Source organism: Maricaulis sp. CAU 1757 (assembly GCF_054482675.1).
Genome location: NZ_JBTLRI010000001.1, coordinates 958,350 through 1,068,908, shown reverse-complemented (window position 1 = coordinate 1,068,908; position 110,559 = coordinate 958,350). Strand labels below are relative to the sequence as shown.

Sequence of the window (110,559 nt, the reverse complement as noted above, 5' to 3'; positions counted from 1 at the left end):
CATCGGCACAGGTTGCGGACCGCATGCGGACGACGATCTTGTCGCCGGGCCGGCTCTCCCCCAGGGCCCAGAAGTCCAAGGCCAGGGCGGCCAGGTCATCGGCGGCGACGCGCTCGAGATCTTCGGCAAGCGCATCGTCATAGATCTGGTCGAGAAAGGAGCCGCCCGTCTCCCCACATTCCTTGCCGTAGCGTTGCTGCCAGCGCGCTCGCGCGGCCTCAATGAACTCTGCCCGCGAATAGGCGTGCGCGACTCCGACGACCGCCCCCATGTGGCGCTCCTTCGTATGGTGTGATCAGCTAAGGGCGAGCCTAGTCGGGTTTGCGGCACGTTCAAGTCGTCTACGCCGTTGCAAATGCAAAGGAGACATTCTTTTCGGCTGCATCGGCGGACGGTCTGTCAGGACGAAGCGGCGCCGCCGGGTTGGGGGACAGGGGGTACCCGGCGACGCCTGATAGGCCTCAAATGCAGGCTGGGGGGGATGCTGTCTTGAGGCCCGCTCGTCGGCGCAGGTATCCGTTGGGAATACCCGGGTGCGCCGTCACAACAGAGATAGGAAGCATCCGTCACAAACCAAGCCCCCTGCGACCGGGTGACGCAAGGAGCAGTGAGACCGGGGCCTGGAACCTAGGAAACCGGCGCGTCGAGTTCTTCCTCGGCTTCGAAGAAGCGACCGGGAAGCTCGCGCCACCCCACGCTCGGAGCAATGCGCCCGGCCAGATCGAAAGCCACCTGGCGGGTTTCGGCAACCGAGCGCGGCTCGACCGCGAGGCTGCCGACGGCGTCCGGCACCAGGGTGATCTCGATGTCACGGGTCATGGCATCGAACAGGGTCGCCAGGATCGAGAACGGAGCGGAGAAACCGGCCAGCAGGATCGGCGCCCCATCGGCACGGGCGATGACCTGGTGGAAATAACTGTCGACGAAGGCGGACGGGCCCTGGCGCAGGAAAACCGCCTCCTTGGCCGACGGGCGCAAGGGCGCGATGGGTGCCGAGGCGGGCCGGCCCCGACCACCGGCCTGCTGGCTGTGACAGACTTTCCAGCCCCGTCGCCGCGCTTGCTGGAGAAGGGCGGCGATGCGCCGGACCACGGCGGCGTTGTCGCTATCGATGACGCCGCCGGCAGACTCGACCTGGTCCATCTGGCAATCCAGCAGGACCAGCGTGGGGTTGGCGATCACGCTCATGCTACGACCTCCGGCTTCTTGTGCGCCTTGCGGCGTTGCATGCGCTCCTGCGAATGATCCACGGGACCGGGACGGTCCCACTCGCCGTCCGGCCGGATTACCACCATCGGGTCCGTATCGATCGTGATGGCATTGGCCGGCGGTATGATGTCGCGCTCGATCTCGACATACTCATAGTCGGAGAATCCGAATGTTTCCCGACCTTTGCGCACCCTGAAGCCATGCGAGCGCCAGTACTCCACGCGCTCGACCTGGGCATGCCCGATAACCTTGCGATAGCCGCGGCGCGCGCTGTAGCGCAGCGCTTCCTGCATCAGCACCCGCATCACCCCGTCACAGCGATAGCGCTCCAGCACGGCGGCCCGCTCGACCTTGGCGAAGCCGGCGAAGAAGCGGACGCGCAGCACGCCGACCGGCTCGGCTCCCTTCCAGGCTATCAGGTGCGAGGCGGCGGCGAAGTCATTGCCATCATATTCCTCGGCATAGGGTGTTTCCTGTTCGCCCAGATAGATCACGCCACGCAGGGTCATCGCCATCACCACCTGGTCCAGGGTGTGGGCGATGGTCACTTTCAGACTATCGGTCATTACGATTTCCACTAGGCTTTCTCCCATTCGCCGAGAACGGTGTGCCGCAGAAGCAGCGCGCCGATCTTGCGCGGGAAGCCTGTACTTCCGTAAAGCGGTGTTTCGCCGTCCGGATACGCACAGATTTCGAAGTTCAGGCGCCGCATCAGCGCCTTGCCTTCGGTTGAACGGGCCCGGGCATAGACCCGGACGTCGGAATAGAAGCCCCGCCAGCCCACCAGCAAGGCGCGCAGGGCGGCCGCCTGGGCATGCGGAGAGCGACCAGCCAGGCCCCAGGACAACAGCGCGGCGGCCTTCTCATCGACACCGCACACCCAGTCACGCTGGGCATTGGCGAAGCCGAAATGACCGCCATGCAGGGCTTCGACACCCTTGTTGCTCAGAGGAATGGAGGCAACGAAACCATCAAGCCGCCCATTCCAACGACGCACGTGGAGCGAACGACGGGTCCAGTCCTGGACCCGGGCGATATCCTCCGGGCTGGCGATGTCACCGTCTATAAGTTCGTCGGCAAGGGCGTGAAATTCGCCGATCATGTCCGGCGTTACGGGCTCGAAATCCAAGGAGCCAAAGGCCTGATCGAGACGCTCCAACGGAAATTGAAAGGGCGCTGACTGTGTCTTAAGCTGCGCCTGGGGCGTGACCATTGGGTTTACTCCTTACAAAGGTTACCCATTCGTTAACACCGCACTTTGGCTGCGGCTTCGGTAAAGTTGGAATAGTGGATATTCTCGGAACAGGTATCGATGTGCGTCGCAATCTCTTCGATTGGGACGATTTGCAGATCTTCCATGCAGTCGCGACCACCGGGTCAATGAGCGCGGCCGCCCAGGCCCTGGGCTGTCAGCAATCAACCGTGTCCAAGCGCATGCGTCAGCTGGAAAGCCGGCTCGGCAGCCAGCTCATCGAGCGCCGCGCCGGCGGCGTGGTCCTCACCCCGGCCGGAGAAACCGCCCTCGACTACGCCATCACCATGCAGCGTTCGGCTCATCAGCTGGAATCGCGGGTCGCCGGACAGGACAAGGCGCTTGCGGGCGACGTGGCCGTGCGGGCTCCGGACGGCCTGGCAACCTACTGGCTGGGTCGGCACCTGCCCGAATTCATGCGCGTCAATCCCGACATCGAGCTCAGCCTCGTAAGCGACCGCTCCCCGACCGGCGGCGAAACCTTGCCGGCCCTGACGCTGACCTTCGTCCCCGAGAAATCAATGGATGCAACGGCGCTCGCGCTCGGAACCGTGCATTTCATGCCGGTCGCCTCACGCAATTTCATCACCACCTACGGCGCACCGGAGAGCCTGCCCGAACTGATGGCGCTCCGGTTTCTGCATCTCGAGCAGTATGACGCCGCCCTGACGCTGTGGGACGACAAGGCAAAGGCAGTCAATTCTCTCATTAAATATTCATACCGCACCGACATGAGCGCCGCTCTGTTCGAAGCCATTCGCCATGGTGGCGGCGTGGCCATGGCCCCGACTTATCTTGCAGCATTATATCCGGACGACTTTGTGGTTCTGGATTTCGGCTTTCACCAAGGGTTGCGTTTCTGGCTGAAATTCATGCCAGGGGCGCAAGAGATCAACCGCGTAAAATGCGTGGCTGACTGGATATGCAATGTGTTTAATCCTAAAACCAACCCATGGTTCCGAGACGAGTTCTGTCATCCGGAAGATTACAGCACTGTGGAAGTAATCCGACCGAAGAAATGAGGATGCAATGAGCGCAAGGGGTCCAACGAGCGTTGACCAACACGTGGGTGCCAGGCTTCGCCTGCGCCGCAGCCTGCTGGAAATGAGCCAGTCGGAGCTGGGCGAGAAGCTGGGCGTCACCTTTCAGCAGGTTCAGAAATACGAACGGGGGACCAACCGGATCGGCGCCAGCCGCCTGTTCCACGTCTCCAAAGTCATGCAGGTTCCGGTGTCCTACTTCTTCGAGGGCCTGGCGGAGGACGGAAATTCAGAGCTTGAGGGCGATGACTCCGACACCCTGTACGACTTCATCGCCAGCCCGGACGGCCTGGCGCTGGCCTCGGCCTTCTCGGCCATCAAGGACCAGACCGTGCGCCGCCGTGTCATCGACCTGCTGCGCTCGCTGGCCGACTAGGGCCGATCGCAAGGACAGCTCTCATCAAACCGCCGGCCCTGCCGGCGGTTTTTCATTATGTCCAACGCATCGTCTGACTGCAGTGCGATCAGTGGTCGACGTCGGCCGGGTCCATGAACGTCGCCAGGATGAGAGCCGCGATCAGCGCCGGCTCCCGGTTCGGATCGCCTTCCGGCGGCAACATGAATTCCGGAGCCATCATCCGATAGTCCATTCCCGCGATCTCGTGGACCCCGTCACGGATGATGTAGCCTGGGACTTTTCGGGTGAGAAAGTTTCCGCGGGAAAAGCTCTGAACCGCAAAGTTCAGTGTCCGGCCTTCGTAATAAAGGGCACCCGCACGATCAATGCCGAACATGCCGCGAAGCCCCCGACTGCGCGCCAGCGCAAGCTCGAAGGTGGCATCGATGGGCTCGCCTGCGCGCTCGAACGAGCAGGTATAGCCGAGGTCCTCATTGCGGAAGGTGATGAAGCTGACGGAGATGTTCAACCGCCCTCCGTCACATGAAATCGTGAGCGGACCGGATTCGAAACCTGGACCCTCAATGGTAAGATCGGCCCGCGCGCTGGCCGCTTCGCGGATCCCGAACACGCTGCTGGATCCGGCCCGCATCCGAGCCTCTCCCTGCCAGGGACCAGCCTCCCAGAGACCACGGCGGAGGCGCATTTCGTATGACACGGTGCGCTCCGCCAGGGGCAGGGAAGCGACCATTTCGGTCGGAGCTTCGCTTGGCACCGCGGCGGAATCCACAGCGACCTCGACATGCTCGTCCGTTTGCGTTGATGAGTGAAGAGGAGTGTCCGGTTCGGCTTCTTGTGAAGCATTTTCCTGGACTTGTGCGCCCAGCAGAAAGGCTGCGGTCACTGCGACAGTTAAATACATAAGTCCCCCGAGAACTGTATCCATCCCGGACCCAACCCTACAATGCAGGAACCATATTACAAGCAAGGCGTGCCCGGAGACCCCGGGTCAAACCGGCTGGGTCACAAGCCATTCATCAACGTCGAAACAAATGAGGAAGAAGAGAATGGAGCGGGCGATGAGATTCGAACTCACGACATTCACCTTGGCAAGGTGACGCTCTACCCCTGAGCTACGCCCGCTCAATCGTTGCGGGGGCATGCCCCGCCGGGGAGCGGGGTATATCGCGCAAAGCTCGGCAGATTGCAAGCACCCGATTCCGCTCTCTTGCACATGCCCGCCAAAGCCGCTTGAAAAGACACCATGACACAGGCCCAGACAGACCTCTTCGCCCGCCTTGACGCCCTCGGAATTCTCCACGAGACCCGCCACCATCCGAGGGTTTTTACAGTCGAGGAAAGTCGCGACATCAAGCTCGACATCCCGGGCGGTCACACCAAGAACCTGTTTCTCAGGGACAAGAAGGGGAGCCTCTTCCTGGTTTCCGCGCTGGCCGAGACCGTGATCCGGCTCAACCGGCTGCACACTCAGCTCGGCTGCGGTCGCCTGTCCTTCGCACCTGCCGACCTCCTGCAGCAGCATCTCGGCGTCACCCCCGGTTCGGTCACCGCCCTCGCCCTGGCCCATGACAGCGACGCTCAGGTCCGTTTCGTCCTCGACGCCGCGCTGCTCGAACATGACCAGGTGAACTTCCACCCGCTCTCCAATGACGCGACCACGACGCTGTCGAGCCGCGACCTCGTGCGCTTCGCCGAAGCCAGTGGCCACCCGCCGACCATCATCGATTTTGCCAGCCTGCAGGCCGATGCCGCCCCGGCGCAGTGAGGCCTTGCATCACCCCGCTGGCAGGTCCAACTAAGTACCAGGCAGACGCGAGGACGACCGACATGACCCTGTTCACCGATACGCCGGGCGATGACAGCCAGGACGACATCGTCAAGGACGCCACCGACCAGTCCTTCATGCAGGACGTCGTCGAGCCGTCCAAGGACGTCCCCGTCATCGTTGATTTCTGGGCCCCCTGGTGTGGCCCGTGCCGCCAGCTCGGCCCGGTCATCGAACACGCCGTCCGCCAGGCCGGCGGCGAGGTCCGTCTGGTCAAGATCAATATCGACGAGAATCCGGGCATCGCCCAGCAATTGCGCGTGCAGTCGATCCCGGCCGTCTATGCCTTCAAGAACGGCCAGCCGGTCGACGGCTTCACCGGCGCCCTGCCGGAAAGCCAGATCAAGGACTTCATCAACCGCATCTCCGGCAAGGGACCCAGCGAGGCCGAGCTGAAACAGATGGTCGACCAGGCGCAGCAGGCGCTGGACGGCGGCGATCTCGGCGGTGCCTCCCAGATGTTCGCCGGCGTGCTGCAGGTCGACCCCGGCCATCCCGGTGCCCTGGCCGGACTGGCCCGCGTCTGGCTCAAGGGCGGCGATCCGGACAAGGCGCGCGAAATCCTCGCCCAGGTGCCGGAAGACCGCGCCGACGACCCGGCCGTGGCCGGTGCCCGCTCGGCCCTGGAACTGGCCACCGGGGACAAGGCCGATGACAGCGAGACCGCAGCCCTCAAGGCCCGCGTTGAAGCCGAACCGAGCGACCTTCAGGCGCGCTACGACCTCGCCGAGGCGCTGGTCGCGTCCGGCGATCACCAGGGCGCCGTCGACCAGCTCATCGCCATCACCGCGCTTGACCGTGAATGGAATGACCAGGCCGCCCGCACCCTCCTGCTCAAGGTCTTCGAGGCCGCCGGCCCGATGAGCGAGATCACCCGCGACGGTCGCCGCCGCCTGTCCACCCTGCTGTTCTCGTAAGAAGGAGGCCGCGATGACCGACGCCAAGACCGAGCCCGTGCGCGACATCGACCCCAAACTGCTGGAGATCCTTGTCTGTCCGGTGACCCGCGGTTCGCTGCACTATGACCGCGAGGCCGGTGAACTGGTTTCGAAGGAAGCCGGTCTTGCCTATCCGGTGCGCGACGGCATCCCGATCATGTTGCCGGACGAAGCCCGCCGCCTCGGGGACAAGGGATGAGTGCCCGCCCCTGGCCGACCGAACTGCGCTTCAAATCAGCCGACAAGGTACTGCAGGTCAAATTCGAGGACGGCCGGGCCTTTGCCATCCCGTTCGAAACCCTGCGCACGGAAAGCCCCAGCGCCGAAGTCCAGGGCCACAACCCGGGTGAAAAGCGCACGATCACCGGCAAACAGGATGTCCAGGTCACCGCCGCCGAACCGGTCGGCCGCTACGCCGTGCGCCTCGTCTTCGACGACGGCCATGACAGCGGACTGTTCACCTGGGACTATCTCTACGCGCTGGGCGAAAGCGCGGGGTAGGGCGCGCCTGCTCCCCTGCCCAACTCCACCATTGTCATCCCGGCCGAATGGCCCGCGCAGGCGGGCCGCAGCGCCGGGACCCATCACCCCGGTACGGGCGGGTAATTCCACTCTCATCGAAGTCAGGCGCGTAGGGGTCCCGGACCTCCGCCCCGCCTTCGCGGGGCATACATCCGGGATGACAACCGTCAGCCAAATGACTGAGAAGAGGAGCGCCCCCAGCGCTCCCAAAGGCCCCTTCATGTCTTGCCGAGAGTCCGCCTCAGAGGGTTCATTGAGTCAAGGGTTTCAACCGCGTAGCGGCGCTTCGCGCCCTTGACTCAATGAACCCTCTGAGGCCCGCTGGCTAACAAGACAAGAATGGTCCAAACCGCGCTGTCGCGCGATCGCCCAACGGAGCCACACCATGCGCAAATTGACCCTCGCCGCCTTCATCGCCGCAAGCCTCACAACGCCCGTCCTCGCAGCCCCCGACGACTTCGCTCCCGGCCCGCTGATCGAGTCCTACGGCCCGGTCGTCCAACCCGCAGGTGCCACGCCAATCCCCGCCGACACCCGGTTCCGCGTCGCCTTCGACGCCGTAGACCGGGCCGAAGAGGGCGAGCTCAACCGCAAATTCACCTCCGCCGCCCGCTTCCTCAACATGCACGCGGCAGCCGGCGTTCCGGCGGACAACATGGAGCTGGCCTTGGTCATCCATGGGGGTGCGGTGCACGACGTGACCTCGGACGCCGCCGGGCCCAATGCCGACCTGGTCGCCACCCTGCTGGCACACAATGTCCGCATCATCGTGTGCGGCCAGAGCGCCAGCTACCAGGACGTCACCGCCGACGATCTCCTGCCCGGTGTCGAGATGGCGCTGTCGGCCATGACCGCGCACGCCCTGCTGCAGGCCGACGGCTACACGGTCAATCCGTTCTAGCGAAACCCTCAGGCGTCCAGCCGCTCGCCCTTCAGGAGGCGGGGCGGGTCGCCGGTCTCGCCGCCGGCCTGGCGCATGAAGAAGCGACGCGCCGGGCCGATCTTGTTGACCAGCGACATGCCCAGCCCGCGGATCTGCCGGATCGGTTCGATATCGTTGGAAAACAGACGGTTGAACACATCGGTTCCGGCAGCCAGCGTGGCGCTGTCGAATTTGCGCCAGTTCTCGTAGCGCCGCAGCGTCGTCAGATGGCCGATGTCCAGCCCGACGCGGCGCCCCTCGGCACACACCTCGGCCAGCGCTGCGGCATCGCGGATGCCCAGATTGTAGCCTTGCCCGGCGAGCGGGTGGATGCCGCGCGCCGCATCGCCGACAAAGGCGATGCGCTCTTCGCAGAAGCGCTCGGCGAAGCGCAGCCCCAGCGGATAGGTCCAGCGTGGGCCCACCGGCTTCACGGCTCCGAGGAAATCCCCGAACCGGTCTTCCAGCGCCTGCTGGAACACCGCCTCCGGCGCCTCCTTGAGCGCGTCGGCCAGTTCGTCCGGCTCGGTCCACACGAGGGATGAGCGATTGTCAGGAAGTGGCAGGATGGCGAACGGCCCGGCCGGCAGGAAGTATTCGTAAGCCACGCCATTGTGCGGCGCCTCATGCTGGACCGTGGCGACGATGCCCTTCTGCCGGTAGTTCCAGCCTGCCGTGCGCACGCCTGCCTGGCTGCGGATGGAGGAGAAGCGGCCGTCACAGGCGACCAGCAGCTTGCCGCCCAGCACCCGGCCATCCTCGAGCAACAAATCAATGCCGCCGGTACGATACTCGTACCGCTCGGCCCGCACCGGCGCGTACACCTTGACCGCCGGCCGCGCCTCGACCGCCTTGGCCAAGGCCTGGCGCGTATGCCGGTTCTCGGCCATCCAGCCGAGTGGTTCGCCGTCCGGACCGGCCGCGATCTCCTCGCGATCGAAGTGCAGCACGTGGGGCCCGGGACCGCCGCGCTTGGGCCCGCCATGCGGCCGCCCGTCACATACGACGATGTCCTCGATGCGCTGGGTGTGCGGCTTCAGGGCCTCGGCCACACCCAGCGCCTCGAACATGCGCCAGGAGGTATAGGCCAGCGCCGAGGCGCGGCCGTCGAATTCCGGCGCCAGCCGGGTTTCCAGCGGCGCCGCGTCGACGATGGCCACGCTCAGCCCGGCCTGCTCCAGCGCCAGGGCCAGCGTCAGCCCGGCCATGCCGCCACCGGAAATCACCACATCGCCGTCAAATGCATGTTTCTGCGTCATGCGCCCGACAATAAGGCCTTCGTGCCGCATTGGAAGCGGCCAAGGCGTCGCAGAGGCGGTGGGCGCAGTGGGGCGTCGCTCAGAGGTCGGGAGGTGAAAGCAGTCGGCGCCGGTGCGCCGCGTTTGGCCATTCATCTCTTGCCGAGAGTCCGTCTCATGGGGTGAAAGCTGTCAAAAGCCCGCTGGCTGACAAGAGATCAATGCCCTTCTCCGCGCAGTGGCGCGTTGAACTACACTTCAAGGGATCCGGAAAAACTCTCCCGTCGTCGCCCGGCCCCAGCCCTCGAAGCCCCCACGCCCGTCACCGCTTCGCAGCAGCGTTAACACTTGTTTACCCCTCGGGAACCAACGCGGCGTTAAACCTTGGGCATGAGTCGTCGAAGCGCCAGTAAATCCAGACCTGTGAAACAGGTCAAAGCCGCCAAGCGCGCGAAAACCGTGGCCCCCAGCGCGCCGCCGCCCTTGTGGCGCCTGCGCCTCGTGGATGTGGTGACCGGGGCCGTGCTGCTGGTCACCGGCGTTTTCCTGCTGGTCTCGCTGATGACGCATTCGGCGCTTGACCCGAGCTGGAACGTGGCCGGCCAGGAACCGCACGCCAACTGGCTCGGCGCGCCGGGGGCGATTACCTCCGACGCCCTGCTGCAGGCGCTCGGCTGGGCCGCTGGCGGTCCGGCCATCGCGGCGCTGATCTGGGGCGGCATCCTGGTCTGGCGCATGCCGCGGCCGCGCCCGGGCGCACTGACCGCCTGGCGCTGGATCTTCGCCGCCATTGCCACAGCCGCTTTCGCCGCCAGCCTCGCCGTCCTGCCCCTGCCGCTGAGCTGGCCGTTCGCCTCTGGTCTCGGTGGCGCGCTGGGCGACATGCTGCTTGGCCTGCTGGCCGCCCTGCCCACCCGTTTCGAACTGCCTGCGGCCCAGGGCCTGGCCGCCGGCCTGGCCCTTCTGATAGCGGTTGGCGGTGTGTTCTTCACCTTCGGCCTGCGCTCACAGGACATCAGCGCCGCTGCCGACGCCGCCGGCCTGGTCTGGGCCACGCTTCGGGTCTGGGCCGATGCCATCCGCCATCTCGACTGGCGTGCCCTGTCACCCTTCGGCGGCGGCCGTGATGATGACGAGATCGAGCGCCACGCCGGTCCCGACGAGCCGGTGCTGCGCCGCGCCATGCGCGCCGCCGACACACCCGACAGCCCTTCCCGCGCGACCGTCGCCGATGTCGATGACGAGCCGCCCGCCAGCCACGTCAAGGTCGCTGCCAGCCGCAAGGCGCGTCAGTCCGACCGCGATGCCCGTGAAGCCCAGGGCGCGCTGCCCTTCGTCCAGTCCGACAAATTCAAACTGCCGCGCCTCGACCTGCTGGCCCGGCCGGCGGTGCGCAACGACGCTGTCGACGAGCTGGCGCTGCGCCAGAATGCCGAACTTCTGCAGGGCGTGCTGGCCGATTTCGGGGTCAAGGGCGAGATCGTCCAGGTTCGACCGGGCCCGGTGGTCACCCTGTACGAATTCGAACCCGCGCCAGGGGTGAAATCCTCGCGCGTGATCAACCTCGCCGACGACATCGCCCGCTCCATGTCGACCATGGCGGCCCGCGTCGCCGTGGTGCCCGGCCGCAATGCGATTGGTATCGAGCTGCCCAACCCCAAGCGCGAGACCGTTTTCCTGCGCGCCCTGTTCAATTCCAAGCCGTTCGAGGACTCAGGCGCCGAATTGCCGTTCGCGCTGGGCGAAACAATCGGGGGCGAGCCCTTCGTCGCCGATCTGGCGCGCATGCCGCACCTGCTGATCGCCGGTACCACCGGCTCGGGCAAGTCGGTCGGCATCAATGCCATGATCCTGTCCCTGCTCTACCGGCTGCCGCCGGAAGACTGCCGGATGATCATGATCGACCCGAAAATGCTCGAACTCTCGGTCTATGATGGTATTCCGCACCTCCTGACACCTGTTGTCACCGACCCCAAGAAAGCCGTTGTGGCTCTCAAGTGGGCGGTCCGCGAGATGGAGAGCCGGTATCTGCGCATGTCCAAGATCGGCGTGCGCAATGTCGCCGGCTTCAACGAGAAAGTGGCTGACAGCCTGAAGACCGGCGAGCCACTGTCGCGCACCGTGCAGACCGGTTATGACAAGGAAACCGGCGAGCCGATCTTCGAGACCGAGGAAATCGCCGCCGAGAAGATGCCCTACATCGTCGTGGTGATCGACGAGATGGCGGATCTCATGATGGTCGCGGGCAAGGAGATCGAGGCTGCGGTGCAGCGCCTGGCCCAGATGGCCCGGGCCGCCGGCATCCACCTTGTGACCGCGACCCAGCGCCCGTCCGTAGACGTCATAACCGGCACCATCAAGGCCAATTTCCCGACCCGGATTTCCTATTCGGTGACCTCGAAGATCGACAGCCGCACCATTCTCGGCGAGCAGGGCGCCGAACAGCTGCTGGGCATGGGCGATTTGCTCTACATGGCCTCCGGCGGCCGCGTCCGGCGCCTGCACGGCCCCTTCGTGTCGGACCAGGAAGTCGAGGACGTCGCCGCATTCCTGAAGAAGCAGGGCGCTCCGGAGTATCTGGAAGCGGTCACCGCCGGCGGAGACGACGAGGACGGCACGTCCGGCCTTGAGCTCGGCGAGGAAGGCTCGGGCGACGCCCTGTTCGACCAGGCCGTGGCCGTGGTGGCGCGCGACCGCAAGGCCTCGACCTCCTATATCCAGCGCCGCCTGCAGATCGGCTATAACCGCGCCGCCACGCTGATAGAGCGGCTTGAGGAAGAAGGCATGATCGGACCTGCCGATCATGCCGGTCGACGTGAGATCTTCCTGCCCGAACACGAGGACTGAGCCGCGCTCGCAGGCTTGTGATCCGCATGGCCCTGAATTCACCTGAAACCGCCGCCCCGCTCGGCTAGCCTGCTGGCGTAGCAGCACGGGGGAGATCGGCATGTTTCTGTCATTGTTATCCAGCGTCTGTCTAGCGAGCCTGGCCGACGGCGCCGCGCCGGCCTGGACGGTGACCGGGCTCGACGCACCGGAAAGCATCATCTCGGACGGCACGGGCGGCTATGTCGTCTCCAACGTCAACGGCGCCGGCGACGCCCGGGACGGCAATGGCTATCTGGCCCGGATAGACGCTGCCGGCCGACTGGTGACACGGGAGTGGGTCAGTGGCCTGGATTCGCCCAAGGGCATGGCCCGCTTGGACGGCCGACTTTTCGTCAACGATCTCGACCATGTCGTCGAGGTCGATCTGGCCAGCGGCGAGGTCACGGGGCATCACCCGATAGAGGGAGCGGAATTTCTCAATGACGCCGCCGCCCATGACGGCGCGCTCTACCTGTCTGACAGCCGACTGGGCCGCATCTATCGCTGGCGCGACGGCGCAAGCGAAATCTGGCTGGAGGACGCCGCCCTGGCCGGCCTCAACGGCCTGCTGCCGGAGGCCGACCGCCTCCTCGTCACCACCATGGACGACGGTGCCGTGCTGGCCATCGACTGGGCCGAGCAGACGATAACCCGGCTGGCCGACGGCCTCGGCCGCCTCGACGGTATCGCTGCGGCCGGCGAGGGCCGCTATATCGTCTCCGCCTGGCCCGGCCGCGTCTGGCACCTGAATGCTGACCACAGTGTGCAGCTGGTGACCGATCGCCGCGAGGACGAGGTCTACATGAATGACCTCATCATCGACGGCGACCAACTGCTGATCCCGCACTGGCTGCCCGGCACCGTCACCGCGTGGCCGCTCGATTGCGGGTCCCCCTGAGGCGGCCCGAACGGCTGACAGCAAAATGAACATCCGGGTCTTGCTGAAGCCGCATTCATTCCCCAGCTTGGCGCCATGATTACGCTTCTTGCCAGCCTGGCCCTGCTCCAGGCCTCCGCCCCGACCGACAGCGCTGCGCCGGCAGAGCCCGCCGCCGCCATCGCCACGGACTCCGCTGCAGCGACGCTGGACCGCGACGCCGCCCTGGCCGGGATCAATGCCTGGCTCAACGACCTGACGACCCTGCGCGCGCGTTTCACCCAATACGCGCCGGACGGCTCCGTCGCCGGCGGCGTGCTGTCGCTGTCCCGCCCCGGCCGGCTCCGCTTCGAGTATGACGAGCCGAGCCCGGTCCGCGTGATCGCCGACGGCACCACCGTGGCGTTCGAAGACACGGCGCTGGAAACCATGGATCGGGCGCCCTTGCGCTCGACACCGCTGTGGTGGCTGTTGAAACCGGAGATCGACCTCGCCCGGGACGCCGAAATCGTCGACATCTCGCAGGATGCCGGGCTGCTTTATCTCACCCTCCGCGACGCTGAAGCTGAAATGCAGGGCGAGATGACCGTCGTTTTCGCTCAGCCGAGCCTCGAGCTTCGTGGCTGGTATGTGCTGGATGCACTTGGTGAAACCACGCGCGTGACGCTGAGCGATGCGAGCACCGGCATGACGCTTGATCCGCGCCTGTTTGTGATCCCCGATGAAAGTGATCGCGAAGACCGGCGACGCAATCGTCGCTAAAGAGTTGATGCTTTTACATCACACGCAAGACCTGTCTCATTTTTTATTTGTTTCCCGTGCCCGCGTGTGGCGTTATGCATGAGTTGACTGAGACGCACTGGATCGGCGTCGTCCCCCCGCTTGCGGATCCGTGCTCGGTCGCGCCGGATTGATCCCCTCCCGGCGCAGCGCTGACATTAAAGCGCACCCTGTTGCGCCCGGCTTCTCCCCCCCCTCGAAGCCGGGCGTAACTTTATCCAGATTATCCATTCTATCCGTCCCGACCCGGCCTTCGGTGCGCGCGACCCTGTGCAGGCGCCTCCGGCAGGGTTACATAACGGGCATGCGCTTTGACGATGACCCCGACCACACCGACATCCCCCGCCTGCTTGAGGAAATCCCGCTCCTCTACAAGGCCCGGGCCTTTGCCGAGAGCCTGAACGCCAATACCTGGTTCTCCCGCCTCGGCGAGCCGCTGGACGACCGCGAGAAGGCGCTGGCCCGGCTCTATCTGGACGGCCTGGGATTTCCGCACGCCGAGCCGGCCATGCTGACCGACTGGCGCGAAGCCGCGGGTGCCGCGGAATCCCTGGATCGCGACCCGGTAGGCTGGGAAGCCGAGGAAATGCTGCGCACCGGCCTGGTCTCGCGCGTCCTGGAGCGCCTCAACGAGGAGGCCGTCCAGGCCGCCCTGACGCTGATCGCCCAGAAGACCGGGGACAGCGCCAAGGACGCCGTCGAGGAAGCGGCCTCGCTGGACGATATCGAGGACATCGAACTGGTGCATGCCGCCGCCGGAGCGCTGGCCCAGGCCGCCAACGGCGCCGCCCTGGTCATCCTCGCGGAAGCCGAGGACGACGACCCGCCGCACCCCTTCCTGATGCGCTGGCGCCTGTTCGCCCGCGGCCGCTGGCCGGTCGGCCTGTCCGGCGCCACCTACAACATCCTCTGACCTGACCACCCGCATTTCGAGTACTCGCGTAAGGACGTGCCCATGACCGCTTTCACCCTGGCCAGCTGGAACATCAACTCCGTGCGCCTGCGCGCACCGATGGTCGCCGACTGGGTCGCCGAAGCCGATCCGGACGTTCTGTGCCTGCAGGAAATCAAGTGCCTGAACGAGCAATTCCCGGAAGAGGCCTTCCGCGAGATGGGCTTCAGACACTTCCACGTGCGCGGCCAGAAGGGCATGCACGGCGTCGCCATCGCCTCGAAACTTCCGCTGGAAGATCTGGGCGACGAGGAGCTCTGCCCCAAGGCCGAGGCGCGCCACCAGCGGGTCGGCGTCGAGGGTATCGAGCTGCACAATTTCTACATTCCCGCCGGCGGCGACGAGCCGGACCCGGAGACCAATCCGCGCTTCGCCCACAAGCTCGCCTTCCTCGACCGCATCGAGACCTATTTCCGCGAGCGCGACACCGCCAACACGCCGATGATCCTGGTCGGCGATTTCAACATCGCGCCCTATGAGCACGACGTCTGGTCGCACAAGCAGCTGCTCAAGGTGATCAGCCACACCCCGGTCGAGACCGAGGCCCTGGAACGCATCCGGCAGGCCGGCGAATTCGCCGACATCGCCCGCGAGCTGATCCCGATGGACGAGAAGGTCTACACTTGGTGGTCCTACCGCGCGAAGGACTGGAAAAAAGCCAATCGCGGCCGCCGCCTCGACCACATCTGGGCCTCCCCCGCCGCCCGCGAGCTCTGCCTCGCCGGCGGCCGCGACGCCTTCCGCATCGACGACCACATGCGCAGCGTTGAAAAGCCGTCGGACCATGCGCCGGTCGTGCTGCGGGTGGGTGGCTAGGAGCGCTTCCGCCGATTCCCCGCTAGGGTTTTCCTCGGCGAAGGCCGGGGCCTCCAATCCTGTCCGCGCATTAAACGGCCGGTATCGGATACAGGAAAAGCGATCCGAGGCCCCGCCATAAAGGCGGGGAAATCGGCGTGGCGACAAGCGCAAAAAAGCGGACGCAACGCGCCGGCACCTCCCCATTCATCTCTTACCGAGAGTCCGCCTCAGAGGCCCGCTGGCTGACAAGAGATCAATGGTCCAGACCGCGCCCCGCGCGTTCAACTGACGGGAAGCAATTCTCGGCCGCCCGTGGCGCACCCTGTTCCTGCTACCCCTGCAAGCGATACCCGCCACTCTCCGTCACCAGCAACCGCGCCTGGGCCGGTTCCGGTTCGATCTTCTGGCGCAGGCGATAGATGTGGGTTTCCAGCGTGTGCGTGGTGACCGCCGGATTATAGCCCCAGACCTCGTGCAGCAGCTCGTCGCGCGGCACCGGCTTGCCGCCGGCGCGGTAGAGGTATTTGAGGATGTTGGTTTCCTTCTCGGTCAGCCGGATCTTCTTCTGGTCGGCGGTGAGAAGCAGTTTCATGGCCGGGCGGAACTCGTACGGCCCGACCTGGAACACCGCGTCCTCGCTCTGCTCGTGGCTCCTCAGATGGGCGCGCACACGGGCCAGCAGGATGGAGAACTTGAACGGCTTGGTGACATAGTCATTGGCGCCGCTCTCCAGCCCGAGGATCTGGTCGGCGTCGGTATCCTGCGCCGTCAGCATGACGATCGGCGCCGAAATGCCGTTCTTGCGCATCAGCCGGCAGGCCTCGCGGCCATCCATGTCGGGCAGTTCGACATCCAGCAGGATCAGGTCCGCACGCTCGGTCTTGGCCGTGGTCATGCCGGCCCCGGCGGTCTCCGCCGACAAAGTCTTGAACTCCTCGTGAAGCGCGAACTGCTCCATCAGGGCGTCCCGCAGGTCTTCATCATCGTCGACGATGAGAATGGTCTTCTGTGCGCTCATATGACTGATCATGCCTATTTCGCGGTGCAAGGCAATTCTTGCCGGGCGGCAAACACCGCCGGGCAGAAAGTGCCGCGTTTCCGATATTGCCACGCCCCGGCTGGGCCGCGATTTGGTCCTGAATTTGCTTGGTTAATCGCAGGTCCGCCAGCCGGACCCCCATCCGTGGTGGGGAAGGCGACGGGACATCGCCCGTCATCCGACGGTGCGCCTGTCCCTCGCCGACCCGCCGCGCGGCCATACTGTTGCGCCGCCCCGGCTGACCACCGCGTCACGCTCTGATACCTGTACGTCATGGACTGGATGGTTTCCCCCGAGGGCCGCTTTGAGCTGGCCGATCGCACTGTACGCGCCGCCTTGGGAAAAGGCGGCGTCACGAAGGCGTCAGACAAGCGTGAGGGCGATGGCGCCACGCCGCTCGGTCGCTGGCCGGTGCGCCGCGTGCTGTACCGCGCAGACCGCGTGGTCCGGCCCGACACCGTCCTGCCCGTGCGCGCGCTCAGACCGGATGACGGCTGGTGTGACGCGCCGGACGACCCGGCCTACAACCGCCCGGTCCGCCGCCCCTACGCGGCCTCCCACGAGACCCTGTGGCGCGAGGACGGGCTGTACGACATCATCGTCGTGCTGGGTCACAATGATGACCCGCCCGTGCCCGGGGCCGGCTCGGCCATCTTCCTGCACTGCAAGCGCGGCGATTACGAGCCGACAGAGGGCTGTGTTGCCCTAGCCCCGTCCGATCTGCGCGATTTCCTGAAAGCCGCGCGCCCGGGTGATCACCTCGTCATCGACTAGGCTCAGCCGGTTTCGCGCTCGCCGAACAGGGCGCTGCCGACGCGCACCGAGGTGGCGCCCAGCGCCGTCGCCGTCTCGAAATCATTGCTCATGCCCATCGATAGCTCCGCCAGGCCATGCGTCTCAGCCAGCTTGGCCAGCAGGGCAAAGTGCAATCCGGCCGGGGCATCGAGCGGCGGAATGCACATCAGCCCGGCAATCTCCAGCCCGTGCTCGTCGCGCGCCCGGGCCAGGAAGTCGCCCAGCTCGGCCGGGGCCAGGCCGGCCTTCTGCTCTTCCTCGCCGGTATTGACCTGAACCAGCAGTTTGGGCCGCTTGCCCTGGGCCTCCATCTCGCGCGCCAGCACCTTGGCCAGCTTGTCACGATCGAGGGTCTCGATGACGTCGAACAGGGCTACCGCCTCTGCCGCCTTGTTGCTCTGCAAGGGCCCTATGAGGTGCAGCTCCAGATCGTCATAGCTGTCGCGGCGGCCGGCCCAGTGCGCCTGCGCTTCCTGGACCCGGTTCTCGCCGAACACGCGCTGCCCGGCCGCCAGGGCGGCCTCGATGCGGGCGTCACTCTGGCGCTTTGACACGGCCACCAATCTGGTGTCACTCGGGTCGCGGCCGACCGCCCGGGCGGCTGTGGCAATGCGCTCGAGCAGGCTCGACCGGCGGCCCGCGATATCGGTATCTGGAGAGGATAGGGTCATGCAGCCGCCGTACGACGACATTGCCCGGTTGGCAAGCCTCGCGCGGGCCGTGCGGGGTGGCCGCAGCGCCGCCCTGCCACCGCTGCTGGCGCTGACCGACCCGGCTCGAACCCCCGACCCGCTGGCTCTGGCCTCGCATCTGCCGCCTGGCAGTGGCCTTGTCTACCGCCACTTCGGCGCGGCCGAGCGGTTCGAGACGGGTCACCGCATGGCCAAAATCGCGAGGAGCCGCGGGCTCGTATTTCTGGTCTCTGCCGATCGCGAACTGGAAACGGCGCTTGCGCCGGACGGTGTGCACTGGCCGGAATCCCGCCTGGCCGAAGCCGCTTCGCGCCGCCGGCGCGGTGATGCGCGGCTGTTCAGCGGCGCCCTGCACGGCGGCTCGGGGCTCGCCCGCGCCCGCGCCGCCGACCTCGACGCAGTCCTGCTCTCACCCGTCTTCCCCAGCGCCAGCCCCAGCGCCACCACCCCGCTCGGCCCCCTGACAGCAGCCGCCATAGCTCGCCGCGCCGGCCTGCCGGTCTACGCGCTGGGCGGCGTCAACACGCGCACGGCGAGACGCTTGCTCAGTCTGGGATTCTCGGGATTGGCAGCGGTTGGAGCGCTCGCCGCGGAGCTTGGCGACGCCTAGAAGCGCAGCGCCGACTCGAACTTGATCTCCGGCTGCCGCTCGACCGGCTCGGACGGTGTCAGATAGACACTGTCAGGCGTGGCCAGCCGCAACTGGCCGCCGAGGCGGATACGGTCACCGAAGTTGACGAAGGCGCCCGCGCTCAGGTCTTCGCGCTGGAACGGCGTCTCGGCCGCTTCCTCGATACCCAGGCTAAGCCCCCAGCGGCCGCCATTGAGGGGCACGTCAAAGGTTTCCAGGTCGACCAGGCTGGGCGGCGTCGACTCGTTCATCGACAGGGTGAAGGCCTCGTACCAGGGCGTTTCGGCATCTTCGATGGCCGGAACATCCTGCTGCTGGGCAAAAGCGGGCGACGCACACAGGAACAGCGCTGCCGCGAGGGCCGCGCCCGCGCTCTTGCCGAGCGCCGTAGTGCCAGTCTTGATGCCGAACGGTTGAACCCGCCTGATCATCGTCTTTCTCCCACTTCGAAAGGCAATTTATCGCATCAGGGGGGAGTCACCCAAGGGGATTCTGCGCTTTGTGAGGAAGAATTCATCCAGCTGTGGCGGATTTGTCAAAACTGCCAGCCGAGCTCGACGAAAACCACGTCCGCGCGGTGGCGCTGCTGGCGTCGCCCGATCGGTGTGATCACCGGCTCGTCGCGCTCCGCCGTCTGGAGACCGGCCCCGACCAGCCAGTTGTCGCCAACCAGCCGCGACGCCCCGATCTGCCAGCTCTTGCCGTCGACGTGCAGCCAGTCATCGCTGAAGGCGGCGTGCTCGAACACATAGATCCACGGCCCGACCTCATAACCCAGCTGGCCGGACCAGGCCTGGTAGAGCGCATTGTCGCCGGCCCCGGCATCGGCGCGCAGGACGCTGGCGCCTGCCAGCCAATTGCCGCGTCGCCAACTTGCTCCGACATCGATTGCCTGCGCGCTGCCGAGCCCCGCCGGGGTCTCCAGCCCGGCCGCCAGGCCGAGACTGACCTGCCATTCATGCTCGCCGCGTCGCAGTGCGTAGAGCGCGCCCAGCTCGACCACCTGGTCGGCGACCGGATAGGTCAGGTTTGGCACCCGGTCTGCGACGCCGCACATATCGGTGTCGCAATCGTCCCCGTTCGGCGCCCAGGAGGCGGCGACACGCAGCGTGCCCACTGTCGCCTCCTGGCCCAGGGCGATCGAATGAAACACCAGCTTGGGTGAGAAGCCGGACAGGCGGTTTTCGGTATGGCCCACGGACAGGGGGTTGCTGTGCAGTCGCGTGGTGTCGGCCCGGCTCAGGCGGAAGGCGGACGGTCCCGACACGGCATCGATGCGCGCTGCGCCCGGCCCGTAGCCGGCCCGCCACTCGCCCCAGCCGGATGACACGGAAATGTAGGCGGCATCGAGCGCCAGCCGGTCACGTCGTCCGGTCATCCGCCCGTGCGTGTACAGACCGCTCGCCGGTGACTGTACGGCCGGAGAGACAGCTGCGCCCTGCAGGCTGGCGCAGTCGGCTGTTCCGGAGGGGCAATTTCCCACCGGCCCAAGGGTCAGACCGGGCCGGGAATCGCGCTCGCCCCGGACACCCAGGACCAGACGGAGTCGACGACCCGACTGGGCCAGGTATTCGCCCTGCCATTGCGCATCGATCTCGGCCAGCGCCCCGTCTGCGTCACCGGCCCGCGCCACAAGCCCCGCATCGATCCGAAACTCGGTCGAAAAACTCGTGAAATCAGATGATTGGTAATCGGTACCCGCGATCTGGGCGAACGCCGGCGGGGCCGCAAGAACGACGCTAAGGACGGCGAAGGACTTCGCCAGGTCACTACGTCTCATGTCTCACGGTCCCGCCGATCGGCCCCGTCCCCCCGGACGTCGCGCTCTAAAGGAAGCAGGCTCGCCAGCAGGGTCAAGCGCGCTGTTGGAAGCTGGGGCATGTTCTCCCGCCACTGTTGCAGGCCCGTCACACTCGTCATGGGGTGCCTTTCGGCGCTGGTCTGGTGCAAATCGCATGTTATACAGGCCGTTCAGTAGCGGTCACGTGTTCTGCGTCGGCCGATAATTGTTCGTTCCGCCGTCTGTATCGAAGGAGTCACGGCACATGGTTGACCGTCGGGTTCTCGGAGTGGCCCTTGCCGCTGCAATTCTCGTTCTGCCCGCCTGCGCTTCGCGCTCCGATGCCGGTGAATCCGGCGCATCCCAGTCGTCGGGCCTGCGCCTGCCGAGCCTGCCCAATCCGCTGGCCGGCCGCGGCACGCCGATCGACACGGACGGAATTGGCGTCAATGGCTTCCTGTGGCGCGCCAGCCTGGACACCATCAACTTCATGCCGCTGGCAGAAGTCGATCCGTTCGGCGGGGTGATTATCACGGACTGGTACGCCAATCCGCAAATGCCGACCGAGCGCTTCAAGCTTACCGTATACATCCTAGACACCCGTCTTCGTGCCGATGCCCTGGCCGTGAACGTGTTCCGCCAGACGCGCGATGAGCGCGGCGACTGGAATGACGCGGCGACCAGCGAGGATACGGCCTACGAAATCGAGAACGCCATCCTGACGCGCGCGCGCCAGTTGCGGATCTCCCAGCTCGAAAACTAGCGGCGGCGTCCGCCGGTCGCACGTCCAGCGAGACAATCCCATGAGCCGATACAATCCCCGCGAGGCCGAACCCAAATGGCAGGCGGCCTGGGCGGAGCGTGATGCCTTCCGCGCCGGCGGCCCGGACAATCCAACCGGCAAGGACAAGTATTACGTCCTCGAGATGTTCCCCTATCCGTCGGGACGCATCCACGTCGGTCACTCTCGTAACTACGCCATGGGCGATGTCGTGGCCCGCTACAAGCGGGCTAGAGGCTTCGACGTGCTGCACCCGATGGGCTGGGACGCCTTCGGACTGCCGGCCGAGAACGCAGCACGAGAACGTGGTGTCCACCCCGGCGAGTGGACCCACGCCAATATCGATGCGATGCGGTCGCAGCTGCAGCGTCTCGGGCTTGCCCTGGACTGGTCGCGCGAGATCGCGACCTGCGATCCCGACTATTACGGCCACCAGCAGGCCATTTTCATCGAATTGTTCAAGCGCGGCCTGGTCTATCGCAAGACCGCCAAGGTCAACTGGGATCCGGTGGACCAGACCGTGCTGGCCAACGAACAGGTCATTGATGGACGCGGCTGGCGCTCCGGTGCCCTGGTGGTGCAGCGCGAGCTCGACCAGTGGTTCTTCAAGATCACCGAGTATGCCGACGAGCTGACGGACGCACTGGCCGACCTCGACCGTTGGCCCGACAAGGTGCGGGCCATGCAGGCCAACTGGATTGGCCGGTCGCGCGGTGCCACGGTCCGTTTCCCGGTGCTCGACGGCGAAATCGCGGCCCGCTTCGGCGACACCATCGACGTGTTCACCACCCGTCCCGACACCATGTTCGGTGCCAGCTTCCTGGCTCTGGCCCCCGATCATCCGATCGTCAAGGCACTGGCCGAGGATGACCCGACGATAGAGAAGTTCATGCACGATTGCGCGCGCATGGGCACTACGGAAGAGGAAATCGAGAAGGCTCCCAAGAAGGGTATCGACCTCGGCCTCAAGGTTAGACATCCGTTTGATCCGTATTGGGAAATTCCTGTCTGGTCGGCCAACTTCGTGCTTTCGACCTATGGCACGGGGGCAATTTTCGGATCGCCGGCCGGAGACCAGCGCGACCTCGATTTTGCTCGCAAGTACGGCCTGCCGGTCAATCCCGTCGTCCTGCCCGACGGCGCCGACGCCGCCACCCACGTGATCGAGGACGAGGCCTTCACCGGCCACGGCACCATCTACAATTCCAAATTCCTTGACGGACTGAAAACCGCGGAAGCCATCGAACGCGCCATCGCGGAACTGGAGAAGCTCGGTCTCGGCGAAGGCGCCACCACCTACCGCCTGCGCGACTGGCTGGTCTCGCGCCAGCGCTATTGGGGCTGCCCGATCCCGATCATCCACTGCGACAGCTGCGGCGCGGTCCCGGTGCCGCAGGACCAGCTGCCGGTCAAGCTGCCGGAGGACGTGACCTTCGACGCGCCGAGCAATCCGCTCGAACGGCACCCGACCTGGAAGCACACCACCTGTCCGAAGTGCGGCGGCACCGCCCGCCGCGAAACCGATACGCTGGACACCTTCGTGTGCTCGTCCTGGTATTTCCTGCGCTTTGCCTCGCCGTTTGCCAAGGACCAGCCCTTCCGGCCCGAGGACGTGCAGTACTGGCTGCCTGTCGACCAGTATGTCGGCGGAGTCGAGCACGCCATCCTGCACCTGCTCTATGCCCGCTTCTTCACCCGCGCTCTCAATGACAGCGGCCTGATGGACCTGCCCGGCGGCGAGCCTTTCGCCGGCTTGTTCACCCAGGGCATGGTCACCCACGAGACCTACAAGTCGGCCGAGGGCAAATGGCTGCTGCCGGACGAGGTCGTCGAGAAGGATGGCCGCAAGGTCGAGATCGCCACCGGCAGGCCGGTCCAGGTCGGCTCGATCGAGAAGATGTCCAAGTCGAAGAAGAATGTCGTCGACCTGGAAGCCTTCATCGAGAGCTATGGGGCCGATGCAGCACGCTGGTTCGTATTGTCCGACAGTCCGCCGGAACGCGATGTCGAGTATACCGACAGCGGTGTGGAAGGCGTGTGGCGCTTCATCCAGCGCCTTTGGGCCACCGTCAACTCGCTCCCCGAAGGCGCTCCCGGGCCCCTCTGTGTGCCTTCTGACGCCGACGGGGAAGCGCTGCAGGTCCGCCGCGCCGCCCACAAGGCGCTGCATGCGGTGACCGAGGCCATCGAGCAGTTCCGCTTCAACTCCGCCGTCGCCCAGGTCCATGACCTGGTCAACACCCTGCGGCGCTTCGACCCGGCTGACGACGCCGGCACCGCCGCCAAGGCCGAGGCCCTGGGCATTCTGGTGCGCGTCATCGCGCCCTTCATTCCACACCTGGCCGAGGAATGCTGGGAACAGCTTGGCGGTACAGGCCTGGTCATTGACGCGCCGTGGCCGGACGCCGACCCCGCGCTCCTGGTCGAAGACGAGGTGACGCTTCCGGTCCAGGTCAATGGCAAGCGCCGCGGCGAGATAACCGTGTCCAAGACGGCCGATCAGGATAGTGTTCAGGCACTGGCCTTGGCCGAAGACGGGGTGGCGCGAACGCTGGAAGGCCTTACAGTGCGCAAGGTGATCGTGGTTCCCGGTCGTATCGTCAATATTGTCGCGGGCTGAATACATGCGTCTTTCACGGATCGGACTGGCTGCCGGAGCAGTGTCCCTCGCCCTGCTCACGGGAGCATGCGGCTTTACCCCGATGTATGCGAGTGGGGCGATCGGGCGCCAGCTCAGCGACATTCGTGTGGAGACCGGTGAAGAACGGATCGATTTCTATCTGCAGCAGGAATTGCTGGACGTCATGGGCGCGCGCCAGGCTGCGGGTCCCCTGAAACTGATCACCGAAACCAGCCTGCGCCGGCGCGGTCTGGGTGTAGGGGCCGAGGCCTCATTCGCCCGGATCAGTGTCGAGGTTACCGTGCAGTACGTACTCGTCGACGAGCGGACCGGCGAGACCATTGACACCGACTACGTGGTGGCGGACGCGACCTATGAGAGCAACGCCCAGATCTATTCAGAAATGGTGGCCGGTCGGGATGCCGAAGAGCGGGCTGCCCGCCTGGCGGCCCAGAGACTGAGCCTGAAACTCGTCCGCGCGCTCGACGAACGCGGTACCTGATGAAGGCGTCGGCGCGTGATGTCGACGCCTGCCTGAAGCGTCCTGATCCGGCCATTCGCGCCTATCTTGTTTACGGGCCGGACCGTGGCCTGGCTCGCGAACGGGCCAATCTGCTCGCCGCGCAGCTGGTCGACTCGGTCGATGATCCGTTCGCCGTCACCCAGCTCACCGAGGAAGATCTGAAATCCGATCCGGCAGGCCTGGCCGACGCGCTCGCCGCCCTGTCCCTGACCGGCGGCCGGCGCCTGGTTCGGGTCCGGCTCAATGGCGAGACCGGGTCAGGGCCGGTGATCAGCGCTCTGGACGATCTGGAAAAGGGCGCTCTGACGGCCGAAGCGGTGCTGCTGGTCGAGTCCGGAGATCTAACGCCGCGAGGCAAGCTTCGAAAAACCTTTGAACCGGCAAAAAAAGCAATAGCTATAGCATGTTACGCTGACACCGCGACTTCACTCGAAAGCCTCGCAAATCAGCAACTTGAGGCTGAGGGCCTGACCCTTGATCGTGCAGCTAGAGATACCTGGCTGCCACGGCTCGAAGGCGACCGCGCGCTGGCCAGGGGCGAGATTGACAAGCTCATCCTGTTCAAGGGTCTGCGCGGCCAGCGCGCCGAAGACGACACCGTCGTGACCCTCGCCGACGTCGAAGCCATCGCGGCCGACCTTGGCGACGCCCAGATGGACGCGGTCATCGGTCCGGCCCTCCTCGGCGCCATTGCCGAGGCGGACAGTACGTATGCGCGCGCGATCAGCGCCGGCGGCAGTGCGGTCGGCATCCTCAGGGCGCTGCAGCGCCGTCTTGACCAGATCGGCATCGTGCAGGGCAGCGGAGACGATAATGCCGCCATGCGGGCGGGAGCGCCGCGTTACGGACCCCAGGCCGCCGCCTTCAAACGCCAGGCCGCGCTGTGGCGCGGACGCAGGCTGGAATTCGCCCGCCAGCTCGCCTTCGATGCCGAAAGACAGGTCAAACGGTCCGGTGTTCCGGTCGAGGCCGTGGTCAGTGAATTGCTGTTGCGCCTGGCGCGCGGCGCTGCCCAGGCCGCACGATAGACCTGTGCCCTAGCCGGCTGAACCGCCAAGGCGACGGCAGACGTCATCGAGTTGCTCGAGTGTCTTGTACTTGACCCTGAGCTCGCCGCCCTTGGCGCCGTGCTTGATATCGACGGTCAGACCCAGTCGTGCCGTGATATCCGCTTCCAGCGCGCGCGTGTCCGCATCCTTGTCGCCGTTTGTCAGGGGTTTGTCAGACTTTGTCTCGATGGGGCCATTGTCAGCCTCGGCTCGCGCCAGCTTTTCGGCGTCACGGACAGAAAGACCTTTATCGACAATAAGATCGGCGATTCCTGCGGGGTCGGAGGCGCTCGCAATGGCGCGGGCATGGCCGGCGCTGATGTCACCATTGGCAAGATAGGTCAGGACAGAAGCTGGCAGGTTGAGCAAGCGCACCATGTTGGCGACATGGCTGCGGCTCTTGGACACGGCCCGGGCGACGTCATCCTGGGTATGACCGAAACGTTCGATCAACTGCTTGTAGGCGGTCGCCTCTTCCACCGGATTGAGATCGGCCCGCTGGACGTTCTCGACAATACCGATTTCCAGCGTCTCGCGATCGGTCAGCTCGCGGACGAGGGCCGGCACTTCGTGCAGACGGGCCTGCTGGGCGGCGCGCCAGCGGCGTTCACCGGCGACGATCTCGAACTCGATAGCGCCAGCCTCGACCGGGCGCACCAGGATCGGCTGCACGATACCCTTTTCGGAGATCGACTCCGCCAAGGCCTCAAGCTCGGCCTCGGTCATGGTCTTGCGCGGCTGGTCGGGATTGGGGCGGATCACCTCGATGGGGATCATGCGCACGCCATTGCGGCTCGGTCGGGCTTCGCCGGTGGTTTCCGCGGGAGCCTCATAGGCCTCGGTTTCCGATTCCCCCAGCAGAGCCGACAGGCCGCGGCCCAGGCGCTTGTTCTTCTCACTCGTGGTCATGCGGCTTCACCCTGTTCTTCACGGCGGCGTTTGCGTTCCTGCTGAACGATTTCCTTGGCCAGGCCGATATAGGCCTGCGAGCCAGTGCAGCTGAGGTCATAGAGCAGGACCGGCTTGCCCACTGACGGCGCCTCGGAAACCCGAACATTACGGGGGATCATGGTCTTGTAGACCTTGTCACCGAAATGTTCGCGCACATCGGCCGCGACTTCCTGCGAGAGGTTGTTGCGGCTGTCATACATGGTCAGCACGACCCCCTGGATCTCGAGCTTGGTGTTGAGGTGACCGCGCACACGCTCGACCGTGCGCACCAGCTGCGTCAGGCCTTCCAGCGCAAAGAATTCGCACTGCAGCGGCACGAGGATGCTGTCAGCAGCCGTCAGGGCGTTGACGGTCAGCACATTGAGGGAGGGCGGGCAGTCGATCAGGATGTAGTCGAGCGCTTCGCTCTCGGCCAGTGCTGTCCGGCTCTGGTCAAAGGCGCGCTTGAGGCGGTAGGAGCGACGCTGGTCGTCGGCCAGTTCCAGCTCGGCTCCGGAAAGGAGCTGGTCGGACGGGACGATGGAAAGACCCGGCACCACGGTCGCGGCCAGCGCGGATTTCATCGAATCTCCGCCTACCAGCACGTCATAGGAGGTCAGTCCGCGCTTGTTGGGCGGCACGCCCAGCCCCGTTGAGGCATTGCCCTGCGGGTCCAGGTCGACGATGGCAACCTTCTGCTTGATGGCGGCCAGGGCGGTGCCCAGATTGATGGCCGTCGTGGTCTTGCCGACCCCGCCCTTCTGATTGGCGATGGCTATGACGCGGGGGGCCTTACGGCGCTGCAGGTCATCGGGCACGCTTCACCTCTTTGATACGCAGGATCACCCCATCGCTGGTCTGACTGGGTATGACTTCATGCTCGAACTTCCAGCTTTTACGCGCTTCGGTCAATTCGTCCTGGTAGGACCGGCCTTTGAAAAACAGGCCTTGAGCCCTGTCTTTCAACAGCGGATGAGCAAATCCCAATAACTTATTCAGCGGTGCAAAAGCACGACCGGTGACCAGCTCGAAGCCTTCTGCCGGGTCGAGTGATTCGACCCGCACCGCCCGCGCTTCGGCGTTCAGGCCCAGATCCTCGATAACGCGCTTGAGAAAGGCGACTTTCTTGCCGACGGAATCGATCATCACCACGCGACAATCCTGGCCCCGGTCCCGCAGCCCGAGCGCCAGGGCAATGCCGGGAAAGCCGGCGCCGGCACCAAGATCCGCGATCCGACGCGTGGTCGCCGGAACATGCTCGAGCAATTGGTAGCTGTCGAGCGCGTGGCGCTCCCAGAAATTCTCCAGCGTCGACCGGCCAACCAGGTTGGTGTGGGTATTGGTGTCGACCAGCGCCTGCCGCCAGCGTTCGAAACCGTCCAGTGTTTCACGTGAAACACCGGTCCGGGCCTGAAACTCCGCCTGATCCACTAGCTCGCCTCTTTCGCCTGACGTTTGACATGGGCCAGGACCGCCGTCAGCGCGCCCGGCGTCACGCCTTCTATACGGGCCGCCTGACCAAGCGTCTCCGGCCTCGCTGCCTGGAGTTTCTCGCGCGCCTCATTGGAAAGGCCACCGACACGGCCATAGTCAAAGTCCCGCGGCAGGGCGATCGCTTCGTCACGGCGGAAGGCCAGGATATCGGCCTGCTGGCGTTCGAGATAACCGGCATAGAGCGCATCGATTTCGATCTGTTCGGCAATCGCCGGCGCCACCTCGCCCAGCTCGGGCCAGATCACGGTCACATCACTCCAGGCGATGTCCGGATAGGCCAGCAGTTCACTGACATTGCGTCGCTTGCCGTCGGCATTGACCGAAAGCCCGTGCAGGCGCGCCTCATTGGGGGTCAAGCTCAGTGTCGCGACCCGGTCCCGCGTCGCGCCCAGCTCGTCCATCTTCTCGACGAAGGCTGTTTCACGTGAAACAGAGACGGCGCCAAGCTCGACGGCTTTCGGGGTCAACCGCTGATCCGCATTGTCCGCCCGCAGCGTCAGCCGGTACTCGGCTCGCGAGGTGAACATACGATAGGGCTCGGACACACCGCGCGTAATCAGGTCATCGATCATGACACCGATATAAGCGTCCGAGCGTGACAGGATGAAGGGCTCCCGCCCCAACGCCGTCAACGCCGCGTTAAAGCCGGCCATCACGCCCTGCGCCGCAGCCTCCTCATACCCGGTCGTGCCATTGATCTGGCCGGCGAGCCAAAGGCCCGGCGCCCGCCGGACCTGCAGCGTCGCGTCCAACTCGCGCGGGTCCACGTAATCATATTCGATGGCATAACCGAACCGCTTGACCTCTACCTGCTCCAGGCCCGGCATGGTCTTCAGGAAAGACAGCTGGACATCGTCAGGAAGCGAGGTCGAGATTCCGTTCGGATAGACCGTGTCATCATCAAGCCCTTCCGGCTCGAGGAAGACCTGGTGACTGGTGCGGTCGGCAAAGCGCACGACCTTGTCCTCGATCGATGGACAATAACGCGGCCCGCGTCCCCCAATTGCCCCACTATAAACTGCGGAATGCTGCAGATTGTCGGCAATGATCCGGTGCGTCGCCTCGGTCGTACGCGAGATCGCGCAAGATATCTGTGGCACCTCGATCCTGGAGGTCAGGAAAGAGAAAGGCACCGGAATCTCGTCGGCCTGCTGCTGTTCAAGCGCGTCCCAGTCAATCGACGATTTGCGCAGCCGCGCCGGTGTCCCCGTCTTGAGACGACCCATTCGCAAGTCGAGCCCGTACAGGCGATCCGCCAAGCCGATCGCAGGCGCCTCTCCGGCGCGGCCGGCCGGGATCCGCTCGGCCCCGCGATGGATGAGACCTCGCAGGAACGTTCCGGTCGTCAGGACCACGGCCGATGCATGATATTCGCGACCTTCGGAATCGATAACACCGCACACCTGACCGTCGACCAGGATCAGGTCCTCGACCGCTGCCCCGACGATCTCGAGACCGTCGACCCCCGCGAGCTCGGCCTGCATGGCAGCCCTGTAGAGCGCCCGGTCCGACTGGGTGCGAGGACCTCGGACGGCCGGCCCCTTCGACCGGTTCAGGAGACGGAACTGAATGCCCGAGGCGTCGGCCACGCGACCCATCACTCCATCCAGAGCGTCGACCTCGCGCACCAGGTGCCCCTTGCCCAGGCCACCGATCGCGGGGTTGCACGACATCTCTCCGATGGTGTCGACCTTGTGGGTCAGCAGCAAGGTCCGCGCGCCCACACGGGCGGCGGCAGACGCCGCCTCGCAGCCGGCATGGCCGCCGCCGATTATGATGACATCCCAGCTTTTCATGGTCTCGTTCCGCCTGGCTCGGTAGATGCGGCTCAAAGGGTGCAGCTTCCGGGCGGCGTCTCTTGCGGACGCACCGGACCGCAGCGCGGCCCCGAAAGGTCGGCTTACATAGTGCCCATCTCCGTCCCTGTCGAGACCCGGCAGGCGAGCACGTCCTCATATTCGATGTTTCACGTGGAACAGTCCGTCGGCGCGAGCTACTTGCCGATACAGAACTGGCTGAACACGCGGTCGAGAATGTCCTCGACATCAACGCGGCCCGTCAGGCTTTCCAGCTGCCGCACCGCCAGTCGGGCATCTTCGCCGGCCAGTTCCGGGGCAACGACAAGCATCTCAAGGCACCGCTCCAGCGCCGCCTTGGCCCCCTCCACCGCGCGCCGGTGGCGGGCCCGGCTCAGCGCCGGCGTCTCACGCGCCTGCAGGCGCTCACTCACGATCGCCTCTATGCGCGCTTCCAACACATCCACGCCTTGCCCGGATTTGGCGCTCAGCGGGTAGCCCGATGACGACTTCTTCTGGGGCGCCAGGTCGAGCTTGTTGATAACCAACAAATCACCATCGCGCAGACGCCCCTGCAAATCCTTCATCTCGGCGTCGGACCGGGCGTCAGCGACGCCGATCCGCAGATCCGCATTGTCGGCCCGGTCAAGCGCCCGCCGGACGCCTTCCGCCTCGATCGCGTCGACCGCCTCACGCAGCCCTGCCGTGTCGGAAATCACCACCGGAAAGCCGGCCATGGTCAGGCGCACTTCGACGATGTCCCGCGTCGTCCCGGGAATGTCGGTGACAATCGCCGCCTCCCGCCGCGCCAGTCTATTGAGCAGGCTCGACTTGCCGGCATTTGGCGCCCCGATCAGGGCAATGGAGAAGCCGGTGCGCACCCGCTCACCCCGGCGCCCGTCGTCGAGGTGAGCTTCCATCTCATCGATCAGTCCGCTGATCGGATCAAAGGCGACATGCGCCAGGGCGTCGGGAACATCACCTTCATCCGGGAAGTCGATCTCGCCCTCGATCGCCGCCAGGGCCCCGATCAGCGTCTCGCGCCAGCCGTCGTAGAGATCCCGTAAGGCCCCGGACATCTGGCTCAACGCCTGCAGGCGCTGGCCTTCGGTTTCCGCATCGATCAGATCGGCCAGTCCCTCGGCCTCGGTCAGGTCAAGCTTGTCGTGCTCGAACGCACGGCGGGTGAACTCGCCGGGCTCTGCCGGCACAGCACCGGCTTCATCCAGCGCCGCCAGCGCCGCGTCGATCACCGCCGGCCCGCCATGCACATGCAGTTCCGCACTGTCCTCGCCGGTAAAGCTCGCCGGCCCCCGGAACCACAATACCAGTGCCTGGTCAAACAGCGTGCCATCCGGCGCCCGGAGCTTGCGCAGAGCCGCCCGTCGCGGTTCGGGACGCGGCAAGCCGGCCAGGGCGTCGAGGATACCCCCCGCCGCCGGCCCGGACAGGCGTATCACCGCCACCCCGGACCGGCCGGGCGGCGTCGATAATGCATAAACCGTTGTATTCACGTTATTTTTGGCTTTTCTCGCCGCTCGGCGCCGAAGCCTGGCGCATCAGGTCCATGAACTGGTTGGTCATTTGTCCGCCCAGCGTCGTCCATTGCTTCATCAGCGCTTCCGGCTCAAGACTGTCCATGTTCGCTGCCACGCGCCGAACCATTTCATCGACGAGGCGTTCATTGACGGTGGAGACGTCCGGCAGGCCGAGAAAGGCGCGCGCCTCCTCCGGGGAGCATTCGATATCGATCTGCATCTTCATGGCGGCCTCGCTGGCGTCTGATCTCGTCCCACTCAACAGGAGCATGACATGACTGGTCAAGACATCCGCATCACCGGTGAAGACGGCACATATACCGGATACATGGCGCTGCCACCCGGCGGCACCGGCCCGGGCCTTGTCGTGTTGCAGGAAATCTTCGGCGTCAACAAGGTCATGCGGGACATCTGCGACCGCTTTGCGGCGGAAGGCTTCGTCACGCTCTGCCCGGACCTGTTCTGGCGGCTCGAGCCCGGTATTCAACTGACCGACAAGACGGAGCCGGAAATGCAGCGCGCCTTTGACCTGATGGGCCGCTTCGATCCCGACCTCGGCGTGGTCGACATCGCCCACGCGATCACCCACCTGCGAAAGCACCCGGCCACCACCGGCAAGGTCGGCGTGATCGGCTATTGCCTCGGTGGGCAGCTCGCCTATCTCGCCGCCTGCCACACCGACACCGACGCCTCGGTCGGCTATTACGGCGTCGGTATCGCGGACCGGCTCGACCAGGCCACGCATATCAAGCGCCCGCTCCTGCTGCACGTCGCCGGCCAGGACCAGTTCGTGGATGGCGAGGCCCAGCAGGCCATGCATGAAGGCCTGGAACCCAATCCAATGGTCACGCTGCACGATTATCCGGAGGACGAGCACGCTTTCGCCCGGCCCGGCGGCGAGCACTACAATCCGGTCGCCGCAGACAATGCCGACCGGCGCACGCTGGACTTCCTGCACCTGCACCTGGGGTGATGCCAGGCTTCAGTCGGCCCGGCTGGCAATCTCCCAGCTGGGCCGCTCGGTCATCCGCTTGAAATAAGCCTTCACATTGTCCGGTGCCTCGCCGAACTGGCGGATCAGCTTGAGCAGGTAGAACATGTAAGTGAGTGAGATGTCGGCCGCCGTGAACCGGGCTCCTGCCACGAATTCGCGCTCGCCGATCGCATGCTCACCCAGCATGGCGAGTATCTTGTCGCTCTCATGCTTGGCCCATTTCGCCAGATTGGCATCCCGCTTGTCTTCGGGCAGCAGCGCCGTGTGGGCCAGCAGCATCGATACCGGCATGATCATCCCGGCCTCGCCGAAATGCAGCCATTGCAGATAACGCCCGTAATCGTCCTCGTCCGGGCGGACCTCCAGCTCCGACGGCCCGTAGCGCCCCAACAGGTATTGCATGATGGCCACCGACTCGATGACCACCTGGCCATTGTCGCGCAACGCCGGGATCTTCCGCAGCGGGTGGACCTTGTCATAGTCCGCATCGCCCGCCGGGCGCTGATCGAACTTGACCGGCACGATATCGTGATCGAGCCCCATTTCCTGCATCAGCCAGATAATGCGCACCGAGCGGGTGCGCGGCGCGTGGTACAGGACCGGCTTTTCAGTCATGGCGAAATCTCCCTCTGCCCCAAAGTCCTAGCAGAGACGCCGCGCACCACGCCAGACAGAAGGCGCTGAATAGGGGCTATGCAGACTTGCCACTTGCCAGTCCTCGACATGGACAAGCCCGGGCCGCGCCGCCACTCTGACCGTACTCTTACTTGCCCGGAGTGCCTGTCCGCCATGACCCGCATGCTTCGCCCCGCCCTCGCCGTCCTGCTGACCAGCACCGTACTGGCAGCCTGTACCGACAGGACCGGCCCGCCGGAAGCCACAGCGACTGCCCCGCTCGCCCTGACCCTCGACTGCCTGCGCGAGACCGGCGCTTCCATGCTGGCCGCACACCGCGGCGGCCCGGCTCCAGGCCATGCCGAGAACAGCCTCTCCGGCCTCGCCCGACTGCCGCAGATGGGCGTGCTCTACGCCGAGATCGACGTCCGCCAGAGCGCCGACGGGGTCCTCTACCTCCTCCACGATGACACGCTCGAGCGCACCACCACCGGCACCGACTCTGTCGATGGCTTGAACTGGTCCCAGCTGGAAAACCTGCGCCTGCGCGACGCCGACGGCACCCTCACCCCCGACACCATCCCGACCCTCACTGACGCCCTGGCCCTCGCACGCGAGACCGGCCTGGTCCTGCAGCTCGACCTCAAGGACATTCCGCCGGACACCATCGCCGCCGCTGTCGCCGAACACCGCGCCCAGGATCAAGCCCAGATCATCGCCTACACAGCCGACACCGCCGCCCGCCTGCACGCCCTCAATCCCGACCTCGTCCTGTCCGTCCCCGACGAGCCCGAAGCCCTGGCCGAGGCGGGCGTCACCCTCGCCCACACCTACGCCTGGCTGGGCACAGGCTCCGTTGACGCCGATCGCGACGCAGAACTGGCTGCACAGAACATCGAGACCTCGGTCGGCCTGTTCCGCCGCGAAAACGGCGACCCGGCGATCTATCGCGAGGCTGCTGAGGCGGGAATCGAGATCCTCGCCGTCGATGGTGTGGAGCTTGCAGCGGAAACCTTGGGCACAGACCGCCTGACCGCCCAGATCGCGACCTGCCGCCCTTGAGGCGTGAACGCTCAGCGTTTCACCGCCCCATTCATCTCTTGCCGAGAGTCCGCCTCAGAGAGGGTTTCAGGTCAAGGGCGCGCAGCGCCGCTTCGCAGGTATACCCCTTGACCTGAAACCCTCTCTGAGGCCCGCTGGCTGACAAGAGATCAATGGCCCTTTTTGCGCTGTAATGCGCGAATCCAAACCAAATCTGTCATCCCGGCCGCCGGTCAATCGAACCGGGCGCTTTGGATCAGGGACAGGTACCTGAGGTACCTGTCCCGGGGTTAAACCCGCTATCGCCGGCAGGAGCCCCTGACTCCGACACCGGGAGAATGGTCCCAACTTCCAACTACGCGTCATCCCACGGTCCCGGCGAAAGCCGGGAACCGGGGGACCTCACCCCACCGGCCTGCCGCAATAATCTCGCTTATCCCGTCTAACCTGATAGCTGAGGTCCCCCGGATGCCGCTGCGCGGCCCCGGGGGATGACGATGGAGAGGGCGGCACCCCTCAGGCTCCGGTCAAAATTTTATGGAAAATCCATAAACCAAGCCCCAGCCACGCAACGAAAAACCCGCCCTCCACCGGAGAGCGGGTCAATCTGTTAGCGCTGTCGCCAGCCCTACGTGTTCATCGAGTCGAAGAACTCGTCATTGGTCTTGGTCTGGCGCAGCTTGTCGAGCAGGAACTCGATGGCATCCTGGGCGCCCATCGGGTTGAGGATGCGGCGCAGCACATACATCTTCTGCAATTGCGCCCGGTCGACCAGAAGCTCTTCCTTCCGGGTGCCGGACTTGAGGATGTCGATGGCCGGGAAGACCCGCTTGTCGGCGACCTTGCGGTCGAGGATGACCTCGGAGTTACCCGTACCCTTGAATTCCTCGAAGATGACCTCGTCCATGCGGCTTCCGGTATCGATCAGCGCCGTCGCGATAATGGTCAGCGATCCGCCATGCTCGATGTTGCGCGCGGCACCGAAGAAGCGCTTGGGACGCTGCAGGGCGTTGGCATCGACACCACCGGTCAGCACCTTGCCCGAAGACGGCACCACCGTGTTGTAGGCGCGGCCCAGACGGGTGATCGAGTCGAGCAGGATGACCACGTCACGGCCATGCTCGACCAGGCGCTTGGCCTTCTCGATGACCATTTCGGCGACTTGGACGTGGCGCGTCGCCGGCTCGTCGAAGGTCGAGGAAATGACCTCGCCCTTCACCGTACGCTGCATGTCGGTGACTTCTTCCGGGCGCTCGTCGATCAGCAGCACCATCAGGTAACAATCGGGGTGATTGCTCTCGATGGCGTGGGCGATGTTCTGCAGCAGGACCGTTTTACCTGTCCGCGGCGGGGCCACGATCAGGCCGCGCTGGCCCTTGCCGATCGGCGCCACGATGTCGATCACCCGGCCGGAACGGTCCTTGACCGTCGGATCGGGCAGTTCGAGATTGAAGCGGTCGTCCGGGTAGAGCGGCGTCAGATTGTCGAAATGAACCTTGTGACGCGCCGATTCCGGATCCTGGAAATTGATCGTCGAGACCTTGAGCAGTGCGAAATAGCGTTCACCATCGCGCGGGCTGCGGATCTCGCCCTCGACCGTGTCGCCGGTCTTGAGGCCGAACTTTCGGATCTGCGTCGGCGACACGTAGATGTCGTCCGGACCGGCCAGATAGTTGGATTCCGGCGAGCGCAGGAAGCCGAAGCCGTCCTGCAGCACTTCCATCACCCCGCCACCATGGATCTCGACATCGCGTTCGGCCAAGGCCTTGAGGATGGCGAACATCATGCCCTGCTTGCGCAGGGAGGACGCGTTCTCGATTTCCAGCGCCTCGGCGAAGCGCAGCAGGTCGGTGGGCTTCTTTTCCTTGAGGTCCTGCAGCGTCATGCGCTCGACGCCGTCGAGCAGGGCGGATGTGGGCGTATCTTCAGTCATGGGATTTCAATCACGTAGGACTTGGGAGAGCACCGCCCCGGGTCGGGACAGGCAGGGCCAGGTTCAGAATGGTCGCCACGCTTGAAGAACAGGCAACCGGTGGGAAAAGGGGCAGACGGGCGCACCTGGAAACAGGGCGACAGACGTCAAAAGAGAGGATCCATTAATTCGGAGTCGACGCAGCCTTGCCATGAGCGGGGCGTCCGGTCAACCGGGTGCACCCGGGAGGGGTCCTATTTCAGCGCCACGACCGCCACCAGGACAATGAAAATGGCCAGGACGAAAGGCACTTCATTGAGAATGCGATAGCGCTTCGCCGACCAGTCATTGGTCCCGGCTTCAAAGCGCTTGAAGCGTCCGGCATAGACCCCGTGAACCGCTGACATCGCCAGTACCAGCACGAACTTGGCCGTCCAGGCCCAGCTGGCAAAGATCTCCCAGCCCCCGGCCCGCTCGGCATTGGCCCACACCAGGAGCAGACCCAGCACCCAGGTCACCACCATGGACGGATTGACGATGCCCTTGAGCAGGCGCCGTTCCTGGATTTTCAGTGTGGTATCCAGTTCACCGCCGGGAATGGCGTCGCAATGATAGACGTAGAGCCGAGGCAGATAGAGCATCCCGGCCATCCAGGCGATGACGGCCAGGATGTGCAGGGCCCTCAACCAGTCATAGGCTTCAACCATGAACATCGCGTCCCTCCCCCGGGCTCGGTCCGGCTAGGCTTTTGCCGGACAGGCCGAACACTGCCCCGGACAGAGGCGATGTCCCGTGTGAGGTGCCAACCCGGATTCCCGCGCCAGCGCCCCGGCAACGATATCGGCCAGCGATCCGATAAAGTCCACATGCGTGCCGAGCGCCGGAACCCGCATGTAGCGTTCGATGCCATGCTCCTCGGCCAGTTCGGCATACTCCTCGTCGAGCTCGACCAGGGTCTCGATATGTTCGGACACAAAGGCGATCGGAGTGAGCAGCACATTGCGCCCGTCCGCTCCGGCCTGCTCAATCGCCTCGTCCGTTGACGGACCGATCCATTTCAGGGGTCCGACCCGGCTCTGATAGCACACGGACCAGTCTTCCAGTTCCGGCACCAGCGCGGCCACTGCAGCGGCGGTCTGTTCGACCTGCCACTGGTAGGGATCACCATCCCGGACGATTTTCTCCGGCAGGCCGTGGGCCGAGAACAGGAGCCGGGTGTTGTGCGGCTTGCCTTCGGCCTGCCAGGCCTCACGGATCATTTCAGCATGCGCTTTGAGGAAAGTATCCTCGGTCGGGTAGCAGCACACCGTCCGGCTCTCCGGCCCGCCCGCCTCGCGCCACGCTTTCAGAGAACTCGCGGTCGTGGTGGTGGAAAACTGCGGGTAGAGGGGCAGCAACACGCATTCGTCCGGCTCCCAGGCAGCCACTTCATGGGCCACGTCCTCGGTGAAGGGGTGCCAATAGCGCATGGCCGGCCAGACCCGGATGTCGTCAAACCCGTCCAGTTCGATCTGCAAGATGGCGCGCAGCGCCGCCGCCTGCTTTTCGGTCTCCGGCAAGAGGGGCGATCCGCCGCCCATCTTGGCGTAGTTTTCGGTCGCTTCCTTGTTGCGCTGGGTGGAAATCAGCCAGGCCAGGCCCTCGCGCACGAAACCCGGTGCCTGAATGATGGCCGGATCGCGGAACAGATTGCGCAGGAAGGGCTTCACCGCTTCCGGCTTGTCCGGTCCGCCGAGATTGAACAGCACAACGGCCAGTTTTTTCGGATGGGTCATGCTCATCGCTCCGACCGGATCCGATCCAGCAATTGGTGCACATGCGCTACTGGCACGTCCGGCGTGATGCCATGACCCAGATTGAAGATGTGCGGGTGCCCGGCCCAGGCCTCGAGCAGCCGGTCGACTTCGCTGTCCAGCGCTTTGCCGCCGGCCCGCAAGGCGGCCGGATCGAGATGGCCCTGGACCGGCATGCCCGCGGGCAGATGCTCCCGGGCCCAGGCCGGGTCAACACTGGTATCGACGGCGATGGCGGTAATTCCGGTTTCACGGGCATAGCGCGGATACATGGTTCCGGCGCCGCGCGGAAAGCCGATGATCGGCAGATCCACACCGGCAGCCCGCACCGCGTCAACGATGCGCTTGGTCGGCCGGATGATGACCCGCTCGAACAGCGGTTCGGGCAAGCCTTCCGCCCAGCTGTCGAACAGTTTGAGCACTTCGGCGCCGGCTTCGGCCTGCATCACCAGGTAGCGCGCCGTGGCGTCGGCGATCTTGTCCATCATGGCGTCGAAGGCTTCCGGTTCCTGCCAGGCCGCGACGCGAGCGGAGAAACGGTCCTTCGAGCCGCCGCCTTCGATCATGTAGGTCGCCACCGTCCATGGCGAGCCGGCAAAGCCGATCAGCGTCGTCTGGTCCGGCAGCTCCGGTTTCACCCGGCGAAGCGTCTCCCCGATCGGTGCCAGCACGTCCTCGACCTTCGACAGGTCGAGTTCCTCATGCTTGCGCACGTCAAACGGGTCCAGCTTGGGACCTTCACCGGGTACGAACCAGACCTTGCGGCCCAGGGCGATCGGGATCAGCAGGATGTCCGCGAACATGATCGCGCCGTCGAAGCCGAAGCGCCGGATCGGCTGCAGAGTCACTTCTGCCGCGAGGTCCGGGGTGAAGCAGAACTCGATGAAGTTGGCCGCCTGCGATCGCACGGCGCGATATTCGTCGAGATACCGACCAGCCTGGCGCATCAGCCAGACCGGGGGCGGGGAGAGGGCCTCACCACCGAGCACGGCGAGAAGCGGTTTGGTTTCGGTGTCGCTCATGCCTGTTTGATTAGGGCGCTATCCCCGGACATTCAATGCGTGCCTTTCATCCCTAATCATAAGAAATATTGATTGGGGTAATTGTTGGGGCGTGGAGCGCGTTGGTAAGTCGGTTTTGCCGGCCGGCCGGACAACTCCTCCCACATGACAGGTTTTCCAGACCAGGCGATTCTGGTCAGCGAGAAAAAGCGGATGAAACTTATCGAAATCAATCCACTGGCGGCGGGTTGAAATGTGGAAAAATCCGGGAAAAGCCGGACTCGCTCCTGACAGGACCAAGCACTGTCGACAGCTTTGCCCACAGGCTGGACCGATGTGGAAACATCTGTTGGTCTGTCCGGGTAACACCCGGTACTACTCACATGTCTTTTCCGGCAACGGATCGCATGGGGAAAAGTTCCTCAGTTATTAACAAGTCGTTAACTATCCTCTGGACTCGATGCCCATGACAGCTACGCATTCACCGATCGAAACCTGCTTCCATATCCACATGGTCTCCGATTCCACGGGGGAAACCCTGATGGAAGTGATGCGGGCCTCGGTGGCGCAGTTCGAGGAAACCACGCCGCTCGAGCATCTTTACGCACTGGTCCGTTCCCAGCGTCAGCTCGATCGGGTGCTCGAGGAAATCGCCACCTACCCCGGCGTGGTCATGTACACCATCGTCAATGCCGACCTGCGCCGCCGCCTGGAAACCCGCTGTGTGGAACTGGGTGTGCCGGCAATCGCCATTCTCGATCCGATGCTGGCGACGCTGTCGTCCTATCTCGGCCGACGCGTGGCCAGTCGGGCCGGCGCCCAGCGGTCGCTGGATGCCGAGTATTATCGCCGTATCGATGCGCTCAACTATGCCATGGCGCATGATGACGGGCAGGGCGATGACTTCGAGGGCGCCGATATCGTCCTGCTCGGAGTAAGCCGGACGTCCAAGACCCCGACCTGTGTCTATCTTGCCCACCGTGGCTTCCGCGCCGCCAATATACCGTTGGTCAAGGGCGTGCCGCTGCCCGAACAGATCTATCAATTGCGCAAGCCTCTGGTGGTCGGCCTGACCGCCTCGCCAGAGCGCATCGTGCAGATCCGCCGTAACCGGCTCTTGAGTCTCAACGAGGATCGCGACACCAACTACATTGATGATTATTCGGTGCGCGAGGAAATCCTCCACGCCAAGCGCCTGTTTTCCAAGCATGCCTGGCCGTCCATCGATGTGACGCGGCGCTCCATCGAGGAGACCGCGGCCAAAATCATCAATTTGCTCAACGAAAAACGGAATCCCGGTTGATGTCGTCTCTCATTCTCGCCTCCGGCAGCCAGATCCGGCGCCACATCCTCGAACAGGCCGGCATTCCCTTCACGGTCATCAAGTCCGATGTCGACGAGGATGCGCTCAAGTCCCGGCACGCCGAGCTGTCGCCGGCCGACATGGCGCTGCTCCTGGGCAAGGCCAAGGCGGAAGCCGTGTCGCGCCTGTCGGCCGGCAATCTCGTGCTGGGCGCCGACCAGACCATGGAGCTGGACGGCCAATTGCTCGACAAGCTGCCGAGCCGCGACCTAGCCGCCGACCGGCTGAAAGCCATGCGCGGCAAGCCCCACCAGCTGCATGCGGGTCTGGCGATGGCCTGTGACGGAGAGATCGTCTGGACGCACCAGCAATCCTCCACCCTCCATGTCCGCGACTTTTCCGATGCTTTCCTGTCGCATTATCTCGACCGTGCCGGCCAGGAGCTGACAGCCAGCGTCGGTGCCTACGCCTATGAAGGCCTCGGGGCCCAGCTGTTTGACCGTGTCGACGGTGATTTCTACGCCATTCTCGGTCTGCCCCTCCTGCCCCTGCTCGACGAGCTGCGGCGCCGCCAACTGGTGCTTTCATGACCCCGTCCAGCCAGACCCGACTCGCCGGCGTGATCGGTGACCCGGTCAGCCATTCCCTGTCACCCATGATGATGAATGCCTGGCTGAGGTCGGCCGGCATCGATGCTGTCTATCTGGGACTTCCGATCAAGGCCGATCCGCTGGTTCCGGCCCTCGACGGCCTCGCCTGCATGCCCAGCGTGGCCGGCTTCAACGTCACTCTCCCGCACAAGGAAGCGGTGTTTGCCTGGGCCCGCGAACGCGGCGCCGTGTCCGACACCGCAAAGGCCATCGGAGCCGCCAATGTGCTGACATTCCGCGACGGTCGCCCGATTGCCGACAATACCGATGCCGCCGGTTTTCTGGCCGCGATGGAACCGGCTGCCCTGACCTGGCCGACCGTTACCGCCTTGGTGCTCGGCGCCGGCGGCGCGGCGCGTGCCATCGTGCACGCCCTGCAGTCGGTCGGGGTTGCGCATATTGTGCTGACCAATCGTGATCGCAAACGCGCCGAACGTCTGCAGGCCGATCTCGCTCCGCGGGCCGACATCGCCGACTGGTCAGACCGTCATCAGGCCGTGCGCGGCGCCCATCTGGTCATCAACGCCACCTCACTCGGGCTCGGGGACCGCCCCGGTCTCCAGCTCGACTGGTCCGCCGCACGTCCCGACGCGGTCGCTTTCGACAGCATCTATACCCCGCTTGATACGCAGTTTCTCGATGATGCCCGCCAGGCCGGCCTGGTTGCCATAGACGGTCTCGACATGCTGATCGGCCAGGCCCGCCCGGCCTACGAGGCCATGTTCGGCCAGGCCCCGCCGGACGAGCCGGCCGTGCGCAATATCCTGGTCTCGGCGCTGGGTCGGGCCTGATGGCCGGCCGGCCCAAACTCGTCGGCCTGACCGGCTCGATCGGCATGGGCAAGTCGGCGACCGCGAACCTGTTTCGCGAACAGGGCATTCCGGTGTTCGACGCCGACGCCACCGTGCACGGCCTGTACGAAAAGGGCGGCGATGCCGTGGCCCCGATAGAGGCGACATTCCCGGGTGTCGTGGTTGACGGTGCCGTCGATCGGGCCCGCCTGGCCGCCCAGCTGGCCGAGGACGAGGCCGGGTTCGAACACCTGGAAGCCATCGTCCACCCTTTAGTGGCGCGCGAACGCCAGGCCTTTCTGGAAGCCGCCGAGAAGGCCGGTGCCGCCTTCGTGGTGCTCGATATTCCGCTCTTGTTTGAAACCGGTGGCGATGCCTGGGTCGATATCATCATCGTGGCGCATGCGCCGGAGGCGGTGCGCCGGGCTCGTGTACTGCAGCGCCCGGGCATGACGGAGGCCCGCCTGGACGCCATAATCGCGCGTCAGACAGCTGATTCGGACAAGCTCGAACGCGCCGATTATGTTGTTGAAACTTCAGGCGGGATAGACGATGCCCGTCAACAGGTTGTCAGGATCATCGAGGCGCTGGGCGGCGTCAATCCTGACAAAAGCTGACATTCGGGGCTAGAGATGCGCGAAATCGTTTTCGATACCGAGACCACGGGGCTGGATCCCAACAGTGGTGACCGCATCACCGAGATTGGCGGCGTCGAGGTCATTGACTGTATTCCCACGGGTAAGACCTTCCATGCCTACGTCAATCCGCAGCGCCCCGTGCCCGATGAAGTGGTCAAGATCACCGGCCTGACGACCGAATTCCTGGCGGACAAGCCATTGTTCGAGGACATCGGCCAGAAATGGGCCGACTTTGTCGGTGACTCCGTCATGGTCGCCCATAATGCCAGCTTCGACCGCGGCTTCCTCAACATGGAGTTCGCCCGCATGGGCCTGCCCATCTACCCCGAGGACCGGTTCAAGGACACGGCGCGCCTGGCCCGGGCCAAGTTTCCCGGCTCCTACGTGTCGCTCGACGCCCTGTGCAAGCGCTTCGACATCTCGCTGGAAACCCGCGACAAGCACGGCGCCCTGGTCGACAGCCTGTTGCTGGCCGAGGTCTACCTGGAACTGACTGGCGGCCGCACCCGTGCCCTCGACCTGTCCGGCCGCGAGGGCCGCGAAGGCGAGGCGGTCGATTTCCCGCCCCAGAAACAGCGCCCGCAGCCCCTGGTCCGCCAGCCCGACGCGGCCGAGGCGGAGGCCCACGCCGCCTTCATCGCCGAGCTGGGTGATGACGCCCTGTGGGCCCGTCTCTCGCTCAACTGACGGGCAACAAAAAACCCGGCTGCCGCAACAGCCAGGTTTCTCGCATTTATCCGATGGCGACGACTAGTTGGCAGCCGAGGGAGCGCCATTGCCATTGCCTTCGCTGCCCGGCACCGCGGCGGCGCGCTTGGCCAGCTGGGCCCGGTACAGGCCGGCGAAGTCGACCGGGTCGAGCATGAGCGGCGGGAAGTTCCCGTCCCGCGTGGTGTCGGCCAGGATGCGGCGGGCGAACGGGAAGATCAGGCGCGGGCACTCGATCAGCAGGAAGGGCTCGCGCTCCGCGTCGGAAATGTTGGACAGCTGGAACAGGCCGGCAAAGGCCAGCTCGGTGATGAACACCACGCTCTTCTGGTCGCCTTCGCCGCGGCTCGCCTGGGCGTTGATCGAGATCACCACCTCGTACATGTCCTCACCCGCAGTGCGGGCCTGGACGTCGATGCCGAGATCGATGGCCGGCGAAGGCTGGCCCGGGCGCAGGCTGTCCGGCGCGCCCGGATTTTCGAACGACAGATCCTTGACGTACTGGGCAAGGACGCGCAGTCCCGGCTGCTGGGCAGCCTCGGCGTCGGGCGTGTTTTCTGGCGTGGACGGTGCGTCGGTCATGGAATTCCCCGGATGGGTGTGAGCTGGATACCCGGCCGCTGGCGGCCGAAAGACAAGGCGCGCCCGTTAGCACGCAGGGGCGGGCGCGGCAAGCTGGCACGTCCACAGCGCAAAGGCTGACGCGCGGCCGAATTGCGCCTATATCTACCCCACGGATCCTGTTTTCTCTGGCGCTCACGACCCCATGATCGAATTGCTCTCAACCCTGATCTTCGGCGGCATCGCGGTTTTCTTCGCGATCCGGCTCTACACCGTGCTCGGACGCCGCGAGGGCCATATGGAAGCCCCGGCCTCCCAGGATGTCGAGAACAAGCGCGTCGCCCGCGACAATGCCGCGACGACCCTGCGACCGGCCTTTGAAGGTCCCGCTGCCGCCGGCCTTGAATCCATCGCCGCTGCCGATCGCGGCTTTGACCCGGACGTCTTCCTCGGCGGTGCCCGGTCGGCCTACACAATGATCGTCACCGCTTTTGCCAAGGGCGACCGCGACACGCTGCAGCCCCTGCTCTCCGACACCGTCTACACGCGCTATGTCAACGCCATCAATGCGCGCGAGACCAAGGGACACACGGTGACCACCGAGATCGAGCGCATTCGTTCCGCCGAGATCACCGAGGCCAGCCTCGACAATGACCTGGCCCGCATCAAGGTGCGCTTCGACGCCGAGATTGCCACCGAGACGCGCGACGCCGAGAAACAGCATGTCAGCGGCGATCTCGGCCAGCTTTCCACCGTGCGCGAGGACTGGGTGTTCGAGCGTCGTCTGTCCTCCAATGATCCCAATTGGGTATTGGCCCGTGTTGCCGCAGCCTGACGCTGCAGCGCCCCTTGGCCATCGAGGCCCGCCCACACGCCTGATCGCGCTGTGCGCAGGCCTGTGCGTGGCCCTGGTGGCCTGCCAGGACCGCAGCGTCATCGACCCGGAGCCCGAGCCCGAACCGGAGCCGCTCGAAACCCCCGCCCCGCCAAGCGCGCTCGACTTCGCACCCACCAGTTTTGACGCCCTGACCGGCTGGTCGCGTGCCGACCTGGCCCCGGCCCTGGCCGCCTTCCGGCGCAGCTGCGAACGCCTGTCCGACCGGGATGCCGATACTCCCCTCAATCCACGGGCGCCCTGGTCCGGCACCATCGCCGAGTGGCAGACCTCCTGTACCGCCGCCCTGTCGAGCCCGCCTGCCGAGGCCCGCGCCGTGTTCGAGGCGCACTTCTCGCCGGTCATCGCCCTGTCCGTCGTGCCGGAAACCGGTGAGCGCCGGGACAGCGGCCTGTTGACCGGCTATTACGAGCCCTATGTCGAGGTCCGGCGCCAGCGCGAAGGCGAATTCACCCAGCCCCTGCGCTATCGACCGGACGATCTGGTCACCGTCGATCTGGGCCTTTTCGACCCCGAGCTGGCCGGCCACCGCATCGTCGGCGAGGTCCGCGACGGCCGTCTCGTGCACTACAAGACGCGAGATGAGATCGAGACCGCCGACGCCGGCGAGATCTTCGCCTGGGGCCGGCCCATCGATGTCTTCTTCCTGCAGATCCAGGGCTCCGGCCGGCTCGTCTACCCCGATGGCAGCCAGGAACGCGCCGCCTTCGCCGCCCATAACGGCCAGCCCTACCGCTCGATCGGCCGCGAACTGATCGAGCGCGGCGAACTGGCCGCCCACGCCGCCTCCAAGGGCGGCATCGAGGCCTGGCTGGTCGAGAATGGTCCCGAGGCCACGGCCGAGCTGTTCGCCGTCAATCCGCGCTACGTCTTCTTCGCCCGCGAAACCCTCGACGATCCACAGCTGGGTCCACGCGGGTCCTCCGGCGTCGCCCTGACCCCGATGGCCTCGATCGCCGTCGACCCGGCCCATCACGCCCACGCCCTGCCGGTCTGGCTCGTGGCCGATCTGCCCGACGCGCCGGCATGGCGTGGTCTGGTCATCGCCCAGGACGCCGGTGGCGCCATTACCGGGCCGCTGCGCGGCGATTTCTTCTGGGGCTGGGGCGAGGACGCGGAACGCCGCGCCGGCACCACCCGCGCCGATGCACGCTGGACCCTGCTGCTGCCCCACACGGTCGTGGCGCGCCTGTTCGCCGAGCCGGTCGCGGCCGACAGCGACTTGTAATGGCCCGCAAGCGCCACATCAGTCCCGAGGAGAAAGCCCTCTGGCGCAAGGTCGCGCGCTCGGTCAAACCGATCTCCGAGGACCGGCTGAGGACGCTGGAGGACGATTTCGAGGCGCCGCCCTTGCCCCCAGCCCAGACCAAGTCGGAACTCAAGGGCACGCCGGCCATGCCGAAACCGGCTCCGGCGGCGCCTCCCGCTCCACCCCGCCCGGCCGATCGCAGCGGCGAGAAGCGCGTCCGCCGCGGCCGCCTCGAGATCGAGGCCCGCATCGACCTGCACGGGCTGACGCGCGCCCAGGCGCACGCCTCCCTGACCCATTTCCTGGCCATGGCCTGGGGTGCCGGCTACCGCACCGTGCTGGTGATCACCGGCAAGGGGCTGAAACCTCGCGAACGCCAGCCCGAGCCGTGGGAACACGCCGACGAACCCGGCGTCCTGCGCCGCGAATTGCCGCTCTGGCTCGGCGCCCCCGAATTCGCCCGCTACGTCTCCGGCTACGCCCCGGCGCACCAGCGCCATGGCGGCGGCGGCGCGTACTACGTAACGCTGCGGGCGCGGGCGGTGGAGTAGTCTGGCCTGCCTGAAAACCCCAAGCTCCGTTTCCCCCGCCTTCATGGCGGGGCCTCGGATCGGAAGTTGCAGGCGAGGCGGCGGGCGCAGTAAAACCTGGCGGAATTCCAGGCCCCGCCATGAAGGCGAGGAAACATTGAACGTGGAAAAGGCGGCGCCCCTAGCGCCCCACCAACCCATTCATCTCTTGCCGAGAGTCCGCCTCAGAGGGTGAAAGCTGTCAAGGGTTTCAACCGCCTAGCGGCCCTTCGGGCCCTTGACAGCTTTCACCCTCTGAGGCCCGCTGGCTGACAAGAGATCAATGGCTCTTTCCGCGCTGGGCGCGATTTCACAACCCTCCCCTGCGAAGCGGGGGAGGTGACGACCCCGGCCTTGTGCCGGGGGATGGGGGAGGGAGTGAGTCACGGCCCCACACGCCCCCCTCTCAGGCGGGCTGGCGCCGCCAGCTCCCCCGCACACGGGGGAGCGCATCACAAAATAAACTTCGACAGATCCGCGTTCTTGGCCAGCTCGCCGACATGCTCGGCGACATAGGCCTCGTCGATCACCACGGTCTCCCCGGACCGGTCGGAGGCCGTGAACGACACCTCCTCGACCAGCCTCTCCATGACGGTCTGCAGCCGCCGGGCGCCGATATTCTCCACCGTGGCATTGACCTCGGCGGCCAGCTTGGCCAGCGCGTCAATGGCGCCGTCGGTGAATTCCAGGGTCACGCCCTCGGTCTTCATCAGCTCGGTGTACTGGCGCACCAGATTGGCTTCCGGCTCGGTCAGGATGCGCTTCATGTCGGCTTCCGTCAGGGCGTTCAGCTCGACCCGGATGGGCAGGCGGCCCTGCAATTCCGGTAGCAGGTCGGACGGCTTGGCGACGTGGAAGGCGCCCGACGCGATGAACAGGATGTGGTCGGTCTTGATGGCCCCGTGCTTGGTGGTCACCGTGGTGCCCTCGATCAGCGGCAGCAGGTCGCGCTGCACGCCCTCGCGCGAGACGTCGGCACCACGCGCGTCGGCCCGGGCGGAAATCTTGTCGATCTCGTCGAGGAAGACGATGCCGTCATTCTCCGCCAGCCTGATCGCCTCGGCGGTGATTGCCGCATCGTCCAGCAGCTTGTCGGCCTCTTCCTCGATCAGCGGCTCATAGGCGTCCTTGACCTTCATGCGCACCGTCTTGGTCTTGTTGCCGAAGCCCTTGCCGAGGATCTCGCCGAGATTGATCACGCCGGCGCCGCCGCCCGGCATGCCGGGAATGTCCAGCATCGACATGGCGCCGCCGGTGTCCTGCAGCTGCACCTCGACATCCTTGTCGTCCAGCTCGCCGGCCCGCAGGCGCTTGCGGAAACTGTCGCGCGTCGCCGGCGAGGCGCCGGAACCGACCAGCGCCTCGAGCACCCGGTCCTCGGCAGCGGCGTGGGCCCGCGCCTTCACCTCCTCGCGCTTCTTCTCGCGCACGATGTTGATGGCGACTTCCACCAGGTCGCGCGCGATCTGGTCGACATCGCGGCCGACATAGCCGACCTCGGTGAACTTGGTCGCCTCGATCTTGATGAAAGGCGCCCCGGCCAGCCGCGCGAGGCGACGCGAAATCTCTGTCTTGCCGACCCCGGTCGGGCCGATCATCAGGATGTTCTTCGGAGTCACTTCCTCGGCCAGCGCCTCGTCGAGCTGACGCCGCCGCCAGCGATTGCGCAAGGCGATCGCCACCGCCTTCTTGGCGTCGGACTGGCCGACAATGTAGCGGTCGAGCTCGGACACAATCTCGCGCGGGGAAAAATCGGTCATCAGGTCTGGGTCTCCGGGCTTGTCAGGGGCGACGTTGGGGGTTGATGTAGGCAGGCGCACCCGACGGCGCCAGCCATTTCCTGCATTCCGCCCCCCACGGGAGACGTCCCCCATGCCCAAGCTGTCCACCGATACCGCCGACGAAGCCCCGCGCGCCGCCAACCAGAACCAGCCCCGCACCGCCCAGGCCAAGGGCCCCGGCGAGGCCACGGCCCGTCCGCGCCCGCGTTTCCACCTCGCCTTTCCGGTTGATGATCTCGCCGCGGCGCGTCACTTCTACGGCACCATCCTGGGCTGTCCGGAAGGCCGCTCCAGTGACCACTGGATCGATTTCAACCTGATGGACCACCAGATCGTCGCCCACCTCGCCCCCGACGAATGTAGTGTGGTGCCCACCGGCGCCGTCGACGGCAAGGCCGTCCCGGTGCGCCATTTCGGCCTGCTCCTGCCCTGGGGTGAGTGGGAAGCCCTCGCCGACCGCCTGCGCGCCGCCGCCCAGACCTTCCTCATCGAACCCTATGTCCGCTTCAAGGGCGAACCCGGCGAACAGGGCACGTTCTTCATCCAGGATCCGGCGGGCAATGCCCTGGAATTCAAGACGTTTCGCGATGAGCGGCAGATATTTGCGAAGTAGGTGGGTAGTACCACATTTAGTATTACGGCTTGATGCACTCGCAATAAGTTGTGGACGACATGTAGACGGGAGCGACCGAATCGGCTGCAATATTCGGTTGACGGCGCAATGAAAAGCCGCCGGGAGCTTCAGACCCTCCCGACGGCTTGAATTTGCGCTCCTGCACTCCCCTAGAGGCCGATTGCAGGTAGACACGATTCACACCGCTGGCGTGCCAGCATTCGGGATTCTAGTCAAGATCGGCCTCGCCTCATAGGAGGCCTTGAATGGTCGATCATATTAAAGACGCCATTGCGCGTCGCATCCGCATCCATGTTCACTACGGCGCGGGTTATCGTCTCATCGAACCCCATGCGCTGGGGATCTCCACCACAGGAAATTGGCTCTTACGAGCCTATCAGGTGAGCGGTGCCAGCGCGTCTGGTGAAGCAGAAGGGTGGAAGCTCTTACGCTTTGACCGCTTCGGACCGTTTTCGACTGAACCAGAAGAACCTTTCAGCCCTCGGCCTGGCTACCGCCGTGACGACCCCGTTATGAAGGGCGGCATCGTGGCTCAGATCTAGCAATCTTGGTCCGTGGCCCACGGTCGGCGGTTTCAATGCCGCCGACCGTACATTTGCGGGTATAGGTGCCCTTAGCGCCCGCATTTCGCCATTCATGTCTTGCCGAGATGCCGCCTCGGAGGGTCAGCGCTGTCAAGGCGCATGCCCGCTTCGCGGCGCCGGAGGCGGCCTTGACAGCGCTGACCCTCCGAGGCCTGCTGGCTTGCAAGACAATAATGGCTTCTCTCGCGCTGGGGCGCGAAGTTTTACGAGCCGGCCCAGGCGCCGAGCCGCCCCCTACTCCGTGATATCCACGTCCGGCACCGCCCGCCGTTCCAGCACCGCGTTCGAGAAGGCCTGCGTCCGCCCGGGACAGGGGTCCTCGACATGCGTGAAGTGCAGCAGGCCATCCCCGTCCAGCGCTACTGCGTACACCCCGTCATTCGCCACCGCACAGGCGGCGTCCTCGGCGCCGACCGGCGGCGACAGGTCGCGCACGGTGAGACGGTCGCCGTCGAGTGACCAGGTCAGGATGGCCATGGTGACATTGTCCGAGGCGGCAGCGAGATAGCCGTCCGGCTTGAAAGTCGCGGTCCAGCCCTCGCCCCAATTCCACGCCCCGGCCAGTTCTATCGCCGGATCGACCTCTGGCGCATCGCCGTGATGGTCGGCCGTGGCCGCTCCCGCCAACCCGGTCGCCAGCGCACCCGCCAGCACAAGTCCGATCAGTCTCATTTCACCCTCCCCGAAAGCGCCGGATCACACCCGCCCGGCCGACAGCTCGCCGTAAAAGCCCTCATAGATCCGCTTCTCGTCGGCGGTCAGCTGTCCGTCGGCATAGACCAGCTCATGGGCGGCCTGGAGGAAGCGCTTGATCTCGTCGTCCGGCTGGCGTTTGAGCGTCGCCAGCGCGTCCTGCATCTGGTCGACAGCCGGGCGCAGGCGGGTATAGCCGCGGCGCAGGCGTTCGCGCTCGGCGTCGTTGAGATCCGGGCTCAGGCTCTCGCAATGCCGTTGCAGCACGTCCAGTTCGCGCGGGTGCAGGTAGCCGTCCGAGCGCGACAGGCCGGCCAGCAGTACGGCATGGGGCTGGGCGCGCTCCCGCGCCGCGCTTAACCGCTCCAGGTCGAGCCCGCGCAGTGTGTCGCCTGTTGCCCTGTGGAGGCCGAGATTCTCGGCCAGGAAGTCAGTGGCCTCGTGTGCCTCGCCGTTGAAATCGATGCAGCAATCGAGCGTGTCGACGCGAAACATCCGGCTGCCGCGACGGTGGTGGCAGTAGGCCTTGAGCACCGGGGTGCCGTCGCCGTCAAAGCAGATCGCCTCGGCGGACACGGTCCGGCAGGCCTTCTCGCCATTGACCGCCGTGTATTCGATCATGAAGGCCTGACCCTCGCAGACGATGGGGTCGCGACAGCCGGCTTCCGGCTGGGCTGTCTCCCCGTCGGGCACACGCGCCGGTCGCGGTTCCGGCGAACGTTCGCCGCCGGGCCGCCAGCGTTCGATGAAAACCTGCCAGTCCATCGCCTCTCCAATCTGGGTGCCGAACCGGGCGGGGGCTCCGCCCGGCCGCGGCAGGCTAGCGCAGCACCCCGCCAGGGGGAAACAGAATCCGGTTGCCACCGCCGCGCCCATTCCGGCCCGCCAGGGACTTCAGGGAGTGTCAGGGGCGAACTGCCTCAGTCCGGAACATCCATCTCGGGCATGTCGCGCCAGGTCAGGGTGTGGCCGCCGAAGGCTGCGGCCCGCCCGCTGCAGGGGTCGTCCTCCACAGTCAGGGTCACCGTGCCGTCGCCCCATTCAACCGAGTAGATGCCGTCATTCTCCAACGCGCAGTCGAAATCCGGCACACCCGGGGGCGGCGACAGGTCGCGGATGGTCAGCCGGTCGCCGTCCAGCGACCAGGTCAGCACGTTCATGGCGACATTGTCGGCAGCGCCGATCAGATGCCCGTCTTCCTTGAAAGTGGCAGTCCAGCCATTGTCCCAATCCCAGGCCCCGACCAGGGAATGGCCGCCATGGTGATCCGCCAGCGCGGCGCCCCCGGCAAGCACAAGACCGCACACTACAGACACACAAACCGTCTTCATGGTTTCCTCCACCCGTATCGGCAACGCGGTACCGCTGCCCGGAGGATCTTACCAAATCGGCGTCTTTCAGGCGAATCCCGTCGCCTTGCCACCAGAGCGTTAGCCTTGCACACCATCCTCCAGCAGGCGCGCCAGCGCCTCCTCTGCCGCATCGGCGCGCGCCGCGGCGCCGCGCTGGGCGATCAGGAGATCGAACACCTTGGCCGAGATCAGCACCGTATGCGGCCGGCCATTCTTGTGCACATGCACCGGCTGGCTCTGGGCCTCGTCCTGGTAGCGGCCGACATTCTGGCTGAATTCGGTGGCGGTGACGGTGACGGCCATGCGCTCACTCCGGGCTGCGGATAATGGGGAAAATCCATAAAGCAGGCCGGCTGGCTCCGGCAAGTCTCCCACGCCGGCCTGTTCCGGCGCGGCTGGCGGCGAAACCCTTGCTCGACCCATGCGTTAGCCCTGCAACAGCGGAACGGGACACAGCCATGGACACCTGGATCACCGAATTCCTCGAGCAGGGCGGCTATCCGGCCATCGCTCTCCTGATGTTCCTCGAGAACGTGTTCCCGCCGATCCCCTCGGAACTGGTCATGCCGCTCGCCGGATATGCGGCCCAGCGCGGCGAACTTTCCCTGGTCGGGGTGACCTTGGCCGGCTCGCTCGGATCACTCGCCGGCGCCGTGTTCTGGTATGTTCTGGCGATCTGGTTCGGCCTGCCACGCCTCAAGCGCCTGGCGGCCCGGCATGGCCGCTGGCTGACCCTGCATCCGGACGACATCGACCGCGCCGATGCCTGGTTCGACCGCCATGGTGGCCGCGCCGTGCTGCTGGGACGCCTGGTCCCCGCCGTGCGCACGCTGATCTCGGTCCCCGCCGGGGTCACCGGCATGCCGTGGTGGCGGTTTCTGGCTTTCACCACGATCGGTACCGTCGCCTTCACCGCGCTCCTGGCCTGGGCCGGGTACTCGCTGGGGGAGGAGCATGAGGTGGTCGGCCAGTGGATCGGCCCGGTCTCCAACACGGTCCTGCTGGTCATGCTCGGGGTTTATCTCTGGCGACTGCTCCGCTGGCGCCCCTGATCCACCGGACTCCTGCTGACTTTGGCCAGGTTTCCCCCTGGTTCACACCTCAATGCCCGGTTTCTCTGCCCGTTTGCTCTGCGGACTCGGCGAAAAAACGCACAAATGCCCATGAAAAGACCCCCGCAGTGCCGCGTTTCCGCATCCTGCGAGGGCCCGACAGGCCGTTCAGCGCCTTCTAATCCGGCAATAATCAGCCTTCGCCAAGGGTCTCAATCGTCAGATTCTCATTGGTGTAGACGCAGATCCTTGCCGCGATCGCCATCGCCTTGCGGGCAATCACTTCCGGATCAGCCTCGTATTCGTACAGCGCCCGCGCCGCGGACAGGGCGAAATTGCCGCCCGAACCGACCGCCACGACCCCGTCTTCCGGCTCCAGCACGTCACCGGCACCGGTGAGAAGGTAGGTGGAGTCGCTGTCGCCGACGATCAGCATCGCTTCCAGGCGCCGCAGGTAGCGGTCGGTGCGCCAGTCCTTGGCCAGTTCCACGCAGGCGCGCGCCAGCTGGCCCGGGTACTGTTCCAGCTTGCCTTCCAGGCGTTCGAACAGGGCGAACGCGTCCGCTGTCGCTCCGGCAAAGCCGGCGACCACCGCGCCGTCGGCCAGGCGCCGCACCTTGCGCGCATTGCCCTTCATGATTGTCGGCCCGATCGACACCTGCCCGTCACCCGCCACCACCAGTCGTCCGCCCTTGCGCACGGCAATGATCGTCGTGCCCCGCCACTGACTGGCATCGGCATAGTCCTGGGAAGTGCTCATGAGGGGGTCTCCGCATCGTGACTGACCCTGCATGTGGCCAGAAACCGACGCGTATTCAAGCGGGGCAGGTGCGCCCCGGCGCAGGCCGGGGCGTCAATCCTACTCGTTTACCGCCCGTCCCGCATAGGACTGGGTGGCGAACTCCACGAATTCATCCGCCGGCACCGGCTTGGAGAACAGATAGCCCTGGGCCAGGGTCGCGCCCTGCCCGCGCAGGATCGACAGTTGTTCCTGCGTCTCCACACCCTCGGCCACGGTTTCCAGCTTGAGCGCCTTGGCCATGGCCAGGATGGTCTCGACCACGATGCGGGCGTGCTCGTCCGTGGTCATGTCGCGCACGAAGCTCTGGTCGATCTTGAACACGTCGAACGGCATGCGCGTCAGGTAGGACAGCGAGGAATGGCCGGTACCGAAGTCATCAATGGCGAAGTTGACGCCGCGGTCGCGCAGCGGCTGGACCTGTTCGATGACCCTTTCCGGGTTCTCCATGGCGATGGATTCGGTCAGTTCCAGCTCCAGCAGGTGCGGCGGAAGGTGCGCCTCGTCGAGCGCGGCCAGCACGCTGTCGGAGAAACCGTCTCGCTCGAACTGCATGGCTGAGACATTCACCGCCACCGGCACTTCCAGGCCCTTGGCCCGCCATGCCGCGGCTTCCTTGCACGCCGCACGCAGCACCCAGTCACCGATCTCGCCGATCAGGCCGCATTCCTCGGCCGCCTCGATAAAGGCACCCGGTGCCAGCAGGCCGGCGGTCGGGTGGTTCCAGCGCACCAGCGCCTCGGCTCCGGCGCATGCCCCGCCCTTCATCAGCACCTTGGGCTGGTAGTAGACGACCAGCTGGTCCTGCTGCACGGCGTCACGCAGCTCGTTCTCGAGTACCAGGCGCTCGAACGCCGACTGGTTCATGCTCGGTTCGAAGAATTGCGTCGCACAGCCGCCAGAGCGCTTGGCATGGGCCATCGCCAGGTCGGCGTGTCGCATCAGGGTTTCCGGGTCGGCGCCGTCCTGCGGGAACACGGCAACACCCACCGACACGCCCAGGAACACCTGGTGGCCGGAGATCTCGAAGGGCAGGCGGATCGAATCCACCAGCTTGCTGGCAATGCGCGCCGCTTCCGCACCATCGGTGACGTAGGGCAGCAGCACCGTGAACTCGTCTCCGCCGAGGCGCGCCACCATGGACGGGTCATCGGCCCGGCCCGCTGCCATGTCACAGCCACGCGTGACTTCAGACAGGCGTCGTCCGACCATTTCCAGCAACCGGTCACCCTCGCCAATGCCGAGGCTGTCATTGACCCGCTTGAAGCGGTCCAGATCGAGGAAGAGCACTGCGCCCGACGTGCCATCTTCCAGCGCCTTGCGGGCCACGCGCTCGGTTTCCTTGCGGAAACGCTCGCGGTTTGGCAGCTCGGTCACCAGATCGACATAGGCCAGCCGGTGAATACGCTTCAGATTGCCGTCCAGGCGCGCGAACATGCGGTTGAACGCATTGGCCAGCACTTCCAGCTCGTCGCCGGTCTTGACCTGGATGCGCATGTCCAGATTCTTCGAGGAGGCCAGGCGAGCCGCATCGGTCAGGGTCTGCACCGGGCTCAGGGCCCGGCCCACGATGAGAGCCGCCAGAGGCAGGAAAATCCCCAGCGCGAACAGTGCAATCAGGATCTGGCGCTGGATCGCCGCATTGCGCGAAGCGGCCAGTTCGACCAGCTCCTGCCGGGCAAAGACCACGCCGACCAGGCGCCGCTCCTCGGTATAGATCGGCGCCGCCACTTCCAGCATGTCGCCTTCCAGGCTGTAGCGCAGATCGCCGGCGCCGAGCGACAGAACGGCCGCATCGGCCGCGCGCAGGTGCTCTTCGTCGCGGGCCTCGCGCGAAGCCTCACCAAGCACTTCACGCCGGTTGTTCAGCACATAGAGATGCTCGGCGCTCTCGCGCACCAGAACTTCTTCCAGGTACTGGTCGACATAATTGGTGTCATTGCCGGAGACCGCGGTCGCCAGTCGGTTGGCGGTCGCTTGAAGCTTGGAAACCGTGCGTTCCACCAGGAGGTTGCGTGTCTCCCGCTGGGCCGACACGCTCTCCAGAGTCATCAACATCAGGGTCGTTGCAAAAATCAGCGCACCGGTGAGAAGCGTGAACTTCATCACCAGAGAGCGCATGACCCGCGAGACCGCTTTGCGGATGGGTGCCATCTTTACCCCTGTTCACGACCGGCGTACCGGGCGTGATTTCGCCACCAGACAAGGGCTGAGAGAAGGACACTCAGCCCGAACTAGAGGACAGATTGGGGCCAACCACTTGAATTGTAGTTAAAATGGCGAAGTTTTTTCATTAACGTATTCAGACGCCTCGAAATGCCCTTTAGTCAAAGGAGATATCGGCTGCTTCTGCGAGGGCTTTGAGCGGCTGGTCCGGCCGGGCGCCGTAGTGCGAGATGATTTCCGCCGCACAGACCGCACCCATTTTGCCCGCTTCCGCCAGCGGCCGCTCCTGGGCCAGGCCAAGCAGGAAGCCGGCGGCAAACAGGTCGCCGGCACCGGTGGTGTCGACCAGGTGGGCAACCGGCGCCGCAGCCACGGTCACGGTTTCGTCGCCGCGCACGATCACGGCTCCTTTTTCAGACCGCGTCACCGCGGCAATGCCGACATCGGCCCGCACCATTTCCAGGGCCGCATCGAAATCGTCCTGGTCGTACAGCGCCTTGAGCTCGGCCTCATTGGCCAGGAGAATGTCGATATGGTTGGCCACGAGGTGCCGGAAGGCTGCCTTGTGACGCTCGACACAGAACACGTCAGACAGGGTCAGCGCCGTCTTGCGGTCCGATGCAGCAGCGATCTCTGCAGCTGCCACATAGGCCCGTTTGGCCTCTTCACGATCGAACAGATAGCCTTCCAGATAGATGATCTTGGAGGCCTTCAGCTCGTCCTTGCCGGCCTCGACATCTTCCTCGGTGACCAGGGCCGCCGCACCCAGAAAAGTCGACATCGAGCGCGCCGCATCCGGGGTAACATTGATCAGGCAGCGCGCCGTGGCGGGTCCGTCGGTCAGCGGTGGCGTGTCGAAATGCACGCCGATATTGCGGATGTCGTGGGTGAAAATTTCACCCAGCTGGTCCTGAGACACCTTGCCGATGTATGCGGCCTTGCCGCCCAGCGAGGCGATGCCCGCGACCGTGTTGGCCGCAGAGCCGCCGGAAGCCTCCTTGCCTGGTGCCATGCGTTCGTACAGCTCGCGCGCCCGATCTTCGTCGATCAGGGTCATGGCGTCGCGGGCAATGCCTTCGGCAGCGAGGAACTCGTCGCTCGCCGGCGACAGGACATCAACAATCGCATTGCCGACGGCAAGCACATCAAAACGGGCTTCGGACATGGATCAGCTCGGCTCTTCGGGAGGTGGGACAAGAGAGGCTCTGCCTAACCGCCGGGCGCGTCGATAACAAGGCCTTGCCGACACGACAGCACTGGCTTACCCCCGCCGCATGACCCGTATCGCTTTTCTGACAGCGGCATGCATGCTGCGTGACCATCCAGAAGCCCGCAAGGACTTCTGGGAGTACGAGCTTGAAATTGCTGAGCTTGAGCCGGCGTGCCGCGCACTCGGCCTGAGCCTTGAAACGCGGATCTGGGACGACCCGTCCTTCGATGCGGCCGAGTACGACGCCGTGATGATCGGCACCTGCTGGGACTACATGGAAAAGCCCGATGCCTTCCTCGCCGCCCTGGCACGCTGTTCCGAGCGGTCGCGCCTCTTCAATCCGCTCGACGTGGTGCGCTGGAATGCCGACAAGCGCTATCTGCGTGACCTTGCTGACAGGGGCGCACCTTCAATACCGACGGTCTGGGCCGACAGGGCCACGCCGCAAGCGCTGTCAGACGCGTTTGCCGTGCTGGATAGCGATGATGTCGTGGTCAAGCCAATGGTCGGGGCCAGTGCCTGGCGCCAGGCCCGGGTACGGCACGGCCACCCGCTGCCGGACGCGGCCCAACTCCCGCCCGCAGCGTGCCTCATCCAACCTTTCCTGCCGGCCGTGTCGGATGAGGGCGAATACGCGTTCATCTTCTTCAACCGCCGCTTTTCCCATTGCGCCCTCAAGCGTCCGGCCGCCGGTGACTACCGCGTCCAGTCCGAGTATGGCGGCGCCGAAAGCATTCACGAGCCAAGCCAGAGCGAGCTGGCCTTGGCCCAGTCGGTGCTCGAGACCATCGAGGGCGACCTTCTGTACGCCCGTATCGACATGCTGCGCGGTCTGGACGGTCGCCTCGCCCTGATCGAGGCCGAGCTGATCGAGCCCTACCTGTATCCTGAGCAGGGTCCGGACATGGGTGAGATCTTCGCGCGGGCACTGGAGAGCCTCCTGACCGACTAGCGTGGCTGCGGCAGCTATCGCCGACGCGGTCGGTCACCTAAGCTGAAGCGCATGACAGAGAAGCTGCGACCGGATGAGACGCTCGCCGACCTCCCGCGCATCATCGGGGCTGAGATCGACCATGCCCTGGGGGCACTCGATCGTGTGCCCCAATCACCGATCACGGCGCTTCGGGATGCCCGCAGCAACACCCTGAAGGCGCGCGCCATGGTCCGCCTTCTCGCCCTTGCCCAGCCCGCCCGGGCCCGCGCCTTCAACATGGAGGCCCGGATCGCCAGTCACACGCTCGGCAAGATCTGCGATCTCGACCGCCTGCGTGGAATGGCACGCACGCAGCTCATGGCGTGTGACCAGTCTTGCGCCACAGCCGGCCTCGAAGACGAATTGGCGAGACTGCGGCGCGACGCAAAAGCGGCTGATCGTGCCAGCGCAGCCAGCCGCGCCCGCAGAGCCCTTCACGCGATGCGCGGCGAGCTCGATGACTGGCCGGGGCTGGCCCGGGCGGATGAGATGATGCAGTCCAGCCTGGTCGAGCGCCGCGCCCGAATTGGCCGGCACCTCCAGTCCTGTCGCGCCGATCCGCATCCGGCCGCCCTCGACGCCCTGCGCAAGCGGGTCAAGGACTGGCAATACCAGTGCGTCGCCCTCAAGCACCTCTGGCCCGACAACCTGCCGCGCCGCAAGCGCAAGGCCAGGCGCCTGGCCAAGCTGCTGACCCGCTACCGGGACATGAATCGTTTGCAGCGTCGCCTCGAGGCGGGCGCCGTTGAGGCCTCGGCTGGTGCCGAATTGTGGGATGGAAAGCTGGACGAGCTGAGGCGGCAATCGCTTGCCCTCGCCGAGCGCACCTTTGGCGATCCGACGTAGGAGTTGTCAGCCGGAATTATTTCGACGGGACACTCTTCGGTGCCGGCGTCTTGTCCTTGAAGCGGCACAGATCGGCCACGGGACAATGCCAGCACTCCGGCTTGCGCGCCTTGCAGACATAACGCCCGTGCAGGATCAGCCAGTGGTGGGCGCCGCGCCGGTAGTCGTCAGGGACGATCTTCTCCAGCCGCAACTCGACATCGAGCGGGGTCTTGCCCGGGGCCAGCCCGGTGCGATTGGAGACCCTGAAAATATGAGTGTCGACGGCGATGGTCGGGATGCCGAAAGCCTCGTTCAGCACCACATTGGCGGTCTTGCGGCCGACGCCCGGCAGGCTTTCCAGATCCTCGCGACTGTCCGGAACTTCGCCCCCGAACCGCTCCACCAGCTGGCGCGACATCTCGACCGCATTCTTCGCCTTGTTGCGGAACAGGCCGATCGTCTTGATGCGTTCGCGCACATGGTCCTCGCCCAAAGCCAGCATCTTTTCCGGCGTGTCGGCCTCCTCGAACAGCTTTCGCGTTGCCTTGTTGACCCCGACATCGGTGGCTTGAGCCGACAGGGCGACGGCCACGAGGAGCGTGAACGGATTGGTGTAATCCAGCTCGGTCTTGGGCTCCGGTCGGTCCTGGGCCAGCCGGGCAAAAAGCTCGTGCGCCTGTTCCCGGTTGAGCCCGCGTGGCGCCCGCCTGGCGGGTTTGCGGGAGGCCGACTTCTTGGTCTGAGCGGTCTTGGTCATGCGGCTTGATACCCTGCGCAGGCCGGACGGTCATCCCTGTGGCAAGCGTCCGGTTGTGAAGAACAGCCAGACCGCGATCAGCACCAGGAGCAGGGACAGGACCCGGCGCGCCCGCCGGCGCCGGTGAGGGTCGCCAACCCAGGCGCTCGCGGTACCGGCGAGGGTGACGATGCTCAGGTGAATTGCCGTGGCGATGGCCACAGAAATCACCGTCAGCAGGGCGGCCTGGCTCGCCAGCGGGCCGGGCCCGGTCATGAAGTCGGGCAGCACGGCGACATAGAAAACCCCGGCCTTGGGGTTCAGGGCATTGATCACGAAGCCGTGCCGGAAGTGACGAATGCTGCCCTGGCCCAGACGGGCGGGCGAGTTCTCACCTTCGTCCTGCCAGCCTTGCCAGGCGAGCCAGAGCAGGAACAAGGTCCCTGCCCAGCGCAAAGCCTGGAAGGCGAAGTCGGAGCGGCTGATCAATGCCGAGAGGCCGAGCGCCGCCACACCGCCGATGAAAAGCAGGCCCAAGGCGACGCCGAAGGTCGCCGCAAGGCCGGCCCGGCGCCCTTCGGACGCACTGAGCACCGCCAGCCAGGCCATGTTGGGGCCGGGCGTGAGTTCCAGCACCAGAACGGCGAGGGCAAAACTGGCGAGGATTGACAGATCGGGCATGAACTGGACCTAGCGAGGCTGCGCGCTTTCGTCACGTGCCTTGTGTTCCGCGTGCCCTATTATTGATCGCATGACAGCTGTTCTGGAAACCTGGCCGGCGGAAACACGGGCCGCGACGCGCCATCATGGCACGGTGTTTCTCGACGCCGAGCTGCGGCCCAACAGGTCGCTGGCCAACCCGGCTTTCCTCGTGCTCATGGGCGTGATTTGTGCCATCTCCTTTACCGCCGGTCTGCTGTTCATCACCATTGGTGCCTGGCCGGTCATGCCATTTTTCGGACTGGACGCCGTTCTGGTCTGGCTGGCGTTCCGGCTGTCCTATCGCGACGGCCGGGCCCGGGAGTGGGTGCGTGTCGATGCGCGCGACATCGAGGTGGTGCGCCAGCATGCCACCGGTCACCGGCGGCGCTATCGGCTGCCGACCGCCTGGGTCCGTCTCAACCTGGTCGATCCGGACCAGCATCACCGCCAGGTCGCATTGACATCCGGCGGGCGGACGCTGGTGCTGGCAAGTTTCCTGAGCCCGCCGGAGCGGACCGAGTTCGCTGATGCGCTGGGGCAGGCCATTGCTGCAGCCAAGCGGGACCGTTCGGTACCGCAAGAACCGGGTGGAGCTGTCTCGCGCGGCGGCTAGACTGCCCCCATGACCGCTCAGATCTACGACCTCGATGCCTCAAGCCGCGATTACACCCGGATCGCTTCGGCGCTGGCCTATCTCGGCGACAATTGGCGCGCCCATCCCGATCTCGACGCCGCCGCCAGGGCGGCCGGCCTGTCGCCGCACCACTTCCAGCGAGTTTTCACCCGCTGGGTCGGCATCAGTCCGAAGAAATATGTCGGGGCGCTGGCCCATGGTGCCGCCCGCGAGGCGCTCGACGATGGCGCCAGCGTGCTGGATGCCACTTTCGAGGCCGGATTGTCCGGTCCGGGCCGCTTGCATGACCTGTTCATCGCGCATGAAGCGGTCACACCCGGCGACAGCAAGCGCCGGGGCGCCGGTCTTGGTTTCGTCTGGGGCGGAGCGCCCACACCCTTCGGCGATGCCGTTCTGCTGATCGCGCCGCGCGGCCTGTCCGCCTTGGCCTTCGCCGATCCTGACATCGAAGCCGGCTTCAGCGACCTGCAGCAACGCTATCCGGCGGCGTCCTTCCAGCGCGATGACGCCGAGGCCCGGCGCTGGGCCGAGCGCATCTTCACGCCGCGCGACCACGACCCGATCCCGCTCGCCCTTTACGGTACACCCTGGCAGCGCCAGGTCTGGCGCGCCCTTCTGGCCATCCCGCCGGGCGCGACCTCGACCTACAAGGCCGTGGCCGAGCAGGTCTGCACCGCCAAGGCCTCGCGCGCGGTCGGGGCCGCCGTCGGCGCCAATCCGGTGTCGTGGCTTATCCCCTGTCACCGCGTTCTGGCATCCAATGGCAAGCTGACCGGTTATCACTGGGGTGTCGAGCGCAAGCGCGCCATGCTCGCCTACGAGGCGGCGAGAGGTTAAAAGACCCGCATGATCGGTTCTTTTCTCGTCGCCCTGATAGTCACCGTCCTGATTGCCGCTGCCTTCGCCCTGCGCTGGTGGCTGGCCCGGCGCCGGCTGCGCGCCGATGCGCGGGCTGAGTACGAGGAGCGCTGCCAGTCCAAGCCAGGGACCGTTCGCGGCGTTGACCGCGCGGCCTTCGAGACGCTTTACATCGGCGCCTACGAGCCGCGCTGGGCGCTGTATGTCGCCTTCGCCCTGCTCGCCGCCATCGCGGTGACACCGGTCGCGGCCATCATCCTGGTGCTGTTGTGGCCGCTGCTCATTCTGCCCCTGGATGGAGGGCCCTGGTACGAGCCGGGCTATTATCCCTGGATGTTCTACATGTTCTTCGGTTTTTGCGCGATCTGGGCGGTCACTGGCGCCATCGTTGCGCGTATTCATCACGCCCGCTCGCCCGAACCCTTCAATCCGGCCCTGGCCCGGGCGCGCGGCGAGCCGCTCGATAATGTTGTGATCCCGCGCAAGCGTCCGGAATGGGCCAAAAAGGCGCGACCGGAATGGGCCAAGAAAGCCCGCCCCGACCCCAAGCCCGGCACCCCCGAACAGGAAGGCGAAACAAACTGATGCGTTATCTGCACACAATGGTCCGCGTGGCCGACCTGGAGGCCAGTCGCCGTTTCTACTGCGACGGGCTGGGGCTAGCGGAGATCCGCAAGGTCGATGTGGAGGCCGGACGCTTCACGCTGGTCTTCCTGGCCACGCCGGAGGATGTCGCCGCGGCCGGCTATGCGGGGGGCGACATCCCGGACGGTCTGCCCTGCCTCGAGCTGACCTGGAACTGGGACCCGGAAGACTATCAGGGCGGCCGCAATTTCGGCCATCTCGCCTACCGCGTCGAGGATATCTACGCGACCTGCCAGCGCCTTGCCGATATGGGCTATACCATCCACCGCCCGCCGCGCGACGGCCACATGGCCTTCGTCAAATCCCCCGACGGCATCTCCGTGGAACTGCTCCAGAGCGCGCCCCGCAAGGCCCCGCAGGAGCCGTGGGCGAGCATGGAAAATACCGGCAGCTGGTAGCGGGCTAGCCGGCCCGGCGCATGTCGTCGAGCCGCTTGCCCACCTCGTCCTCGAAGCTCTCCGCCAGCACGGTCAGGCGTTCGATGCGGTCCGTGCGGAAGTGGCGAAAGTCTTCGCGCAGCTCGCACCAGGCCGAAAGCAACCAGACCCGTCCGAAACAGGTCAGGGAGAGTGGGCGGATGACCCGTTCCGTGTTCTCGCCGGCGACAGACTGGTAGCGCACCCGCAGCTTGCGCTTCGAGGAAATGGCGTTGCGCACCGGGCCGAAGGCTTCGGGTCGCACCGTGTCGTCGAGGAAGTCGGCAAACAGCGGCACACTGCGCAAACGCTGGCGATGGCTGTCCGGCAGGGAATGCTCGATCTTGGCGAGGGCTTCCGCTGCGGCCGAGGCCAAATTGCGGTCCCCCGTCGCCTTCACCAGGCGCGCACCGAGGGCCAGGGCATCCAGTTGCTCGTAGGAGAATGTCAGGGGAGGCAGGTCAAAACCCGGCCGCAGGACATAACCGACCCCGGCCTCACCGTCGATCGGCGCCCCGGAATTGATCAGGTGCGCGATATCGCGATAGATCGTGCGCTCGGACACCTCGAACTTCTCGCCCATTTCATGGGCCGTCACGGCGCCGGGCGCGGCTTCGCGAAGGGCCTGGACGATCCGGATCAGGCGTTCGGCACGTCTCACTGACAACTCCTGAAGAACAGCGTCTGACAAAAAGTGTCAGGGTTTGGGACGACTGGCAAGCGCGCGCCATTGTTCCACGTGCAACACCCGGCTCAATGGCTCTCGACGACGTCATGCATTGAGTAGAGTCCAGCCTGGCGCCCCTCGCCGCCATTGACCATCCAGCGCGCCGCCGCGAGGGCCCCGGTGGCAAACACCGAGCGCTCGAAGGCGCGGTGGGCAATGGTGATTTCCTCGACTTCGGACAGGAAGCGCACGGCGTGCTCCCCGATCACTCCGCCGCCCCGGGTCACGGAAAAACCGACCGTCCCGCTGTCCCGCGCTCCCGTTTCGCCATGGCGCGACCAGGTCGCCACGTTATCGAGATCGCTGCCGCGGGCTTGCGCGATGGTTCGTCCGAGCATGAGAGCCGTGCCGGAGGGCGCATCGCGCTTCCGACGATGGTGGGTCTCCTCGATCTCGGCATCCCATTGCTCTGCCGGGAGCCGAGCGGCCTGGCGAACCAGGGCTTCCATCATTGCCACGCCGAGCGAGAAGTTTCCGGTTTTCAGGATGGCCACGCTGTCGGCCCGGGTCCTGAGACGGGTTTCCTGCCCTTCATCATGTCCTGTCACGCCACTGACAAGGGGGAGGGAGCGGCTTGAATTCGCGATATAATCAGCCAGTTGCACGCTGACCTCGGGCTGACTCGCATCGATCACCACGTCCGCCCCGTGCAGAGCGGTGGCGAGATCGCTGGTGGCCTCGAGCGCGCCCTGCGACCCGCCCAGGTGTGCGATCACGTCCCGGCCTTCATGCTCCGACCCGGGCCGCACCAGGGCTCCGCATAGTTCCAGGTCATGCGCCTCGAGAATCGCAGCGCCGATCGCCCGGCCCAGTCGACCGGTGGCGCCAGCCAGGGCAATCTTGATGATGGCGGCCATCAGGCGCCTCCTGCGATGAAATGGTCGGCGAGTTTCTCGAACAGGTATGAGCCCAGGATCGGTATCAGTGGCAGCAGGACATAGACCGACATCCGGGTCGTGAGCCCTGCGGACACAGGCCATTCCGGTCGCTGGCCGACCCAGATTTCGTAATCGGTCAGTCCCGCCAGGGCGGAGGCTGCCGAGCGGTCGCCGGCGAGGGCGGCCTCCCGCGCTTTCCGCATCTCCTCGTGCACTCGCTCCAGTTCCTGTTTCTTGGCGGCCTGGATCCGGACATGGACCGGATGAAGCGTGTTCCACAGGATCACGAGGCCGCCCAGGATGGAGGCGAGAACCGCGGGGATGGAAACCCAGATCTGGTCGGCGGCGAACAGCGAGGGGTTTCCGGGGTCGATGAGGAAAAGCAGGAGGATGGCCGCCATGATCAGCCATGACCGGACCGCTCTCAGCCCGAGGCGTCCGAACACCGCCAGATCGTCCAGCCGGAACAGGTCAACTTCAAGGTGGTCGCGGATCAGCGCCTTGATCTCCCGGCTCTCCCGCGCCACCTCGACACCGGCACGGAAACCGGTGCCATAAAGGGGCGGAGAGACGACCAGGAACCACAGGCCGATCGACTGCATGTAGGTCCAGGGCGCGACCTGCATTGAGACCATGAGGAACAGGTTGAAGGCCAGTCCGGCCAGGGCCCCGGCCAGGAACACGCCCCGATAGGCCGAGCGCCAGCTCATCGGGGCGCCTGCCACCATGCCTGAAATGGCAGGCCCGGCAGAGGGGCTGAGGGCCCGTGCGAGAGCTTCGGACTCCTCCTGCCAGAGGCGGCGACCGGCCTCGGTAAAGGCGATGCCCGCGGTCAGGATGAGACTGAGGACAAAGCCGATCCATGCCACTTGGGGAATGACCCGCTGGCCAGCCTCCTCGACGACCATGGGCGGCCGACCGGTCAGTTCCGCCACCAGCACGTAGAAGCCGTAGGTAAGGACCAGAAGCCCCACCGTGGTCAGCCAGAAACTCAGCGGTGACCGGTCATACAGGTGGAATTCGAACGGCTGGAACCGGTCTGCCGGGCGGGCAGGCCGGGTCACGCCCTCAGGGTGCGGGACAGGTGCGGCGGCGGAAGTGTCCATGGCCGCAAACCTAATCCGTTCCGGCCGCGCTTGTCACCTGATGTCGGGAGGCGTCAATTGGCGTTGGGACGTCCATCCTCGGTCGTCACGTCATCCCAGAACTGTTTCACCTTGTTGAAGAAACCCGCGCTGTCGGGATTGCAGTTCTCCCCCGACAGGTCACAGAACTCCCGCAGCAATTCCTTCTGCCGGTCTGACAGATTGCGAGGGGTCTCGACGAACAGCTCGACCACCATGTCGCCGCGCGGGCCGCCGCGCAGGCGCGGCATGCCCTTGCCACGCAGACGCATGCGCCGCCCCGTCTGGGCACCTTCCGGAATCTTCATCTCCGCCTTGCCGCCCTCGATGGTCGGTACCTGGATCGAGCACCCCATCGCCGCCTGCACCATGGAGGCTGGCGTGCGGCAGTACAGATTGGCCCCGTCGCGTTCGAAAATGTCGTGCGGGCGCACCGAAATGAAGATGTAGAGATCGCCGCGCGGTCCGCCGCGCGCGCCGGCTTCACCTTCGCCGGCGAGACGGATACGCGTGCCGTCCTCGACACCGGCGGGGACGCTGACATTCAGGCTGCGAGTCTTGCGGACCCGGCCGACACCGTCACAATCGGTGCACGGGGTCTTCACGTACTGGCCGCGACCGCCGCACTGGGGGCAGGTCTGCTCCATGGTGAAAAAGCCCTGCGAGCGCCGGATGCGACCGGCGCCATGACAGGTACCGCAGGTCTCCAGATCGGTGCCCGGTTCATTGCCCTGACCGTCGCAGCGTTCGCAATGCATCGCGGTCGGGACCTTGATGGTGGTGTCCTTGCCGTTGAAGGCCTCTTCGAGGGAGATCTCGAGATCGTAGCGCAGGTCGGAGCCGCGGGCCGGCCCGTGATTGCGGCCACCGCCGCGGCGACCGCCCGCACCTCCCATACCGAAGGCCTCGCCGAAGACCTGTTCGAAAATATCCGCAAACTCGGCCGAACCGGCCGCGCCGCCGAACGGCCCCTGACCGCCGCCATGGCCACCGCCGTTCTCGAAGGCCGCATGACCCATGCGATCATAGGCAGCGCGCTTGTCGGCATCGGACAGCACGGCATAGGCCTCGCCGACTTCCTTGAAATGGGCTTCCGCGTCGGCGTCCCCCGGATTGCGGTCCGGGTGATACTTCATGGCCAGCTTGCGATAGGCGCTCTTCAGGGCCTTGTCGTCGACGCCGCGCTGGACGCCCAGGATTTCGTAATAGTCGCGCTTGCTCATTGCATTTCACCATCGGGCAGAACGAACACGGCGTTCTGTCGCATCTGTCGTGCCAGCTGATAGCCGTGTGCCCGGCACACGCCGCTGGCGCCATCTTCGAGATCCGCGTCATGTCGCGTCTCGAGCAAAATCATCTTGGGCCACAGGTGTCGCGGCGATTCGGCGAAGAAGCCGTTAAGTACCGGCGCCTCATGGCCCTCAATGTCGATCTTCATCGCGTCGACGCGGTCAAGACCGGCCTCGTGGAGCAAATCCAAGAGCGGGCGGACCCGGACGCGGCTCCCTTCCCCGTCTTGCGAGATTTGGACTTCCCCGCGATTGCTCCCTGCGGCCCGCAGGGTGACTTCCCCGTCCACATCGCCCAGCGCGCAATCGAAGACCTGGACGCTGGCCGCGTCTGACGTGGCCAGGTTGAACTCCAGCCGGCGCCGGTTCTCCGGATCCGGTTCAATGGCAACCACCCTTGCTGTGCGACCCAGAACGGCCGCATCGGCCAGGACCGACAGCGTGTAGAAGCCGGCATTGGCACCCGCATCGACGAAGTTGAAACGGTCATCAGCGGGCAGCGCTTGAATGGCCTCCCGCAAGCTTTCCCGCTCGGCCGGGTCCCAATTGCCGGCTCCGGCGAAAACCCGCTTCTCGCACCGGTTGTCGCGCAAGTGCAGCCGGGCAAACTGTCCAGGAAAGACCTCGACGTCGGCAAGGTTGCGACCGCCCGCCATCAGAATGCGGCGCACGATTGACTCCGCAGTGCGCCGAACCGCCTTTCCAGGCAATGCCATGGGCAGGCGGCGCAAGCGCTCAAGCGCCGGCGACAGGGCAAAGGCGCCGAACGGCGCACGGTGGGGATCGGGACTCGTCATGGTCGTTTCGCCGGACGCCATGGGCGAGGGGCCCGGAGCGTTGGTGTCCATCGCTCCGGGCCCGCTCACTCAGGAGTCCTTCTTGGCGTCGTCGTCGACCTCGGAGAATTCGGCGTCGACAACATCATCGTCACCCTTGTCCCCGGACGTCGCTTCGGCGTCGTCGCCGCCTTCGGCCTGCTGGGCCGAGTAGATGGCTTCGCCGAGCTTCATCGAGGCCTGGACGAGCGCCTGGGTCTTGGCCTGGATGGCTTCCACGTCGTCGCCTTCCTTGACCTCCTTGAGCTCGTTCAGCGCAGTCTCGATGGCTTCCTTGTCTTCCGACGGGACCTTGTCGCCGAACTCTTCGAGCTGCTTCTCGGTCTGGTGCACGAGGGCCTCGGCACCATTGCGCGCTTCGACGAGCTCTTTCTTCTTCTTGTCCGCGTCGGCATTGGCCTCGGCGTCCTTGACCATCTGGTCGATGTCCTCATCGCTGAGGCCACCGGAGGCCTGGATGCGGATCGCCTGCTCCTTGCCGGTCGCCTTGTCCTTGGCCGACACGTTGACAATGCCGTTGGCGTCGATGTCGAAGGTGACCTCGATCTGCGGCAGGCCGCGCGGTGCCGGCGGGATGCCGACCAGGTCGAACTGGCCGAGCAGCTTGTTGTCGGCCGCCATTTCACGCTCACCCTGGGACACGCGGATGGTCACCGCGGTCTGGTTGTCGTCGGCGGTCGAGAAGACCTGGGACTTCTTGGTCGGGATCGTGGTGTTGCGCTCGATCAGGCGGGTGAACACGCCACCCAGCGTCTCGATGCCCAGCGACAGCGGGGTCACGTCGAGCAGCAGGACGTCTTTCACGTCGCCCTGCAGCACGCCGGCCTGGATGGCGGCACCCATGGCCACCACCTCGTCCGGGTTGACGCCCTTGTGCGGGTCACGGCCGAAGAAGCCCTTCACCGATTCCTGGACCTTGGGCATGCGGGTCATGCCGCCGACCAAGACCACATCGTCGATATCCGAAGCCGACAGGCCGGCATCCTTCAGGGCCCGCTTGCACGGCTCGAGGGTGCGCTTGACCAGGTCTTCAACCAGGGCTTCCAGCTTGGCGCGGGAGAGCTTGATGTTGAGGTGTTTCGGACCCGACGCGTCAGCCGTGATGAAGGGCAGGTTCACTTCGTAGGACGAAGCGGAGGACAGTTCCTTCTTGGCCTTCTCGGCTTCTTCCTTGAGGCGCTGGAGGGCCAACTTGTCCTGCTTCAGGTCGATGCCGTTCTCTTTTTTGAACTCGTCCGCGAGATACTCGACAATGCGCATGTCGAAGTCCTCACCACCGAGGAAGGTGTCACCATTGGTGGCCTTCACCTCGAACACGCCGTCGCCGATCTCCAGGACGGAGACGTCGAACGTGCCGCCGCCGAGGTCATAGACCACGATGGTCTTGTTCTCGCCCTTGTCGAGGCCGTAGGCTAGGGCCGCCGCGGTCGGCTCGTTGATGATGCGCAGGACTTCCAGGCCGGCGATCTTGCCGGCATCCTTGGTGGCCTGGCGCTGGGCGTCGTCGAAATAGGCCGGAACCGTGATGACGGCCTTCTCGACCTTCTCGCCGAGATAGCTTTCCGCCGTTTCCTTCATCTTCTGCAGCGTGAAGGCAGAGATTTCGGCGGGCGAGTACTTCTTGTCGCGGCCCTGGACCCAGGCGGCATTGTTTTCCGACGGCACGATCTTGTAGGGGACCATGTCGACGTCCTTCTTGACCGTCGGGTCATCCATGACGCGGCCGATCAGGCGCTTGATGGCGAAGAAGGTGTAGTCGGGGTTGGTGACCGCCTGGCGCTTGGCCGGCTGGCCGATCAGGCGTTCGCCGTCTTCGGTGAACGCCACCACGGACGGGGTCGTGCGGGCGCCTTCGGAATTCTCGATGACCTTGGCCTGGCCGTTTTCCATGACCGCGACACAAGAGTTCGTGGTGCCAAGGTCGATGCCGATAACTTTACTCATGGATCGTCTCTCCGTTTTGTCCAAGCGGGACCGGCTCGGTCGTGTCCCGGCCTTCAACAGAAGCACCGGGCATTCCGCTCACCGTCCCCTTCGGGATCGTCATGTACTGGTCCGGTGTTGCCCCACCGGTCGTGGTTCAAAGGTGTCGCCGGGACAGGCCCCGCGTCTGCAAGGCGATTTAGGAAGGCCGGCCGGAGTGCGCAAGGGCCGGAGCGCAAGCGATGCACAATTGCGTGAGCGATTTTTCAGTGCGCGCCGCGTCTGCGGCACATTGGCGGGTGGAAGAGGCGCGTCCGGGACGCCATGTTGGCTCCATGAGCACGCCTTTCTCCCTGCCCGACGGTTTTCGCTACTTGCCCGGCCGCATCGACCGGGCAGCCCAGCAAGAACTGGTCGACACGGTTGTCGGGGTTCAGGCGGAAACCCCCTTCTGGCGCCCCTCCATGCCGCGCACGGGCAAGCCGCTCTCGGTGCGCATGACCAATTTCGGACCGCTCGGCTGGGTGACCGACAAGGACAAGGGGTATCGCTACGAGCCGGCCCACCCGGAAACCGGCACCCCCTGGGCGCCGATTCCGCCGCTCCTCCTCGAACTGTGGGAGGAGTATGCCGGCTATCCGGCCGCGCCCGAGGCCTGTCTGGTCAACTGGTACGCACCTGAGAGCCGCATGGGCATGCATGTCGACCTCGACGAGGCGGCCACCGACGCCGCCGTCATCTCGGTCTCGCTCGGCGACAAGGCGCGCTTCCGCATCGGCGGTCCGCAGCGCGGCGGCCGCACCGGCTCTATTGTCGTGTCGTCCGGCGATGTCGTGGTGCTCGGCGGCGCCGCCCGCCGCTGCCATCACGGTGTCGACCGGATCTATCCGGGCACCTCGACGCTCCTGCCACGGGAGTATTTCCCGGACGGCGGGCGGATCAATCTGACGCTGCGGCGGGTCAACCTGGCCTAGGCCTGCATCGGTAGGTGCCGGACTTCCTCGCCCTCTTCGTCCGGTGGCATGAAGTCCATCGTGTTCATCGGCCGCGAGCGCCCGTCCGACTGCACGATGCGGACATGCTTGCGGCGCAGCTGACGGGGTTCGGCGACGCCGCAGGAATGGGCGATCATCTCGACATCGTGGCGGATCGTCGTGGCATAGGTCGCCACTTTCTCCGCCTTGTCCTCGACCACCAGGCCGCGTTGCAGCCTCGCGTCATGCGTGGTGATGCCGGTCGGGCACTTGTTGGTGTGGCACTTCATCGCCTGGATGCAGCCGAGGGCAAACATGAAGCCGCGGCCGCACTGGATGAAGTCCGCCCCGGCCGCCAGCGCCCAGGCCACGGCGCCGGGGGTCAGCAGCTTGCCCGAGGCGATGATGCGCACGCGGTCCTTCAGTCCATGCCGGCGCAGGATCTGGGCGGCGATCGGCAGGCTCTCGGAGATCGGCAGCCCGACATTGTCCATCAGCGCCATGGGGGACGCCCCGGTGCCACCATCGCCGCTGTCGATGGTGAAGAAGTCCGGCGCGCTCTCGTGGCCGCGGCGATGGACCTCCTCGCACAGATCCTCGATCCAGCCATACGCCCCGATGGCCGCCTTGAACCCGACCGGCTTGCCGGTGACCTCGCGGATATGGCCGATCAGGTCGAGCAAGTCGCCAATGGTTTCGACATCGAGATGGCGGTTCGGCGAGATCGAGGCCTCGCCGGGCAGGATGCCGCGGATCTCGGCGATCTCCGGCGTCACCTTGGCTGCCGGCAGGATGCCCCCCTTGCCCGGCTTGGCCCCCTGAGACAGCTTGAGCTCGAACATCCGGACCTGCGGGATGTCGGCCATCAGTTTGAGCTTCTCGTCAGACAGCCGGCCCTCGATGTCGCGCACACCGTAATTGGCGGTGCCGATCTGGAAGACGATGTCACCGCCGCCTTCCAGATGCATCGGTGCCAGTCCGCCTTCGCCGGTATTCAGCCAGATGCCGGCCTTGGCCGCCCCGCGCGACAGCGCCTGCACGGCAGGCTTGGACATCGAGCCATAGCTCATCGCGGAAATGTTGAAGAAGGACGGGGCGTCGTAGGGCTCGCGGGCATGCGGCCCGATGCGCAGCGGCTCGGTCGACGCGGCGTGGTCGTCGAGCAGCGGAAACGGGCAATTGACGAAGATCGCTGTCCCGACCGGCGTCATCGGCTTGGTCGAGCCGAAGGGGACAATGCCGAGCTGGCCACGCGAGGCGGAGTACACCCAGTTGCGCTGGGCCCGGTTGAACGGCAGCTCCTCGCGATCCATGGCGAACAGGTATTGCCGCAGATAGACGCCGAGTTCGGACAGCAGGTCGCGCATCCGGCCGACCAGCGGAAAGTTGCGCCGGATCGTGTTGGAGGTCTGGAACCAGTCGATGACCAGCAAGGCCAGGAACACGACGAGGCATAGCGCCAGGCCAAGCAGCAGGATCTGCGTGATCACGACAAGGGCTGTGCCGGCCCAGTCAGGCAGTGGCAACATTCGTGTATCCTCTTACGGCGATCGCGGACGCGAGACCCGGACCCTGTTGCAGTGACCGCCGACTATAACGCGCCGATGGTCCGCTCCGGCAAGCCGGAGATGCGGCTTTGTCCGGCTAGTCCGCGTTTGCCATGCGCGCGACATCGGCGGCGATGGCCTCGGCTCGGTCGAGACGCAGGTCGGCCGACACGTCCGAGGCGCCCAGCTCGAGCTGTCCGGCCTTCCATTGCATCGACATGAAGACACGGGCCCGGCCCGACGGATGGTCGAAGAACACCCATTCTTCCAGCGCTCCGGGTTCGATCTTGCGATAGGAGGACAGCCGCAGGGCCGCGGTGGCGAAACCGTCGGGCGCCCGTGCCGCATTGAGGCCGTAAATGTCGGCCTCCGCCTCATTGGTCCGGATCACCGTGTTGAACACTGGCGTGGTGATCAGGAAGAAGATCGAGATACAGGCGACGAGAAGAGGCAGGCCGGCGACATCGCCAATGCCCGACACACCCCAGTGTTGGCCGAAGCGCCGGTTCACGAAACCGAACAGCCAGTCGGTGAAGGCAAAACCCAGCGCCAGCACGACGCCGAACATGACGAACATCTCGTACAGATGGTTGAGCGCGTAATGGCCCATCTCATGCCCCATGACGGCCAGCACCTCGTCCGGATCGGTATTGTCGACCAGCGTGTCGGACAGCGAGATGCGGGTGGTCCCGAACAGGCCAGAGACATTGGCGGTGATGCGATTGGACTGTCGCGACACGTCGAACACGTAGACATCATCAGCCGGAATGCCGTTGGCCTGCGCCAGCGCCAGGATGTCGTCGCGCAGCTCGCCCTCCGCCATGGGTTGGTAGTCGTTGAACAGCGGCGCGACATAAACCGGCGACACGAAAATCAGGAAGGCCAGGAAGCTGACGGAGAGGGTCGTGCCCCAGATCCACCAGCTCGCCTTGGCGGCGCGGATCACCGCGTAGAGCAGGGTCAGGAAAAGCGCACCGGTGATCATGCTGACAACCAGGGACATGCCCCATTCCGACAGCCAGCCCCCCATTGTCATGGTCGACAGTCCGTAATGATGCTCGCGGAAGAAGCCCTCATACAGGGCCAGCGGCAGGGTGAGCAGGCTGGTCACCAGGAGATAGACCGCGGCGAAGGCGAGTGTGGTCAGCCAGGTCCAGCGCAGCCGGTCCTGCAACCGCGTGCGCAATCCCTTCGCGAACCCGCTGGCCAGGAGCAGCCAGGCGACCCCCAGACCGACCAGGGCATTGACCAGGATGAGCCAGTAACCGCCCTCGAAATAGCTGTCCGAGCGCGCCCGGGCCGCCCCGTCCAGCGTGGCCAGGTAGGCCTGGGTCGCCATTTCGGCGTCGAACCCGGGTGTGCCCGCCAGGCCGGCGAGCTGCGTGATGATCGACATGTTCGGCCTCCCCGCCGGCCCGTGTTCGGGCAAGTTCCGGATTAGGCACAGGTTCGGGCGCAGGGTGTCAAGCCGCTGCCGGTCGGGAGGCGTCGCGGAGCGAAAGATTTCGGTTGCCAGCGGGGCCGGGCAGGCAGAATGTCCGCGCCGGTCAGTCGGCCTGGCCGGTCCTGCCACCCCAGTTTCACTCCGGAGCGTCCCAAGATGTTTGCCCGTAGCGTTTTGATGTCCAGCCTGTCGGCGGCTCTCTTTGTCGGCGTGGCCTTCTCCCAGGCCCTGTCCAGCTCATTCACCGTGGAGAATGCCACGGCGGTGAACATGGTCGCGGTGTACGCGGGCCCCTCATCCAGCCCGGAATGGGGCCCGAACATTCTCGACACGGCCTACATTGCCAGCGGCCAAGCGGTCGTGGTCACTGTTCACAGCGAGACCGGCGAGTGCCTGTTCGATTTCCGCTATGACTTTGCCGATGGCGCCCGCTTCGAGGAATACGGGATCAATATCTGCGCCATCAACGGCCAGACCTTCGTCATCACCGGCAAGTAGGCCCGATGAAAACGGGCGGCACCCGACCTGGGAGCCGCCCGTTCGGCGTTCTCGATGGGCCGGCGTGGCCGGTGCTCACGCCTTGACGTCGACCGAGCCGCCCGTCGACGGACCGTCATCACCGCCGGCCGCTGCCTGGCCCGACGACACGGCGACCATGGCGGCGCGCAGGGTGCGCTCCTTGAGCACGTATCCGGTCTGCATCACGGCAGCGATCTTGCCGTTCGCCTGCTCGGACGGGATCTGGGCCACGGCCTGGTGGACATGCGGATCGAAGGCGTCGCCCGGCTGCGGGTCGACCTTCTTGATGCCGTGGCGCTCCAGCTTGGACAGCAGCGCCTTTTCGGTCATGGCCACGCCGTCGACCAGGTTCTTGATCGTCTGCGGTGCGCCATTGAGCTCGTTCTCGTCAAGCGCCGAAACCGCGCGCGACAGGCTGTCGGCGACGTCGAGCAGGTCCTTGGCGAAGCTGGATACCGAATAGGCCCGAGCGTCGGCCACTTCCTTTTCGGCCCGGCGGCGCGTGTTCTGGGCGTCGGCCAGGGCGCGCAGCTTGTCCTCCTGCAGGCCGGCAATCTCCGCCTTGAGCTGCTCGATCAGGGCCGGACCGGCATCTGCCAGGTCCGAAATGTCAGACCCGGCCTCGGCCTGTTTGGGTTCCGCGGCCGCGGCGCTCTCTGGATTCTTCGGGGCGCCGGCGTCCAGTTCGTCTTCGGTCTTGTTCTCGGTGTCGCTCATCTTTGTCTTTCACTCTCGGTTTCGCGCGCCATCCAGGATCTGGCCCACCACGCGGGCGGTATAGTCGACCAACGGGATAACACGCGCATAGTTCAGACGCGTCGGGCCAATCACACCCAGCGCGCCGATGATTTCCTGCTCGGCATTCATATAGGGAGCCACGATGACGCTTGAACCCGACAGACTGAAAAGCGGGTTCTCGGCGCCGATGAAGAGGCGCACCCCGTCCGCCTCGCGGGCCTTGTCCAGCAGGGTGATCAGGCCTTCCTTGCGTTCCAGGTCCTCGAACAGCATGCGCACGCGTTCCAGGTCCGACGCCGCCTGCACGCTTTCCAGCAGCCGCGCCTGGCCGCGCACGATGAGGGCGCGATCGGCAGTGCCGCCGCCGGCCCACTCGGCCAGCCCCTGGCGCACCAGGCCCTGGGCCGCCTTGTCGAGCTGCGAGCGGTGTTCGGCAATCTCCTGGTCGATCTGCGCACGTGCCTCGCTCAGGCTGCGCCCCTTGAGCCGTGCCGACAGGTAATTGCCGGCCTCGATCAGCGTCACCGGCGGCAGCCCGTCGGGCACGCGCATCAGCCGGTTTTCCACCGAGCCGTCGGCGAACACCAGCACGGCCAGGGCCTCGGACGCCGACAGCGGCACGAACTCCACGTGGCGCAGCGGCGCCTCACGCTTGGGCGTGACCACCAGGCCGGCGCCTCCGGCCAGTCCGCCAAGCAGAGCCGAGGCCTCGCCCAGCAGGTCCTCTGTCGACTTGCGAGACAGCGCCACCTTGCCCTCGATGGCCTTGCGCTCGTCCTCGCTCAGCTCGCCGACCTGCAGCAGCCCGTCGACGAACAGGCGCAGGCCGGCATGCGTGGGCATGCGGCCGGCGCTCGAATGCGGCGCCGTGAGCAGGCCGAGATCGGCCAGGTCCGCCATGGTGTTGCGGATCGAGGCGGGTGACAGGGTGAAGTTTCCCGACTGCGACAGGGTGCGCGAGCCGACCGGCTCGCCGGTGCGCAGATAGGCTTCCACGATCTCCCGGAAGATGTCGCGCATGCGCGCGTCCAGCGCGGCGAGGGTGGATTGCGGTCGGGCTTCGGACATGGCTCTCAATTAAGCGTCCCGGGCGGTCCGTTCAATCACCTTCGACGGACACCTCGCTTGAAGCGCGGCGGCGGGACCGCTAGAGCGTGGGGCCGAACCCACACCCGCCACAGGAAACCTGTCATGAGACCTTATGGACGCGCCGTCGATGCCTTGCGTGAAATCAGCCTTGAAACCGGCGTCTCGGCCTATGCGGAAGGCTCCTGCATGGCGCGTTTCGGCGGTACCCACGTGCTGTGCACGGCCAGTGTCGAGGACAATGTGCCGCCGTGGCTGCGCGGGGGCGGCAAGGGCTGGGTGACGGCCGAGTACGGCATGTTGCCGCGTTCGACGCATACCCGCTCGCGTCGCGAGGCCGCCTCGGGCAAGCAGTCCGGCCGGACCCAGGAAATCCAGCGCCTGATCGGCCGCTCCCTGCGCGCCGTGGTCGATCTCGGCGCCCTCGGCGAGCGCCAGATCACCGTCGACTGCGATGTCATCCAGGCCGATGGCGGTACCCGCACCGCGGCCATCACCGGCGCCTGGGTGGCCCTAAAGCAGGCCATCAACTACCTGAACGAGGAAGGTGTGCTGAAGGCCGAGCCGGTGCACGGCCAGCTCGCCGCCGTGTCCTGTGGCATCGTCGACGGCGAGGCCCGTCTCGACCTCGAATACGAGGAAGACCGCCGCGCCATGGCCGACGCCAACTACGTGCTCACGGCCGGTGGCGGCATCGTCGAGATCCAGGCCACCGCCGAGGACAAGCCGATCAGCCAGGCCGATTTCGACGCCCTCTTCGCCCTCGCCCGCAAGGGTGTCGGCGACCTCTGCGAGCTGCAGAACGAGGCCCTGAAGACCGGCAAGGCGCTGTTCACGCCGGAGGGCTAGGGCGTGTCGGGGACACAGTCCGGATCGGCGGGAAAGGCAGCCTTCACGGCGTCTGCGAACAGCATTTCGTAGGCAACCGGTCCATGGCCGGAGACCAGCTCGACAAAGCGGGCGGCTATGCCGTCCGCTTGCAAGGCCGCGACGACGCCCCGGCTGTCGGCATGGAAGCCGGGTTCGTAAAGGCCGGCACTGATCATTACGTTGATTGGAGCCGCGGGTTGCCCAGCCTCGCGAGCGCTTTCCCATCCAAGGGATGCGCCGGCGACGTGGGCAATCCGGTCGGCCTGCAGCAGTCCTGTAGAGAGGGCCCAGGCCGCGCCGCTGGACGCGCCGAATGTCATCCGGTCCTGCCGTCTTGCCGAGCCGCCTCGGTCTTGGGCGAGGGGCAACAGGTCTTCGATGAGCCATCGCTGATGGAGGTCGAATGAAACGGGATGAGCATTCCAGAGATACTCGCGCGACCTCGCATCACTGGCTGGGCCGCTAAGCCCGTCTACCGCAGGGGCCCCATGCTCCTCGCCCGGCCACAGGCCGACCATGAGTACAGGCTGTGCCTGGCAGCTTGCAGCCAGCGCTTCGGCTATCGGCGCCAGGGTATGTACGCGACCGCCGTCCGCCACGAATATGGTCGGGTATCCGTCAGCAGGGGGCACCCCGGGCGGTAGGTACAGGCTAACCCGGCGATCATGACCATAGACCGTGCTGGGCAGGAGGTGGGCCTCGGCGTGCTCCGACCACGCTCCGGTGCGCGGCGGAGCCGGGCGGGCGTTTGGGCCGCGATAGACCGGACGCGCCGTGAAGGCGTCTCCCTCTGCCGAGACCGGGGGCAACGGCCAGAACGCCAGCACCGCTTCATCCAGCCGGGCGACCTCGTAGGACATGCCCCAGAGCCCGTCGTCAGACAGTCTCTCCATGCTCGTGTGGAACACGCAGCACATCTCGACGGACCCGATCTGCGGGTCGCGCCGGGCGGCCACATGCACCAGGCCCTCATCCAGCCAATAGGCATTGTCCTGCGCGCCCAGCCTGGCCCGGGCCTCTGCGGCCGTGATGGCACCGGCGACGGGGCAAACCGGCGCCGAATCGAGTGCGCACGGCAAAGCCCTGTCCTCTCCGGAATCGTCGGGCTGCGAGGCGGCGACACTTTGAGGGGCAACAGCGACTGCGAGGGTCAACGCGGAGAGCATGGAAGCGAGCGGGAAGCGGGTCAGGCGGGACATTTCGGTCACTCCTGCCCCAAGGCCAGATCGGCGGACGGTTCGCATTCTGGCGTGGCGGGAAACGTGACTTCCAGCGCATGCGCGAACTGCTGCTCAAACGCCAGGGGCGAATGGCCGGAGACGAATCTCTGAAGCTCAACTTGGCCGCCGCCCTCGCGGATCTGCTGCGTGATCCATTCGCTGTGGGCCAGGACCCTCGGCTCAAACAAACCCGCGCTGACCAGAAAGACGGGCTCCGGGCTGACCGTTTCCGCGGCATCGAAGGCCTGCCTCCAGACAAAGGAAGAAGCGCTGGCCGAGCCGAACAGATCAGGGTGCCGCAGAGCCGTGGAAACCGCCCAGGCGGCGCCGTTGGATTTGCCCGATATAAGGCGTTCCGCAGCGACCGTGGACGCCGCATAGTTCGACTCGATGTGGGGCATCACCTCGTCAATCAGGAAGCGTTCATGCGCCGAGAAGCGATCCGGGTCGCGCCCCCACAAATAGTCCGCCGCCCGCAAGCGCGAGCTCTCATGGAGGTCGTCGCCGTCTCGATGTTCGGTCTCGATGCCAACGATGATCACCGCCCGGGCACGGCACTCGGCCGCCAAGGCCTCGGCGATTTCGCCATACCCGTGGGCATTGCCGCCATCCGCCATGTAGACAACCGGATGCGGCCCAGCCCCGGACGGCGGGACATAGATGTTGACCGTCCGGGCGTGATCGAACGCGCGCGGCGGCATGACCTCCCGGATGAGCCGGTCCTCCGGGTACTCCCGCTTGGGGACAGGGGGCGGCGCGTCAGAGCCGAAATAGTGCAACCTGTCATCCCACCGAGCCAGCTCCCGGTCGGCCAGCGGGATGGGCCAGACATCAATAAAGGCCTCGTCCAGTCGCGGAAGCTGGTAGCTGGCGACCCACAGCCCCGGCTCGATGGGCTCCATGTGGGTCTGCAGCGCACAACACATGTGGACCGCGGTGACGTTTTCGGGCCGGCGTGCCGCCACATGCAGGATGTCATCCTCGCGCCAGTAGGCCTGCCAGTCCGACCCCAGCCGCTGACGGGCCTCCTCCGCGCTGATCGCGCCCACGACCTGGCAGAAGGCATGCTCGGCGAGCGTGCACCCTTCACCCCCGCGGGGGTCCAGCAATTCCGCTTCGGTGGGGAATGGTGTGGGGTGCAGGCCTGCGAGCACGACGGTTGCGGCGACTGATAAGACGACATGCATCTGGCGAAAGCTCCACTTCTGCGTCCTTGGTCCCAGATTGCACGTGGAGATATCAATGTTCAAGCGTACAGGGGGAATGCAGCTCGTCGACGTTCGGGGACTAGCTGCGCACCATTTCGGGTTCCCGCCCGGCGTTTGTTGCCCAACTCTTTGCCAACTCGTGAGAAAAATGCCAAAAAAGGCAGACGGCGGGAGCGCGCTGGGGGGCTGGAAATGGCCCGCTCGGCTCACTTGGAAGGGGCAACCGTGCAGGCCCGCTCCCGCCGTCTGATCCGCCCGACATAGCGAGCGAAACCCGTGACCCTGTGTTAGGCCGCGCGCCTATTCGGCCGCGTCGGCGTCGTCCTCCTCGTCCCAGGCCAGCAGGTCGCCGGGCTGGCATCCGAGTTCGCGGCACAGCGCTTCCAGGGTCGAGAAGCGCACGGCCTTGGCCTTGCCGGTCTTGAGGATCGACAGGTTGGCCATGGTGATGCCGACACGGTCGCACAGTTCGGTCAGCGACATGCGGCGCTCGAGGAGCATGCGATCGAGGGTGACGCGAATGGGCATGATGGCGCCTCCCTAAATCGTCAGTTTTTGTTCTTGGCGCATTTTCGCGCCTTCGCGGAACACTTCCGCCATGACCAGGAGCGCGCCGACCGCGAACCAGGCCCCGAGATCGATATTCGCCGCTCCCGTCAGCTCCAGCCCGCCGCCGACCGGCTGGTCCATCAGGGTCAGCGCCATGGCGACAGCGCCCTGGGTGACGTGGCGCAGGATCTGGTAGCCGGCGATCGCTATGGCGATGACCCGGAGGTGCCCGGCATTTTCCGGCACGAAGGGGTCACCGGCGATCAGGGTCGAGAAGATGCGCCGAAGGCGGTCGATAACGACCAGGAAAGCCACCATCTCGGCGACAAAGATCGGATAGACCCAGCCATGGGTGCGAACCCCGTCCAGAATCTGGCCGAGAACGCCCGGTGTGTAGCCGAGGAAGTCCAGCACCAGGGTGGCGGCGGCTGCAAACAATACCAGCGCGGCAAAGAACAGCAGTGCCCAGGCCAGGTACCAGACGATGTCCAGTATGACCTTTATGATCGATGCCAGTGAGCCATGGCCCAGCGTTTTCATGCCTGCCCCTTCCTTCGGATCCGATCGAGGCCTGCGAGCGTTGTGTCCACTCGTCAGGCCTCAACCGTGTGTGCCAATCAAGCTGTTACCGGTGCAATGGCATAGAACGCGCCGACTGCAACCGACAACAGGAGAACCATGTTGATGGCAATCGAAGCGAACACGCGACTGCCGGAATTGTCGGACCTGACCATCTTACTGTTTCCTTTTTTCTGTATCGAACCAAAAACCGTTATTCTCGTTGCGCTTTTGAGTGCGCCGGACGGTGTCTCCGTCCTTGTTGTTTATCGATAAACATAAAAAATGAGCCGCGCAAGCAAAAAATATCGTTTTTCGATATGAATTTTTCGAAATGCGATATGCATGAACCGGAAAGGTAGGCCATGTCGACGACCGAAACCTGGGTGTTAGCGACCCACAATCCCGGCAAGATCAAGGAGTTGGTCGACCTGCTTGAGCCGCACGGGGTGGCGGTCAAAAGCGCAGCCGAGGTCTCCCTGCCGGAACCCGCCGAGACCGAGCCGGACTTCGCCGGCAATGCGGCGTTGAAAGCCCGGGCCGCCTGCGAGGCGACCGGTATGCCAAGCCTGGCTGATGATTCCGGCCTGTCCGTCGATGCCCTGGGCGGGGCACCCGGGATCTATTCCGCCCGCTGGGCGGGGCAGCCGCGTGATTTCGACAGGGCCATGCAGCGCGTCGCCACCGAATTGGAGGAGAAGCCCGGGGCTGACAGGACCGCCCATTTCATCTGTGTCATCGCCCTGGCCCGGCCGGACCGGGAGGTCGAGCTCTACGAGGGCCGCGTCAGCGGCCGCATCGTGTGGCCTCCGCGTGGCAGTGGCGGGTTCGGCTATGACGCGATCTTTCAGCCCGACGGCGAGAGCCGCACCTTTGCCGAGATGAGCCTGCTGGAGAAACGCGCGCTCAGCCATCGTGGCCGCGCCCTCGAGCGCCTTATCGAGGCCGAGTTTTCCTGATGAAGGACCTGGGAAACGCGCTGGGTCTTTACGTGCATTGGCCGTACTGCGCCAGGATCTGCCCGTACTGCGACTTCAACGTCTATCGGCCCAAGGGCGAAGAGGACCTGCTGTTCGGCTCCATCCTGGCCAATCTGGAGCAGTGGCGCGAGATGACCGGTCCCAGCGCCCTGGCCAGCATTCACTTCGGCGGGGGAACCCCGTCGCTGATGACGGCTCGTCAGATCGGTGCCTTCCTGGAGCGGGCCGAGGCGCTCTGGGGATTTGAGACTGGCATCGAGATCGGCCTGGAAGCCAATCCGAATGATGCGGCAGCTTTTCCGGATCTGGCGGCAGCCGGCATCGAGCGGGTGTCGCTGGGCGTGCAAAGCTTTGACAATTCGGCTCTCAAGCAGCTCGGTCGTGATCATGACGCCGAGATGGCCCGCGCCTCCATTTCAGCCGCGCAACACGCGTTCTCGCGCCTTTCCATCGACATGATCTACGCGCGGGCCGGCCAAGGCCTGGACGATTGGCGGGCCGAGCTCGGCGCCGCTCTCGAGCTCGGTCTTGACCACATCTCGCCCTACCAGCTGACCATCGAGGCGGGTACCGCCTTCGGCAAGCGGGCCGAGCGCGGTGAAACCCTGGCCGCCCCGCCCGACTTTGCCGCCGACCTGTTCGAGCTGACCCAGGACATGTGCGCCGATGCCGGCCTGCCGGCCTATGAAATATCCAACCATGCCCGCAGCGTCGCGCACCAGTCGCGACACAACCGGATCTACTGGGAAGGCGGAGACTGGATCGGTGCCGGGCCGGGAGCCCATGGCCGCATCGGGCGGGCCAGCACCGGCGGGCGCGTCGCCACCAGCACGCTGCGGCGACCGCGGGAATACGCCAAGGCGGTGTCAGACGGCACCGGGCGGGCGATCGAACTGGAGCGCCTCGATGCGTCACAGGAAGCGGTCGAACGCATTCTCATGGGCATGCGCCTGACCGACGGCCTCGACCTGGCCCATCTGAACGCCTGCACCGGCCAGTCCGTGGACCCCGATGGCCTGGCCCGGATGACGGCGGAAGGCTTCGTCGAGCAGAGCGGCACCCGGGTGCGTCTCACACCGCAGGGACGCCTCCTGGCAGACGGGGTTTCCGCCCGCCTCGTGCCCTGACCTCAGTTGACCACAGGCTCGAAGGTCTCCGGAGCCGGGTCGATGACCCGGAATCCGCCGGGCTGCAGCTCATAGATCGCCAGGCCGCGATCGATGCGGCCATCGCTGCGGAAACGGAACAGGCCGTCGGCACCGAGGAAGCCCTGCGGGTCTTCGATCGCCGTGCGTGAAAACCCGTCCTCACCGCCATCGAGATGGGCCGCAACGGCCACTGCGTCATAGGCGAGACTGGCGATGCGCGACGGATCATTGCCATAGGCGGCGCGGTAGGCGTTCTCGAAGCGGTCACGGGCATCCTGGCTCGGTCCCGCGAACCAGGCTCCGCGCAGCGCCGGCTCGCGCAGCAATTCGGGGTCCTGCCACAGGCCGGTGCCGAGGAAGCGCACGCGGTTGGGCGTGATATTGCGAGAGATCAGCAGCGGGCCCAGGGCGCGCAGCTTGGTGCCGCTCTCCGGCATCATCACCGCCTGGAAAGGCAGCGGCACTTCCAGGCGCGGCGTCTCGGTGACCGCTTGGTCGCCTGTGCGCGGCGGTGCAAAGCGCCCCTGTGCGAGCCGGGCGGACGCGCTCGACATGGCTTCCACGTCACCGGTGTAGAAAGCCTCGCTATCGATCATGGCGCCATACTGGAGGGACACGTCCTGAAGCGCCGCGTGCACGGCCATGCCGTAGGGCGATTGCGGGCCGATAAAGCCGAAGCGCTCAACGCCCTGGCGGGTGGTGAATTCGACCACGCGCTCCACTTCGATTTCCGGCGGGAAGCTCAGCAGGTAGACCCCATTGCCGGCCGTCGACGTGTCAGTGGTGAAGGCCAGCATCGGAATGCCTGCCTGCCGCGCTACTTGTCCGGCGCCGGACACGGCCGGCCCGAACAGCGGCCCGATAATCATGTCGGCACCATCCTCCACCGCCGCTCGGGCAGCGGAGCGCGCTCCGGCCACAGTGCCTTCGGTATCCTTCGGGATCAGTAGCAAGTCCCCGCCGGCCCGGTCGAACAGGGCCAGCTCGGCGGCCCGCAACAGGCGCAGCGCTTCCGTACGGGCACCTGTGCTTGAGCTGGAAAAGGGCAGCAGGATGGCGATGCGGGCAATGTCCCGATCCGCCATGTGTGGGGGCACCAGTCCGGTGCGTACCGGATCCTGGGGCTCCGGCTCGGGCATAACCGGCTCGGGCGTCGGTTCCGGCTGTTCGACGATCACCGGTGGCGGCGGCGCGGGTCTCGGCGTAGAACCGCAGGCGGCCAGCACGCTGAGCCCGGCCAGGGCGGCCAGACGGGTTGCGAAAACCGCCTCCTTGCCCCGCATTGCGGTTGAGACACACGAAAAAATGACGGAAAGCATGACCGATACACCCAGAAAAATTCTCAGCGAAGCTAGCCGCCGCAGCGCTGGGGGGCAAGCGCTCGACCCCGGTCTCTACCTGGTCTCCACGCCGATCGGCAATCTGCGCGACATCACCTTGCGCGCGCTCGACGTTCTGGGCGCTGCCGACCGCGTCCTGGCGGAGGATACCCGGGTCACCCGCCGCCTGCTCGACGCCCACTCCATTCGCGCCGACCTGTCTGCCTACCACGATCACAATGGCGACCGCGTGCGCCCGGAAATACTCGACGCGCTCGATGGCGGCGCGGTCATCGCCCTGGTCAGTGATGCCGGCACGCCGCTGGTCTCCGACCCCGGGTTCAAGCTGGTTCGCGAGGCCATTGCCCGCAATATTCGCGTCGTTCCCGTGCCCGGCGCGTCTGCCGTCCTGTCTGCCCTGACCATGGCCGGTCTGCCGACGGACAGCTTTGCCTTCGCCGGGTTTCCGCCCCCCAGGGCCGCGGCCCGCGAGGCCTGGCTGGCGGAGTTCCGGCATGTTCCGGGTACCCTCGTCTTCTACGAGGGGGCGTCGCGAGTGGACGCGACCCTGGCCAGCATGGCCAAGGTGTTCGGCCCGCGTCCGGCCGCGGTGTGCCGCGAGCTTACCAAGATGTATGAGGAAGCGCGCCGCGGTACGCTTGCGGACCTGGCCGAGCACTATGCCGGGGCCGGGGCGCCGCGCGGCGAGATCGTCATCGTGGTCGGTCCCCCCGAGGACGACAGCTGGGATGCCGGCCGCATCGATGCGGCACTGGAAAAGGCCCTCCAGGACATGCGCGTCAAGGACGCTGCCCGCGAGGTCGCGCTGGCTTCCGGCTGGAGCCGCCGCGACGTCTATGCCCGTGCCTTGTCGCTCAAGGATGTCGAAACGTGACCCGAGCCCGGCGCCAGGCGGAGCGACGCGGGCGGTGGGCCGAATGGCAGGCAATTGGCTGGCTGGTCCTCAAGGGCTACCGCATTCTCGATCACCGGGCGCGCACCGCCGCCGGTGAAATCGATCTGGTGGCGCGGCGGGGCGAATTCCTGTGCTTCATTGAAGTGAAGGCTCGGGCGAGCCGGGAGGCCGCCCGCCAGTCGGTCGGTTTTCGCCAGGCAGACCGCATCGTGCGCGCCGCATCGCTGTGGATGGCCCGCTACCCGGCTTTCTCTCATCTGTTTCCGCGCTATGACATGGTATTGGTGGTGCCCTGGAGGTGGCCCCGTCACCATCGCGCCGCCTGGGTGCCGGATTATCGGGCCGGCCTCGACCTGCTGTGAGGCATGGCGCATTGAACATCACGGTTTGACAGGCGTTAGGCATGGCGTTGCCAACAAGATCGCCTAATCTGCCCACCACTCGATTCGACGGGAGTTCCGCATGTCACCACGCCCGCTTCGGCTGATCGCCCTGCCCCTCTGCCTGCTCATGGTGCCGGCCTGCTCGACCCTGCAACCGGAGCGCTCTATCGGGCGCCAGTTCGACGACACGAATGCCTCGCTGTCGATCAAGTCGGCCATGCTGAGGTCGGAAGGGTTCGCGCTCGACGGCGTCGACGTCGAAGTGACCGAAGGCATCGCCCTGCTGACCGGCCATGTGCCGCGCGAACGCGACAAGCGCATGGCCGAATGTTTGACCTGGTCGTCCGTTGCCGTGCGCAATGTCGCCAACGAGCTGGTGGTGGGCCCGGCACCGGATGCCCGTACGATTGCCCGTGACAGCACCATTACAGGCCGCGTCAACGCCGCCCTCATCGCCGATCGCGACGTGCGCAGTATCAATTTCAATGTCGAGACCCACCAGGGGCGCGTCTATCTGCTCGGTGTCGCCCGGAACCGGGCCGAGCTTGAGCGAGCCAGCGCCCATGCCGCCCTGGTCGACGGGGTGACTGACGTGGTGTCCTACGTTCGCATCGCCGGCGTCCCCAGCGATTTGCCTTCACGGGGCGAACGCCGTGCCGATGCCTGTGAGGGCGAAGCCCGCCCCGCCGTGGGCAATGCCGATGCGGATCCGGCGCCGGAACTGCTCGGCGGACCAGGAGGCCGATAATGGCGATGCGTATTGCTGTCCAGATGGACCCTGTCGAGCATGTCTCCGTGGACGCGGACACGACATTCGCGCTGATGGAGGAAGCTCAGGCCCGCGGTGCCGAGCTGTTCGTCTATGGCCCTGACCAATTGGCCTGGGACGAGGGGCGGATCACGGCCCGGGCCCGGCCGGTGCGGGTCAAGCATGTCCAGGGCGAGCATGCCGAGCTCGGCGAGGTTCGGGTTCTGGACCTGGCCGAGGATGTCGATGTCGTGCTGATGCGCCAGGATCCGCCCTTCGACATGGCCTACATCACCGCGGCCCACATTCTGGAAGGCCTGAAGGGTCGCACCCTGGTGCTCAATGACCCCGAATGGGTACGCTCCAGTCCGGAAAAGATCCTGCCCCTCGATTTTCCCGAACTGATTCCGCCAACCCTTATCAGCCGCGACCCGGTGGCACTGGCTGAGTTCAGGGCCAGGCATGGCGATATCATCGTCAAGCCGCTGTACGGCAATGGCGGGGCCGGCGTGTTCCGGCTCAAGCCGGGCGATGGCAATTTTGCCTCCCTGCTGGAAATGTTCTTTGGTCTGTCCCGCGAGCCGGTGATTGCCCAGGCCTTCCTGCCGGCAGTCGAGAAGGGCGACAAGCGGATACTGATCATCGACGGCGACCCGGTGGGCGCCATCAATCGCGTTCCGAAGAAGGGTGAGACCCGGTCCAACATGCATGTCGGCGGGGTCGCCGAAGCCTCCCAACTCGACGCCGATGATATCCGCATCTGCGACGCCATCGGGCCCGTGCTCAGGCAGCGCGGACTGATGCTGGTCGGCATTGACGTGATTGGCGGGAAGCTGACGGAAATCAACGTCACTTCTCCGACCGGTGTCCAGGAATTGAAGCGCTTCTCCGGCGTCGACACCTGCGCTGTGTTCTGGGACCGCGTGGAAGAAAAACTGTCCTGACCTGCCACACGCTTGACGTGTGTGCGTAAATCGTTCAGTCTTTGTTCACGATATGGACCGAAATCCTGTTCCGGCTGTGGAAAACCTTTCATTAACCAAAGGTTAGGAAATGGCGGCCCGGGTTTCGCGGAGTCTGCGGCCCGCTGCCGGCCTTTCATCGGCAGGATTTCTCGGGCCCAGGCACCTGTGCCATGTCTGTGAAAAACGGGGGCTGTCATGGCTGCGCGCACCACATCTGTGGCGTTCGAGGGGGCGGAAGCCCGTCTCGTCGACGTTCAGGTTCAGGTTGCAGGCGGTCAGCAGCCGATCTTCTCCATCGTCGGGCTGGGGGACAAGGCGGTGACGGAAAGCCGCGAGCGGGTGCGGGCGGCCTTCGCTTCGCTGGGGCTGTCGCTGCCGTCCAAGCGCCTGATCGTCAACCTGGCCCCCGCCGACCGGCCCAAGGAGGGCTCGCATTTCGACCTGCCCATCGCCCTTGGTGTGCTGGCCGAGCTGCAGATTCTGCCCCGGGACGCGGCCGAGAAGCACCTCATCTTCGGCGAGCTCGAGGGCGACGCTCACATCCGTTCGGCGCCCGGTGCGCTGCCTGCGGCGGTGGCCGCCAGCGCTGCAGGCCTGTCGCTGATCTGCCCGGAGGCCTGTGGCCCCGAAGCCGCCTGGGCCGGGTCGGAGCTCGACATTCTCGCGCCGGCGACGCTGATCCAGCTGATCAATCACTTCAAGGGCACCCAGGTCCTGAGCCGGCCCTCCCCAGGCGAGCTGATCGACGTCGCCACCGGGCCGGATCTCAAGCAGGTCAAGGGCCAGGAGAGCGCCAAGCGGGCGCTGGAAATCGCCGCCGCCGGCCAGCACAATCTGCTGATGGTCGGCCCGCCGGGCTCGGGCAAGTCGATGATGGCCGAGCGCCTGCCCGGCCTGCTGCCGGGACTGGAGCCGGAAGAATTGCTCGACGTCTCGATGATCCACTCGGTGGCCGGCCTGCTGGAGCGTGGGCGCCTGACACGTACCCGCCCGTTTCGCGCGCCGCACCATTCCGCCTCCATGGCCGCCATGGTGGGTGGGGGCATGAAGGCCAAGCCCGGCGAAGCCTCACTGGCCCACCGCGGCGTGCTCTTCCTCGACGAATTGCCCGAGTTTCATCCGCAGGTTCTCGACAGTTTGCGCCAGCCCCTGGAAACCGGCTCCATCACCGTGGCCCGGGCCAATGCCCACATCGTGTACCCCGCCCGCTTCCAACTCGTCGCCGCCATGAATCCGTGCCGTTGCGGTGGCGGGGCCGACGGCACGTGTCGACGCGGCCCGCGCTGTGCCGGCGACTACCAGGCGCGCCTGTCCGGCCCGCTTCTCGACCGCATCGACCTGCAAATCCACGTTCCGGCCGTGACCCCCGCCGACCTCGCCTTGCCGGCCGCTCAGGAGGGCAGTCGCGAAGCCGCGGCCCGGGTCGCGGCTGCCCGCGCGGTGCAGATGGAGCGCGGGGCCCTGAACGCGCACCTGGCCACCGACCGGCTCGACATCGTGGCCGAGCCCGACCGGCCCGGTCAGGCCCTGCTCAACGCTGCCGCCGACGCGCGCAATCTCACCGCCCGTTCCTATCACCGGGTGCTGCGGGTCGCGCGCACCATTGCCGACCTCGAAGGTGCCGAGGCGGTGCGCCGCGTCCACATCGCCGAGGCGCTCGCTTGCCGTCAGGGCCTGGCCCATGCCACTGGCGCATCGGCCCGGGCCATCGGCGCGCAATAGGTTGAATTGTCGGCAATCCGGGCCTTCCGCGTAGCCTGATCTTAACTTCGCCCTGTCAGGCTCGCGCGCGAGATGGCCCAGAAAAAGAAACCCGCCAAGCGCCCGGCGCGCGCACCGAAGCCCCAGCCCCCCGTGTTCGACGCGGCGGCGGCGGAGCTTGAGGGCTTGTTGATGACCGCGCTCGACGCGGCCGGGGAGCTGGTGCTGATCCGCGGCTATTCCGGCTGCGTGCAGCACGTCAACCAGGCCTTCATGGACACGTTTGGGGGCAGCCGTGCCGACTGGGTCGGGCGCTGGTTCTCAGTCGCTCCTCCGGCCACGGGCGACAATGCCCGGCGCTACGAAATGCTGATGCGGACCCGCCGCGGCCCGCTGTGGATCGAGTGGGACGAGCGCGTCCTGCCGGGCGAGCGCGGGGTGATTGCTGTTGGCCGTGATGTCACCCAGCGCCGCGAGGCACATGAGGATCTTGAGGCCTCGCAGCGTGCCAAATCGCTGTTCTTCGCTGCGGTCACACACGAGCTGCGCACGCCTCTGGCCGGTACGCTGGGCATGACCCGGCTGCTTGAGACCACCGAGTTGAAGCCAGACCAGGCCGATTATATCCGGTCCATCGCTGCCTCGGCGGACCATGCGCTGACCATGGTGGACGATATTCTCGACCTGTCGCGTCTCGAGGCCGGCAAGCTGGACCTGCGTCCGGAATCCGTCGATCTCGCCGAGCTGGTCCGCGAAACCGTCGATCTGGCGGCTCCTCGGGCGCATGAAAAGGGCCTCGAGATCTGTCTTGTCCAGTCGGCGGGAGCGCCGATCCGGATAGAAGGCGACGCCGCCCGTATCCGCCAGCTCCTGTTCAATCTCATCGGCAATGCCGTGAAGTTCACCAGCCAGGGCGGCATTCGTGTCGAGATCGCCAACGCGCCTGACGGCGACGGGCAGCCGCGCCCGGCATTGTTCGTGGTCGATACCGGTCCGGGCATATCGGAAGCCGACCAGGCCAAGCTGTTCGAGCACTTCGAGCGCGGCGCGGCCGAGCGCGAGGGCCGCGAGGCCGGCGCGGGCCTCGGTCTTGCCATGGTGCGGCGCCTGGTCGAGGCGATGGACAGTTCGATGGGCGTCGAAAGCCGCCTCGGTGAAGGCTCGAAGTTCTGGGTCGTGCTCGACCTGCCAGTACACGAGTGTTTCGACGCCACGCCCCTGGCCGACCAGCGCTTTGCCGTGGCCTCGCCGGATCCGACCCTTCGGGCGGCACTCGCCGACCAGCTGCGCGCGCTCGGCGGCGACGCCGTCGAAATCGCCCGCGTCGATCAGCTGGAAGCCTCGACCGGCCGCACCCTGCTGCTGGACGCGGTTTGGTCAGGCCGGGCCCGTCGTGTCCCGGCCCGCCAGGTCTGGGGACTGGTCACGCCAAACGAGAAAGACGATTTCATCGAGGACCTCCCGGACGGCATCGAGGGCTGGCTGGTCAAGCCGGTAAGGACGGCAAGCCTGATCGAGCGCCTGGCACCGGAAGCCGTCGTCGCGACCGAAGCTGTACCAGGCCCGGAGGCGGCCGGCGCCGCTCCGGACCTGTCCGGACTGCGCATCCTGGTCGCCGAAGACGACCCCGTGAACGCCCTGATCGCCCGAAAATGCCTGGAAGACCTGGGCATCGAGGTCAGCCTGGTGGCCGATGGAGAGGCCGCGCTTGAAGCCCTGAAGGCCGAGACCTTCGACGCCGCCATGCTCGACCAGCGCATGCCGGGCCTCGACGGCCCGGACCTGGCCCGCGCCGTCCGCAAGGCCGGCCGCGGCCTGCCATTGATCGCCGTCACCGCCAACACCACCGAGGCTGACCGCTTGCTGTGCCTGGACGCCGGCATGGACGACTTCCTCACCAAGCCGCTGGATCCGGCCCGCCTCGCCGCAGCGCTGGGCCGCTTGTGCCGGTCGGGAAAGCAAGCCAGTCTGGGCGCCTAACCGCTCCCACCTGACAGGTTTTTCCAATGGCCGAGCTGGCGTCCTCCACACCGCGTACCTGGCAACAGACCGTTCGGGTATATGGTCGGCCGCTCATGCTGGCGATGCTGGTTCTGGGCTTTGCTTCCGGCTTGCCCCTGATGATGGTGTTCTCGAAGCTTTCCTTCTGGCTGCGTGATGCTGGCATCGAGCGCTCCACCATCGGCTTCTTCTACTGGGTGACCCTGTCCTACACGCTCAAACCCCTGTGGGCGCCGGTCGTTGACCGGCTTCCCATTCCCATCTTGACCGCTGCGTTGGGCAAGCGTCGTTCGTGGATGATGATTGCCATTCTGGGCACCATGGCCGGCTTGGCGATCATCGCCTTCGCGAACCCCGCCGAAGGCTTGTTGCTGACCGCGCTAGGCGCTTTTATCCTGTCCTATTCAGGGGCCACGCTGGACATCTCGATTGATGCCTGGCGCATCGAGTCCGCGCCGCGCGAAGAGCAGGCCAACATGGCCGCTGCCTATGTCCTCGGTTACCGCGGGGCCATCATGTTCTCCGGTTTCGGCCTGGCTATTTCGGAATGGACCAACTGGACCATCTCCTTCCTCGTCATGGCTCTGACCATGGGCATCGCCGGCTTGCTCGTCCTGCTCATGAAAGAGCCTGAGCACGCCTATCGCGAGCCGGATCGCCAATCTTTCGGGCGGCGCGTAAAGGACGCCATCGTCGAGCCCTTCAAGCAGTTCTGGGATCGTCTCGGGAGCTGGATTGTTCCGGTCTTCCTGCTTGTCGCCTTCTACCGCCTCAGCGATTTCACCATGGGTGTCATGGCCAGCCCGCTATATTCCGATCTCGGCTTCGACCGGGCGATTGTCGGCGGAATTCAGAGTGGTCCCGGCGTGGTGGCGACGATCGCAGGCGGCTTCCTCGGCGGCTTGATCGCCTATCGGTTCGGGGTCCTGAGGGCCATGCTGCTCGGGGCGCTGATCACCTTTGCCACCAATGCCGCCTTCGCCTGGCTTGCGGCCACAGGCAATTCCGATTCAGTCGGGCTCCTCGCCTTCGTGATCAGTGCCGACAATATCGCAGCCGGCTTCGTCGGCACGGCATTCATCGCCTACCTGTCTTCGCTCACCGACCCTCTCAACGCGGCCACCCAGTACGCCCTGCTGTCGTCGCTCTATGCGCTGATCAACAAGTTCATCGCCGGGTTCTCCGGCGTCATGGCGGACGCCATCGGCTATGTCAGCTTCTTCCTCGTAACCGCCAGCTATGCTCTACCTGCGGGCCTCCTGATCCTGTTCATCATGCTGCGCGGCACTCCGGCAGCCAAGGGGACCTTGGAGCACCAGGTGCCAGCCAAGCCAGACTGATTGTGCGCCCGATCATCGGGGAGCACGACTGGCAATCGCCGTATCGTTTGAAAATAGATTGTACAAGCCGCCGAAATGGCGTGGCTAAAAACAAGTTAATTTCGAATTCAGGCCGCCGGACCGAAAGGTATTTTGTCTACCTATGCCACTTTTTGTTTGACCCCCGCTTGGCCGCTTGCCACCCTTCGGTGGTACAGCGTCCCGGTTTAAGTCGGGGCGACAATCTACAGGGGAATAGACATGGCCAAGAAGGGCAAGCTCAGCCGCCGCTCATTTTTGACCCGCGTGGCGGGCGGTGCCGCCGTGACGGGCGTTGTCGGAACCGCCGCTGCCGCTGCGATCATCCAGGGACGCACTGATGCCGACAGTGGCAATAGTTCGGATCCGGCGGGAAGCGGTCGGACCGGGATCACCGATTCTGACAGCGGCAGCTATGCCGATCAGGCAGGCCGCGGCACCGGCGCTACGGGATTGACCGATAGCGATAGCGGTGGCTGCGCCGACAATGCCGGGCATGGTCGGGGCAATACCGGCATGACCGACAGCGACAGCGGGAGCTGTGCCGACCCGAGCGGGCGTGGCCGCGGCGGCCGCTAACACGCCGCACGCAGGTCGGTTGAAGGCGACCCGGCCGGACTTGGGCCCGGCCGGTCATCTGCCTTATTCCGCGACCGCCGTCTCGACCTCGTGCTTCTCCGGGTCGTAGGCGGCCAGCGCGGCCAGCGTGGTGATCTCGCTCACCGACGCCCCGAGGCGGGCGATCTGGACCGGTTTTTCCACCCCGAGCAGCATCGGCCCGATGACCGTGGCGCCGCCGGCCACGCGCAACAGCTTGGTCGAGATCGAGGCGGCGTGGATGGCCGGCATGACCAGCACATTGGCAGGGCCCTTGAGGCGCGAGAACGGGTAGAGCGCACGATGGGCCGGGTCGAGCGCCACATCGACATTCATCTCGCCCTCGTATTCGAAGTCGACGCCGCGCTGGTCAAGGATGCGCACGGCTTCCTGCAGCTTGTCCGAGCGCTGGCCCTCGGGATTTCCGAAGTTCGAGTAGGACAGGAACGCCACGCGAGGCGTGAACCCGAAGCCCTTGGCAGCGGCTGCCGCTTCCTCGGCAATATCGGCCAGGGCGTCGGCATCCGGGAATTCGGAGATGTTGGTATCGGCGATGAACAGGGTGCGGTTCTTGGCCAGGGCCAGCGACATGCCGATGACGCGCTGTCCGGCGGCCGGGTCTAGCACCAGGCCGACATCGGCGAGGGCGGCGGCATAGGAGCGCGTCGTACCGGTCACCAGGCCGTCCGCATCGCCCAGCTTGACCATGCAGGCGGAGAACACGTTGCGGTCATTATTGACCATGCGCTGAACATCGCGCTTGAGATAGCCTTGCCGTTGCAGGCGCCCGTACAGGAAGTCGGCATAGTCGGCATTGCGCTCCGACAGGCGGGCATTGACGATCTCGATGGCGTCTTCCGGCACTCCCACCAGGCGCATGTTGGCCCGCGTGATCTCCTCGCGCCCGACCAGGATGGCCTTCCCCAGCTCCTGGTTCTGGAAGGCCCAGGCAGCGCGGATCACCGACGGTTCCTCGCCCTCGGCAAACACGATGCGGCGGCCATAGCCCATGACCGCGCCCTGGATGCGCTGCAGCAATGCCGCCGTCGGATCGAGCCGGCGAGCCAGCGAGGCGCGGTAGGCGGCCATGTCGGGGATCGGGCGGCGCGCTACGCCGGTATCCATGGCGGCCTGGGCCACATAGGGCGGCACATAGGAGATCAGGCGCGGATCGAAGGGCGAGGGAATGATGTAGTCCTTGCCGAAACTCGGCCGCGAGCCGTGATAGGCGGCCGCCACCTCGTCCGGCACATCCTCCTTGGCCAGCGCCGCCAGGGCATGCGCGGCGGCGATCTTCATCTCTTCATTGATCGTGCGCGCCCTGACATCGAGGGCGCCGCGGAAGATGTAGGGAAAGCCGAGGACGTTGTTGACCTGGTTGGGATAATCGGAACGTCCGGTAGCGATGATGGCATCGCCGCGCACGGCGCGCGCCGCTTCCGGCGTGATCTCCGGGTCCGGATTCGCCATGGCAAAGATGATCGGGTCGGCGGCCATCGACTTGACCATGTCCGGGGTCAGGGCCCCGGCCACCGACAGGCCGAGGAAGCAGTCCGCCCCGTCGACCGCCTCGGCCAGTGTCCGCTTGTCGGTCTCGGCCGCGTGGGCGGCCTTCCACTGGTTGAGATTGTCACGCTCGGTGTGGATCACGCCCTTGCTGTCGCACAGCAGCGCGTTTTCCGACTGCACACCCATCGCCTTGAGCAGTTCCAGCACGGCGATACCGGCGGCGCCGGCGCCGTTGACGACGACCTTGAGGTCCTCGATCCGCCGGTCGGTCAGCTGGCATGCATTGATGATGCCGGCGGCGGAGATAATGGCGGTGCCGTGCTGGTCGTCGTGAAATACCGGAACGTCGAGCAGTTCGCGCAGCTTCTGTTCGACGATGAAGCTTTCCGGGGCGCTGATGTCTTCCAGATTGATGCCGCCGAACGTGTTGCCGATGCGCTTGACGCACTCGATGAAGCCGTCTGCGTCCTCGTCCTCGACCTCGATGTCGATGGCGTCGATATCGGCAAAGCGCTTGAACAGAACCGCCTTGCCTTCCATCACCGGCTTCGAGGCCATGGCGCCGAGATTGCCGAGACCCAGGATCGCCGTGCCATTGGAGATCACGGCGACCATGTTGCCCTTGGAGGTATAGTCATAGACCTTGTCCGGATCCGCCGCGATCGCCTTCACCGGGGCGGCGACGCCGGGGCTGTAGGCGAGTGACAGGTCCCGCTGCGTCGCCATCGGTTTGGTCGGTGCGAGGGCCAGCTTGCCGGGCACTGGGTCCTTGTGGAAGGCCAGGGCGTCTTCGTCATCCACGTGGCTGGTCCTGTCGCTCATTCCCGGCATCCCTGCTTGAATTTCTGTCTCACCGAAGCTAGCGCTCTAGCCGCTTCGCATCCTTGCACGCAAGGTGAAACCTCGCCACGGTCCCGTTCATGAACGCCCATTCTGCCCTTACCGTCCCGGTCGATCGGGAGTTTCCGTCCGCCGAGGGCGCCACGCCGATGATGCAGCAATTCCTCGAACTGCGCGGTCAGGCGCCGGGTGATGCGCTGCTGTTCTATCGCATGGGCGATTTCTACGAATTGTTCTTCGACGATGCCGTGCGGGCCGCCGCCGCTCTTGACATTGCCCTGACAAAACGGGGCGAGCACCAGGGTCAGCCCATCCCCATGTGTGGCGTGCCGGCGGCCACCGCGGAAGCCTATCTGGCGCGCCTCATCAAGGCCGGCTTCAAGGTCGCTGTCGGCGAACAGACCGAGGACCCGAAGGCCGCCAAGGCACGCGGTTCGAAATCCGTTGTGCGTCGCGAGATTACCCGCATTGTCACGCCGGGCACCCTGACCGAGGACAGCCTGCTCGATCCGCGCCGTTCCAACCGCCTGGCCGCTCTTGCGCAACTGCCGAATGGTGAAGTGGCGCTGGCCTGGGCTGACGTCTCCACCGGCGATTTCGCGGTCTCTGCAGTGGCCGCCACGGCGACAGCGGCCGAGCTGGCGGCGATGGCGCCGGCGGAGTTGCTGGTCGAGGAAAGCCAGTTTGCCGAGGCGGCCTCCATCGCCCCTGCCATTACCCTGACACCGCTGCCACGCGCCAAGTTCGACTCCGGTTCCGCCGAGCGCCAGCTCAAGGCCCAGTTCGGGGTCCAGGACCTGTCCGCCTTCGGCCAGTTCGGCAAGGCTGAACTGGCGGCCCTTGGCGCCCTGCTCGATTATCTCGCCCTGTCCCAGGCCGGTGCCCCGGCCCGCCTCAGCGCGCCGCGCCAGGCAGTCGAGGGCAGCGTCCTGATGATCGACCCCGCGACCCGGGCCAGCCTCGAGATCGAGCGCACCTTGTCAGGATCGCGTCAGGGTTCCCTGCTGGATGCCATCGACCGCACGGTCACCGCTCCCGGTGCGCGCCAACTGGCCGACCGCCTGTCGCGCCCGCTGACCGATGCCACGCGCATCCATTGCCGGCTCGACGCCATCGCCTTCTTCCTCGAACACACCGTGTTGCGCGAGGATGTGAGATCGCGCCTCAAGGCCGCCGGCGATGCCGAGCGGGCGCTGTCGCGCCTGCTCCTGGGGCGCGGCGGGCCGCGCGACCTGAAAGCCCTGTCGGCGGCGCTGCAGGAGGGCGAGCAGATTGCTGCGCGCATGCTCCGCGAGGCGCTCGACACGCCGCCGGACGACATTTCCGAGGCGCTGCGTTCGCTCAATCTCGCTGACAAGCCCGACCTCGCCGCGCTGATCAACGACCTGGAGCGCGCCATCGTCGACGAGCCTCCCCTGCAGGCCCGCGACGGCGGATTCGTGGCCCCGGGCTGGCGCAGTGATCTCGACGAGGCCCGCGAACTGCGCGATGCCTCGCGTCGCATTGTCGCCGGTTTGCAGGCGACCTATGCCGAGGCCACCGGCGTTTCCACGCTCAAGGTCAAGCACAACAATGTCCTGGGCTATTTCGTCGAGGTCACGGCGCGGCATTCCGACGGGCTGATGGCCAGCGAGGATTTCATCCATCGCCAGACCATGGCCAATGCGGTGCGCTTCACCACAACCGAACTGGCCGACCTGGAAGCGCGCATCGCCGGTGCCGCCGACCGCGCCCTGGCAATGGAGGGCGAAGTCTTCGAGGCGCTGCGCGAGCGTATCGAGGCGGAGTCCGAAAACACTCGCTCTGCCGCCCGCGCCCTGGCCGAAATCGATGTGGCCTCGGCGCTCGCGGAATGGGCCGAGGAGAGCGACGCTGCCAGGCCACAAGTTGATGATTCAACGTGCTTTCATGTGTCCGGCGGGCGTCACCCCGTGGTCGAGCGGGCGCTCCGGAAGTCCGGCGATGGCCGCTTTACCCCCAATGACTGCCAACTCGACGGGGCCGGCCGGGACGGGCCGCGTCTGAGCTTTGTCACCGGCCCCAACATGGCCGGCAAGTCGACCTTCCTGCGCCAGAACGCGCTCATCCTGATGCTCGCGCAGTCAGGCTGCTATGTCCCGGCTCGCGAGGCCCGCATCGGACTTGCCGACCGCCTGTTCTCGCGCGTCGGTGCGGCCGACGACCTGGCGCGCGGGCGCTCGACCTTCATGGCCGAGATGATCGAAACCGCCGCCATCCTCAACCAGGCGACCGGGCGCAGCTTTGTCATCCTCGACGAGATCGGCCGCGGCACCGCGACGTTCGATGGCCTGTCGATCGCCTGGGCGGCTGCCGAACACCTGCACGAGGTCAATGGCGCGCGCGCCCTGTTCGCCACCCATTATCACGAGCTGACGCGCCTCGCCGACGACCTCGATGCCGCCGCCAATGTCTCGCTCAAGGCCCGCGAATGGCAGGGCGAGCTCGTCTTTCTGCATGAAGTCGGTCCCGGTGCCGCCGACCGGTCCTACGGTATCGAGGTGGCGCGCCGTGCCGGCTTGCCGCCACGGGCCATCAGCCGGGCGCAATCGGTCCTGGAACGGCTTGAATCGGAGGGTGCGCCGGCGGCGGCACTCGATGACCTGCCGCTCTTTGCCAGCGTGCCGGCCCCTGCCGAGCCGGTGCAGTCCGCTGTCGAGGCCAGGCTGGACGGCATCAATCCCGACGGCCTGTCGCCGCGGGAGGCGCTGGATATCCTCTACGAGCTGCGGGACCTGGCGAAGAATGCGTGACGCCCCACCCCGCCCTGGCGTAGTTTCATTCCCATGACCCAGTCGGCGCTTCCGGTATCGCTCTACGCCCTGCAATTGCGGGCCCAGCTGGCTGCCGCTCTTGCCCGGGGCGGCTGGGCGTCCAGTGCCGCCCGGACCGCAGGGATCGCGCAATTGCGCCTGGCCCTGGAGCGCTTTCATCAGCAGGCCGCGGCGCGCCTTTCCGGCGCCGGGGGCGGGGCGTCGGCCGCCCTGCACCTGGCCAATGGCGTCAGCGCCTGCCTGCACGCCTTGTTCGATTCCATGGCCGCCGCGGACCCGGCCGGTTCCGAAGGCGTGGCCTTGTGTGCCCAGGGAGGCTTCGGGGCCGGCGAGCTGGCTCCGGCATCCGATGTCGACCTGCTGCTGGTCAAGCCGGACGGGGCCGGGCCCCAGACCGACGAATTCCTCCAGCAATTCCTGTACGCCCTGTGGGACCTCAAGATCGACATTGGCGGCGGCGCCTGCCGCACCATCGACGAGACCCTGGAGCTGGCGCGTGAAAACGCCTCCGAACGGACCGCGCTTTTGTCCCTGCGCTATCTCGCCGGTGATGAGAGCGTCAGCGCCCGCCTGGCCCAGCGCTTCCGTGACGAAGTGGTGTCGCGCGACCTGGCAGGCTTCGTCGAGGCCAAGCTGCGCGAGCGCGACGCCCGGCTGGAAAAGTCCGGCAGTTCACGCTTCACCGTTGAACCCAATATCAAATCCGGCAAGGGCGGCCTGCGCGACCTGCAATTGATGCGCTGGCTGGCCCAGTTCCTGTACGGCAATGACGCGTTCGAACGCTGGGTCGGGACCCGCCTCCTGTCCGTCGACGACGTCACCAAATACGTGCTCGCCGACGACTTCCTGTGGACCGTCCGCTTCCACCTGCACGAACTCGCCGGGGGCAAGGACGAACGCCTGACCTTTGACCTGCAGCCGGAAATCGCGGAGCGGATGGGCTTTACCGATGGCGAGACGGAGAGCGGCGTCGAGCGCTTCATGCGCCGGTATTTCCGCACTGCCATGAATGTCGGTTCGCTGACCCGACTGGTCTGCGCCAAGCTCGAGGCCGATGCCTGGAAGTCCAAGCCGCTGGCGCTCGGGCGCTTCCTGCCGGGCCGTGAAGGCAATGAGGATGTCGATACCGGCGAATTCGTGCTGCGCGAGGGACGGCTCGATTTCGCCCACGGCACCCAGATCGCCCAGGACCCGGTGCGCCTGATCCGGTTTTTCCACGTGGCCGCCTCCCGACGCCTCGACCTGCATCCGGAAGCCGTGGCCCGCATCGGCCGCACCCTGCACCATGTCGATGATGATTACCGCCGGGATCCACGCGCCGCCCGGGCCTTCTTCGCGGTCCTGCTCGACAGTCCGGCGCCGATGGCGGTGCTGCGCCTGATGACGGAAGCCGGCCTGCTCGGCCGCTACATACCGGAGTTCGGCAATATCGTCGCCCGCACCCAGTTCAACATGTACCACCGCTATACGGTGGATGAGCACACCCTGCAGGCGCTCGGCCTGCTGCGCGAGATCGAGAACGGCCAGCACCCGATCGACCATCCCCTGCTCACCCGCATCATCCCCTTGATCCAGCACCGCCGCGCGCTGCACCTCGCCGTGCTGTTGCACGATACCGGCAAGGGCTCGGGCGACCAGTGCGAGGAGGGGGCCGTGCGTTCGCGCGCAGCCTGCGAACGGCTCGGTCTGGGCGAGGAAGAATGCGAGCTGGTGGCGTGGTTGATCCAGTCCCACCTGCTGATGAGCGACACCGCCCAACGCCGCGACCTGTCCGACCCCAGGACCGTTGCCGACTTCGCGGCCGCGGTCGGTACGGTGGAGCGGCTGCGCCTTCTGACCATCCTGACAGTTGTTGACATCCGGGCCGTCGGGCCCGGCGTCTGGAATGGCTGGAAGGGCCAGCTCATCCGCGAGCTCTATGCCGCCACCGAGGCCGTGCTGGCCCGTGAAGGCGACACTCTTCAGCTCGCCCGCCAATCTCTGTCCGACCGGGCCGAGGCGGCGCGCAGCCGCATCCAGCCCCGCCTTGCGCGGCTCAATCCGGAGTTCGCCGAATGGTGGATGGCGGAACTCCAGGATGCCTATTGGATGTCGTTCGGTCGCGAGGACCGCTACCGCCACGCCGCCTTCGTGCGCAAGGCGTGGGAATCCGACAATACGACGGCCGCCGCGGTCCGCGTTGACCGCCGCCGCGCCGCCACCGAGGTGATGATCTGGTCGCCGGACCGCGACCGCATCTTCGCCGACATCGCCGCCGCCTTCACCGAAATGGGCGCCGACGTGGTCGGGGCCACCATCAACACCACCCGGTCCGGCCAAGTCTTCGACGTGTTCTACATCCAGGATGCGGCGGGGCAGCCCTACGGCCATGGCGACGAGCTGCAACGCAGCGCCCTCGTGAAATACCTGCGAGAGGTCGCCACGGGGACAACCGAGGTGCGTCGTCGCACGGCCTCAATCACCCATCACCGTGATGCCGTGTTCCGGGTCACGCCCAGTGTCGTCATCTCCAACGATATTGCCGAACAGGCCACCGTCATCGAGGCCTCGGGGCGCGACCGGCCGGGCCTGCTGGCCGACCTGGCCGATGTCCTGGCCGACCAGGGCGTATCGCTGGCCTCGGCCCAGATTGACGGTTATGGCGAACGGGCGACCGATGTGTTCTATGTCACTCATCAGGGTGGCAAGCTGGAGGATGAGGCGGTGTCAGAACGGGTTCGCAGCGGCTTGCTGGCGGTGTTCAGTGAAGGCGAGCAGGCGTTCGACGAGCGTGCCGCCGAGCGCGGCATCGCCCGGGCCAGCGCCAGCGTCCTGAGGTAGGTATGCGTCTTCTTCGATCCACCGCCGTCGTCGGCTTGTTCACCAGCGCAAGCCGGGTCCTCGGTTTCGTGCGCGAGATGTTGCTCGCTGCCGCCCTGGGCGCCGGCGCGGTCACCGACGTCTTCCTGACCGCGTTCCAGTTCCCCAACCTGTTTCGCCGCATCTTTGCCGAAGGCGCCTTCAATTCCGCCTTCGTGCCGCTCTATGCCGGCAAGCTCGAGGGTGATGGCATCGACGAAGCGACAGCTTTCGCGCGCCAGGTCATGTCGGTCCTGCTGACTTCCATGCTGATCCTGGTCATTGGCGCCCAGATCGCCATGCCCTGGCTGATGTACGCCCTGGGGCCCGGCTTCGTGTCTGACCCCGGGCTGTTCGGGCTGGCCGTGCTGCTGACCCAGATCACCATGCCCTATCTGCTGCTCATGTCCTTGTCGGCGATGCTCAGTGGAGTGCTCAATTCGCACGGCAAGTTTGCGGTCACCTCTGCGGCACCTGTGGTTCTCAACCTGACCCTCATCGGGATCATGGTGTTCTCCGATGCCGGCGGCGAGCAATTGGCGCTTTACCTGTCGATCGGCATCACCGGGTCCGGTGTTCTCCAGACCATCTGGTTGCTGGCCGCTTGCCGCACGCTCGGACTGCGCCTCAGCTTGCGTCTCCCGCGGATCAGCAATGATGTGAAGCGACTTGTCATACTCGGCGTGCCCGGTGCCGTGGCTGCCGGTGTCACGCAGATCAATATTCTCGTGACGTCCTCGATCGCCACGCTCCAGGAGGGCGCCCGGTCCTGGCTCTATTTCGCTGACCGTTTGTACCAATTCCCCTTGGGGGTTGTCGGCATCGCCATGGGTGTCGTGCTGTTGCCGACCCTGTCGGGGCGAGTCAGGGCCGGTGATGTCCAGGGCGCGAGCAATGCGATGAACCGGGCCCTGGAAGTGTCGATGGCTTTGACCCTTCCGGCGGCTGCGGCGCTGGCGACTATTCCCGAATACATCGTTGTGGGCGTGTTTCAGAACGGGCGGTTCACCTCCGCCGATGCCGACATGGTGGCCCTGGCCCTGCGCGCCTTTGCCATAGGCCTGCCCGCCTTCGTGCTGATCAAGGTGCTGTCGCCGGGCTTCTTCGCCCGCCAGGACACCATGACGCCGATGAAGTTCGCCAGCATTTCGGTGGTCATCAACCTGGTTCTTGGCCTCGGCCTGTTCTTCGGACCGCTTGGCTTTCTTGGACTGGCTGTTGCCACATCGGTCGCCGGCTGGACCAATATGCTGCTGCTCGCCATCACCCTGCACCGCCGTGACCTGCTGCAACCCGATGCCCGTCTGCTCCACAAGTTGCCGCGCATCCTGCTGGCCGCGGCCCTGATGTCCGGTTTCCTCCTGGTGGCACAGCATTACGCCGGCTGGATCACCGCGCTGCTCTTCGGTTCGACACTGATTTCGCTGCTGTTCGTGTGCGCTGCCGGGGCCGGCGTGTTCGGGCTCGCTGCCCTGACCACGGGAGCCCTGCGGGTCGCAGAGGTCCGGGCAGCGCTCAAGCGCTCTTGAGGCACGTCGCGGGTATCGCTACACCCGCTCCCTGACAGAGATTGTGCAAGGCAGAACCCATGAGCGACACGCCCACCGAGTATCACGGCCCGAAACGCGTCTTTTCCGGCATGCAGCCGACTGGCTCGCTGCACCTCGGCAATTATCTCGGGGCGCTGAAGAACTGGGTGGCCCTGCAGGATGGCGGCGATCGCGAATGCTTCTACTGCGTCGTCGACATGCACGCCATCACCATGCCTCACCAGCCGGGTGAACTGCGCGACCGGGTCCGCTCGGCGGCCGCCGCCTACATCGCCTCCGGTGTCGATCCCGAGAAAAGCACCATCTTCGCCCAGTCCGCCGTGCCCGGTCATGCCGGCCTGGCCTGGGTGCTCAACTGCGTCGCCCGGCTCGGCTGGCTGGAACGCATGACCCAGTTCAAGGACAAGGCGGGCAAGGACAAGGAGCGCGCCTCGGTCGGCCTGTTCACCTATCCGGTCCTGCAGGCCGCCGACATCCTGCTCTACAAGGCCACGGAAGTGCCGGTCGGCGAAGACCAGAAGCAGCACCTGGAACTGTGCCGCGACATCGCCGCCCGCTTTAACCGCGACTACGGCAAGGGCGAGGCCTTCTTCCCGCTGACCGAGCCGGTCATCCAGGGCCCGGGCGCGCGCATCATGAGCCTGCGCGACGGCACCTCGAAAATGTCCAAGTCCGACGTGTCGGACAATTCGCGCATCAATCTGGACGATGATGCCGACACCATTGCCCGCAAGATCAAGAAGGCCAAGACCGACCCCGAACCTCTGCCGGAGACCGTGAATGGTCTGGAAACCCGTCCCGAGGCCGCCAATCTGGTCGGCATCTACGCGGCCCTGAGCGGGCAGACCAAGGCGGGCGTGCTGGAGAAGTTCGGCGGTCAGGGTTTCGGCATCTTCAAGCCGGCCCTCGCCGACCTTGCCGTCGCCCACCTGGCCCCGGTGTCCGACGAATATCGCCGCCTGATGGGTGACAAGGCCGAGATCGACCGCATTCTTGGTGCCGGGGCCGAGAAAGCCCGCACGGTTGCCGAGCCGGTACTTGAGGAAGTTCATCGCGCAGTTGGATTCTGGGGCTGACCCGGACCCGGTAGGAGCACGACATGAAGCATTTCATTCCACTTGCAGGACTGCTCGCCGCGAGCCTGACAATGGCCGCCTGCGCGGACGGGACCGAGCCGGCCGACGCCGGGACGAACCCGACCATGTCGTCCCAGACCTCATCTGCAGGCGGCGACCCGGCCCAGCTGCCGCGTGGCTCCGAACCCGGCATGCTGGTCATCGACACGGCGTGGATGCAGCCGCACCCGGGCGGGCGCGATGTCACTTCCGCCTATGTCACGGCGCGGCTGGAGCGCGGCGAGCCGGACCGGCTCCTCGCGGCCGAGATCGAGGGAGCCAGCGAAGTCAGCCTGCACGGCCACGAGATGGACGCGCAGGGCATGATGAGCATGCGTGCGATCGGGCCCGTCGACATCGACAAGGGCACGCCGCTCAATTTCGCACCGGGCGGTCAACACCTGATGGTGTTCGGCCTGGCGCCGGTCGAAGTCGGTGACCAGGTCTCCGGCTGGCTGATCTTCGAGCGGGCCGGCCGCGTACCGGTCACCTTCGAGGTTCGCACAGCGGCGTCAGTTCTCGCCGACTAGTTCTTCCTCGTTGACCGGCTTGCTCGCATAGGTATCGGGATCGTACCGGCGTTCGCTGCGAGGCCGGAACACGCGCATCAGCCAGCCTCCGAGCATGATCAGCGGCACCAGCAGAAGGCCATAGCGGTTCTCCTGGGCCAGGAATATCCAGGCAAATCCTGCCAGGCTCGCCAGCGTCAGGGCGCTGGCCAGGCCGAAATAGCGCATCAACTGGCCGGTCGGCGGGCCTTCGACAAACCGGATGTCGTCGTGGCGATCGGTCAGTGCGCCATGGAGCTCGCCGAGCAGTGCCTTGAAGGTCAGGGCATTCGGCTCGAAATCGCCGGCTCCGGTCCATCGCATGGAGGCAAAGGACAGCGTCCTTCCGAGCCGGTCGGTGACGCCGCACACGATCTGGCTGCCACGCCCGGCGCGGTCGACGCTCAGCCGGATTTCGACAATGTCGGCGAGGCGGAGTGTGTGTTCCGGGCCGCCGGGACCTTTGCGGACAAGCTGTCCGGCCTGCACCGATACTTCACTCGGGCCCGCTTCGCCGCGGCGTTGGTCGATATGATGGATCACTGTTCCGCCTCGCTTCCGGATGATTGCCCGTCTGACACCGACATAGCCTTAAAACTGGACGAGGCCGACAACTGTCGCCACACTCCCGTCCGCATGCCGAACAGCCAACGCAAATTTCTCGTGATCGCCGATGACACGGACGAGTGCCGGACGGCTCTCTATTTCGCTGCGCGCCGGGCGCGGGCGACCGGAGCCCATGTCACCATCCTGGCCACGCACGAGCCCGCCGACTTCAATCACTGGATCGGCGTTGCCGAAACGGCCAAGCGCGAGGCGGAAACCGCTGCGGAGACCCTGCTGGAATCGCTCGCGGAAGATGCTGAAGCGGTCACCGGCGAGCGGCCGGAACTGCTGCTGCGCGAAGGCGACCGGCGCGATGTGCTGGCCCAGCTTCTGGTTGATGACCCGCTGATCTCGCTGCTCGTGCTGGGGGCCTCGACCAGCAGCAAGGAAGGACCGGGTCCACTGGTTTCGGCCCTGGCACGCGGCAAGGGCTTGTTCGAGGCGCGGGCCGTGCCGGTGACGGTGGTGCCGGGCGACATGTCGAACGAGGAAATCGACGCGCTTATCTGAAAGCCCTACGCCAACTGTGGTTGAACCCTCGGTCATTCATGGCCAGATGGGGGGCAGGAGATTGCCATGTTTATCCAGACCGAAGCCACGCCGAACCCGAACACCCTCAAATTCCTGCCCGGACGGGAGATATCGCCGGACGCACCGCGCGAGTTCGAAACCGCCGCGGCAGCCGCCCAGGCCCCCCTGGCCTCGGACCTGTTCCTGGTCGATGGCGTGTCGGGCGTGTTCTTCGGCGAGGACTTCATCGCCGTCACCAAGACCGATGATTACGAGTGGGATCACATCAAGCCCTTCATCCTGGGCGCCATCATGGACGGGTTGCAGTCCGGTCGGCCGCTGTTCGGAGACGCGGTCGACGAGAGCGGGCACGCCACCTACGCCGGAGAGGATGAAGGCCTGGTCAAGGAGATCATCGAACTCATCGATACCCGCGTTCGCCCGGCCGTGGCCCAGGATGGCGGCGACATCCTGTTCCATTCCTACATGGCGGAAAGCGGCGTGGTGCGACTGAAGATGCGCGGCGCCTGCGCCGGGTGTCCGTCGTCGACGATGACGCTCAAATCCGGCATCGAGAATCTCCTCAAGCATTACATTCCGGAGATCCGGTCGGTCGAAGCCGTCGAATAACGGTCAGCCGGGACCGCATAGTCTTTTTCCGGATCGGAAATTCCCAAACCGCGTTGCGCTCATTACATAGCGTCGCGAACACAATCATTGCCGGAGACACCCATGTCCGAACTGACCCAGAAGCCGACCCAGAACACGCCCATCAGCGAGGACGCCCTGCGTCACATTCTGCTCGAGGCGCGCACCTATAACGACTTCGAGGACCGGGCTGTGCCGGAGGAGACGCTGCGTCGCCTCTATGACAGTGTCCGCATGGGCCCCACCAGTGCGAACTCCTCGCCGGCGCGCTTCGTCTTCGTGACCAGCGACGAGGCGAAGGCCAGGCTGGAGCCGCATCTCAGCGAGGGCAATCACGACAAGACCATGAAGGCGCCGGTCACCGTGATCCTGGCCTGGGACAACAAGTTCTATGACAAGATCCCCCAGCTCATGCCGCACAATCCGGGTGCGCGCGAATGGTTCACGGCGCCCCAGTCAACGATCGACAATGGTCGCCGCAATGCCATTCTGCAGGGGGCTTACCTGATCATAGCGGCGCGGGCCCTCGGTCTCGATTGCGGCCCCATGTCCGGTTTTGACAAGGACGGTGTCGATGAGGCCTTCTTCGCAGGCGATGACGAGATGTCGACGTGGAAATCCGATTTCCTGATCAATCTCGGCTACGGCACCACCAAGAACCTGTTCCCGCGCCTGCCGCGTCTGGACTTCGACGAGGCGGCCAGAATCCTCTAGACCGCCCTGCATGAACCTGCTGGCCATTGATACGACGGGCGCCGATTGTTCGGTCGCCCTGCGCCGGCCCGGTCTGCCTGACCGGGCCGTGTGCGAAACCATCGGGCGCGGTCATGCCGAACGCCTGGCGCCGATGGTCCGCGATCTGCTGGTCGACGCCGGTCTGGCGCCTCGCGACATCGATCGCATCGGTATCACCATCGGACCCGGCAGTTTCGCCGGCACACGGGTCGGTGTCGCATTCGCGCGCGGACTGGCCATTGCCGTGGAGGCCGAGGTCGTCGGCATCAGCAATCTGGCAGTCTGGGCAGCCATGCAGGACGGGCACGGACCCATTCTGGCGGCCCATGATGCCCGCCGCGGCGATATTGTCCTCCAGCTCTGGAACGACACACCGGACGGTCCGCCGCAGCGCCTGGACCTCGACGGAGCCCGGCAGTTGATTGCCGAACTGGACGCCGCGGACCTGCGTATTGTGGGGTCGGGGGCCGGGCTGTTGAACGAATTCGGCGAGACGGTCGAGATATCGGGTCTCGACGCGTCCTGCCTGCTCGACCTCGTCGCCGCCGCAGACCCGCAGGCTGCGCCGCCGACACCCTTTTATGCCCGACCGCCCGATGCCAAATTGCCGGGCGGGGTGGAGCCGGCCTCGTGACCGGCCTCGTGACCGGACTTGTCCGCGTCGGCCCGGCCGCGGCAGCCGAACTGGCGGCCCTGCACGCCGAGTGTTTCGAGCGCCCCTGGCCGGCCGGGGAGTTTGCCAGCCTGCTGCACCTTCCCGGCACGGCCGGATTTCGCCTCGGCGCGCCGGGCAGCGCCATCGGGATGGCGCTGACGCGTCAGGCGCTCGACGAGGCGGAAATCCTGACCATCGGCGTTGTTCCCCGCGCGCGTCGCAAGGGGGCCGGGCGCGAACTGCTGGGCGCCGTGCAAGAGCGCCTTTTCGCTGACGGGGTGTCACGGCTCTTCCTGGAGGTTTCGACGCGCAATGCGGCTGCTGACCGCCTCTACCGTGGCGCCGGCTTTTGTGAAGTGGGTTGCCGGAAGGGCTATTATGCCGACGGGAGCGATGCCCTCGTGCTGGAAAAATGGCTGTCTGGTGATGGACAGGGGCCGGGGTGACCGCCTATCTGTGCTGTGGTGATGAAGGGGATTCGAGATGCCGGACCGTATTGAGAAGCTGTGCATAGCCAAGGGTCTGCGCATGACCGACCAGCGCCGGGTAATTGCCCGCGTGCTGTCCTCCTCCGACGATCATCCCGATGCCGAGGAATTGCACCGTCGCGCCTCGGCCGAAGATCCGCGGATTTCCCTCGCCACTGTCTACCGTACCGTGCGCCTGTTCGAGGAAGCCGGCATTATCGAGCGCCATGACTTCCGCGACGGAAGGTCGCGCTATGAGGAAGTCGGCGACGAGCATCACGACCACCTCATTGACCTAAAGTCCGGAGAAGTCGTGGAATTCGTGAACGAAGAGATCGAGCGTCTTCAGGAAGCCATTGCCCGCAAGCTGGGCTATAAACTTGTCGATCACCGGCTTGAGCTTTACGGCGTGCCGCTGAAGGGTGCCGAGGACTAGGCGCTCACACACGTCTGGTCAGGAATTCGCGATGCCCGCTCGCCGCCCCGGCAAGCATGCCGTCACCTTCATCTTCATCACCGTCCTGATCGACATGATCGGCTTCGGCCTGATCATTCCTGTCATGCCGGAGCTGATCGAGGAACTGACCGGTCTCCAGGCGAACAATGCCGCCGTGCTTGGCGCCTGGCTGATGGCCGCCTATGCGGGCATGCAGTTCATCTTCGCGCCGATCATCGGGGGGCTGTCCGACCGCTTCGGCCGCAAGCCGGTCCTGCTGGCCGCGCTGGCCGGCTTCACCATCGACTATTTCATCATGGGCTTTGCGCCGGTGTTCTGGCTGCTCCTGGTCGGACGTCTTCTGGCCGGCGTGTTCGGGGCCAGCTACTCCACGGCCAACGCCTACATCGCCGATATCACGCCGCCGGAAGAGCGCGCCGGCCGCTTCGGCCTGATCGGCGCGGCTTTCGGTATCGGCTTCATTCTCGGCCCGGCCCTGGGTGGCTTCCTGGGTGACGCCTTCGGTCCGCGTGCGCCGTTCTTCGCCGCTGCCATCCTGGCCGGCTGCAATCTCGTCTACGGCCTGATCGTATTGCCCGAGACGCTGGCCAAGGAAAATCGTCGTCCGTTTGACATTCGCCGGGCCAACCCGCTCGGTTCGCTGGCCCAGATGCGAAAATACCCCGCCGTGCTGATCCTGATGGGCGCAGTCTTTCTCATGCTGCTCGGTCACGCGGTCTATCCGGCGATCTGGTCCTATTATTCCGACTTCAAGTTCGGCTGGGGTCCGAAGGAAATCGGCCTGTCGCTGATGGCCGTCGGCCTGTCCTCGGCCGTCGTCCAGGGCGGCCTGACCCGGCATCTCGTGCCGGCGCTGGGCGAGTGGCGGGCGATCGCCTTCTCGCTGGCCCTCGGGGCCCTGGCCTACGCCGGTTATGCCTTCGCCACGGCGGGCTGGATGGTGTACGCGCTGATCGCTTTCGGGGCGCTCGGTGGGATCGGCCAGCCGGCCCTGCAGGGTGTGATGTCGCGGCTCGTGCCGCCCAATGCCCAGGGCGAATTGCAGGGCGCCATGACGTCGCTGCAGAGCCTGTCGATGATCATCGGTCCGCTTTTCATGTCGCGTCTGTTCTCGAGCTTCTCCGGCAGCGATGCGCCGGTCGAGTTCCCCGGGGCCCCTTTCCTGGTCGCCTCGGTCCTGACGCTGATCGCGCTGGTTTTGGGGCTGAGTGCCCGTCGTTTCGATCCCGGTCCGCGCAAGCAGGCGCCGGCCACGGTGCCCTCGCCCGGCGAAATGGCCGCCGCGGCGAAACCCGATTAGTCTCGCGCCACCTTGCCATGACGGTGCATTTCCATCATAACGCCCGGCTTCCCGGCCGAGGCCGGAGGCTGTACGGATAGGGCCGGGAGTGCCGGCCGCTCGAGGATCCATGAGTTCGACGCGCAAACGCCTTTTCATCAAGACCTATGGCTGCCAGATGAATGTCTATGATTCCGAAAGGATGAAGGACGTTCTCACCCCGCTCGGCTACGAGCCGGCCGAGACGCCGGATGGCGCCGACCTGGTCATACTCAATACCTGCCACATTCGCGAGAAGGCCGCCGAGAAGGTCTATTCGGAGCTTGGTCGCCTGCGTCCCCTCAAGGAACAGAAAGCCGAAAGCGGTGGCATGACCATCGCCGTGGCCGGCTGCGTGGCCCAGGCCGAGGGCGCGGAGATCATGAAGCGCGCGCCAGTGGTTGACCTCGTCGTCGGCCCGCAGACCTATCACAAGCTGCCCGAGCTCATTGCCCAGGCTCACCGCGCCAGGGGCGAGGCGCTCGACACCGAGTTCGAGGTCGAGGACAAGTTCGACAGCCTTGGCGCGACCCGGCAGGTCGAGGGCTATTCCGCCTTCGTCACGGTGCAGGAAGGCTGCGACAAGTTCTGCACCTTCTGTGTCGTGCCCTACACGCGTGGCGCCGAATGGTCGCGCCCGGTCGACCAGATCGTGGCCGAGATCCGAGCCCTGGCCGCCCAGGGCATTCGCGAAGTCACCCTGCTGGGCCAGAACGTCAACGCCTTCCACGGCGCCCCGCCGGCCGGTCGCGAGGCCGACGGCAGCTGGGGGCTGGGCCAGCTGGTGCGCCATGTCGCCCTGATCGGCGGCATCGAGCGCATCCGCTTCACCACCTCGCATCCGCGCGACATGGACGAAGACCTGATCCAGGCCTTCGCCGACACGCCGAAGCTGATGCCGTATTTCCACCTGCCGGTGCAGTCGGGCTCCGACAAGATCCTCAAGGCGATGAACCGCGACCACACTGCAGGATCTTACCTGGAGACCATCGCCCGCCTGCGCGAGGTCCGGCCCGACATCGCCATTTCCGGCGACATGATCGTCGGTTTTCCGGGCGAGACCGAGGCCGATTTCGAAGCGACCATGGAGCTGGTGCGCCAGGTCGATTACGCGTCCTGCTTCTCGTTCAAGTATTCCAAGCGGCCGGGAACCCCCGGCGCGGCGATGTTCAACCAGGTCGACGAAGCGGTGAAGGACGAGCGCCTGCAGCGCCTGCAAGCCCTGCTCAACAGCCAGCAGGTCGCCTTCAATGAAAGCATGATCGGCCGCACCTTGCCGGTCCTGTTCGAGAAACCCGGCCGCCTCGACGGTCAGCTGCACGGGCGCAGCCCCTACCTGCAGTCGGTGCATGTCGATGGTCCGGCCGAGCTGATCGGTCAGATTGCCGAGGTGCGCATCGAGACTGCCAGCCGCAATGCCTTGTCCGGCCAGTTGGCCGGTGGCGCCAGGAGTGCCGCGTGACCGCGTCCAAGACCCCGTCCAAGTCCCCAGCCAAGCCCGCTCCGCGCAAGCGCGCCGCCAAGCCGCGCCGCGAAGCGTCCGAAAGCGTCTATTTCGACGACAATGAGCGTCTCCGCGGCATGGCCGGGGCGGGCGACCGTTTCTTCATGCTGATCGAGCAGGAACTGGGTGTCAGCCTGTCCGCGCCCGGTGGTGGCCAGGTGGTGATCACGGCCGGTGACAGCGCCGACCGCGACGAGGCCAAGCGCGTCCTCAAGCGGCTCTATGCCGGTCTCGAGCATGGCCTGACCTGTGACGAAGCCGCTGTCCGCTCCGCCCTGCGCATGAGCGATGACTCGCCGTCGGGCACCGATGATGACGGCGTCATCCGGATTCCGCGCGGCGCCAGCCTGATCGCCCGCACCGACGGCCAGCGCCAGTATGTGCGCGCCCTCAAGGACGAACGCTGCGACCTGATTTTCGGGGTCGGCCCGGCGGGCACCGGCAAGACGCTGCTGGCGGTGGCCTACGGCGCCTCCCTGCTGGTCCAGCGCAAGGTGGAGAAACTGATCATCACCCGTCCGGCCGTTGAGGCCGGCGAGAAGCTCGGCTTTCTGCCCGGCGACCTGACCGAGAAGGTCGACCCCTATCTGTTGCCGGTGTGGGATGCCCTGGCCGACACGCTGGGGCGCTCGCAGCTGGAAAAGATGCGCGAGGACGGCCGTATCGAGGTGGCGCCGATCGCCTTCATGCGCGGCCGCACGCTGAACCGCGCCTTCATCGTCGTCGACGAGGCCCAGAACACCTCGCGGGCCCAGATGCAGATGGTGCTGACCCGGCTCGGCGAGGGCTCGCGCATGGCGGTCACCGGCGATCCGAGCCAGGTCGATCTCA

General features: G+C 65.7%; 113 protein-coding genes and 1 tRNA gene (2 of these 114 running past the window's edge). 64 read left to right on the top strand and 50 right to left on the bottom strand.

Annotated features, from left to right (window positions below):
- The 4 genes from ACXYMR_RS05030 to ACXYMR_RS05015 form a co-directional block, all read right to left on the bottom strand.
- Positions 1-271, bottom strand: the start of a protein-coding gene (locus ACXYMR_RS05030; protein ID WP_458941662.1) for an NAD-glutamate dehydrogenase. It extends 4,655 nt beyond the left edge of the window; 271 of the gene's 4,926 nt are visible here — the first part of the coding sequence; the start codon lies at positions 269-271; the stop codon falls past the left edge of the window.
- 356 nt (positions 272-627) lie between these two features.
- The gene (locus ACXYMR_RS05025) at positions 628-1,188 is read right to left on the bottom strand and encodes an isochorismatase family protein (protein WP_458941661.1); all 561 of its coding nucleotides are present in this window, start codon (positions 1,186-1,188) and stop codon (positions 628-630) included.
- The gene (locus tag ACXYMR_RS05020) at positions 1,185-1,775 is read right to left on the bottom strand and encodes a GNAT family N-acetyltransferase (protein WP_458941660.1); all 591 of its coding nucleotides are present in this window, start codon (positions 1,773-1,775) and stop codon (positions 1,185-1,187) included. Before ACXYMR_RS05020 ends, ACXYMR_RS05025 begins: the two co-directional genes overlap by 4 nt.
- 11 nt (positions 1,776-1,786) lie before the next feature.
- A complete protein-coding gene (locus ACXYMR_RS05015; RefSeq protein ID WP_458941659.1) occupies positions 1,787-2,338 on the bottom strand; it encodes a hypothetical protein in 552 nt (183 codons plus the stop codon).
- Positions 2,339-2,421: 83 nt separating this feature from the next.
- Here ACXYMR_RS05015 and ACXYMR_RS05010 point away from each other — a divergent pair, with 83 nt between their 5' ends.
- Together ACXYMR_RS05010 and ACXYMR_RS05005 are read left to right on the top strand one after the other, a co-directional pair.
- A complete protein-coding gene (locus ACXYMR_RS05010; protein WP_458941658.1) occupies positions 2,422-3,483 on the top strand; it encodes a LysR family transcriptional regulator in 1,062 nt (353 codons plus the stop codon).
- A gap of 7 nt (positions 3,484-3,490) precedes the next feature.
- On the top strand, positions 3,491-3,877 hold the full coding sequence (locus tag ACXYMR_RS05005) for a helix-turn-helix domain-containing protein (RefSeq protein WP_458941657.1): 387 nt from the start codon (positions 3,491-3,493) through the stop codon (positions 3,875-3,877).
- 88 nt (positions 3,878-3,965) lie between these two features.
- Here the strand turns inward: ACXYMR_RS05005 and ACXYMR_RS05000 are convergent, their stop codons facing one another.
- Together ACXYMR_RS05000 and ACXYMR_RS04995 are read right to left on the bottom strand one after the other, a co-directional pair.
- Complete coding sequence (locus ACXYMR_RS05000; protein WP_458941656.1) at positions 3,966-4,760, bottom strand: hypothetical protein; 795 nt, start codon at positions 4,758-4,760, stop codon at positions 3,966-3,968.
- Between the two features lie 146 nt (positions 4,761-4,906).
- Positions 4,907-4,981 (bottom strand) — tRNA-Gly (locus ACXYMR_RS04995).
- A 121-nt stretch (positions 4,982-5,102) separates the two neighbouring features.
- On the opposite strand from ACXYMR_RS04995, the gene ACXYMR_RS04990 reads away from it, so the two are divergent.
- The 5 genes from ACXYMR_RS04990 (at position 5,103) to ACXYMR_RS04970 (ending at position 8,045) form a co-directional block, all read left to right on the top strand.
- Positions 5,103-5,624 carry a prolyl-tRNA synthetase associated domain-containing protein gene (locus ACXYMR_RS04990; RefSeq protein WP_458941655.1) on the top strand — a complete coding sequence of 174 codons (522 nt, stop codon included), beginning with the start codon at positions 5,103-5,105 and terminating at the stop codon, positions 5,622-5,624.
- A 62-nt stretch (positions 5,625-5,686) separates the two neighbouring features.
- On the top strand, positions 5,687-6,601 hold the full coding sequence (gene trxA / locus ACXYMR_RS04985; RefSeq protein ID WP_458941654.1) for a thioredoxin: 915 nt from the start codon (positions 5,687-5,689) through the stop codon (positions 6,599-6,601).
- Positions 6,602-6,614: 13 nt separating this feature from the next.
- On the top strand, positions 6,615-6,821 hold the full coding sequence (locus tag ACXYMR_RS04980; protein WP_458941653.1) for a Trm112 family protein: 207 nt from the start codon (positions 6,615-6,617) through the stop codon (positions 6,819-6,821).
- Positions 6,818-7,123: a gamma-butyrobetaine hydroxylase family protein gene (locus tag ACXYMR_RS04975; RefSeq protein WP_458941652.1), complete on the top strand. Its 306-nt coding sequence runs from the start codon at positions 6,818-6,820 to the stop codon at positions 7,121-7,123. Before ACXYMR_RS04980 ends, ACXYMR_RS04975 begins: the two co-directional genes overlap by 4 nt.
- Before the next feature lie 406 nt (positions 7,124-7,529).
- Positions 7,530-8,045, top strand: coding sequence for a DsrE family protein (locus ACXYMR_RS04970; RefSeq protein ID WP_458941651.1), 516 nt, complete (start codon positions 7,530-7,532; stop codon positions 8,043-8,045).
- A gap of 8 nt (positions 8,046-8,053) precedes the next feature.
- Here ACXYMR_RS04970 and ACXYMR_RS04965 read toward each other — a convergent pair whose 3' ends face one another.
- Positions 8,054-9,325 (bottom strand): UbiH/UbiF/VisC/COQ6 family ubiquinone biosynthesis hydroxylase, encoded by a 1,272-nt coding sequence (locus ACXYMR_RS04965; protein ID WP_458941650.1) that lies wholly within the window; start codon positions 9,323-9,325, stop codon positions 8,054-8,056.
- Positions 9,326-9,727: 402 nt separating this feature from the next.
- Between ACXYMR_RS04965 and ACXYMR_RS04960 the strand changes: the two genes are divergently transcribed.
- From ACXYMR_RS04960 to xth, 5 genes are all read left to right on the top strand, one after another.
- Complete coding sequence (locus ACXYMR_RS04960; protein ID WP_458941649.1) at positions 9,728-12,151, top strand: FtsK/SpoIIIE family DNA translocase; 2,424 nt, start codon at positions 9,728-9,730, stop codon at positions 12,149-12,151.
- Positions 12,152-12,251: 100 nt separating this feature from the next.
- Entirely contained in the window at positions 12,252-13,070 is an 819-nt protein-coding gene (locus ACXYMR_RS04955) for an SMP-30/gluconolactonase/LRE family protein (protein WP_458941648.1), read from the top strand.
- Between the two features lie 75 nt (positions 13,071-13,145).
- A complete protein-coding gene (locus tag ACXYMR_RS04950) occupies positions 13,146-13,811 on the top strand; it encodes a LolA family protein (protein ID WP_458941647.1) in 666 nt (221 codons plus the stop codon).
- Between the two features lie 322 nt (positions 13,812-14,133).
- Positions 14,134-14,742, top strand: a complete 609-nt coding sequence (locus ACXYMR_RS04945; RefSeq protein ID WP_458941646.1) for a hypothetical protein — start codon at positions 14,134-14,136, stop codon at positions 14,740-14,742.
- Between the two features lie 42 nt (positions 14,743-14,784).
- Positions 14,785-15,597 (top strand): exodeoxyribonuclease III, encoded by an 813-nt coding sequence (gene xth, locus ACXYMR_RS04940; protein WP_458941645.1) that lies wholly within the window; start codon positions 14,785-14,787, stop codon positions 15,595-15,597.
- Positions 15,598-15,910: 313 nt separating this feature from the next.
- On the opposite strand, the gene ACXYMR_RS04935 is transcribed toward xth, so the two are convergent.
- The gene (locus ACXYMR_RS04935) at positions 15,911-16,597 is read right to left on the bottom strand and encodes a response regulator transcription factor (RefSeq protein ID WP_458941644.1); all 687 of its coding nucleotides are present in this window, start codon (positions 16,595-16,597) and stop codon (positions 15,911-15,913) included.
- 294 nt (positions 16,598-16,891) lie between these two features.
- Here ACXYMR_RS04935 and ACXYMR_RS04930 point away from each other — a divergent pair, with 294 nt between their 5' ends.
- The gene (locus ACXYMR_RS04930; protein ID WP_458941643.1) at positions 16,892-17,392 is read left to right on the top strand and encodes a L,D-transpeptidase family protein; all 501 of its coding nucleotides are present in this window, start codon (positions 16,892-16,894) and stop codon (positions 17,390-17,392) included.
- 2 nt (positions 17,393-17,394) lie between these two features.
- On the opposite strand, the gene ACXYMR_RS04925 is transcribed toward ACXYMR_RS04930, so the two are convergent.
- Positions 17,395-18,084, bottom strand: a complete 690-nt coding sequence (locus ACXYMR_RS04925) for a YggS family pyridoxal phosphate-dependent enzyme (protein ID WP_458941642.1) — start codon at positions 18,082-18,084, stop codon at positions 17,395-17,397.
- Here ACXYMR_RS04925 and ACXYMR_RS04920 point away from each other — a divergent pair.
- Entirely contained in the window at positions 18,083-18,715 is a 633-nt protein-coding gene (locus ACXYMR_RS04920; RefSeq protein ID WP_458941641.1) for a thiamine phosphate synthase, read from the top strand. The two genes, ACXYMR_RS04925 and ACXYMR_RS04920, sit on opposite strands and share 2 nt — an antisense overlap.
- Here the strand turns inward: ACXYMR_RS04920 and ACXYMR_RS04915 are convergent.
- On the bottom strand, positions 18,712-19,167 hold the full coding sequence (locus ACXYMR_RS04915) for an NtrZ family periplasmic regulatory protein (protein ID WP_458941640.1): 456 nt from the start codon (positions 19,165-19,167) through the stop codon (positions 18,712-18,714). The two genes, ACXYMR_RS04920 and ACXYMR_RS04915, sit on opposite strands and share 4 nt — an antisense overlap.
- Positions 19,168-19,271: 104 nt before the next feature.
- Positions 19,272-20,516, bottom strand: a complete 1,245-nt coding sequence (locus ACXYMR_RS04910) for a porin (RefSeq protein ID WP_458941639.1) — start codon at positions 20,514-20,516, stop codon at positions 19,272-19,274.
- Between the two features lie 265 nt (positions 20,517-20,781).
- On the opposite strand from ACXYMR_RS04910, the gene ACXYMR_RS04905 reads away from it, so the two are divergent.
- The 4 genes from ACXYMR_RS04905 to holA are packed head-to-tail and all read left to right on the top strand — an operon-like array spanning position 20,782 to position 25,468.
- Positions 20,782-21,279 carry a DUF3576 domain-containing protein gene (locus ACXYMR_RS04905; RefSeq protein ID WP_458941638.1) on the top strand — a complete coding sequence of 166 codons (498 nt, stop codon included), beginning with the start codon at positions 20,782-20,784 and terminating at the stop codon, positions 21,277-21,279.
- A 40-nt stretch (positions 21,280-21,319) separates the two neighbouring features.
- The gene (gene leuS, locus ACXYMR_RS04900) at positions 21,320-23,917 is read left to right on the top strand and encodes a leucine--tRNA ligase (RefSeq protein WP_458941637.1); all 2,598 of its coding nucleotides are present in this window, start codon (positions 21,320-21,322) and stop codon (positions 23,915-23,917) included.
- A gap of 4 nt (positions 23,918-23,921) precedes the next feature.
- Positions 23,922-24,419: a hypothetical protein gene (locus tag ACXYMR_RS04895; RefSeq protein ID WP_458941636.1), complete on the top strand. Its 498-nt coding sequence runs from the start codon at positions 23,922-23,924 to the stop codon at positions 24,417-24,419.
- Entirely contained in the window at positions 24,419-25,468 is a 1,050-nt protein-coding gene (holA, locus tag ACXYMR_RS04890; RefSeq protein WP_458941635.1) for a DNA polymerase III subunit delta, read from the top strand. Before ACXYMR_RS04895 ends, holA begins: the two co-directional genes overlap by 1 nt.
- 9 nt (positions 25,469-25,477) lie before the next feature.
- Here holA and ACXYMR_RS04885 read toward each other — a convergent pair whose 3' ends face one another.
- The 6 genes from ACXYMR_RS04885 to ACXYMR_RS04860 form a co-directional block, all read right to left on the bottom strand.
- Entirely contained in the window at positions 25,478-26,398 is a 921-nt protein-coding gene (locus tag ACXYMR_RS04885; protein WP_458941634.1) for a ParB/RepB/Spo0J family partition protein, read from the bottom strand.
- Positions 26,395-27,237, bottom strand: coding sequence for a ParA family protein (locus ACXYMR_RS04880; protein WP_458941633.1), 843 nt, complete (start codon positions 27,235-27,237; stop codon positions 26,395-26,397). Before ACXYMR_RS04880 ends, ACXYMR_RS04885 begins: the two co-directional genes overlap by 4 nt.
- Positions 27,227-27,850: a 16S rRNA (guanine(527)-N(7))-methyltransferase RsmG gene (gene rsmG / locus ACXYMR_RS04875; RefSeq protein ID WP_458941632.1), complete on the bottom strand. Its 624-nt coding sequence runs from the start codon at positions 27,848-27,850 to the stop codon at positions 27,227-27,229. The genes ACXYMR_RS04880 and rsmG overlap by 11 nt, the downstream gene beginning before the upstream one ends.
- Positions 27,850-29,709, bottom strand: a complete 1,860-nt coding sequence (gene mnmG, locus ACXYMR_RS04870; protein WP_458941631.1) for a tRNA uridine-5-carboxymethylaminomethyl(34) synthesis enzyme MnmG — start codon at positions 29,707-29,709, stop codon at positions 27,850-27,852. The genes rsmG and mnmG overlap by 1 nt, the downstream gene beginning before the upstream one ends.
- Before the next feature lie 197 nt (positions 29,710-29,906).
- Positions 29,907-31,223 carry a tRNA uridine-5-carboxymethylaminomethyl(34) synthesis GTPase MnmE gene (gene mnmE / locus ACXYMR_RS04865; RefSeq protein ID WP_458941630.1) on the bottom strand — a complete coding sequence of 439 codons (1,317 nt, stop codon included), beginning with the start codon at positions 31,221-31,223 and terminating at the stop codon, positions 29,907-29,909.
- 1 nt (position 31,224) lies between these two features.
- Entirely contained in the window at positions 31,225-31,473 is a 249-nt protein-coding gene (locus ACXYMR_RS04860) for a DUF6489 family protein (RefSeq protein ID WP_458941629.1), read from the bottom strand.
- A gap of 48 nt (positions 31,474-31,521) precedes the next feature.
- Between ACXYMR_RS04860 and ACXYMR_RS04855 the strand changes: the two genes are divergently transcribed.
- A complete protein-coding gene (locus ACXYMR_RS04855; RefSeq protein WP_458941628.1) occupies positions 31,522-32,220 on the top strand; it encodes a dienelactone hydrolase family protein in 699 nt (232 codons plus the stop codon).
- Positions 32,221-32,229: 9 nt separating this feature from the next.
- On the opposite strand, the gene ACXYMR_RS04850 is transcribed toward ACXYMR_RS04855, so the two are convergent.
- Positions 32,230-32,856 (bottom strand): glutathione S-transferase family protein, encoded by a 627-nt coding sequence (locus ACXYMR_RS04850; RefSeq protein WP_458941627.1) that lies wholly within the window; start codon positions 32,854-32,856, stop codon positions 32,230-32,232.
- A gap of 174 nt (positions 32,857-33,030) precedes the next feature.
- Between ACXYMR_RS04850 and ACXYMR_RS04845 the strand changes: the two genes are divergently transcribed.
- Positions 33,031-33,918: a glycerophosphodiester phosphodiesterase family protein gene (locus ACXYMR_RS04845; protein WP_458941626.1), complete on the top strand. Its 888-nt coding sequence runs from the start codon at positions 33,031-33,033 to the stop codon at positions 33,916-33,918.
- A gap of 607 nt (positions 33,919-34,525) precedes the next feature.
- On the opposite strand, the gene rho is transcribed toward ACXYMR_RS04845, so the two are convergent.
- The 4 genes from rho to hemE form a co-directional block, all read right to left on the bottom strand.
- On the bottom strand, positions 34,526-35,830 hold the full coding sequence (gene rho / locus ACXYMR_RS04840; RefSeq protein WP_458941625.1) for a transcription termination factor Rho: 1,305 nt from the start codon (positions 35,828-35,830) through the stop codon (positions 34,526-34,528).
- Positions 35,831-36,063: 233 nt separating this feature from the next.
- The gene (locus tag ACXYMR_RS04835) at positions 36,064-36,522 is read right to left on the bottom strand and encodes a CopD family protein (protein ID WP_458941624.1); all 459 of its coding nucleotides are present in this window, start codon (positions 36,520-36,522) and stop codon (positions 36,064-36,066) included.
- A 27-nt stretch (positions 36,523-36,549) separates the two neighbouring features.
- Positions 36,550-37,584: a ferrochelatase gene (gene hemH, locus ACXYMR_RS04830; protein ID WP_458941623.1), complete on the bottom strand. Its 1,035-nt coding sequence runs from the start codon at positions 37,582-37,584 to the stop codon at positions 36,550-36,552.
- A gap of 2 nt (positions 37,585-37,586) precedes the next feature.
- Positions 37,587-38,624, bottom strand: coding sequence for a uroporphyrinogen decarboxylase (hemE, locus tag ACXYMR_RS04825; protein ID WP_458941622.1), 1,038 nt, complete (start codon positions 38,622-38,624; stop codon positions 37,587-37,589).
- Between the two features lie 445 nt (positions 38,625-39,069).
- On the opposite strand from hemE, the gene ACXYMR_RS04820 reads away from it, so the two are divergent.
- From ACXYMR_RS04820 to dnaQ, 5 genes are read left to right on the top strand one after another with little or no spacing between them, the layout of a single operon-like run.
- Positions 39,070-39,906: a pyruvate, water dikinase regulatory protein gene (locus tag ACXYMR_RS04820; RefSeq protein WP_458941621.1), complete on the top strand. Its 837-nt coding sequence runs from the start codon at positions 39,070-39,072 to the stop codon at positions 39,904-39,906.
- The gene (locus ACXYMR_RS04815) at positions 39,906-40,496 is read left to right on the top strand and encodes a Maf family protein (protein WP_458941620.1); all 591 of its coding nucleotides are present in this window, start codon (positions 39,906-39,908) and stop codon (positions 40,494-40,496) included. Before ACXYMR_RS04820 ends, ACXYMR_RS04815 begins: the two co-directional genes overlap by 1 nt.
- Entirely contained in the window at positions 40,493-41,347 is an 855-nt protein-coding gene (locus ACXYMR_RS04810; protein ID WP_458941619.1) for a shikimate dehydrogenase family protein, read from the top strand. The genes ACXYMR_RS04815 and ACXYMR_RS04810 overlap by 4 nt, the downstream gene beginning before the upstream one ends.
- Positions 41,347-41,964: a dephospho-CoA kinase gene (gene coaE, locus ACXYMR_RS04805; protein WP_458941618.1), complete on the top strand. Its 618-nt coding sequence runs from the start codon at positions 41,347-41,349 to the stop codon at positions 41,962-41,964. The genes ACXYMR_RS04810 and coaE overlap by 1 nt, the downstream gene beginning before the upstream one ends.
- A gap of 15 nt (positions 41,965-41,979) precedes the next feature.
- On the top strand, positions 41,980-42,672 hold the full coding sequence (gene dnaQ, locus ACXYMR_RS04800; RefSeq protein ID WP_458941617.1) for a DNA polymerase III subunit epsilon: 693 nt from the start codon (positions 41,980-41,982) through the stop codon (positions 42,670-42,672).
- Between the two features lie 63 nt (positions 42,673-42,735).
- On the opposite strand, the gene secB is transcribed toward dnaQ, so the two are convergent.
- A complete protein-coding gene (secB, locus tag ACXYMR_RS04795) occupies positions 42,736-43,275 on the bottom strand; it encodes a protein-export chaperone SecB (RefSeq protein WP_458941615.1) in 540 nt (179 codons plus the stop codon).
- A 184-nt stretch (positions 43,276-43,459) separates the two neighbouring features.
- Between secB and ACXYMR_RS04790 the strand changes: the two genes are divergently transcribed.
- The 3 genes from ACXYMR_RS04790 (at position 43,460) to ACXYMR_RS04780 (ending at position 45,949) form a co-directional block, all read left to right on the top strand.
- Positions 43,460-44,089 carry a Tim44/TimA family putative adaptor protein gene (locus tag ACXYMR_RS04790; protein WP_458941614.1) on the top strand — a complete coding sequence of 210 codons (630 nt, stop codon included), beginning with the start codon at positions 43,460-43,462 and terminating at the stop codon, positions 44,087-44,089.
- A 67-nt stretch (positions 44,090-44,156) separates the two neighbouring features.
- Positions 44,157-45,377 carry a murein transglycosylase A gene (mltA, locus tag ACXYMR_RS04785; RefSeq protein WP_458941613.1) on the top strand — a complete coding sequence of 407 codons (1,221 nt, stop codon included), beginning with the start codon at positions 44,157-44,159 and terminating at the stop codon, positions 45,375-45,377.
- On the top strand, positions 45,377-45,949 hold the full coding sequence (locus ACXYMR_RS04780) for a Smr/MutS family protein (RefSeq protein WP_458941612.1): 573 nt from the start codon (positions 45,377-45,379) through the stop codon (positions 45,947-45,949). The genes mltA and ACXYMR_RS04780 overlap by 1 nt, the downstream gene beginning before the upstream one ends.
- 470 nt (positions 45,950-46,419) lie before the next feature.
- Here the strand turns inward: ACXYMR_RS04780 and hslU are convergent, their stop codons facing one another.
- Complete coding sequence (gene hslU / locus ACXYMR_RS04775) at positions 46,420-47,727, bottom strand: ATP-dependent protease ATPase subunit HslU (RefSeq protein ID WP_458941610.1); 1,308 nt, start codon at positions 47,725-47,727, stop codon at positions 46,420-46,422.
- Positions 47,728-47,848: 121 nt separating this feature from the next.
- Between hslU and ACXYMR_RS04770 the strand changes: the two genes are divergently transcribed.
- Positions 47,849-48,361 carry a VOC family protein gene (locus ACXYMR_RS04770; protein WP_458941925.1) on the top strand — a complete coding sequence of 171 codons (513 nt, stop codon included), beginning with the start codon at positions 47,849-47,851 and terminating at the stop codon, positions 48,359-48,361.
- Between the two features lie 266 nt (positions 48,362-48,627).
- A complete protein-coding gene (locus tag ACXYMR_RS04765; RefSeq protein WP_458941609.1) occupies positions 48,628-48,924 on the top strand; it encodes a hypothetical protein in 297 nt (98 codons plus the stop codon).
- Between the two features lie 276 nt (positions 48,925-49,200).
- On the opposite strand, the gene ACXYMR_RS04760 is transcribed toward ACXYMR_RS04765, so the two are convergent.
- The 4 genes from ACXYMR_RS04760 to ACXYMR_RS04745 form a co-directional block, all read right to left on the bottom strand.
- On the bottom strand, positions 49,201-49,638 hold the full coding sequence (locus tag ACXYMR_RS04760) for a hypothetical protein (protein WP_458941608.1): 438 nt from the start codon (positions 49,636-49,638) through the stop codon (positions 49,201-49,203).
- Positions 49,639-49,662: 24 nt separating this feature from the next.
- A complete protein-coding gene (locus ACXYMR_RS04755; RefSeq protein ID WP_458941607.1) occupies positions 49,663-50,424 on the bottom strand; it encodes a tellurite resistance TerB family protein in 762 nt (253 codons plus the stop codon).
- Positions 50,425-50,579: 155 nt separating this feature from the next.
- A complete protein-coding gene (locus tag ACXYMR_RS04750) occupies positions 50,580-50,990 on the bottom strand; it encodes a hypothetical protein (protein WP_458941606.1) in 411 nt (136 codons plus the stop codon).
- Between the two features lie 99 nt (positions 50,991-51,089).
- The gene (locus ACXYMR_RS04745; protein WP_458941605.1) at positions 51,090-51,314 is read right to left on the bottom strand and encodes a type II toxin-antitoxin system Phd/YefM family antitoxin; all 225 of its coding nucleotides are present in this window, start codon (positions 51,312-51,314) and stop codon (positions 51,090-51,092) included.
- Positions 51,315-51,469: 155 nt separating this feature from the next.
- Here ACXYMR_RS04745 and ACXYMR_RS04740 point away from each other — a divergent pair, with 155 nt between their 5' ends.
- Entirely contained in the window at positions 51,470-52,063 is a 594-nt protein-coding gene (locus ACXYMR_RS04740; protein ID WP_458941604.1) for a DedA family protein, read from the top strand.
- 193 nt (positions 52,064-52,256) lie between these two features.
- Here the strand turns inward: ACXYMR_RS04740 and hslV are convergent, their stop codons facing one another.
- The 3 genes from hslV to ACXYMR_RS04725 all read right to left on the bottom strand — a co-directional run bounded on the left by hslV (position 52,257) and on the right by ACXYMR_RS04725 (position 56,193).
- Entirely contained in the window at positions 52,257-52,823 is a 567-nt protein-coding gene (hslV, locus tag ACXYMR_RS04735) for an ATP-dependent protease subunit HslV (RefSeq protein ID WP_458941603.1), read from the bottom strand.
- Positions 52,824-52,922: 99 nt separating this feature from the next.
- Positions 52,923-55,016: a putative bifunctional diguanylate cyclase/phosphodiesterase gene (locus ACXYMR_RS04730; RefSeq protein ID WP_458941602.1), complete on the bottom strand. Its 2,094-nt coding sequence runs from the start codon at positions 55,014-55,016 to the stop codon at positions 52,923-52,925.
- Between the two features lie 169 nt (positions 55,017-55,185).
- A complete protein-coding gene (locus ACXYMR_RS04725) occupies positions 55,186-56,193 on the bottom strand; it encodes an adenosine kinase (RefSeq protein ID WP_458941601.1) in 1,008 nt (335 codons plus the stop codon).
- 109 nt (positions 56,194-56,302) lie between these two features.
- Here ACXYMR_RS04725 and ACXYMR_RS04720 point away from each other — a divergent pair, with 109 nt between their 5' ends.
- Both ACXYMR_RS04720 and ACXYMR_RS04715 read left to right on the top strand, forming a co-directional pair.
- Complete coding sequence (locus ACXYMR_RS04720; RefSeq protein WP_458941600.1) at positions 56,303-57,190, top strand: ATP-grasp domain-containing protein; 888 nt, start codon at positions 56,303-56,305, stop codon at positions 57,188-57,190.
- Positions 57,191-57,241: 51 nt separating this feature from the next.
- Complete coding sequence (locus tag ACXYMR_RS04715) at positions 57,242-58,057, top strand: CHAD domain-containing protein (RefSeq protein WP_458941599.1); 816 nt, start codon at positions 57,242-57,244, stop codon at positions 58,055-58,057.
- A gap of 16 nt (positions 58,058-58,073) precedes the next feature.
- Here ACXYMR_RS04715 and nth read toward each other — a convergent pair whose 3' ends face one another.
- Both nth and ACXYMR_RS04705 read right to left on the bottom strand, forming a co-directional pair.
- Positions 58,074-58,796: an endonuclease III gene (gene nth / locus ACXYMR_RS04710; RefSeq protein ID WP_458941598.1), complete on the bottom strand. Its 723-nt coding sequence runs from the start codon at positions 58,794-58,796 to the stop codon at positions 58,074-58,076.
- A 30-nt stretch (positions 58,797-58,826) separates the two neighbouring features.
- The gene (locus tag ACXYMR_RS04705; RefSeq protein WP_458941597.1) at positions 58,827-59,456 is read right to left on the bottom strand and encodes a LysE family translocator; all 630 of its coding nucleotides are present in this window, start codon (positions 59,454-59,456) and stop codon (positions 58,827-58,829) included.
- A gap of 70 nt (positions 59,457-59,526) precedes the next feature.
- Between ACXYMR_RS04705 and ACXYMR_RS04700 the strand changes: the two genes are divergently transcribed.
- From ACXYMR_RS04700 to ACXYMR_RS04685, 4 genes are read left to right on the top strand one after another with little or no spacing between them, the layout of a single operon-like run.
- On the top strand, positions 59,527-60,090 hold the full coding sequence (locus ACXYMR_RS04700; protein WP_458941596.1) for a DUF2244 domain-containing protein: 564 nt from the start codon (positions 59,527-59,529) through the stop codon (positions 60,088-60,090).
- Between the two features lie 9 nt (positions 60,091-60,099).
- Positions 60,100-60,948, top strand: a complete 849-nt coding sequence (locus ACXYMR_RS04695; RefSeq protein WP_458941595.1) for a methylated-DNA--[protein]-cysteine S-methyltransferase — start codon at positions 60,100-60,102, stop codon at positions 60,946-60,948.
- Between the two features lie 9 nt (positions 60,949-60,957).
- A complete protein-coding gene (locus ACXYMR_RS04690; protein WP_458941594.1) occupies positions 60,958-61,554 on the top strand; it encodes a hypothetical protein in 597 nt (198 codons plus the stop codon).
- Entirely contained in the window at positions 61,554-62,012 is a 459-nt protein-coding gene (locus tag ACXYMR_RS04685; RefSeq protein ID WP_458941593.1) for a VOC family protein, read from the top strand. The genes ACXYMR_RS04690 and ACXYMR_RS04685 overlap by 1 nt, the downstream gene beginning before the upstream one ends.
- A 4-nt stretch (positions 62,013-62,016) precedes the next feature.
- Here the strand turns inward: ACXYMR_RS04685 and ACXYMR_RS04680 are convergent, their stop codons facing one another.
- The 6 genes from ACXYMR_RS04680 to dnaK all read right to left on the bottom strand — a co-directional run bounded on the left by ACXYMR_RS04680 (position 62,017) and on the right by dnaK (position 68,828).
- Positions 62,017-62,691, bottom strand: a complete 675-nt coding sequence (locus ACXYMR_RS04680; protein WP_458941592.1) for a helix-turn-helix transcriptional regulator — start codon at positions 62,689-62,691, stop codon at positions 62,017-62,019.
- A gap of 92 nt (positions 62,692-62,783) precedes the next feature.
- Positions 62,784-63,614 carry a 4-hydroxy-tetrahydrodipicolinate reductase gene (gene dapB, locus ACXYMR_RS04675; RefSeq protein WP_458941591.1) on the bottom strand — a complete coding sequence of 277 codons (831 nt, stop codon included), beginning with the start codon at positions 63,612-63,614 and terminating at the stop codon, positions 62,784-62,786.
- On the bottom strand, positions 63,614-64,741 hold the full coding sequence (locus ACXYMR_RS04670; protein ID WP_458941590.1) for a hypothetical protein: 1,128 nt from the start codon (positions 64,739-64,741) through the stop codon (positions 63,614-63,616). The genes dapB and ACXYMR_RS04670 overlap by 1 nt, the downstream gene beginning before the upstream one ends.
- Positions 64,742-64,794: 53 nt before the next feature.
- Positions 64,795-65,982, bottom strand: coding sequence for a molecular chaperone DnaJ (dnaJ, locus tag ACXYMR_RS04665; RefSeq protein WP_458941589.1), 1,188 nt, complete (start codon positions 65,980-65,982; stop codon positions 64,795-64,797).
- Entirely contained in the window at positions 65,979-66,845 is an 867-nt protein-coding gene (locus ACXYMR_RS04660; protein ID WP_458941588.1) for an FkbM family methyltransferase, read from the bottom strand. Before ACXYMR_RS04660 ends, dnaJ begins: the two co-directional genes overlap by 4 nt.
- A 69-nt stretch (positions 66,846-66,914) precedes the next feature.
- Positions 66,915-68,828: a molecular chaperone DnaK gene (gene dnaK / locus ACXYMR_RS04655; protein ID WP_458941587.1), complete on the bottom strand. Its 1,914-nt coding sequence runs from the start codon at positions 68,826-68,828 to the stop codon at positions 66,915-66,917.
- Positions 68,829-69,142: 314 nt separating this feature from the next.
- Here dnaK and ACXYMR_RS04650 point away from each other — a divergent pair, with 314 nt between their 5' ends.
- Positions 69,143-69,781 carry an alpha-ketoglutarate-dependent dioxygenase AlkB family protein gene (locus ACXYMR_RS04650; protein ID WP_458941586.1) on the top strand — a complete coding sequence of 213 codons (639 nt, stop codon included), beginning with the start codon at positions 69,143-69,145 and terminating at the stop codon, positions 69,779-69,781.
- Here ACXYMR_RS04650 and ACXYMR_RS04645 read toward each other — a convergent pair.
- Both ACXYMR_RS04645 and ACXYMR_RS04640 read right to left on the bottom strand, forming a co-directional pair.
- A complete protein-coding gene (locus ACXYMR_RS04645) occupies positions 69,778-71,310 on the bottom strand; it encodes an FMN-binding glutamate synthase family protein (protein ID WP_458941585.1) in 1,533 nt (510 codons plus the stop codon). The genes ACXYMR_RS04650 and ACXYMR_RS04645 overlap by 4 nt on opposite strands.
- Positions 71,311-71,425: 115 nt before the next feature.
- A complete protein-coding gene (locus tag ACXYMR_RS04640; protein ID WP_458941584.1) occupies positions 71,426-72,724 on the bottom strand; it encodes a M48 family metallopeptidase in 1,299 nt (432 codons plus the stop codon).
- Between the two features lie 204 nt (positions 72,725-72,928).
- On the opposite strand from ACXYMR_RS04640, the gene ACXYMR_RS04635 reads away from it, so the two are divergent.
- Positions 72,929-73,270: a hypothetical protein gene (locus ACXYMR_RS04635; protein ID WP_458941583.1), complete on the top strand. Its 342-nt coding sequence runs from the start codon at positions 72,929-72,931 to the stop codon at positions 73,268-73,270.
- Positions 73,271-73,345: 75 nt separating this feature from the next.
- On the opposite strand, the gene ACXYMR_RS04630 is transcribed toward ACXYMR_RS04635, so the two are convergent.
- Both ACXYMR_RS04630 and hrcA read right to left on the bottom strand, forming a co-directional pair.
- The gene (locus tag ACXYMR_RS04630; protein WP_458941582.1) at positions 73,346-74,008 is read right to left on the bottom strand and encodes a nucleotide exchange factor GrpE; all 663 of its coding nucleotides are present in this window, start codon (positions 74,006-74,008) and stop codon (positions 73,346-73,348) included.
- Between the two features lie 9 nt (positions 74,009-74,017).
- Positions 74,018-75,097: a heat-inducible transcriptional repressor HrcA gene (gene hrcA, locus ACXYMR_RS04625; RefSeq protein WP_458941581.1), complete on the bottom strand. Its 1,080-nt coding sequence runs from the start codon at positions 75,095-75,097 to the stop codon at positions 74,018-74,020.
- Positions 75,098-75,220: 123 nt separating this feature from the next.
- On the opposite strand from hrcA, the gene rph reads away from it, so the two are divergent.
- Positions 75,221-75,964: a ribonuclease PH gene (gene rph, locus ACXYMR_RS04620; RefSeq protein WP_458941580.1), complete on the top strand. Its 744-nt coding sequence runs from the start codon at positions 75,221-75,223 to the stop codon at positions 75,962-75,964.
- Here the strand turns inward: rph and ACXYMR_RS04615 are convergent.
- The 4 genes from ACXYMR_RS04615 to ACXYMR_RS04600 all read right to left on the bottom strand — a co-directional run bounded on the left by ACXYMR_RS04615 (position 75,961) and on the right by ACXYMR_RS04600 (position 79,502).
- On the bottom strand, positions 75,961-77,184 hold the full coding sequence (locus ACXYMR_RS04615) for an alpha/beta hydrolase (RefSeq protein WP_458941579.1): 1,224 nt from the start codon (positions 77,182-77,184) through the stop codon (positions 75,961-75,963). The genes rph and ACXYMR_RS04615 overlap by 4 nt on opposite strands.
- 5 nt (positions 77,185-77,189) lie before the next feature.
- A complete protein-coding gene (locus ACXYMR_RS04610; RefSeq protein WP_458941578.1) occupies positions 77,190-78,455 on the bottom strand; it encodes an alpha/beta hydrolase in 1,266 nt (421 codons plus the stop codon).
- A gap of 258 nt (positions 78,456-78,713) precedes the next feature.
- Positions 78,714-78,941 carry a helix-turn-helix domain-containing protein gene (locus ACXYMR_RS04605; RefSeq protein WP_458941577.1) on the bottom strand — a complete coding sequence of 76 codons (228 nt, stop codon included), beginning with the start codon at positions 78,939-78,941 and terminating at the stop codon, positions 78,714-78,716.
- A gap of 12 nt (positions 78,942-78,953) precedes the next feature.
- Positions 78,954-79,502: a DUF2975 domain-containing protein gene (locus ACXYMR_RS04600; protein WP_458941576.1), complete on the bottom strand. Its 549-nt coding sequence runs from the start codon at positions 79,500-79,502 to the stop codon at positions 78,954-78,956.
- Between the two features lie 383 nt (positions 79,503-79,885).
- Between ACXYMR_RS04600 and rdgB the strand changes: the two genes are divergently transcribed.
- Complete coding sequence (gene rdgB / locus ACXYMR_RS04595) at positions 79,886-80,479, top strand: RdgB/HAM1 family non-canonical purine NTP pyrophosphatase (protein WP_458941575.1); 594 nt, start codon at positions 79,886-79,888, stop codon at positions 80,477-80,479.
- Complete coding sequence (hemW, locus tag ACXYMR_RS04590; RefSeq protein ID WP_458941574.1) at positions 80,479-81,627, top strand: radical SAM family heme chaperone HemW; 1,149 nt, start codon at positions 80,479-80,481, stop codon at positions 81,625-81,627. Before rdgB ends, hemW begins: the two co-directional genes overlap by 1 nt.
- Before the next feature lie 2 nt (positions 81,628-81,629).
- Here hemW and ACXYMR_RS04585 read toward each other — a convergent pair whose 3' ends face one another.
- The gene (locus ACXYMR_RS04585) at positions 81,630-82,967 is read right to left on the bottom strand and encodes a penicillin-binding protein activator (RefSeq protein ID WP_458941573.1); all 1,338 of its coding nucleotides are present in this window, start codon (positions 82,965-82,967) and stop codon (positions 81,630-81,632) included.
- Between ACXYMR_RS04585 and rsmI the strand changes: the two genes are divergently transcribed.
- The 8 genes from rsmI (at position 82,966) to ACXYMR_RS04545 (ending at position 91,618) form a co-directional block, all read left to right on the top strand.
- Positions 82,966-83,862: a 16S rRNA (cytidine(1402)-2'-O)-methyltransferase gene (gene rsmI, locus ACXYMR_RS04580; protein WP_458941572.1), complete on the top strand. Its 897-nt coding sequence runs from the start codon at positions 82,966-82,968 to the stop codon at positions 83,860-83,862. The genes ACXYMR_RS04585 and rsmI overlap by 2 nt on opposite strands.
- On the top strand, positions 83,859-84,245 hold the full coding sequence (locus ACXYMR_RS04575) for a YraN family protein (protein WP_458941571.1): 387 nt from the start codon (positions 83,859-83,861) through the stop codon (positions 84,243-84,245). Before rsmI ends, ACXYMR_RS04575 begins: the two co-directional genes overlap by 4 nt.
- Positions 84,246-84,345: 100 nt before the next feature.
- Positions 84,346-85,014, top strand: a complete 669-nt coding sequence (locus ACXYMR_RS04570; protein WP_458941570.1) for a BON domain-containing protein — start codon at positions 84,346-84,348, stop codon at positions 85,012-85,014.
- On the top strand, positions 85,014-85,958 hold the full coding sequence (gshB, locus tag ACXYMR_RS04565) for a glutathione synthase (protein ID WP_458941569.1): 945 nt from the start codon (positions 85,014-85,016) through the stop codon (positions 85,956-85,958). The genes ACXYMR_RS04570 and gshB overlap by 1 nt, the downstream gene beginning before the upstream one ends.
- A gap of 216 nt (positions 85,959-86,174) precedes the next feature.
- Entirely contained in the window at positions 86,175-87,701 is a 1,527-nt protein-coding gene (locus ACXYMR_RS04560; RefSeq protein ID WP_458941568.1) for a YifB family Mg chelatase-like AAA ATPase, read from the top strand.
- A 72-nt stretch (positions 87,702-87,773) separates the two neighbouring features.
- Positions 87,774-89,660: a response regulator gene (locus ACXYMR_RS04555; protein WP_458941567.1), complete on the top strand. Its 1,887-nt coding sequence runs from the start codon at positions 87,774-87,776 to the stop codon at positions 89,658-89,660.
- A 26-nt stretch (positions 89,661-89,686) separates the two neighbouring features.
- Complete coding sequence (locus tag ACXYMR_RS04550; RefSeq protein WP_458941566.1) at positions 89,687-91,021, top strand: AmpG family muropeptide MFS transporter; 1,335 nt, start codon at positions 89,687-89,689, stop codon at positions 91,019-91,021.
- 240 nt (positions 91,022-91,261) lie between these two features.
- Positions 91,262-91,618: a hypothetical protein gene (locus tag ACXYMR_RS04545; protein WP_458941565.1), complete on the top strand. Its 357-nt coding sequence runs from the start codon at positions 91,262-91,264 to the stop codon at positions 91,616-91,618.
- 63 nt (positions 91,619-91,681) lie between these two features.
- Here ACXYMR_RS04545 and ACXYMR_RS04540 read toward each other — a convergent pair whose 3' ends face one another.
- Positions 91,682-93,967, bottom strand: a complete 2,286-nt coding sequence (locus ACXYMR_RS04540) for an NADP-dependent malic enzyme (RefSeq protein ID WP_458941564.1) — start codon at positions 93,965-93,967, stop codon at positions 91,682-91,684.
- Between the two features lie 98 nt (positions 93,968-94,065).
- On the opposite strand from ACXYMR_RS04540, the gene mutS reads away from it, so the two are divergent.
- Genes mutS through ACXYMR_RS04515 form a run of 5 tightly spaced genes read left to right on the top strand, consistent with a single transcriptional unit; the run spans position 94,066 to position 102,810 of the window.
- Positions 94,066-96,756 (top strand): DNA mismatch repair protein MutS, encoded by a 2,691-nt coding sequence (gene mutS, locus ACXYMR_RS04535; RefSeq protein WP_458941563.1) that lies wholly within the window; start codon positions 94,066-94,068, stop codon positions 96,754-96,756.
- 33 nt (positions 96,757-96,789) lie between these two features.
- A complete protein-coding gene (locus ACXYMR_RS04530) occupies positions 96,790-99,597 on the top strand; it encodes a [protein-PII] uridylyltransferase (protein ID WP_458941562.1) in 2,808 nt (935 codons plus the stop codon).
- 2 nt (positions 99,598-99,599) lie between these two features.
- Entirely contained in the window at positions 99,600-101,144 is a 1,545-nt protein-coding gene (gene murJ / locus ACXYMR_RS04525; protein ID WP_458941561.1) for a murein biosynthesis integral membrane protein MurJ, read from the top strand.
- Positions 101,145-101,203: 59 nt separating this feature from the next.
- Positions 101,204-102,241, top strand: coding sequence for a tryptophan--tRNA ligase (gene trpS / locus ACXYMR_RS04520; protein ID WP_458941560.1), 1,038 nt, complete (start codon positions 101,204-101,206; stop codon positions 102,239-102,241).
- Positions 102,242-102,264: 23 nt separating this feature from the next.
- Positions 102,265-102,810 carry a copper chaperone PCu(A)C gene (locus ACXYMR_RS04515; protein WP_458941559.1) on the top strand — a complete coding sequence of 182 codons (546 nt, stop codon included), beginning with the start codon at positions 102,265-102,267 and terminating at the stop codon, positions 102,808-102,810.
- Here the strand turns inward: ACXYMR_RS04515 and ACXYMR_RS04510 are convergent.
- Entirely contained in the window at positions 102,793-103,371 is a 579-nt protein-coding gene (locus ACXYMR_RS04510; RefSeq protein ID WP_458941558.1) for a hypothetical protein, read from the bottom strand. The two genes, ACXYMR_RS04515 and ACXYMR_RS04510, sit on opposite strands and share 18 nt — an antisense overlap.
- A 120-nt stretch (positions 103,372-103,491) precedes the next feature.
- Between ACXYMR_RS04510 and ACXYMR_RS04505 the strand changes: the two genes are divergently transcribed.
- The 9 genes from ACXYMR_RS04505 to ACXYMR_RS04465 form a co-directional block, all read left to right on the top strand.
- Positions 103,492-103,944, top strand: a complete 453-nt coding sequence (locus ACXYMR_RS04505) for a universal stress protein (RefSeq protein WP_458941557.1) — start codon at positions 103,492-103,494, stop codon at positions 103,942-103,944.
- A 66-nt stretch (positions 103,945-104,010) separates the two neighbouring features.
- The gene (locus ACXYMR_RS04500) at positions 104,011-104,574 is read left to right on the top strand and encodes a NifU family protein (RefSeq protein ID WP_458941556.1); all 564 of its coding nucleotides are present in this window, start codon (positions 104,011-104,013) and stop codon (positions 104,572-104,574) included.
- A gap of 102 nt (positions 104,575-104,676) precedes the next feature.
- Complete coding sequence (locus tag ACXYMR_RS04495; protein WP_458941555.1) at positions 104,677-105,306, top strand: malonic semialdehyde reductase; 630 nt, start codon at positions 104,677-104,679, stop codon at positions 105,304-105,306.
- 10 nt (positions 105,307-105,316) lie between these two features.
- The gene (gene tsaB, locus ACXYMR_RS04490; protein WP_458941554.1) at positions 105,317-105,961 is read left to right on the top strand and encodes a tRNA (adenosine(37)-N6)-threonylcarbamoyltransferase complex dimerization subunit type 1 TsaB; all 645 of its coding nucleotides are present in this window, start codon (positions 105,317-105,319) and stop codon (positions 105,959-105,961) included.
- Entirely contained in the window at positions 105,958-106,428 is a 471-nt protein-coding gene (locus ACXYMR_RS04485; protein WP_458941553.1) for a GNAT family N-acetyltransferase, read from the top strand. The genes tsaB and ACXYMR_RS04485 overlap by 4 nt, the downstream gene beginning before the upstream one ends.
- A 37-nt stretch (positions 106,429-106,465) precedes the next feature.
- Positions 106,466-106,885 carry a Fur family transcriptional regulator gene (locus ACXYMR_RS04480; RefSeq protein ID WP_458941552.1) on the top strand — a complete coding sequence of 140 codons (420 nt, stop codon included), beginning with the start codon at positions 106,466-106,468 and terminating at the stop codon, positions 106,883-106,885.
- Positions 106,886-106,916: 31 nt separating this feature from the next.
- The gene (locus tag ACXYMR_RS04475) at positions 106,917-108,206 is read left to right on the top strand and encodes a TCR/Tet family MFS transporter (protein ID WP_458941551.1); all 1,290 of its coding nucleotides are present in this window, start codon (positions 106,917-106,919) and stop codon (positions 108,204-108,206) included.
- 109 nt (positions 108,207-108,315) lie between these two features.
- The gene (miaB, locus tag ACXYMR_RS04470; protein ID WP_458941550.1) at positions 108,316-109,686 is read left to right on the top strand and encodes a tRNA (N6-isopentenyl adenosine(37)-C2)-methylthiotransferase MiaB; all 1,371 of its coding nucleotides are present in this window, start codon (positions 108,316-108,318) and stop codon (positions 109,684-109,686) included.
- A gap of 119 nt (positions 109,687-109,805) precedes the next feature.
- Positions 109,806-110,559, top strand: partial view of a PhoH family protein gene (locus ACXYMR_RS04465; RefSeq protein WP_458941924.1) — the 5' portion only. It continues 176 nt past the right edge of the window; only the first 754 of its 930 coding nucleotides appear in the window; it begins with the start codon at positions 109,806-109,808; its stop codon lies beyond the right edge, outside the window.

Bases quoted from the DNA above. Each gene is read 5' to 3' on its own strand.
- ACXYMR_RS05025 (WP_458941661.1), bottom strand. From the start codon at position 1,188: ATGAGCGTGATCGCCAACCCCACGCTGGTCCTGCTGGATTGCCAGATG.
- ACXYMR_RS05020 (WP_458941660.1), bottom strand. From the start codon at position 1,775: ATGACCGATAGTCTGAAAGTGACCATCGCCCACACCCTGGACCAGGTG.
- ACXYMR_RS05005 (WP_458941657.1), top strand. From the start codon at position 3,491: ATGAGCGCAAGGGGTCCAACGAGCGTTGACCAACACGTGGGTGCCAGG.
- ACXYMR_RS05000 (WP_458941656.1), bottom strand. From the start codon at position 4,760: ATGTATTTAACTGTCGCAGTGACCGCAGCCTTTCTGCTGGGCGCACAA.
- ACXYMR_RS04990 (WP_458941655.1), top strand. From the start codon at position 5,103: ATGACACAGGCCCAGACAGACCTCTTCGCCCGCCTTGACGCCCTCGGA.
- trxA (WP_458941654.1), top strand. From the start codon at position 5,687: ATGACCCTGTTCACCGATACGCCGGGCGATGACAGCCAGGACGACATC.
- ACXYMR_RS04980 (WP_458941653.1), top strand. From the start codon at position 6,615: ATGACCGACGCCAAGACCGAGCCCGTGCGCGACATCGACCCCAAACTG.
- ACXYMR_RS04975 (WP_458941652.1), top strand. From the start codon at position 6,818: ATGAGTGCCCGCCCCTGGCCGACCGAACTGCGCTTCAAATCAGCCGAC.
- ACXYMR_RS04970 (WP_458941651.1), top strand. From the start codon at position 7,530: ATGCGCAAATTGACCCTCGCCGCCTTCATCGCCGCAAGCCTCACAACG.
- ACXYMR_RS04965 (WP_458941650.1), bottom strand. From the start codon at position 9,325: ATGACGCAGAAACATGCATTTGACGGCGATGTGGTGATTTCCGGTGGC.
- ACXYMR_RS04955 (WP_458941648.1), top strand. From the start codon at position 12,252: ATGTTTCTGTCATTGTTATCCAGCGTCTGTCTAGCGAGCCTGGCCGAC.
- ACXYMR_RS04950 (WP_458941647.1), top strand. From the start codon at position 13,146: ATGATTACGCTTCTTGCCAGCCTGGCCCTGCTCCAGGCCTCCGCCCCG.
- ACXYMR_RS04945 (WP_458941646.1), top strand. From the start codon at position 14,134: ATGCGCTTTGACGATGACCCCGACCACACCGACATCCCCCGCCTGCTT.
- xth (WP_458941645.1), top strand. From the start codon at position 14,785: ATGACCGCTTTCACCCTGGCCAGCTGGAACATCAACTCCGTGCGCCTG.
- ACXYMR_RS04935 (WP_458941644.1), bottom strand. From the start codon at position 16,597: ATGAGCGCACAGAAGACCATTCTCATCGTCGACGATGATGAAGACCTG.
- ACXYMR_RS04930 (WP_458941643.1), top strand. From the start codon at position 16,892: ATGGACTGGATGGTTTCCCCCGAGGGCCGCTTTGAGCTGGCCGATCGC.
- ACXYMR_RS04920 (WP_458941641.1), top strand. From the start codon at position 18,083: ATGCAGCCGCCGTACGACGACATTGCCCGGTTGGCAAGCCTCGCGCGG.
- ACXYMR_RS04925 (WP_458941642.1), bottom strand. From the start codon at position 18,084: ATGACCCTATCCTCTCCAGATACCGATATCGCGGGCCGCCGGTCGAGC.
- ACXYMR_RS04915 (WP_458941640.1), bottom strand. From the start codon at position 19,167: ATGATCAGGCGGGTTCAACCGTTCGGCATCAAGACTGGCACTACGGCG.
- ACXYMR_RS04910 (WP_458941639.1), bottom strand. From the start codon at position 20,516: ATGAGACGTAGTGACCTGGCGAAGTCCTTCGCCGTCCTTAGCGTCGTT.
- ACXYMR_RS04905 (WP_458941638.1), top strand. From the start codon at position 20,782: ATGGTTGACCGTCGGGTTCTCGGAGTGGCCCTTGCCGCTGCAATTCTC.
- leuS (WP_458941637.1), top strand. From the start codon at position 21,320: ATGAGCCGATACAATCCCCGCGAGGCCGAACCCAAATGGCAGGCGGCC.
- ACXYMR_RS04895 (WP_458941636.1), top strand. From the start codon at position 23,922: ATGCGTCTTTCACGGATCGGACTGGCTGCCGGAGCAGTGTCCCTCGCC.
- holA (WP_458941635.1), top strand. From the start codon at position 24,419: ATGAAGGCGTCGGCGCGTGATGTCGACGCCTGCCTGAAGCGTCCTGAT.
- ACXYMR_RS04885 (WP_458941634.1), bottom strand. From the start codon at position 26,398: ATGACCACGAGTGAGAAGAACAAGCGCCTGGGCCGCGGCCTGTCGGCT.
- mnmG (WP_458941631.1), bottom strand. From the start codon at position 29,709: ATGAAAAGCTGGGATGTCATCATAATCGGCGGCGGCCATGCCGGCTGC.
- ACXYMR_RS04860 (WP_458941629.1), bottom strand. From the start codon at position 31,473: ATGAAGATGCAGATCGATATCGAATGCTCCCCGGAGGAGGCGCGCGCC.
- ACXYMR_RS04855 (WP_458941628.1), top strand. From the start codon at position 31,522: ATGACTGGTCAAGACATCCGCATCACCGGTGAAGACGGCACATATACC.
- ACXYMR_RS04850 (WP_458941627.1), bottom strand. From the start codon at position 32,856: ATGACTGAAAAGCCGGTCCTGTACCACGCGCCGCGCACCCGCTCGGTG.
- ACXYMR_RS04845 (WP_458941626.1), top strand. From the start codon at position 33,031: ATGACCCGCATGCTTCGCCCCGCCCTCGCCGTCCTGCTGACCAGCACC.
- rho (WP_458941625.1), bottom strand. From the start codon at position 35,830: ATGACTGAAGATACGCCCACATCCGCCCTGCTCGACGGCGTCGAGCGC.
- ACXYMR_RS04835 (WP_458941624.1), bottom strand. From the start codon at position 36,522: ATGTTCATGGTTGAAGCCTATGACTGGTTGAGGGCCCTGCACATCCTG.
- hemH (WP_458941623.1), bottom strand. From the start codon at position 37,584: ATGACCCATCCGAAAAAACTGGCCGTTGTGCTGTTCAATCTCGGCGGA.
- hemE (WP_458941622.1), bottom strand. From the start codon at position 38,624: ATGAGCGACACCGAAACCAAACCGCTTCTCGCCGTGCTCGGTGGTGAG.
- ACXYMR_RS04820 (WP_458941621.1), top strand. From the start codon at position 39,070: ATGACAGCTACGCATTCACCGATCGAAACCTGCTTCCATATCCACATG.
- ACXYMR_RS04815 (WP_458941620.1), top strand. From the start codon at position 39,906: ATGTCGTCTCTCATTCTCGCCTCCGGCAGCCAGATCCGGCGCCACATC.
- ACXYMR_RS04810 (WP_458941619.1), top strand. From the start codon at position 40,493: ATGACCCCGTCCAGCCAGACCCGACTCGCCGGCGTGATCGGTGACCCG.
- coaE (WP_458941618.1), top strand. From the start codon at position 41,347: ATGGCCGGCCGGCCCAAACTCGTCGGCCTGACCGGCTCGATCGGCATG.
- dnaQ (WP_458941617.1), top strand. From the start codon at position 41,980: ATGCGCGAAATCGTTTTCGATACCGAGACCACGGGGCTGGATCCCAAC.
- secB (WP_458941615.1), bottom strand. From the start codon at position 43,275: ATGACCGACGCACCGTCCACGCCAGAAAACACGCCCGACGCCGAGGCT.
- ACXYMR_RS04790 (WP_458941614.1), top strand. From the start codon at position 43,460: ATGATCGAATTGCTCTCAACCCTGATCTTCGGCGGCATCGCGGTTTTC.
- ACXYMR_RS04780 (WP_458941612.1), top strand. From the start codon at position 45,377: ATGGCCCGCAAGCGCCACATCAGTCCCGAGGAGAAAGCCCTCTGGCGC.
- hslU (WP_458941610.1), bottom strand. From the start codon at position 47,727: ATGACCGATTTTTCCCCGCGCGAGATTGTGTCCGAGCTCGACCGCTAC.
- ACXYMR_RS04765 (WP_458941609.1), top strand. From the start codon at position 48,628: ATGGTCGATCATATTAAAGACGCCATTGCGCGTCGCATCCGCATCCAT.
- ACXYMR_RS04760 (WP_458941608.1), bottom strand. From the start codon at position 49,638: ATGAGACTGATCGGACTTGTGCTGGCGGGTGCGCTGGCGACCGGGTTG.
- ACXYMR_RS04755 (WP_458941607.1), bottom strand. From the start codon at position 50,424: ATGGACTGGCAGGTTTTCATCGAACGCTGGCGGCCCGGCGGCGAACGT.
- ACXYMR_RS04750 (WP_458941606.1), bottom strand. From the start codon at position 50,990: ATGAAGACGGTTTGTGTGTCTGTAGTGTGCGGTCTTGTGCTTGCCGGG.
- ACXYMR_RS04745 (WP_458941605.1), bottom strand. From the start codon at position 51,314: ATGGCCGTCACCGTCACCGCCACCGAATTCAGCCAGAATGTCGGCCGC.
- ACXYMR_RS04740 (WP_458941604.1), top strand. From the start codon at position 51,470: ATGGACACCTGGATCACCGAATTCCTCGAGCAGGGCGGCTATCCGGCC.
- hslV (WP_458941603.1), bottom strand. From the start codon at position 52,823: ATGAGCACTTCCCAGGACTATGCCGATGCCAGTCAGTGGCGGGGCACG.
- ACXYMR_RS04730 (WP_458941602.1), bottom strand. From the start codon at position 55,016: ATGGCACCCATCCGCAAAGCGGTCTCGCGGGTCATGCGCTCTCTGGTG.
- ACXYMR_RS04725 (WP_458941601.1), bottom strand. From the start codon at position 56,193: ATGTCCGAAGCCCGTTTTGATGTGCTTGCCGTCGGCAATGCGATTGTT.
- ACXYMR_RS04720 (WP_458941600.1), top strand. From the start codon at position 56,303: ATGACCCGTATCGCTTTTCTGACAGCGGCATGCATGCTGCGTGACCAT.
- ACXYMR_RS04715 (WP_458941599.1), top strand. From the start codon at position 57,242: ATGACAGAGAAGCTGCGACCGGATGAGACGCTCGCCGACCTCCCGCGC.
- nth (WP_458941598.1), bottom strand. From the start codon at position 58,796: ATGACCAAGACCGCTCAGACCAAGAAGTCGGCCTCCCGCAAACCCGCC.
- ACXYMR_RS04705 (WP_458941597.1), bottom strand. From the start codon at position 59,456: ATGCCCGATCTGTCAATCCTCGCCAGTTTTGCCCTCGCCGTTCTGGTG.
- ACXYMR_RS04700 (WP_458941596.1), top strand. From the start codon at position 59,527: ATGACAGCTGTTCTGGAAACCTGGCCGGCGGAAACACGGGCCGCGACG.
- ACXYMR_RS04695 (WP_458941595.1), top strand. From the start codon at position 60,100: ATGACCGCTCAGATCTACGACCTCGATGCCTCAAGCCGCGATTACACC.
- ACXYMR_RS04690 (WP_458941594.1), top strand. From the start codon at position 60,958: ATGATCGGTTCTTTTCTCGTCGCCCTGATAGTCACCGTCCTGATTGCC.
- ACXYMR_RS04685 (WP_458941593.1), top strand. From the start codon at position 61,554: ATGCGTTATCTGCACACAATGGTCCGCGTGGCCGACCTGGAGGCCAGT.
- dapB (WP_458941591.1), bottom strand. From the start codon at position 63,614: ATGGCCGCCATCATCAAGATTGCCCTGGCTGGCGCCACCGGTCGACTG.
- ACXYMR_RS04670 (WP_458941590.1), bottom strand. From the start codon at position 64,741: ATGGACACTTCCGCCGCCGCACCTGTCCCGCACCCTGAGGGCGTGACC.
- dnaJ (WP_458941589.1), bottom strand. From the start codon at position 65,982: ATGAGCAAGCGCGACTATTACGAAATCCTGGGCGTCCAGCGCGGCGTC.
- ACXYMR_RS04660 (WP_458941588.1), bottom strand. From the start codon at position 66,845: ATGACGAGTCCCGATCCCCACCGTGCGCCGTTCGGCGCCTTTGCCCTG.
- dnaK (WP_458941587.1), bottom strand. From the start codon at position 68,828: ATGAGTAAAGTTATCGGCATCGACCTTGGCACCACGAACTCTTGTGTC.
- ACXYMR_RS04650 (WP_458941586.1), top strand. From the start codon at position 69,143: ATGAGCACGCCTTTCTCCCTGCCCGACGGTTTTCGCTACTTGCCCGGC.
- ACXYMR_RS04645 (WP_458941585.1), bottom strand. From the start codon at position 71,310: ATGTTGCCACTGCCTGACTGGGCCGGCACAGCCCTTGTCGTGATCACG.
- ACXYMR_RS04640 (WP_458941584.1), bottom strand. From the start codon at position 72,724: ATGTCGATCATCACGCAGCTCGCCGGCCTGGCGGGCACACCCGGGTTC.
- ACXYMR_RS04635 (WP_458941583.1), top strand. From the start codon at position 72,929: ATGTTTGCCCGTAGCGTTTTGATGTCCAGCCTGTCGGCGGCTCTCTTT.
- ACXYMR_RS04630 (WP_458941582.1), bottom strand. From the start codon at position 74,008: ATGAGCGACACCGAGAACAAGACCGAAGACGAACTGGACGCCGGCGCC.
- hrcA (WP_458941581.1), bottom strand. From the start codon at position 75,097: ATGTCCGAAGCCCGACCGCAATCCACCCTCGCCGCGCTGGACGCGCGC.
- rph (WP_458941580.1), top strand. From the start codon at position 75,221: ATGAGACCTTATGGACGCGCCGTCGATGCCTTGCGTGAAATCAGCCTT.
- ACXYMR_RS04615 (WP_458941579.1), bottom strand. From the start codon at position 77,184: ATGTCCCGCCTGACCCGCTTCCCGCTCGCTTCCATGCTCTCCGCGTTG.
- ACXYMR_RS04605 (WP_458941577.1), bottom strand. From the start codon at position 78,941: ATGCCCATTCGCGTCACCCTCGATCGCATGCTCCTCGAGCGCCGCATG.
- ACXYMR_RS04600 (WP_458941576.1), bottom strand. From the start codon at position 79,502: ATGAAAACGCTGGGCCATGGCTCACTGGCATCGATCATAAAGGTCATA.
- rdgB (WP_458941575.1), top strand. From the start codon at position 79,886: ATGTCGACGACCGAAACCTGGGTGTTAGCGACCCACAATCCCGGCAAG.
- hemW (WP_458941574.1), top strand. From the start codon at position 80,479: ATGAAGGACCTGGGAAACGCGCTGGGTCTTTACGTGCATTGGCCGTAC.
- rsmI (WP_458941572.1), top strand. From the start codon at position 82,966: ATGACCGATACACCCAGAAAAATTCTCAGCGAAGCTAGCCGCCGCAGC.
- ACXYMR_RS04585 (WP_458941573.1), bottom strand. From the start codon at position 82,967: ATGCTTTCCGTCATTTTTTCGTGTGTCTCAACCGCAATGCGGGGCAAG.
- ACXYMR_RS04570 (WP_458941570.1), top strand. From the start codon at position 84,346: ATGTCACCACGCCCGCTTCGGCTGATCGCCCTGCCCCTCTGCCTGCTC.
- gshB (WP_458941569.1), top strand. From the start codon at position 85,014: ATGGCGATGCGTATTGCTGTCCAGATGGACCCTGTCGAGCATGTCTCC.
- ACXYMR_RS04560 (WP_458941568.1), top strand. From the start codon at position 86,175: ATGGCTGCGCGCACCACATCTGTGGCGTTCGAGGGGGCGGAAGCCCGT.
- ACXYMR_RS04555 (WP_458941567.1), top strand. From the start codon at position 87,774: ATGGCCCAGAAAAAGAAACCCGCCAAGCGCCCGGCGCGCGCACCGAAG.
- ACXYMR_RS04550 (WP_458941566.1), top strand. From the start codon at position 89,687: ATGGCCGAGCTGGCGTCCTCCACACCGCGTACCTGGCAACAGACCGTT.
- ACXYMR_RS04545 (WP_458941565.1), top strand. From the start codon at position 91,262: ATGGCCAAGAAGGGCAAGCTCAGCCGCCGCTCATTTTTGACCCGCGTG.
- ACXYMR_RS04540 (WP_458941564.1), bottom strand. From the start codon at position 93,967: ATGAGCGACAGGACCAGCCACGTGGATGACGAAGACGCCCTGGCCTTC.
- mutS (WP_458941563.1), top strand. From the start codon at position 94,066: ATGAACGCCCATTCTGCCCTTACCGTCCCGGTCGATCGGGAGTTTCCG.
- ACXYMR_RS04530 (WP_458941562.1), top strand. From the start codon at position 96,790: ATGACCCAGTCGGCGCTTCCGGTATCGCTCTACGCCCTGCAATTGCGG.
- murJ (WP_458941561.1), top strand. From the start codon at position 99,600: ATGCGTCTTCTTCGATCCACCGCCGTCGTCGGCTTGTTCACCAGCGCA.
- trpS (WP_458941560.1), top strand. From the start codon at position 101,204: ATGAGCGACACGCCCACCGAGTATCACGGCCCGAAACGCGTCTTTTCC.
- ACXYMR_RS04515 (WP_458941559.1), top strand. From the start codon at position 102,265: ATGAAGCATTTCATTCCACTTGCAGGACTGCTCGCCGCGAGCCTGACA.
- ACXYMR_RS04500 (WP_458941556.1), top strand. From the start codon at position 104,011: ATGTTTATCCAGACCGAAGCCACGCCGAACCCGAACACCCTCAAATTC.
- ACXYMR_RS04495 (WP_458941555.1), top strand. From the start codon at position 104,677: ATGTCCGAACTGACCCAGAAGCCGACCCAGAACACGCCCATCAGCGAG.
- tsaB (WP_458941554.1), top strand. From the start codon at position 105,317: ATGAACCTGCTGGCCATTGATACGACGGGCGCCGATTGTTCGGTCGCC.
- ACXYMR_RS04480 (WP_458941552.1), top strand. From the start codon at position 106,466: ATGCCGGACCGTATTGAGAAGCTGTGCATAGCCAAGGGTCTGCGCATG.
- ACXYMR_RS04475 (WP_458941551.1), top strand. From the start codon at position 106,917: ATGCCCGCTCGCCGCCCCGGCAAGCATGCCGTCACCTTCATCTTCATC.
- miaB (WP_458941550.1), top strand. From the start codon at position 108,316: ATGAGTTCGACGCGCAAACGCCTTTTCATCAAGACCTATGGCTGCCAG.